106 protein-coding genes and 1 pseudogene are annotated in these 106428 nt (G+C 37.1%); 39 read left to right on the top strand and 68 right to left on the bottom strand.

The features are described 5' to 3' along the window. Positions 1 to 24 precede the first annotated feature (24 nt). From NZD88_RS19820 to NZD88_RS19850, 7 genes are all read right to left on the bottom strand, one after another. On the bottom strand, positions 25 to 849 hold the full coding sequence (locus tag NZD88_RS19820) for a hypothetical protein (protein WP_259831435.1): 825 nt from the start codon (positions 847 to 849) through the stop codon (positions 25 to 27). A gap of 147 nt (positions 850 to 996) precedes the next feature. Next, the gene (locus NZD88_RS19825) at positions 997 to 1653 is read right to left on the bottom strand and encodes a hypothetical protein (RefSeq protein WP_259831437.1); all 657 of its coding nucleotides are present in this window, start codon (positions 1651 to 1653) and stop codon (positions 997 to 999) included. Positions 1654 to 1925: 272 nt separating this feature from the next. Beyond that, the gene (locus NZD88_RS19830; protein ID WP_259831438.1) at positions 1926 to 2255 is read right to left on the bottom strand and encodes a hypothetical protein; all 330 of its coding nucleotides are present in this window, start codon (positions 2253 to 2255) and stop codon (positions 1926 to 1928) included. A gap of 224 nt (positions 2256 to 2479) precedes the next feature. Then, positions 2480 to 2731 carry a hypothetical protein gene (locus tag NZD88_RS19835; RefSeq protein WP_259831439.1) on the bottom strand — a complete coding sequence of 84 codons (252 nt, stop codon included), beginning with the start codon at positions 2729 to 2731 and terminating at the stop codon, positions 2480 to 2482. A 9-nt stretch (positions 2732 to 2740) separates the two neighbouring features. After that, entirely contained in the window at positions 2741 to 3241 is a 501-nt protein-coding gene (locus tag NZD88_RS19840) for a hypothetical protein (RefSeq protein WP_259831440.1), read from the bottom strand. Then, a complete protein-coding gene (locus NZD88_RS19845) occupies positions 3241 to 5259 on the bottom strand; it encodes an AAA family ATPase (protein ID WP_259831441.1) in 2019 nt (672 codons plus the stop codon). Before NZD88_RS19845 ends, NZD88_RS19840 begins: the two co-directional genes overlap by 1 nt. Positions 5260 to 5319: 60 nt before the next feature. Then, complete coding sequence (locus NZD88_RS19850; protein ID WP_259831442.1) at positions 5320 to 5880, bottom strand: recombinase family protein; 561 nt, start codon at positions 5878 to 5880, stop codon at positions 5320 to 5322. 881 nt (positions 5881 to 6761) lie between these two features. Here NZD88_RS19850 and NZD88_RS19855 point away from each other — a divergent pair. Continuing rightward, complete coding sequence (locus tag NZD88_RS19855) at positions 6762 to 7550, top strand: T9SS type A sorting domain-containing protein (protein ID WP_259831443.1); 789 nt, start codon at positions 6762 to 6764, stop codon at positions 7548 to 7550. Positions 7551 to 7666: 116 nt separating this feature from the next. Here NZD88_RS19855 and NZD88_RS19860 read toward each other — a convergent pair whose 3' ends face one another. The 9 genes from NZD88_RS19860 to NZD88_RS19900 all read right to left on the bottom strand — a co-directional run bounded on the left by NZD88_RS19860 (position 7667) and on the right by NZD88_RS19900 (position 14104). Next, entirely contained in the window at positions 7667 to 8368 is a 702-nt protein-coding gene (locus NZD88_RS19860; RefSeq protein ID WP_259831445.1) for a DAPG hydrolase family protein, read from the bottom strand. 76 nt (positions 8369 to 8444) lie between these two features. After that, positions 8445 to 9041 (bottom strand): Crp/Fnr family transcriptional regulator, encoded by a 597-nt coding sequence (locus NZD88_RS19865; RefSeq protein ID WP_259831446.1) that lies wholly within the window; start codon positions 9039 to 9041, stop codon positions 8445 to 8447. Between the two features lie 242 nt (positions 9042 to 9283). Further along, positions 9284 to 9451 carry a phage Gp37/Gp68 family protein gene (locus NZD88_RS19870; RefSeq protein WP_259831447.1) on the bottom strand — a complete coding sequence of 56 codons (168 nt, stop codon included), beginning with the start codon at positions 9449 to 9451 and terminating at the stop codon, positions 9284 to 9286. Between the two features lie 169 nt (positions 9452 to 9620). Next, a complete protein-coding gene (locus NZD88_RS19875) occupies positions 9621 to 10601 on the bottom strand; it encodes a terpene synthase family protein (RefSeq protein WP_259831448.1) in 981 nt (326 codons plus the stop codon). A 337-nt stretch (positions 10602 to 10938) separates the two neighbouring features. Then, complete coding sequence (locus NZD88_RS19880; RefSeq protein WP_259831449.1) at positions 10939 to 11223, bottom strand: bacteriocin-like protein; 285 nt, start codon at positions 11221 to 11223, stop codon at positions 10939 to 10941. Between the two features lie 333 nt (positions 11224 to 11556). Continuing rightward, a complete protein-coding gene (gene arsB, locus NZD88_RS19885) occupies positions 11557 to 12588 on the bottom strand; it encodes an ACR3 family arsenite efflux transporter (protein ID WP_259831450.1) in 1032 nt (343 codons plus the stop codon). An 18-nt stretch (positions 12589 to 12606) separates the two neighbouring features. Next, on the bottom strand, positions 12607 to 13218 hold the full coding sequence (locus NZD88_RS19890; RefSeq protein WP_479875914.1) for an arsenate-mycothiol transferase ArsC: 612 nt from the start codon (positions 13216 to 13218) through the stop codon (positions 12607 to 12609). 29 nt (positions 13219 to 13247) lie between these two features. Continuing rightward, a complete protein-coding gene (locus NZD88_RS19895; RefSeq protein ID WP_259831452.1) occupies positions 13248 to 13721 on the bottom strand; it encodes a DUF6428 family protein in 474 nt (157 codons plus the stop codon). Positions 13722 to 13777: 56 nt separating this feature from the next. Beyond that, complete coding sequence (locus tag NZD88_RS19900; RefSeq protein WP_259831453.1) at positions 13778 to 14104, bottom strand: ArsR/SmtB family transcription factor; 327 nt, start codon at positions 14102 to 14104, stop codon at positions 13778 to 13780. Positions 14105 to 14213: 109 nt separating this feature from the next. On the opposite strand from NZD88_RS19900, the pseudogene NZD88_RS21395 reads away from it, so the two are divergent. Continuing rightward, positions 14214 to 14336: pseudogene (locus tag NZD88_RS21395) on the top strand (type I methionyl aminopeptidase); the annotation flags it as partial. A gap of 192 nt (positions 14337 to 14528) precedes the next feature. On the opposite strand, the gene NZD88_RS19910 reads toward NZD88_RS21395, so the two are convergent. Together NZD88_RS19910 and dinB are read right to left on the bottom strand one after the other, a co-directional pair. Next, the gene (locus NZD88_RS19910; protein ID WP_259831454.1) at positions 14529 to 17582 is read right to left on the bottom strand and encodes a DNA polymerase III subunit alpha; all 3054 of its coding nucleotides are present in this window, start codon (positions 17580 to 17582) and stop codon (positions 14529 to 14531) included. Positions 17583 to 17603: 21 nt separating this feature from the next. Next, positions 17604 to 18749, bottom strand: a complete 1146-nt coding sequence (gene dinB, locus NZD88_RS19915; protein ID WP_259831455.1) for a DNA polymerase IV — start codon at positions 18747 to 18749, stop codon at positions 17604 to 17606. A gap of 441 nt (positions 18750 to 19190) precedes the next feature. On the opposite strand from dinB, the gene NZD88_RS19920 reads away from it, so the two are divergent. Together NZD88_RS19920 and NZD88_RS19925 are read left to right on the top strand one after the other, a co-directional pair. Then, positions 19191 to 19973, top strand: coding sequence for an XRE family transcriptional regulator (locus NZD88_RS19920; RefSeq protein WP_259831456.1), 783 nt, complete (start codon positions 19191 to 19193; stop codon positions 19971 to 19973). A 22-nt stretch (positions 19974 to 19995) separates the two neighbouring features. Beyond that, positions 19996 to 20607, top strand: coding sequence for an alpha-ketoglutarate-dependent dioxygenase AlkB family protein (locus tag NZD88_RS19925; RefSeq protein WP_259831458.1), 612 nt, complete (start codon positions 19996 to 19998; stop codon positions 20605 to 20607). A gap of 10 nt (positions 20608 to 20617) precedes the next feature. Here NZD88_RS19925 and xth read toward each other — a convergent pair whose 3' ends face one another. Continuing rightward, complete coding sequence (gene xth / locus NZD88_RS19930; protein WP_259831459.1) at positions 20618 to 21391, bottom strand: exodeoxyribonuclease III; 774 nt, start codon at positions 21389 to 21391, stop codon at positions 20618 to 20620. A 206-nt stretch (positions 21392 to 21597) separates the two neighbouring features. Between xth and NZD88_RS19935 the strand changes: the two genes are divergently transcribed. From NZD88_RS19935 to NZD88_RS19950, 4 genes are all read left to right on the top strand, one after another. After that, positions 21598 to 21825 carry a glutathione synthase gene (locus NZD88_RS19935; protein WP_259831460.1) on the top strand — a complete coding sequence of 76 codons (228 nt, stop codon included), beginning with the start codon at positions 21598 to 21600 and terminating at the stop codon, positions 21823 to 21825. 12 nt (positions 21826 to 21837) lie between these two features. After that, a complete protein-coding gene (locus NZD88_RS19940) occupies positions 21838 to 22077 on the top strand; it encodes a hypothetical protein (RefSeq protein ID WP_259831461.1) in 240 nt (79 codons plus the stop codon). 183 nt (positions 22078 to 22260) lie between these two features. Next, positions 22261 to 22827 (top strand): YciE/YciF ferroxidase family protein, encoded by a 567-nt coding sequence (locus tag NZD88_RS19945; protein WP_259831462.1) that lies wholly within the window; start codon positions 22261 to 22263, stop codon positions 22825 to 22827. A 227-nt stretch (positions 22828 to 23054) separates the two neighbouring features. Continuing rightward, positions 23055 to 23657, top strand: coding sequence for a DNA-3-methyladenine glycosylase (locus NZD88_RS19950; RefSeq protein ID WP_259831463.1), 603 nt, complete (start codon positions 23055 to 23057; stop codon positions 23655 to 23657). 449 nt (positions 23658 to 24106) lie between these two features. Here NZD88_RS19950 and NZD88_RS19955 read toward each other — a convergent pair whose 3' ends face one another. Next, on the bottom strand, positions 24107 to 24547 hold the full coding sequence (locus tag NZD88_RS19955; protein ID WP_259831464.1) for an Lrp/AsnC family transcriptional regulator: 441 nt from the start codon (positions 24545 to 24547) through the stop codon (positions 24107 to 24109). Between the two features lie 138 nt (positions 24548 to 24685). Between NZD88_RS19955 and NZD88_RS19960 the strand changes: the two genes are divergently transcribed. The 7 genes from NZD88_RS19960 (at position 24686) to NZD88_RS19990 (ending at position 32677) form a co-directional block, all read left to right on the top strand. After that, positions 24686 to 25570 (top strand): alpha/beta fold hydrolase, encoded by an 885-nt coding sequence (locus NZD88_RS19960; protein ID WP_259831465.1) that lies wholly within the window; start codon positions 24686 to 24688, stop codon positions 25568 to 25570. A 142-nt stretch (positions 25571 to 25712) separates the two neighbouring features. Next, a complete protein-coding gene (locus NZD88_RS19965; RefSeq protein WP_259831466.1) occupies positions 25713 to 26840 on the top strand; it encodes a DmpA family aminopeptidase in 1128 nt (375 codons plus the stop codon). 55 nt (positions 26841 to 26895) lie between these two features. Further along, positions 26896 to 28035, top strand: coding sequence for a serine hydrolase domain-containing protein (locus NZD88_RS19970; protein WP_259831468.1), 1140 nt, complete (start codon positions 26896 to 26898; stop codon positions 28033 to 28035). Between the two features lie 89 nt (positions 28036 to 28124). Beyond that, positions 28125 to 28445 (top strand): hypothetical protein, encoded by a 321-nt coding sequence (locus NZD88_RS19975; protein WP_259831469.1) that lies wholly within the window; start codon positions 28125 to 28127, stop codon positions 28443 to 28445. A gap of 407 nt (positions 28446 to 28852) precedes the next feature. Continuing rightward, on the top strand, positions 28853 to 29014 hold the full coding sequence (locus tag NZD88_RS19980) for a hypothetical protein (protein ID WP_259831471.1): 162 nt from the start codon (positions 28853 to 28855) through the stop codon (positions 29012 to 29014). 283 nt (positions 29015 to 29297) lie between these two features. Then, entirely contained in the window at positions 29298 to 31526 is a 2229-nt protein-coding gene (locus tag NZD88_RS19985) for an outer membrane beta-barrel family protein (protein WP_259831473.1), read from the top strand. Between the two features lie 35 nt (positions 31527 to 31561). Next, positions 31562 to 32677, top strand: a complete 1116-nt coding sequence (locus NZD88_RS19990) for an alpha/beta hydrolase (RefSeq protein WP_259831474.1) — start codon at positions 31562 to 31564, stop codon at positions 32675 to 32677. An 85-nt stretch (positions 32678 to 32762) separates the two neighbouring features. Here the strand turns inward: NZD88_RS19990 and NZD88_RS19995 are convergent, their stop codons facing one another. After that, positions 32763 to 32888 (bottom strand): hypothetical protein, encoded by a 126-nt coding sequence (locus tag NZD88_RS19995; protein WP_259831475.1) that lies wholly within the window; start codon positions 32886 to 32888, stop codon positions 32763 to 32765. Between the two features lie 403 nt (positions 32889 to 33291). On the opposite strand from NZD88_RS19995, the gene NZD88_RS21400 reads away from it, so the two are divergent. The 4 genes from NZD88_RS21400 to NZD88_RS20010 all read left to right on the top strand — a co-directional run bounded on the left by NZD88_RS21400 (position 33292) and on the right by NZD88_RS20010 (position 36772). After that, complete coding sequence (locus NZD88_RS21400; RefSeq protein ID WP_423738672.1) at positions 33292 to 33399, top strand: Tn3 family transposase; 108 nt, start codon at positions 33292 to 33294, stop codon at positions 33397 to 33399. Then, on the top strand, positions 33353 to 33679 hold the full coding sequence (locus NZD88_RS20000; protein WP_259831476.1) for a Tn3 family transposase: 327 nt from the start codon (positions 33353 to 33355) through the stop codon (positions 33677 to 33679). The genes NZD88_RS21400 and NZD88_RS20000 overlap by 47 nt, the downstream gene beginning before the upstream one ends. Before the next feature lie 269 nt (positions 33680 to 33948). Next, positions 33949 to 36099: a patatin-like phospholipase family protein gene (locus NZD88_RS20005; protein ID WP_259831477.1), complete on the top strand. Its 2151-nt coding sequence runs from the start codon at positions 33949 to 33951 to the stop codon at positions 36097 to 36099. A 10-nt stretch (positions 36100 to 36109) separates the two neighbouring features. Further along, positions 36110 to 36772 carry a hypothetical protein gene (locus NZD88_RS20010; protein WP_259831478.1) on the top strand — a complete coding sequence of 221 codons (663 nt, stop codon included), beginning with the start codon at positions 36110 to 36112 and terminating at the stop codon, positions 36770 to 36772. A gap of 32 nt (positions 36773 to 36804) precedes the next feature. Here NZD88_RS20010 and NZD88_RS20015 read toward each other — a convergent pair whose 3' ends face one another. Beyond that, entirely contained in the window at positions 36805 to 38202 is a 1398-nt protein-coding gene (locus NZD88_RS20015; protein ID WP_259831479.1) for an alkaline phosphatase, read from the bottom strand. A 108-nt stretch (positions 38203 to 38310) separates the two neighbouring features. Next, positions 38311 to 38649, bottom strand: coding sequence for a MerC domain-containing protein (locus NZD88_RS20020; RefSeq protein ID WP_259831481.1), 339 nt, complete (start codon positions 38647 to 38649; stop codon positions 38311 to 38313). A gap of 161 nt (positions 38650 to 38810) precedes the next feature. Here NZD88_RS20020 and NZD88_RS20025 point away from each other — a divergent pair, with 161 nt between their 5' ends. Then, on the top strand, positions 38811 to 39338 hold the full coding sequence (locus NZD88_RS20025) for a hypothetical protein (RefSeq protein ID WP_259831483.1): 528 nt from the start codon (positions 38811 to 38813) through the stop codon (positions 39336 to 39338). Positions 39339 to 39343: 5 nt separating this feature from the next. On the opposite strand, the gene NZD88_RS20030 is transcribed toward NZD88_RS20025, so the two are convergent. Together NZD88_RS20030 and NZD88_RS20035 are read right to left on the bottom strand one after the other, a co-directional pair. After that, positions 39344 to 39811, bottom strand: a complete 468-nt coding sequence (locus NZD88_RS20030; RefSeq protein WP_259831484.1) for an NUDIX hydrolase — start codon at positions 39809 to 39811, stop codon at positions 39344 to 39346. Positions 39812 to 39847: 36 nt separating this feature from the next. Continuing rightward, entirely contained in the window at positions 39848 to 40699 is an 852-nt protein-coding gene (locus NZD88_RS20035; RefSeq protein WP_259831485.1) for an AraC family transcriptional regulator, read from the bottom strand. A 90-nt stretch (positions 40700 to 40789) separates the two neighbouring features. Here NZD88_RS20035 and NZD88_RS20040 point away from each other — a divergent pair, with 90 nt between their 5' ends. The 3 genes from NZD88_RS20040 (at position 40790) to NZD88_RS20050 (ending at position 42658) form a co-directional block, all read left to right on the top strand. Next, positions 40790 to 41767, top strand: a complete 978-nt coding sequence (locus tag NZD88_RS20040; protein ID WP_259831487.1) for a polysaccharide deacetylase family protein — start codon at positions 40790 to 40792, stop codon at positions 41765 to 41767. A gap of 111 nt (positions 41768 to 41878) precedes the next feature. Further along, positions 41879 to 42268 carry a DoxX family protein gene (locus tag NZD88_RS20045; protein WP_259831489.1) on the top strand — a complete coding sequence of 130 codons (390 nt, stop codon included), beginning with the start codon at positions 41879 to 41881 and terminating at the stop codon, positions 42266 to 42268. A 222-nt stretch (positions 42269 to 42490) separates the two neighbouring features. After that, on the top strand, positions 42491 to 42658 hold the full coding sequence (locus NZD88_RS20050) for a lmo0937 family membrane protein (protein ID WP_139222110.1): 168 nt from the start codon (positions 42491 to 42493) through the stop codon (positions 42656 to 42658). Between the two features lie 84 nt (positions 42659 to 42742). Here NZD88_RS20050 and NZD88_RS20055 read toward each other — a convergent pair whose 3' ends face one another. Both NZD88_RS20055 and NZD88_RS20060 read right to left on the bottom strand, forming a co-directional pair. Continuing rightward, positions 42743 to 43249, bottom strand: a complete 507-nt coding sequence (locus NZD88_RS20055; protein ID WP_259831491.1) for a TlpA family protein disulfide reductase — start codon at positions 43247 to 43249, stop codon at positions 42743 to 42745. Between the two features lies 1 nt (position 43250). Continuing rightward, entirely contained in the window at positions 43251 to 43685 is a 435-nt protein-coding gene (locus tag NZD88_RS20060) for a rhodanese-like domain-containing protein (protein ID WP_259831492.1), read from the bottom strand. Positions 43686 to 43835: 150 nt separating this feature from the next. On the opposite strand from NZD88_RS20060, the gene NZD88_RS20065 reads away from it, so the two are divergent. The 3 genes from NZD88_RS20065 (at position 43836) to NZD88_RS20075 (ending at position 48443) form a co-directional block, all read left to right on the top strand. After that, positions 43836 to 45512: an FAD-binding dehydrogenase gene (locus tag NZD88_RS20065; protein ID WP_259831494.1), complete on the top strand. Its 1677-nt coding sequence runs from the start codon at positions 43836 to 43838 to the stop codon at positions 45510 to 45512. A gap of 81 nt (positions 45513 to 45593) precedes the next feature. Then, the gene (locus NZD88_RS20070) at positions 45594 to 46397 is read left to right on the top strand and encodes an SDR family oxidoreductase (RefSeq protein WP_259831495.1); all 804 of its coding nucleotides are present in this window, start codon (positions 45594 to 45596) and stop codon (positions 46395 to 46397) included. Between the two features lie 201 nt (positions 46398 to 46598). Beyond that, complete coding sequence (locus tag NZD88_RS20075) at positions 46599 to 48443, top strand: chloride channel protein (protein ID WP_169233147.1); 1845 nt, start codon at positions 46599 to 46601, stop codon at positions 48441 to 48443. Positions 48444 to 48569: 126 nt separating this feature from the next. Here the strand turns inward: NZD88_RS20075 and NZD88_RS20080 are convergent, their stop codons facing one another. The 4 genes from NZD88_RS20080 to NZD88_RS20095 all read right to left on the bottom strand — a co-directional run bounded on the left by NZD88_RS20080 (position 48570) and on the right by NZD88_RS20095 (position 54002). Beyond that, positions 48570 to 49838 (bottom strand): hypothetical protein, encoded by a 1269-nt coding sequence (locus NZD88_RS20080; protein WP_259831496.1) that lies wholly within the window; start codon positions 49836 to 49838, stop codon positions 48570 to 48572. 215 nt (positions 49839 to 50053) lie between these two features. After that, entirely contained in the window at positions 50054 to 50998 is a 945-nt protein-coding gene (locus NZD88_RS20085; protein WP_259831498.1) for an aldo/keto reductase, read from the bottom strand. 235 nt (positions 50999 to 51233) lie between these two features. Beyond that, positions 51234 to 53039, bottom strand: a complete 1806-nt coding sequence (locus tag NZD88_RS20090) for a hypothetical protein (RefSeq protein WP_259831499.1) — start codon at positions 53037 to 53039, stop codon at positions 51234 to 51236. Positions 53040 to 53393: 354 nt separating this feature from the next. Further along, on the bottom strand, positions 53394 to 54002 hold the full coding sequence (locus tag NZD88_RS20095; RefSeq protein WP_259831502.1) for a hypothetical protein: 609 nt from the start codon (positions 54000 to 54002) through the stop codon (positions 53394 to 53396). Between the two features lie 347 nt (positions 54003 to 54349). Here NZD88_RS20095 and NZD88_RS20100 point away from each other — a divergent pair, with 347 nt between their 5' ends. After that, entirely contained in the window at positions 54350 to 54952 is a 603-nt protein-coding gene (locus NZD88_RS20100) for a Crp/Fnr family transcriptional regulator (RefSeq protein WP_259831504.1), read from the top strand. On the opposite strand, the gene NZD88_RS21405 is transcribed toward NZD88_RS20100, so the two are convergent. Further along, positions 54894 to 55169, bottom strand: a complete 276-nt coding sequence (locus tag NZD88_RS21405; RefSeq protein WP_423738674.1) for a helix-turn-helix domain-containing protein — start codon at positions 55167 to 55169, stop codon at positions 54894 to 54896. The two genes, NZD88_RS20100 and NZD88_RS21405, sit on opposite strands and share 59 nt — an antisense overlap. 459 nt (positions 55170 to 55628) lie before the next feature. On the opposite strand from NZD88_RS21405, the gene NZD88_RS20105 reads away from it, so the two are divergent. Then, positions 55629 to 55973, top strand: a complete 345-nt coding sequence (locus NZD88_RS20105; RefSeq protein ID WP_034725582.1) for a mannan-binding lectin — start codon at positions 55629 to 55631, stop codon at positions 55971 to 55973. Positions 55974 to 56040: 67 nt separating this feature from the next. Here NZD88_RS20105 and NZD88_RS20110 read toward each other — a convergent pair whose 3' ends face one another. Next, positions 56041 to 56823 (bottom strand): AraC family transcriptional regulator, encoded by a 783-nt coding sequence (locus NZD88_RS20110; RefSeq protein WP_259831506.1) that lies wholly within the window; start codon positions 56821 to 56823, stop codon positions 56041 to 56043. 72 nt (positions 56824 to 56895) lie between these two features. Here NZD88_RS20110 and NZD88_RS20115 point away from each other — a divergent pair, with 72 nt between their 5' ends. Beyond that, the gene (locus NZD88_RS20115) at positions 56896 to 58101 is read left to right on the top strand and encodes a CynX/NimT family MFS transporter (RefSeq protein ID WP_259831507.1); all 1206 of its coding nucleotides are present in this window, start codon (positions 56896 to 56898) and stop codon (positions 58099 to 58101) included. Positions 58102 to 58158: 57 nt separating this feature from the next. Here the strand turns inward: NZD88_RS20115 and NZD88_RS20120 are convergent, their stop codons facing one another. The 3 genes from NZD88_RS20120 to NZD88_RS20130 form a co-directional block, all read right to left on the bottom strand. Continuing rightward, entirely contained in the window at positions 58159 to 59133 is a 975-nt protein-coding gene (locus NZD88_RS20120) for an alpha/beta hydrolase (RefSeq protein WP_259831509.1), read from the bottom strand. Positions 59134 to 59237: 104 nt separating this feature from the next. Then, positions 59238 to 59801 (bottom strand): DapH/DapD/GlmU-related protein, encoded by a 564-nt coding sequence (locus NZD88_RS20125; RefSeq protein WP_423738673.1) that lies wholly within the window; start codon positions 59799 to 59801, stop codon positions 59238 to 59240. A 143-nt stretch (positions 59802 to 59944) separates the two neighbouring features. After that, entirely contained in the window at positions 59945 to 60382 is a 438-nt protein-coding gene (locus NZD88_RS20130) for a nuclear transport factor 2 family protein (protein WP_259831511.1), read from the bottom strand. A 125-nt stretch (positions 60383 to 60507) separates the two neighbouring features. Here NZD88_RS20130 and NZD88_RS20135 point away from each other — a divergent pair, with 125 nt between their 5' ends. After that, positions 60508 to 60912, top strand: a complete 405-nt coding sequence (locus NZD88_RS20135; RefSeq protein ID WP_259831512.1) for a winged helix-turn-helix transcriptional regulator — start codon at positions 60508 to 60510, stop codon at positions 60910 to 60912. A 14-nt stretch (positions 60913 to 60926) separates the two neighbouring features. Here the strand turns inward: NZD88_RS20135 and NZD88_RS20140 are convergent, their stop codons facing one another. The 3 genes from NZD88_RS20140 to NZD88_RS20150 all read right to left on the bottom strand — a co-directional run bounded on the left by NZD88_RS20140 (position 60927) and on the right by NZD88_RS20150 (position 63423). Further along, on the bottom strand, positions 60927 to 61748 hold the full coding sequence (locus NZD88_RS20140) for a helix-turn-helix domain-containing protein (RefSeq protein WP_259831514.1): 822 nt from the start codon (positions 61746 to 61748) through the stop codon (positions 60927 to 60929). Between the two features lie 81 nt (positions 61749 to 61829). Then, on the bottom strand, positions 61830 to 62537 hold the full coding sequence (locus tag NZD88_RS20145) for a DUF421 domain-containing protein (RefSeq protein WP_259831516.1): 708 nt from the start codon (positions 62535 to 62537) through the stop codon (positions 61830 to 61832). A gap of 121 nt (positions 62538 to 62658) precedes the next feature. Further along, positions 62659 to 63423 carry an MBL fold metallo-hydrolase gene (locus tag NZD88_RS20150; RefSeq protein ID WP_259831518.1) on the bottom strand — a complete coding sequence of 255 codons (765 nt, stop codon included), beginning with the start codon at positions 63421 to 63423 and terminating at the stop codon, positions 62659 to 62661. 86 nt (positions 63424 to 63509) lie between these two features. Between NZD88_RS20150 and NZD88_RS20155 the strand changes: the two genes are divergently transcribed. Further along, complete coding sequence (locus NZD88_RS20155; RefSeq protein WP_259831520.1) at positions 63510 to 63830, top strand: winged helix-turn-helix transcriptional regulator; 321 nt, start codon at positions 63510 to 63512, stop codon at positions 63828 to 63830. Here NZD88_RS20155 and bioA read toward each other — a convergent pair. From bioA to NZD88_RS20180, 5 genes are all read right to left on the bottom strand, one after another. Further along, positions 63784 to 65109 (bottom strand): adenosylmethionine--8-amino-7-oxononanoate transaminase, encoded by a 1326-nt coding sequence (bioA, locus tag NZD88_RS20160; RefSeq protein WP_259831522.1) that lies wholly within the window; start codon positions 65107 to 65109, stop codon positions 63784 to 63786. The genes NZD88_RS20155 and bioA overlap by 47 nt on opposite strands. A 92-nt stretch (positions 65110 to 65201) precedes the next feature. Then, on the bottom strand, positions 65202 to 66188 hold the full coding sequence (bioB, locus tag NZD88_RS20165; RefSeq protein WP_169233160.1) for a biotin synthase BioB: 987 nt from the start codon (positions 66186 to 66188) through the stop codon (positions 65202 to 65204). A gap of 2 nt (positions 66189 to 66190) precedes the next feature. Next, on the bottom strand, positions 66191 to 66805 hold the full coding sequence (bioD, locus tag NZD88_RS20170) for a dethiobiotin synthase (RefSeq protein ID WP_259831524.1): 615 nt from the start codon (positions 66803 to 66805) through the stop codon (positions 66191 to 66193). Positions 66806 to 66843: 38 nt separating this feature from the next. Continuing rightward, a complete protein-coding gene (locus NZD88_RS20175) occupies positions 66844 to 67944 on the bottom strand; it encodes an aminotransferase class I/II-fold pyridoxal phosphate-dependent enzyme (protein WP_259831528.1) in 1101 nt (366 codons plus the stop codon). Continuing rightward, on the bottom strand, positions 67937 to 68560 hold the full coding sequence (locus NZD88_RS20180; RefSeq protein WP_259831530.1) for a hypothetical protein: 624 nt from the start codon (positions 68558 to 68560) through the stop codon (positions 67937 to 67939). Before NZD88_RS20180 ends, NZD88_RS20175 begins: the two co-directional genes overlap by 8 nt. Before the next feature lie 65 nt (positions 68561 to 68625). Between NZD88_RS20180 and NZD88_RS20185 the strand changes: the two genes are divergently transcribed. Then, entirely contained in the window at positions 68626 to 70113 is a 1488-nt protein-coding gene (locus NZD88_RS20185; RefSeq protein WP_259831532.1) for an aminotransferase-like domain-containing protein, read from the top strand. Between the two features lie 708 nt (positions 70114 to 70821). On the opposite strand, the gene NZD88_RS20190 is transcribed toward NZD88_RS20185, so the two are convergent. Genes NZD88_RS20190 through NZD88_RS20230 form a run of 9 tightly spaced genes read right to left on the bottom strand, consistent with a single transcriptional unit; the run spans position 70822 to position 84528 of the window. Beyond that, entirely contained in the window at positions 70822 to 72006 is a 1185-nt protein-coding gene (locus NZD88_RS20190) for a PepSY-associated TM helix domain-containing protein (protein WP_259831534.1), read from the bottom strand. Position 72007: 1 nt separating this feature from the next. After that, positions 72008 to 74446 carry a TonB-dependent receptor gene (locus NZD88_RS20195; protein ID WP_259831536.1) on the bottom strand — a complete coding sequence of 813 codons (2439 nt, stop codon included), beginning with the start codon at positions 74444 to 74446 and terminating at the stop codon, positions 72008 to 72010. Beyond that, a complete protein-coding gene (locus NZD88_RS20200; protein ID WP_259831538.1) occupies positions 74433 to 75821 on the bottom strand; it encodes an AMP-binding protein in 1389 nt (462 codons plus the stop codon). Before NZD88_RS20200 ends, NZD88_RS20195 begins: the two co-directional genes overlap by 14 nt. Before the next feature lie 4 nt (positions 75822 to 75825). Next, complete coding sequence (locus NZD88_RS20205; RefSeq protein ID WP_062646915.1) at positions 75826 to 76071, bottom strand: acyl carrier protein; 246 nt, start codon at positions 76069 to 76071, stop codon at positions 75826 to 75828. 1 nt (position 76072) lies between these two features. Beyond that, positions 76073 to 77476: an MATE family efflux transporter gene (locus NZD88_RS20210; protein WP_259831541.1), complete on the bottom strand. Its 1404-nt coding sequence runs from the start codon at positions 77474 to 77476 to the stop codon at positions 76073 to 76075. Then, positions 77473 to 79287 (bottom strand): IucA/IucC family protein, encoded by a 1815-nt coding sequence (locus NZD88_RS20215; RefSeq protein ID WP_259831542.1) that lies wholly within the window; start codon positions 79285 to 79287, stop codon positions 77473 to 77475. The genes NZD88_RS20210 and NZD88_RS20215 overlap by 4 nt, the downstream gene beginning before the upstream one ends. A gap of 7 nt (positions 79288 to 79294) precedes the next feature. Next, positions 79295 to 80611, bottom strand: coding sequence for a lysine N(6)-hydroxylase/L-ornithine N(5)-oxygenase family protein (locus NZD88_RS20220; protein ID WP_259831543.1), 1317 nt, complete (start codon positions 80609 to 80611; stop codon positions 79295 to 79297). Further along, the gene (locus NZD88_RS20225) at positions 80604 to 83030 is read right to left on the bottom strand and encodes a GNAT family N-acetyltransferase (RefSeq protein ID WP_259831545.1); all 2427 of its coding nucleotides are present in this window, start codon (positions 83028 to 83030) and stop codon (positions 80604 to 80606) included. The genes NZD88_RS20220 and NZD88_RS20225 overlap by 8 nt, the downstream gene beginning before the upstream one ends. Next, positions 83002 to 84528, bottom strand: coding sequence for a pyridoxal phosphate-dependent decarboxylase family protein (locus tag NZD88_RS20230; protein WP_259831547.1), 1527 nt, complete (start codon positions 84526 to 84528; stop codon positions 83002 to 83004). Before NZD88_RS20230 ends, NZD88_RS20225 begins: the two co-directional genes overlap by 29 nt. 215 nt (positions 84529 to 84743) lie before the next feature. Between NZD88_RS20230 and NZD88_RS20235 the strand changes: the two genes are divergently transcribed. After that, a complete protein-coding gene (locus tag NZD88_RS20235; RefSeq protein WP_259831549.1) occupies positions 84744 to 85841 on the top strand; it encodes a Fe(II)-2OG oxygenase family protein in 1098 nt (365 codons plus the stop codon). A 297-nt stretch (positions 85842 to 86138) separates the two neighbouring features. On the opposite strand, the gene NZD88_RS20240 is transcribed toward NZD88_RS20235, so the two are convergent. The 9 genes from NZD88_RS20240 to NZD88_RS20280 all read right to left on the bottom strand — a co-directional run bounded on the left by NZD88_RS20240 (position 86139) and on the right by NZD88_RS20280 (position 94027). Next, the gene (locus NZD88_RS20240; protein ID WP_259831551.1) at positions 86139 to 86951 is read right to left on the bottom strand and encodes an alpha/beta hydrolase; all 813 of its coding nucleotides are present in this window, start codon (positions 86949 to 86951) and stop codon (positions 86139 to 86141) included. 170 nt (positions 86952 to 87121) lie between these two features. Next, positions 87122 to 87691 carry a Crp/Fnr family transcriptional regulator gene (locus tag NZD88_RS20245; RefSeq protein ID WP_259831553.1) on the bottom strand — a complete coding sequence of 190 codons (570 nt, stop codon included), beginning with the start codon at positions 87689 to 87691 and terminating at the stop codon, positions 87122 to 87124. Between the two features lie 12 nt (positions 87692 to 87703). After that, on the bottom strand, positions 87704 to 88225 hold the full coding sequence (locus NZD88_RS20250) for a GNAT family N-acetyltransferase (protein ID WP_259831554.1): 522 nt from the start codon (positions 88223 to 88225) through the stop codon (positions 87704 to 87706). 9 nt (positions 88226 to 88234) lie between these two features. Continuing rightward, positions 88235 to 89245, bottom strand: a complete 1011-nt coding sequence (locus NZD88_RS20255; RefSeq protein WP_259831556.1) for a S41 family peptidase — start codon at positions 89243 to 89245, stop codon at positions 88235 to 88237. A 68-nt stretch (positions 89246 to 89313) separates the two neighbouring features. Next, positions 89314 to 90027, bottom strand: coding sequence for a helix-turn-helix domain-containing protein (locus NZD88_RS20260; protein WP_259831557.1), 714 nt, complete (start codon positions 90025 to 90027; stop codon positions 89314 to 89316). Positions 90028 to 90158: 131 nt separating this feature from the next. Then, positions 90159 to 90740 carry a 5'-methylthioadenosine/S-adenosylhomocysteine nucleosidase family protein gene (locus NZD88_RS20265; protein WP_169233178.1) on the bottom strand — a complete coding sequence of 194 codons (582 nt, stop codon included), beginning with the start codon at positions 90738 to 90740 and terminating at the stop codon, positions 90159 to 90161. A 390-nt stretch (positions 90741 to 91130) separates the two neighbouring features. Then, a complete protein-coding gene (locus tag NZD88_RS20270) occupies positions 91131 to 91832 on the bottom strand; it encodes a DsbA family oxidoreductase (protein WP_259831558.1) in 702 nt (233 codons plus the stop codon). Between the two features lie 84 nt (positions 91833 to 91916). Then, positions 91917 to 93089 (bottom strand): MFS transporter, encoded by a 1173-nt coding sequence (locus NZD88_RS20275; protein WP_259831560.1) that lies wholly within the window; start codon positions 93087 to 93089, stop codon positions 91917 to 91919. Positions 93090 to 93091: 2 nt separating this feature from the next. Continuing rightward, complete coding sequence (locus tag NZD88_RS20280) at positions 93092 to 94027, bottom strand: alpha/beta hydrolase (protein WP_259831562.1); 936 nt, start codon at positions 94025 to 94027, stop codon at positions 93092 to 93094. Between the two features lie 159 nt (positions 94028 to 94186). On the opposite strand from NZD88_RS20280, the gene NZD88_RS20285 reads away from it, so the two are divergent. Continuing rightward, on the top strand, positions 94187 to 94579 hold the full coding sequence (locus NZD88_RS20285) for a winged helix-turn-helix transcriptional regulator (protein WP_259831564.1): 393 nt from the start codon (positions 94187 to 94189) through the stop codon (positions 94577 to 94579). Positions 94580 to 94604: 25 nt separating this feature from the next. Here NZD88_RS20285 and NZD88_RS20290 read toward each other — a convergent pair whose 3' ends face one another. Beyond that, positions 94605 to 95801 carry an MFS transporter gene (locus NZD88_RS20290; RefSeq protein WP_259831565.1) on the bottom strand — a complete coding sequence of 399 codons (1197 nt, stop codon included), beginning with the start codon at positions 95799 to 95801 and terminating at the stop codon, positions 94605 to 94607. A gap of 443 nt (positions 95802 to 96244) precedes the next feature. Here NZD88_RS20290 and NZD88_RS20295 point away from each other — a divergent pair, with 443 nt between their 5' ends. After that, the gene (locus NZD88_RS20295; protein ID WP_259831567.1) at positions 96245 to 96994 is read left to right on the top strand and encodes an NUDIX hydrolase; all 750 of its coding nucleotides are present in this window, start codon (positions 96245 to 96247) and stop codon (positions 96992 to 96994) included. Between the two features lie 75 nt (positions 96995 to 97069). Continuing rightward, the gene (locus NZD88_RS20300; RefSeq protein WP_259831570.1) at positions 97070 to 97801 is read left to right on the top strand and encodes an MBL fold metallo-hydrolase; all 732 of its coding nucleotides are present in this window, start codon (positions 97070 to 97072) and stop codon (positions 97799 to 97801) included. An 18-nt stretch (positions 97802 to 97819) separates the two neighbouring features. On the opposite strand, the gene NZD88_RS20305 is transcribed toward NZD88_RS20300, so the two are convergent. After that, positions 97820 to 98161, bottom strand: a complete 342-nt coding sequence (locus NZD88_RS20305; protein ID WP_259831572.1) for a helix-turn-helix transcriptional regulator — start codon at positions 98159 to 98161, stop codon at positions 97820 to 97822. 620 nt (positions 98162 to 98781) lie between these two features. Here NZD88_RS20305 and NZD88_RS20310 point away from each other — a divergent pair. After that, positions 98782 to 98955, top strand: coding sequence for a cyclic nucleotide-binding domain-containing protein (locus NZD88_RS20310; protein WP_259831574.1), 174 nt, complete (start codon positions 98782 to 98784; stop codon positions 98953 to 98955). Between the two features lie 158 nt (positions 98956 to 99113). Here NZD88_RS20310 and NZD88_RS20315 read toward each other — a convergent pair whose 3' ends face one another. The 4 genes from NZD88_RS20315 to NZD88_RS20330 form a co-directional block, all read right to left on the bottom strand. Next, the gene (locus tag NZD88_RS20315) at positions 99114 to 101255 is read right to left on the bottom strand and encodes a DEAD/DEAH box helicase (protein WP_259831576.1); all 2142 of its coding nucleotides are present in this window, start codon (positions 101253 to 101255) and stop codon (positions 99114 to 99116) included. Beyond that, complete coding sequence (locus tag NZD88_RS20320; RefSeq protein WP_259831577.1) at positions 101252 to 102568, bottom strand: ATP-binding protein; 1317 nt, start codon at positions 102566 to 102568, stop codon at positions 101252 to 101254. The genes NZD88_RS20315 and NZD88_RS20320 overlap by 4 nt, the downstream gene beginning before the upstream one ends. Beyond that, positions 102561 to 104027 carry a tellurite resistance TerB C-terminal domain-containing protein gene (locus NZD88_RS20325; RefSeq protein ID WP_259831579.1) on the bottom strand — a complete coding sequence of 489 codons (1467 nt, stop codon included), beginning with the start codon at positions 104025 to 104027 and terminating at the stop codon, positions 102561 to 102563. The genes NZD88_RS20320 and NZD88_RS20325 overlap by 8 nt, the downstream gene beginning before the upstream one ends. Before the next feature lie 302 nt (positions 104028 to 104329). After that, the gene (locus NZD88_RS20330) at positions 104330 to 104962 is read right to left on the bottom strand and encodes a chloramphenicol acetyltransferase (RefSeq protein ID WP_259831581.1); all 633 of its coding nucleotides are present in this window, start codon (positions 104960 to 104962) and stop codon (positions 104330 to 104332) included. Positions 104963 to 105217: 255 nt separating this feature from the next. Between NZD88_RS20330 and NZD88_RS20335 the strand changes: the two genes are divergently transcribed. Further along, positions 105218 to 106063 carry an NAD(P)-dependent oxidoreductase gene (locus NZD88_RS20335; RefSeq protein WP_259831584.1) on the top strand — a complete coding sequence of 282 codons (846 nt, stop codon included), beginning with the start codon at positions 105218 to 105220 and terminating at the stop codon, positions 106061 to 106063. A gap of 43 nt (positions 106064 to 106106) precedes the next feature. Continuing rightward, a complete protein-coding gene (locus tag NZD88_RS20340) occupies positions 106107 to 106328 on the top strand; it encodes a hypothetical protein (RefSeq protein ID WP_259831585.1) in 222 nt (73 codons plus the stop codon). Positions 106329 to 106428 lie beyond the last annotated feature (100 nt).

Genomic DNA, 106428 nt, shown 5'->3' on the forward strand with positions numbered 1-106428 from the left:
TGGCTAAAATTAATTCATTTAAAATCAATCAATTATAATCTGAAACAAACATTTTGTCCCATTTTTGGTTTGAAGCCTAGGTTGTGGAAGCTCATTTGTTTGTAAATCAACATAGTCAAATTTTAAACTTTCAATTGGCGGAAAATCCTTTAATCTGAAATCTCTCAGTTCTTTCGAAATCTCATCTTCTTTTACTTCATCGTTTGGATTTCCAAACGATTTATAAAGGAATTTACTAAACTCATAAACCCTCCACTCTTTCATCACTTCATCATTATTCTTATAGCTAAGTAACAATGCCTGTTTATCTAATTCAGACTTCGAATCGTTATCTAAACCAAGGATATTAATGAAATAATTTAAGTGCTTTGCAGAAAAAATATTTAAAAAATCATCAGGATAGTAGACTGACAATATCTTTCCTTTGTACATGGGAGAAATCGGATTTTTCTTTAAAATCTCAAAATCATCTTTATTCTGTAAAAGTTCAATTATTGCAGAAAGTATTTTTTTTAGTGCTATATTTTCGTCTCTCCCATATTCCTTTCGTCCAATTCTATATTTCCGAGTTTTATCTTTACCATATTTTCCGAAATATAGACCAAATTTTATTGCTGGGCTTCCGTGAATATTTCCCCAATCGTTAAGGTCATTTTCTATTCTATTGCAGAATGTTGAATCACCTTTTCCTATTACATATTCATCTTTTGTCAAATTTATAATTTCATCGATTGGATAGTCAATTGTAAATTTTTTTCTTAACCTATTTATTTCTTTAAATTCTGAATTATAGTTTGCTTTATTTTTTTCAAAATCAGTTTGGTAATCTCTTAATTCAGTGATTTTCATTTATACTTAAGTTTTTAGTGATTTTCAACTTGTTTTTTTCCAATGATCGTTTTGTGAGATTATCTTAAGCTCTATACTCAATGTCATTCGACTATTTCTTTAACAAATTTTTTTTAGCTTAACGACTAAAATGCAAATTTTATTTGTTTATTTTGCGAATGCTTGTTGAGTATGACGCTGTATATTTAGGCAGTCTTTTTCTTTCCAAATATTTGATTCAAATTTGAAAACACAAATATTTGTTGTGCTACCTACTAAACTTTCTGAATATTTTGTTGTTAAAACATAATTGTTTCCAAAAAAAATTGGTTGAGAAATACGTACTCTATATTCTATATTATTTTTTCTTTTATTTAAATTTCTTAAAAACTTAGTATATAATTTATTTTTCTTCTTTTCGGTGAGTTCTTTTCCTCTATAATAAATTGTTAATAATCCTTTGTGATTAAAATTTTGTTTTTCACTTTTTTCAGGAACAAAGGCAACAGATTCCAAGGGTATATTTTTTTCTGAAACAATTGGTTTCCCATCTATACACAAAATTGCTTTTTTCAACTGAAAATCTCGCCAGTTAAAATTTATAATTTGAGATTTTAAAGCAACTTTGTAGGAATTTCTTTCTTCTATGGATAATACTTCTTCCCAATCTTCATTTAATTCATCCATTACAATTGGTTTTACATTGTTTTCTATAAAATAATAATCATTACCATAAACTTCATTCATGAAATTCGTAATTTTATCCTTATCCTGTGCAAAATCTAAAATGGGAATAATACATAATAGTAGTATAAAAGATTTCATTATATTATTTTTAACAAAAAAACAAAATTATAGGCTAGAAAACAATTTTTTGCAATCCAACGATAATATCTTAAATATTTGCAGAAATCCAATCATTATCACTTAATAGAGTCCTACACACTGTATTTTGAATTTGAAACGGTCTCTATGAAAAAACTATCATTTTGCAGAATGTTTGGAGACTAAATGTTTCTTTTTTATAAATCTATTGAATACAGCTAATACTAAGCAATTAAATAAAAATAGAGGTACTATTTAATCGTTATTTGAGATTATTTGGTATCATACTGTTTTTTGATATTATCAAATTGCGTTATGAGCTGATTAACTTCATCTTCATTTAATTTTCCATCAATAAAATCATCAAGTAGATTCGATAAAGGATTTATTCGGAGAATTTTTACTGGCTCTGTTAACTCTAAAGTTTTGAGTTCTGGTGTATTTAGCTTTAGAGTAAACTTTATAATATTTAGAATTGCTGAAATTTTAAGCCCTGTAGGTTCTTCCGGATCCTTTAATAAACTATTTACATAAAGTGTTGCACTTTCATTTGAATATCCATTTTGAGATAAATAATCTATAAGTATTTGCTTTTCTTGCATTTGATCATTTTTTTAGATTTATCTTTTAGCTTTAGTATTAGATTAAAATATAAAGCTACACAAGTAACCATAGTTGATAAGATAACCGCAGAGTAAATAATATCAATATATGTATTTCTCACTTCTATCTGTATTAAAATAAAACACAAAAGAAACACTATTAAGAATAGAAAAGATGTTATATAGAGTAGCTTTTTATTTTTCATCAAATCGTTTTTTGAGATTTATTTTTTGTAGTTTAAAACTTCAACATATTTAAAATTGTCAACATCAATACTGGGATGAAATTTCTTAAATTCATTTACCGCCGTTTGAGCAACAACTATATTGGGAAAAACAGTAGCAGTTACACTAGTTAGAATTTCATATCTAAAAGTTTCATTGTAGTAATCAACAATCTGCACTAGAGCATATTCTTTTTCTCTCGTTTCTGCATATACTCTAATAGGATTAGTTTGTTCTATTTTTTTACTCATATAATCATTTTATTGTTTTTGGAATTCACTTTTTTTTCTTCTTTCTCTTTCTTCATTAAATAAAAAACCTAAATCACGTCTTAACTGTTTTCTAAAATTATTATTCAAATTTGTAATTTTTTCTACTTGTTCATTAGAATATTGCATAACATTTGCAGGATTTTTCATTAGAGCATCACGAAAAGAATAGTAAGCTTGTAAACCTTCATTTGACAATATCAAGCTTATCCTACCTTTTTTCCACTCAATTAAATCATTCAAAACATGTTTTATTTCAACCACATCATAATTTCCACCTTTAGTTTTAAAAATTCTATCAGTGATTTCAAATGCTTTTGGATAATCTTCTAATCTCAGTTCATAAAGCTTTATACCTAAATTTCTATTTAAATTTTTTTCTAATTGCTTTTGTTGAAATACTTGGCTTTTGAAGAATTGGTAAAGTGCAATTAAAGAAATTACTAATGATGTAATTGCAGTGATAAATACTGGGTTAAAATAATTTTCCATTATTTAAGTGTCTTGTTAATTGTATTAATAATTTTTTTCCAATTCACTAATTCATCTGCCTTAAGGTCACTTGATTTTTTAGAACGAGTCCATTTAATATATGTTTTAGCGAGCTTATACTTCGAAAAAACAGGTACTTCTTTATTGAAAATATCAATTATAGGACGGTTAGGTTGCGATTTTGCTATGGTATAGACATCAACACCATATTCATCTTTTACAATTTCTATTAGTGTTTCACGTAATAAATCTTCGATTTCGGCTTTTTCAATGTTGGAAACAAAATCTTTTGTTCTTAAAATATTTTTATTTCCTAAAGTATGAACTAAATTTTCTTGTTCTGCTGCTTGGTCCCCTGCAACATCAGAATCTAATAATGCTGCAACTTTTAAATTATGTGCAAACAAAATTGTTGCATAATACACTACCTTTCCAGCCGAATTTGCAAATACTAACGAAATTTTATCATTTAAAATTTCAATTTTATCTTCTCGTAAAAGATTTGCTGTTGCATCTAAGTACCAATAATCAGTTATTCCTTCTAAAATTAGATTCCTTTGTTGAGAAAACAAACTTTGAGCTAAATCGTAACCTAGTGCCTCTTGTAAAGGTAAAAGTCCTGCTGGATCACTTGAAGATAGAGTTGTGTGTATTTTCGTTCCTTCTTTTCTATCTTTCATTTCTACTACTTTGACAAGATCTAACTCATTTGGTCCTACTAGAAATGGAGAATGGGTAGTATAAATAGTTTGATTTTTTTCAGCAAGTCTAGAAATAGTATCTCGAAAATCTCTTTGTTTTAATCCATGTAAGCTCATACCTGGTTCATCCAACAATAAAATTGCATTTTTGTGCTTATCCATTGCTTCAGCGAAGAATACAACAAAGAATGATACAAGCCATTGAAAACCTTCAGATCTTTGATCTAATTCAATGTCTACTCCAATATCATCCTCAACAACAACTTTCAAATATTGTCCATCTGCAGTTACTTTTAATTTATCTGCTTCGGGTCTGTTAGGATTGGGCATCCAAACTGTACGAATTTCCTCAGTTAACCTAACACTTGCTGAATTTAACTGATAACTTCGACTATCAAGCTTATCTTTATAAATTTTTAATGCTTCTGCATCATTTATACTTGGACTTTGAGTATTTCCTAAATCTGACAATTCTCTAGCTGTAAATCCTAATAGTTTTAATAAACAAAGATTCCCATAATCATAATAATCATCATCCAAAAGATTTTGTTCAGTTCGTTTAGCTAAGTGTTCTAAGTGTACAGATGGTTTAACTTTAAAATAATTATTAAACAAAATGAAAACAGGAGTTTTACTAGATAATATCTTTAGAACTCTATCACGTTCAGCATTTAAATTAATCAAACTAATTAATTTGGTATATCGCTCTTCTTCTTTTGTATTTTCTTCTTCAACAAAAGCATAATTTTCTTCTAAAAAAGTTTTCAATTTTTTAGATTTTTCATCACTAATAATTGAATACTCAGACCATCCACTACATAAAACATTTAATAAAATACTTGGCTTATTTGTTTCATCTTCTAGATTTTCGCTTGAATATTGTTTATCCATATGAGATACCATTCTTAGTAAATCATTTTTAAGATCTTTATAATAAATAGATTTTGGAGCATTTTCTAGAGTATGATAAGTTTTATTATCTAAATTTTTATATTTTTTATATATGCAATTTTTGAATTCAAGAGGAATATCTTTTTTATCAATCTCGTCTAATTCAAACCACCCTGTAACAACAGTAACATCTTCAGGTAAAATTTTCTTTGTGGTTATATCATTATATTTAGATCTTGGATAATCTCTTAACGAATCAAAACCTGGTATATCATCAGGTTTGTTTAATTGCTGAAGAGCTTTTAAAACTACAGTTTTCCCAGCTTCGTTAGGACCTACCATAATTGTTTTTAGGTCTTCAATTTCAAATTCTCCAGAATCAATAATACTCCTATAATTTTGTATTCTTGCTTTTTTTAATTTCATGGTTTTAATTATTTATTTTTATAGACTTGAAGGCTATATTTTGTATTATTCTTTATTTGTCTAACTTTTAATTATTTTATAAAATGTCGCCTTACTTCCGATATTAAAAGCTTTCATAATATTCTCAATAGAAACATTCTTGCTTTCATAGGAAGTTTTGACTAAAGGGGCAATTTCTTTATATTTTTCAGTCATTCCTTTTGGTCTCCCACCATTTTTGCCTCTTGCTCTGGCCGCCTTTAATCCTGCATTTGTCCTTTCTATAAGAACATTTCTTTCGTGTTCAGCTAAAACACAAAATATTTGAAAGATTAGTTTACCACTTGCAGAATTTGTATCTATATTTTCTGAAATAGATCTAAAGTGTATTCCTTTTTCATTTAGTTCTGTTACAAATTGAATTAACCCAACAGTCGTTCGTCCTATTCTATCTAGTCTCCAAACTGTCAAAGTATCTCCTTTTCGTATAAAATTTATTAGTTCGTTGAGTTGTGGTTTCTCAGATTTAACACCACTAACTTTGTCGACATAAATTTTTTCAATTCCAATATTTTTTAAAGCATCAGTTTGTAAATCTAAATTTTGTTCAAACTTGCTCACTCTTGCATATCCAATTAACATAATTACAGTTTACTCATTTATAACAAATATAGTGTAATTTGAATTTGTGAACAACGAAAATAAACACTGTATGTAATGAAAAAGTATTAATTCTTAAAATCAAGAATTGTACAGAAAACCGACCGAATTCCAATACTTTTTATTTATAGGAAAGCAATAGAAACAAAAAATAGTTATATTGTTTTAGATTTTTTTATTTATTTAAACTTGGCAGCATATTTTAGGTGATTATTTTCACAGAATTTTTTTTTACAAATATGAACATCAAAAATGAACAGAAATGAAATTTGTTAAATAGGAAAATGTTTAGAAATGATTGCTATTTGTAGTTTTTCTTTTAATCATTATATTAATATGAACAAATTACACAGTGTATTAGTTAAATTGATCATGATTGCATTCTTATTAAAACTTTTTAAAATGGTCTATCGATAGACATTTATTTTTTCTATAAATACATAGAGATAAAATATAATAAGCCATAGCAATTGCTATGGCTTTTGTAGTTTGATAGAATTCCATTATTAGTATACTCAATATTATGGCAAAATCATTAATGTCAAAAAAAGGTTAGCATTCTATCCATTATAAAGAACATTAAAAAACTCTTTACTATTTCAGTAAAGAGTTTTTCTTCTTAAAGAATTAGATACATTCCAATTTACCTCTCCATTAAGATTAATTTATTTTAACACATAAATAATTATAAAATTAATAACCCTATTTTAACGTCATTTAAATAAAAATTTTACACATAACACTAATTTAATGATATTTAATAAAAATAAATTGATGCTAAATCACATATAAATGAAATAAAATTAATACCATAATCATTTTATGTATAACTTTATAAAAACTAAAAAATTAATTTTTTACCCATGAAAACAAATTTATTATCAGGCCAAAGTATGACGAAAAAAGTAGTCTTGGTATATCTACTGTTCCTTATGAACGCCATGTCTTTCGCACAACTTAACAAAGTATACGCAAGTAGCCAAACGAACCGGGCTTACGGAATTTGTGTAGCATGTTTTGTACAAAATCCAGAAAATGCAGTGGGAAGTAATGAAAATGACTATTCTACTCTACTTGTTCCCCTTGGATTATTAGGACGAACTGAACAAACCCTGATCTTCCCTACGAGCAATATCCTTGCAGACACCAATAAGCTTGTCATTGGTGTTGGTACAGATCAATCTATTCTGACTGCTCAATTAATAGGTGGAATATCTGTAGAGACATTTCTTGGAGATGTTTCCAATAATGATTACATGAACATCTTCGATGATGTGCTTAAGCTTGGAGGTGCAGATGCAAGCAGAGGAGCTCTTGAACTTACGATGAATAAGCCTTTTGACCGTGTTAAAATAAGCCTTAACTCAGGGCTTCTTAACCTTAATGGCGGTTTCCGTATTTACTACTCATACCAATACAAAGATCCATACATTAGTTTAATGGCTAACAGTAAAGACGGACAGATTACTCTTGATGGAAAAATTGCTTTCGAAGGATCTGAAGTTACATTAGTTAATTCATCAGGAAAAGAAGTTTATCGTTCTAAACTGCAATCAAAAACGTTTGAGTCCAGACAACCTGAAGGATTCTATATCTTAACACTTAAGACAAAAGACGGAAAATTATATTCACGCAAAATTATGATCAAGTAAAAAAGATACCTACAAGATCAAATCCGGCAGGCTAAAAGCCTGCCGGATTTATTTTATGCCCTGCTTGAAACTCGTCATTATTATTTGAAAATACCTCCTTTCTTACAAATATGATATTACCACGGTAAGGGAGCCTTGTCCCCATTTTTGTTTTCTGCATAATACAAAGAGGATAGAAAATGTGACAAATAAGTAAATTCAGTATAACAATGCTCCATTAAACCAAAACCAATATCTTCATGCAGGGGTGTTTCAGTATCCGCAACCGATGCACCGAGATAAAAATGGCTTCTCAATGTACAGCCAAAAGGCGTGTCCCGGGCTACATGAAACATAAATCCATCTTCAGGATCCCCATTGCTATCTAGTGGGGTGTCCTTTCCAAAACCAATCTTAGCGTAAATAACTGCTCCTACACTACCCTGAGCATAAGCTTCCTGCAGGACGACTGGATCAAAGATTTCCTCTGGAGGATGAAATTTAATTGTAGCGGGTACAGGCGGGATTTCACCCAATGCCTCAGTGGCATGTATAGTCGCCCCGATATAGCTTTCATTTTTCATCCACTTGCTATCCCATCCACTATGCATGATATGGTCATGTGGATGCCACCATTTTAAATGTTCTGTAGTTTCAAAAAAGCTAAACCACCAGTCCAGCATTTTACTTTTACAGTTATTGAGATCCGTTCTCATGGAAACCTGAAGCATTCCGTTTTCCAATCTTTTTATACCAGCTTCAAGCCTTAACGGTTTTGGGAACAATAGGGTATTGATATCCGAAAATAAGATATGCTGTTCTTCTTTACTCAGTCTCATATTAACTTGATTAATTATTACAAATCAAAGGTAGTTGCAAATGGCTATTGAAAAACTTAACCCTTGTTAAGCTTTTCTAAGAATTTTTGCGATGGCTTTGTTTCAGTATTCTGCTGTAAGATTCAGGGGCGATCCCTAAAAACTGAGCAATATATTTATAGGGAACATTTTGGGTAATGTCAGGATAATATGTTCTCATAAATTCTATCATTTCATTCTTCTCATATAATAGCTTAACATTGGTAATCAAGATATCTTCGGCAATGATCTCAAGAATTGTCTTTCTGAATAATTTACCCAGACTAATACCATTATGATAATACTCCATAAAATCAGATGCTGGTATAGAAATTACGGTACTGGAAGTAATACTTATAATCTGATACTTGGATACTGCTTGATGAAGTAAATTGTCAAAATTGGTGCATAGATTTCCAGTTTGGAAAAATCTGCCGATGATGGTTTTTTCGTTTACTGTAAATTCTGAAGCCAATATACCTTCTGCAACAAATAATACATCATTATATCTGAAATTTCTCTTTAAAATGATGTCATTCTTTTTAAAAGATTTTAAACTGGAGTTTCTTAACAAGTTCTTCCACTCTTCATCTTGAATAAGCTCTCTGAGATTGAATATTCTCTTTAGATGATCTTCTAAACTTTTATTTTTCACTGAACAGGATTTATATATACATTACTAATTTAACATAAGAAAGAGATAAATGTGTATGCCATTTATGAATACTAATATAGTTCATTGCTGCGTAAGACTGAACATTAAAATTGGTAGTTTCCTGTCTCAAGAAGCACTAACTTCCTGCTTGCATATGGTTACCTTGTGCTTTTGGTTTTTGTTTATATATTTTTATGAAGTTCAATTTCAGGCATTTCGTCCCAAGTTTTTCCTTCCAGAAGTCATCCTGTTTTCTTTTTGTTTGTTCTTCCCCATTGCTTAAAGAAAAAAGAAATTTCAGCTTCTAAACACTGATTTTTCATGTCGGTTACCCACTCTTCCTTTATTGTACGAGGTTTTCGTCCACTTTCTCCGCTAACTATTATCCAATCTATTCCTTTCAAATTCATTCAGGTGTAAAACAACTTTTGTCTTTTTCGACAATATAATTCCTAAATGTTCATTTATTTTATCTAGTAATCGAATTGGACTTCCTGGAACATTTTCGCAATCATATCCTGTTCCCGAAAAAAAATCAAATATGTGTATTATTTATCCGGCAGACTTAAATCAAGATTGCTATCTTTTACCTGGATAAATATGTTTTGGGAATTCAGAAGGTATGTATCGAACGGTATCCCCATTATACCAGTCATCCAGTCCGGTTATGTTCAGTAATATGTGGTATACATAGTTCTCTGTTTCTTTTTGATAAATACCAAAATCAGGCAGGTCTTTTTGTATGGCATCCATTTCTTCTACATAGGAATCGTGAAGACGCTCAGTTTCCTGCATAGCTTCTTGCAGGGAAATTTTATTCTGATGCATCAATACCAGAATGTGGTTACACACTTCAAACTGGCCGTCAGCCATCTCTTTTTCCAATGTATACCAATCATTCTGAATAGACATGATTCTGCATAATAGTGTTCTCAGGCGCATGATGACAGGATGTTCAATAATAATTTTCGGTAGCATAAAGTTGGTCCCGGCCTCAATCATATCTCCATATACATACATTGCAATAGTGTATTCTCTAAGAAATTGCAGCCGCAATAAACTTGGATAGCGCCCTTCGAGACGATAAGGAGCTTCTTCCATTATGCCATAAGTTGTATAGCGGTATAAGTTTTTAGCCAGCCGTTCCATCCATTCAGAAGGCATATAAGTAAGGAATTCATCCCTGCACTTTGCAATTTGCTGGTACAGACCGATGTCGGCTGGCTTTGGAGTATCCCCCAGCATCACTGCTATTATACGATCCCGTTCTATGGCAACTTTATCAACCGGCCACCGTTCATAGTAATCATCATATAAAGTGAGCCATATAAAGAAGCGGGCAATTGGCCGTAGATGGTCAATATTGGTCGTTGTAGGTGACATCCAGGATGCCCCATTGGCCAAATTGTGTCCTTTTATTTTTTCTGAGGCTTCGCTCATAAAGGGTCTGTAATCTTCAGCCAACCATTGCTTTTCTTCTTCAGTAAAATAGTAAGGATGAGCTGGAGCAATATGAGGCCACGGGTATTTAAGACGTGACATATTTAATTTTCGTTGCATATTTTTTGATATTAATATTATTGAATTGATGTACTGCTACCCTCTTTATTAAGTTTGTCCTTGTTTCAGCCTTTGCTTCAGTTCTAAGACACCTGGAAATGATAAGTTTTATTACTCATCATTTTATTATTTTATATTGGTTTTGAATACTAATATAGGTTTTTATTTGATTATATATTGGTTGATTTTATTTAAATTTATAATATGATTAATAATATATCGTTATTGTTGTTTTAGTGATAAATTAAAAATAAACAGGATGTTAATGGAAAAACTTCCAGAGCATAAAAAAACCGCTCTAAAAAGAGCGGTATGTTTTTTCAATGCTTGCTGGTTCTTAGCAAGTAGATCCACATGAAAGTACAGTAACGTGCACTACACCATTGATAACACATTGTACCTGGCATAATGTAGTCCCTACAAGAGTTCCTACACCGTTTACAGCAGTTCCTACTGTAGAACCTACACCACCTACAACACCGCCAACGATAGTACCTACACCGCCAACTACTCCACCTACTACTCCACCAAGACCTCCGATAACACCTCCGATGTTGTCAAATAGACCATTACCTGAGATCGTTTTCAATTCGTTTCTGTTTAATTTTTTAAAATTTTTCATGATATAAAATTTGTATGATTATTACATCACTAAGATAAGAATAATTACAATACCGCGATATTTTTTTGGAAAAAATAATTAAATGTGTTTATAACTTAATATTTCATTAACATAAATGTTATTTAATAAATATATCATTATTTGACTTATCTTTCTTATTTTTTTGGAAATGAATAGTTTACATAGTGTTTTGTTAAATCGGATTTAATCTCCTATTTGTTCTTGCTTTATGTGAATATTTCCAAATTTGCCGCTTACCTAAAATAATCCCTTTAAAAACTCAAGCTGTGTATAGAAAAAAATACACTTTGATAAACCTGTTTTTGCAAGTGCCTAGCTATAATATCTTTTCTTTAGCCATAAACTGATCCGTACAAGTACTATTAAAACAGGAACTTCTACCAAAGGCCCTATTACTCCTACAAATGCCTGTGGAGAATGAATTCCAAATACCGCTATGGCTACAGCAATAGCCAGTTCAAAATTATTTCCTGTGGCTGTAAAAGAGATAGAGACATTTTTATCATAAGGCACATCAAATGATTTATTGATAAAGAAGCTTACAAAAAACATCAGGATAAAATAGACAGTGAGTGGTAAGGCTACTTTTAAAACATCTAAAGGGAGCTCAAGGATTGTATCCCCTTTGAGGCTGAACATTAAAACAATCGTGAATAATAAGGCATATAAAGTCAGCGGAGATATGACAGGAATAAACTTCCTGTTGTACCACTCCACACCTTTCACCCTGGTTAGAAAGTAACGGCTTAGGAATCCGGCTAAAAAAGGAATTCCAAGATAAATCAGAACGCTTTCCGTAACATCCCTCATGGATATGCTTACATTAAAATTAGCCAGGCCTAGTTTTTCAGGTAAAATATTGATAAAAAGCCAAACCATAAAGCTGTAACTGAAGACCTGAAATATACTGTTCAAAGCAACCAGTAATGCTCCATACTCACGATTGCCTTTTGCCAGATCGTTCCAGACAAGAACCATCGCAATGCATCTGGCTAAACCGATAAGAATCAGGCCTATCATATAATCAGGCTCGTTTCTAAGGAAAAGAATAGCCAGCAGAAACATTAAGACCGGACCTATCACCCAGTTCAGTAACAAAGATACTCCTATGACTTTTTGATCTCCCAGTGCTTTTGGTAACAGTGAATAATCAACCTTTGCCAATGGTGGATACATCATAATGATTAATCCAATGGCTAGAGGAATGTTGGTTGTTCCTATAGATAAGGAATTGGTTGTATGGGAAAGATTCGGAAAGAAATACCCTAGGGCAATTCCTGAAAACATGGCAAGAAATATCCACAGCGTAAGAAATCGGTCAAGAAATTTTAATTTGGGTTGCATACTATTTTTTTTAAATTGCTATTGTTTTATCTGTGAAAAAACATAGAACATTTCAGTGCCTATTTCTAAACTCTTTTCATGGTAAACTCTTGTTTGCTCACTCGTACCGTCTGATATTTTAGGATCTTCAAAGGTGATGGGAATGCGTTTTTCTGCTCCTGCAATAAAAGGACATCCTCCGTCTGCCTGTGAACAGGTCATTACTGCTGCGAAACCGGAATTTGGATTAAACGGGCTGTCGTATTTTTTGGAAAAGCCTATCAGCGGATGTCTGTTTTCATCATATTTAATGGCATATATCGGGTTTTCGGTATCGGAAATTGTAAAGACCTGACATCCCTGTTCCTGTAATGTTTCTGCTATTTTGGGGAACATAGCTGTTTCTTCCGTCCCCCCGGAATAGCAGATGACTTTTGGAATGTTAAAATGAACACTGGCAATCTGCGCCCAGACTTGTGCCAAATGGCTTCTCCGCGAATTGTGAGTACAGATAAAATTGATAGCTGCCATACTTTCATCTTCCACTTTTTTTTGAATAAAATCAATCAATGATTTTAATACGCCCTTTCTGTCTTCACTGATCTCCTGATTTTTAAACAGTTCTATGGTTTTTAGAAGTTTAGAATATATCATTGATTTAATTTGAAGTTAGGTGAATGTTAGCAGCATCCTGAGTTGGGAGTGCAGCAGGAAGCAGGATTAGAAGAAAGCTCTGATAGCTTTACTTTTTGTTTTTCCACAGGAATACCACAAGCTTCCTGAGCTAAACAAGCTGTTGTTTTATTTTTCAGGACAAACGTTTTCCCGTTAAATTCCAGATCGTATTTTCCGATTGTTGTGTCCTGGTATTCCACTTCAATTTCGTCATCTTCAATTCCCAACTTTTCTTCTGACAGTTTTATAATGTTCAGAAGCTTTGCGGGTTTTAGTCTGTGCTCAAAATCATCAGCGTTCCATAATTGAAAATTGACCGCTTTTTCATTTCGGATAACTCCTCCGCAGTCGATAAAATGTTTTGTTATACTCCCCACTTCTGTAACGTGGAAGTGTTCCGGAACAAAAGTTCCATTTTCTAATTGAAATTCAACATTTTCTAATGTTGGTAAAATTTCTTTGATTTCGGATAATTTCATTATTTATTTTTTATTGGTTAATTGCAATATTGCGATATATCAGGTTAAAAAAATGCTTAACAGCATTTCTGATCTTTAACAGAGAGTACAATGTTTGAAAAATACTCCTTCAAAATTCCAAATGCATCCTTATCAATACAATAGCAGATCGCAGTTCCTTCGATGTTGCCTTTAATCAAACCTGCGTTCTTCAGTTCTTTCAAATGTTGAGATACAGTAGCTTGAGCTAATGGAAGTTCATTCACAATATCCCCGCAGATACAGGTATCCACTTTAAGCAAATACTCGATAATGGCAACTCTTGCAGGATGCCCCAGTGCTTTGCATATAATGGCAATCTGGTTTTGGTGATCTGTAAAGTGATCCGTTTTGGTTGCTCCCATGATAAAATTATTATATCGCAATATTACGATTAAATTTTAGAATACAAAATAATTTTAAGATTTTTTAGTCTACTCAATTTATTAAAGCTTTCGCATCCCTTTCTATCTTCTGAACGATGGATGGGCCATGGTAGGCAATAAAGGCGGTTATATGGCACAACATGAACATACCATTGTAGTCACCGATGGAAAACCAATCATTTTGACTGAAATGAATGAGATATTGAACTAAATGGAGTTTTTACTTCCAAAAAAGTTGAATTTAAAGGATTAGCACTTTATCATTTGAAAGGAAATGCTTCTGTAAACAAAGGGGAAGTTTATCTTAAAAATACCTCATTTGACATTATTGGAAGCCGCATGAATATAGATGACCGATCTTAAGAAAAAATAAAAAGAAAGACTGTCGATTGGGGCAGTCTTTTTACTGGAATTTCTGCCTCGGCAGCCCAATCTCATGCGCCTGCGGATAAGGTTTTCTGGAGGTCATGCTCACATCTTCTTTGATCTGGCGGTGAATATCATACTGTTTATCTTTATCGTAAGCATATCTTGGATCCGGTATCATGGGCATTTTTGCCATTTTGTGAATAGTGACGGTCGGAAAATGATAATCCACTTCTACAGTTCCCAGCAGCAGATAACATCCCCCGCCCTGAAACGGATATTCACTCAGGCTGTCCGGAAAATGGGCGGTATCAAAATAATCTCCGTTCACATCGATCCAGGTACCAAAATACATGGTTCCTTTTTTGGTGGGAACATGCTTTCTGGAGATCAGATAGGCCATCATTTTCACCTGTTTCTTATGATGAATTACCAGGTCTTTTACAAATACAGAACCCCTATATGAAGTCTTCAGCAGATCAAACGGACTGCAGGAAACCGGAAACCCAATGATCTCAATTTCATCAAAAGCATCTTCAAAATCTTCCCGCTTCAGCTGTGGGAGTTTGTATTCCTGAACAGGTTCCTCAATCAGCAGCAGACCTCTGTTTTCAGGTTTAAAATTGATCAGAAGTAGTCTGGCTTCTACCAACAGTTCGTTCTTCGGCTGCCCTGTAAAACGGAATGCTCCGATAAAAATAAGGGTCTGTATCGTTTCAATACCAACGGGAATACGGCGGATAAAGTCTTCCAGTGATTGGTAATATCCGTTTCTATCCCGCTCTTCAGCAATTCCATGCGCTAATCTGTTTTCAAGTCCCTGCAGCAGCATGAACCCAAGATAAATGTCTTTCCCTCTCAATACCGTCTGGTATTCACTGGTATTGACGCAGGGAGTCTGAACAGATGCTCCGGACATTCTGGCCTCATGAATATAAACCTCCGTTCTGTAAAATCCTCCCTGATTATTAATAACAGAAACCATAAATTCCAGCGGATAATACACCTTCAGATAAAGACTCTGATAGCTTTCTACCGCATATGAAGCTGAATGTGCCTTACAGAAAGAATAGCCCGCAAATGATTCGATCTGTCGATAGGCTTCAGCAGCCAGCTGCTCGGAATGTCCCTTGCCTTTACAGGATTCAAAGAAATTAGCCTTCACCTCCCGAAGCTTTTCAATCGAACGGCCTTTTCCGCTCATGGCTCTGCGCAGAATATCTCCGTTCGCTAAGGACAATCCTCCAAAATACTGGGCAATTTTAATCACATCTTCCTGATATACCATGATGCCGTAGGTTTCCTTCAAATGCTCTTCAAACACCGAATGAAAATATTCAAATTGATCGGGGTGATTATGTCGGAAAATATATTCCCTCATCATCCCACTTTGTGCAACTCCCGGTCTGATAATTGAAGAAGCCGCAACGAGTGTTCTGTAATCTCCGCATTTTAACCTTCTTAAAAGTCCGCGCATCGCAGGAGATTCTATATAAAAGCAACCGATGGTCTTTCCCTGAGCCAGGTGTTCATTGGCAACTGCTTCATTTTTAGAAATGGTTGTATCCCGGATATCCACGGTAATACCTCTTGTATCTTTGATTAATTTCACCGTATCATTGATTGTTCCTAAACCTCTCTGGGAAAGAATATCGAATTTTTCCAATCCTATATCTTCTGCGGTGTACATATCAAACTGAACAATAGGAAATCCTTTTGGTGGCATTTCCAGTGCGGAAAAATTTGTGATAGGTTCTTCAGAGATCAGGATCCCACAGGCATGCATGCTCCTCTGATTCGGAAATTTTTCCAGCAGTTTGCCGTATTTGTATATCGTATCTACTACGGGGTTTCGGTCATGGGTTTCTTCAGATTTTGTAGCCAGGTTATCAAGTTCTTCTTTGGGTAATCCAAAAGCTTTTCCTACTTCCCGGAATATTGATCTGTACTTGAATTCTACATTCGTTCCGCAGAAAGCCACATGCTCTTTTCCGTAGCGGTCAAAAATATACTGTAACATCGTGTCCCTTTCCTGCCAGCTCCAGTCGATATCAAAATCAGGTGGTGTTTTTCGGTTAAGATTCAAAAAGCGTTCAAAATATAAATCCAGTTCCAGTGGGCAGATATCGGTAATACCCAAACAGTAACTGACTATTGAATTAGCCCCGCTCCCACGTCCGACATGCATAAACCCCATCCTGTTACTGTAACGGATAATATCCCAGGTGATAAGAAAGTAAGAGCAGAATTTAAGCTCATGGATTACTTTGAGTTCTTTTTCTACCCTTTTTCTGGCCTCTTCATGATCTAAACCATAGCGCTTTTCCAAGCCTAAATAAGCAAGCCTGGTCAAAAATTTCAGATCATTTTCTCTCGATTTTGTAAAATTGAGTTTATTTCTGACCTTTTTAAAATCAAATTCAAAACTGCAACAGCTGAACATGTTTTTTGTATTCTCAATGATCTCCGGATATCTCTGAAATGCTTCCAGAATGCTTTTCTCAGCCCTTACATATTCAGATTTCCGGCATATATCAGTTTCTTCAAGTTTGCTAAGCAGTGTATTGTGATCAATAGCTCTGAGGATTCGGTGAAGATGATATTCTTCTTTGGTACTGAAAGTAATCGGTTGAAGAACCACCATTCTGGAAATCATTTTCTGAAGTTCGGGGCGGATAAGAAGCGTCAGTTCTTCTTCTCGGATTCCAATGAATTCATTGTCTTTCAGAACTTCAGGAATGTTTCCGATCGGATAAATGACCAATACATTATCGAATTCAGGGGCCGTTTCACACAAGTCTTTGCCATCGCAATTATAGTCTGTGATCATCCTGTTCACCTCTCCTATACCACTAAATTGTTTAGCAACCGCAATATAAAAAAGCCTTCCATCTTTCCTGATCTCAACACCGGCAATGGGTTTGATTCCCTTGTCTTCACATTCTTTTTTAAATTCATAAATGCCTGTAACTGTATTGATATCTGTGAGCACCAGCTCTCTAATGCCAAGCGTTTTTGCCTGGGCAACCAATTCTTTTACCGATAAAGTTCCGTAACGGAGGCTGTGATAGGAATGACAGTTGAGAAACATAATCTGCAGATTTTTTGATGGTTATTTTCCGAAATCAAACCCGGAAGCCCGGCCTACCGCATCGGAGCCAAAACGGTTTTTGAGATCATCCATGGCCTGGTAAAGACTCATCTGCTCTTCGGTATCTTCAAAGAGATTCATCTGATGGCTGCCGTGAACCAACCCTGTAAAACGCAATCCAACGAGGCGGAGTCTCATTCTTCGGGTATATGCTTTATTAAACAGGTCCAAAGCAACCCTAGCCAACGTGTGATCTGCAGATGTATAGGCAACTCTGGACTGTTTGGTTTCAGTATCAAAATTGGCGTAGCGGATCTTCACGGCCACAGTGGAAGTCAGCCATTTTTCTTTTCTAAGCTGATACGCCAGCTGTTCAGCCATTCCGGATATTAACCTTTTTAGTTCCGGGATATCCATGGTATCGGAAGTAAAAGTTCGTTCCGTGGATATTGATTTTCTTTCAGAATAAGGGATTACAGGATTTTCATCAATTCCATTGGCTTTTTTCCACAGTTCACTGCCGTTGTGCCCGATCATCTGCTGAAGAACCAGTACCGGCATTTCAGATAAAGTTTGAATGGTACGGATCCCTACTCTTGAAAGCAACTGAAAAGTTTTATCTCCTACCATTGGAATTTTTTTAATAGACAGCGGATTAAGGAAAGGTTGGACTTCCTGTAGTTTGATTTCCATTTTTCCGGGTTTGGCTTCTCCGGTTCCTATTTTGGAAACCGTTTTATTGGAGGATAATGCAAAACTTATCGGAAGCCCGGTTTCTTTGGTGACGGCAGAAGCAATTTCATCGGTCCATTTATAACATCCGAAAAACTTATCCATTCCGGAGAGATCCAGGTAGAATTCGTCAATGCTTGCCTTCTCCATCAATGGCACCTTCTCCTGGATAATATCGGTTACAGTATGCGAAAGTCTGGAATACAGTTCATGATCTCCGCGGACCACTTTAGCATCCGGACAGAGTCTCAATGCCATTCTGATCGGCATGGCAGAGCATACCCCGAAATGGCGTGCTTCATAGGAACATGAGGCCACAACGCCTCTGTCTCCGCCTCCGATGATCAGGGGAATTCCTTTAAATTTAGAATTGACAAGACGCTCACAGGATACAAAAAATGTATCCAGGTCCATATGTACAATCGCACGTTCCATGATACAAAATTAGATATGTTTTGAATCAAACTTTGTATTTTATTTGATATATTTTGTATCAATATTTATTTTATGAGAGATGATAAGGGTTTCCTTCCTATGAAAACAGGATCAGACAAAATGTTTTAATAAACGGCTAAAATGATTTCTCCCAAATTATTCTGATCACACAGATTCTTATTTTAATTCTTATCAAGTTCATTAATAAATAAGCGCAAACATCTGCTCAATTTTGTGAAATCTGCGGGAAATAAAATCATGAACTTTCGCAGATTGTGCAGATTCTATTTTAATACCATTAAGTTCAATGAAACTTTTTCAAGATAAGATGCTTAAAACGTGTAATTTTCAGAATTAATCGGGGATAACAAGGCTTATTTGCTTACAATGACCCGGAATTTTGAATCATAATTTGTATTTTTGTTGATATATTTCGTATCAATGTCAATTTTTTCAAATAATATTCGTTTTTTGAGAGGAAAGAGAAGCCTCTCCCAGCAATCTGTAGCCACTGAACTGGTGATTTCCCGTGTGCGGTATTCCAAGTATGAAAACGGAGTATCCGAACCTCCTATTGAACTGCTTGTAAAAATATCCAAATACTTTCACGTTAGTATAGACCTTCTGGTATCTGTAGACATCCGCAAATACCCGATGGAAGAAATGCTGAAACTTCCGGATAACAGAATTGTTCTTCCTGTAGCGGTAGATCATCTTGGAAATGATACGATTGAGATTATTCCACAAAAAGCATCCATGGGATATCTTGAAGGTTATAGTGATGTCGGTTATATCGAAAGCCTGCAGAGAATTGCCCTTCCCTTCCTTACGAATGGCAAATACAGGGCTTTTCCGGCAGATGGAGACTCTATGCCGCCATTCAGAAACGGTTCGTATATCGTAGGAAAATATGTAGAAGGAATCAGTGAACTGAAACCGGGAAAAACCTATGTTTTCATCACTTTAAATGATGGGATTACCTACAAACGTTTTAAGGAAATAAAAGGAAATACAGTTTGCGTAAGTGCTGATAATTCTTTCTATGAGCCTTATGATATTCCGTTTAACGAGATCGTAGAGATCTGGCAGTACGCTTCGGGAATTTTTCCGGAAGATTTTGAACCGGGTGATTATGAAAGCTATAATTTTAAAGAAATGTTCCGGGAGTTGAAACAGGACATCAAAGATCTGGACCGAAAAGTTTCAGGGCGCCGGAAATCTTAATAATTCTAAAGTATAATGGGCAATGGACCAGCTAAGTTTATTTGATTCAGAAGAATTCTTCAGGTTTCCAAAAGAACTGCTGGAATATACTGAACATTTTCTGCCGGAACATGAAGCTTCTCAACTCGAGGAGCTTCTTATTCGTGTGGCTCCCTGGAAGCAAAGAACCCAGAAAATGTATGATAAAATGGTTCTCACACCACGACTGACAGCCTGGTATGGAGATGAAAGCAGAACCTACAAACTGGGTGGAAATGATTTTAATGTTAATCCCTGGATGCCCGAATTATTAACTTTAAAAGAGCGGATAGAAAAATCATCCGGATACCTGTTTAATTCTGTACTGCTGAATTTATACCGAGACGGCAATGACTCTGTAGCGTGGCACCGGGACAAAGAAAGCGAATTGGGGAATCGTCCTGTCATTGCTTCTGTAAGCCTTGGACAGGTCCGGAATTTTGATTTCCGGAAAGCAGATGATCACCGGAATAAGTACAGTTTACCGCTTCAGCACGGGTCGTTGCTGATTATGAAGGGTGATTTGCAGTTGAATTGGGAACACCGCATTGCAAAGTCCGTAAAGGTTATGAAGTCGCGAATTAATCTTACTTTCCGGTTGGTTAATGAAGTGTAGGGATGGATATTTATTTCTCCAGTTGAATCCAGACAGGTGCATGATCACTGCTTTTCGTCCAGCCACGGACATGACTGTCGACACCCCCCGACTGTAGGCTTGAATGCAGATAAGGGCTTAATAGAATGTGATCCAGCCTTATGCCTGCATTACGGTCATATGCTTTGTAAAGATAATCCCAGAAGGTGTAAACCGTTTCATCAGGATAGAGTTTGCGTATGGAATCAAGCCAGCCTTTATTCAATAATTCTCTGTACGCTTTTCTGACTTCTGTTCTGTATAATGCATCATTTTCCCAGCGCTCTGGTTTGTAAACATCCACAGGTTCCGGAATAATATTGAAATCACCGATGAGTAGGGCGGGAAGTTCCATTTTAATCAGTTGGTTCGTTCGCTTTTTCAGACGTTTAATCCAGTCTAATTTATAGTCAAATTTGGGTCCCGGATAAGGATTTCCGTTGGGCAGATACAGGCAACATATCACCATTTGATCAATGATAGCTTCAATATAACGGCTCTGAAGATCTTTCGAATCTCCGGGTAAAGCGCTCTGAACTTCTGTGATCTCGAGATCTTTTGCAAGTATGGCTACTCCATTCCAGCTTTTCTGTCCCTTCCATATGGCCTGATATCCTGCTGCATTGATTTCTTTTACAGGAAACCGTTCCTGCGGAGCTTTTAATTCCTGAAGACAGACAATATCCTGCTGAGCTTCTTTCAGCCACTGCAATAATACGGGCAAACGGCCGTTGATTCCATTCACATTATAGGTTGCTATTTTCATATTTAAAAGGCTGTATACGTATTTTTACACGGCAATAATTATTCCATCGTATTGATATTATTTCATCAAACTTTACTGTGACTATCACAGATAATAACTTCCAGGATCTTTAATCTTGATTTTCTTTTAACCGACTCAAATTAAATAATAAGCCGGTTGATATTGGCATAGTTTATTCATTAGACTAGAAAATAAAATCTTGTACCATGTTAAGTAAAAATTTCACAAAAGCAGAATTCGTATTGAATAATGAAAATCAGTATCAGCTGGAATATAGTATTGAAGAAATTGGTCAGGGATCCAATTTAACCATTGAAAGGAAAAAAGAAGATGGAGAGTTTGAAACCGTTCAGACCATTATTACCAGACTGAATGACGGTATCTTTATAAAATGGAGCGAACCTTTTGATGGCCGATTGATTTTTGAAAACTAAAAAAAATATCCTATGAAATACAGTGAAGCCTTACAATACAAAAAAGAAGCTTTAGAAAAGGCAGATGAATCCGTACTGCAAAGTTATCATATCATCATAACGCCTGCTGATACCGGCGAAAGTGCAAAGTACATCGAAGAATTTTCGAAAAATCCTGAGGACTTTAACGATAACAGTTGCAAAAAATACGCCTCCAATGATGAGTATGAGGTCGTAAGTTTCAGGAAAGAAACAGAAGAAGAAGGTGAATAATAGAATCAATACCTTCTTCCACGTCAGGTATTAATAAAACTAGGGTCTTACCTTTGTATTGCGACTAATCTGGTCCAAAATAATATATAGAATATTCATATCACCTACCACATCAGTACCCGAAACTCTAAGCTGGTCTTATAATTGCAGGTATTAAATATTAATCACTAAATTATAATTATTATGGAAACAAAAAAAACAGCACAAAAGACTACGTCGAAAACTGTGGCGAAAAAAGCAGGTAAAACTCCGGCTAAAAAAGATGCCGCCAAACAGCTGAAGGATTTGTTTGAAGATTCACTGAAAGACATTTATTGGGCAGAAAAAGCGCTTATAAAGGCTCTTCCTAAAATGCATAAAAATGCGACGGATAAAAAACTGAAAGCAGCTATTGAAAAACATTTCAACGAAACCAAAGTTCATGTAAAAAGACTGGAAGAATGTTTCGCTTCAATAGGAAAAAAGGCTCAGGCTAAAAAATGTGATGCAATGCAGGGGTTACTGGATGAAGGAAAAAGCATTATGGAGGAAACTGAACCGGGAGCAGTAAGAGATGCAGGCATTGTTTCTGCCTCTCAGAAAGTGGAACATTATGAAATTGCCACTTACGGATCTTTGGCTGCTTATGCCAAAGTTCTTAAAGAAAAAGACTGTCTTAATAACCTGTTGGCAACCCTTTCCGAAGAGAAAAAATGTGATGCATTGCTGACAAAAATAGCCGACACAGCTATTAACAGCAAAGCAAAATAACATTATCAATATATAGTATAAAAGAGATCTGGAAACGGGTCTCTTTTTTAATGGTATTAAAAACCATATTGTTTGATTATTGATTCAGGCTGTCTATTTCCCTAGTGATTTTTATCCAGTTGATGCTGTCTGATAAATGAAGCTCTCTGTCAAACTGCTCAAGATAGCCGTTAATTAATATCAGATGTTTAACTTTGTTTACCTCAAACTGCAAATACATAAAAAACTTGAAGCTGCCTCTTTCTTATTATCTGAATCAAGATGTCCTGTTTCTGGCCAAAGATCTTTTGGGAAAAGTACTTTTCACGGAGATCAACGGTGATCGTACAGCAGGCATAATTGTAGAAACCGAAGCCTATTTCGGGATAGTGGATAAAGCTTCCCATGCCTATGGAGGACGCCGTACGGAGCGTACTGAAACATTGTACCATCAAGGCGGTATTTCTTATGTTTATCTGTGCTATGGAATTCACCATCTGTTTAATATTGTAACCTCTGTTGAAAACGAACCTCATGCAGTACTGATACGCGCTGTAGAGCCTTTAGTTGGCAAAGAAATGATGGAGCTCAGACGGAATATGCCGTCGGATAAAGCTACTATATCATCCGGGCCGGGTTCAGCTGCTAAAGCTTTAGGTATTGACCGTTCTTTTAATAAAAAAGATCTGACTGAAAATGAAATATGGATTGAAGATCACGGAATCAGATATTTTCCTGAAGAGATTGTGGCAGGACCGCGGATCGGAGTGGCCTATGCTCAGGAAGATGCTTTGCTGCCATGGCGTTTTTACGTTAAGGGAAACAAATATGTAAGCAAGCCCAGATCTTAACAATACCTGCTCTTCTTTTCTGAACTTTTCTATTTTTGGCTTCAAACCAAAAATGGGACAAAATTTACACTTTAATAGGTAATCAGCTGATTATCATTGAGATTGAAAAACTAACAAATTATCTTCAATTGAAAAATTCTTATTTTGTGAATAAGATAGAGCATTTAGTACTAAAAAAATTATCAATAATATTTTTTTCATTTATCGTTTTTTGAGATTTTTATATTCATTTTAAAAGTCATTTCGGAGTTTTGTGATGGTACAGTAATAAAGTATAAATCTTCAATTCTATACAAAAGTTAAATTGAAGAAATACCATTGAACTTTGCAGTTTCGCACCACTATTGCAAAACCCTTGTTAAAGGAAGTTTTAAATAATTATTGTAAATCATTGATAAGAAAAAATTCCTACTGCCTCATTTTGTCTTATTTCTTTCATGGGGTCAACACTACTTAAAAGTAATTGGTTTGTGATCAATAGGCACCGACAGAATAGAATAAGTGGTTGTTTCACTAAATTTACCTAACTGATCCAGAGCTAAAGTAAGCTGTTGTGTAGATTTCAGAAACATATGTAAAAAGAAACAGTAATCCCCCGTGGTATGAAACATTTTTATAATCCCTTCTATTTTTTCAGTCTCTTTTAAAAAAGATGGGACCATATTGGGTTGTAGCTTTACTGTAATCAATACATTTTGTAAGTATTCCAGTTTAGAATACTCCATAACAACAGAGAACCCTTTTATTATTCCTACTTCCTGTAATTTTCTGATTCGTTCTGCAACAGCCGGAGCTGTGAGTCCTATTTTTCTGCCTATTTCAGCATTACTCGCTCTGGCGTTTAATTGTAGTTCGTTTAAAATTGCGTAGTGTAGTTTATCTAATTGCATATCGAAATAAAATAATTAAAAAACATTGATTCGAAAGTTTGAAGCAGCTACTTCTATCGAAATGATAGCCTGATTTAAATGTCCTCATCAGATCTTTGTAAAGATAAAAATTTAATACTGAAACATACCTACAAGAATATGAAAGATAAAGAATTACCTGGTGATGTTAGCTTGAATCATGGGATGGCCGTTATCAGCAGTATATTACGTATACATTATGCAGAAGCAGGAAATGGAGAGAATATAATTGTTCTGATACATGGTTTTCCGCAAACATGGTGGGAATGGCGATTTGTAATACCTGTATTGGTTAATCAGGGATTTCGTGTTATTGCCTTGGATTATCGCGGAGCCGGAGATTCCTGGAAACCAGCGGGCGGATATGATAAACGTACTATGGCCAGTGATATTCACCAGCTGTTAAAGGAACATCTGAAGATTGATGTTCCGGTTGTGCTTATAGGACACGATATAGGATTAATGGTTGCATATGCTTATGCACAGCAATACCGAACGTCCGTATCTCACCTGGTGGTAATAGACGCTCCTTTACCTGGCACCAAAATATTTGACAAAATAAGAACAGATCACAGAGTGTGGCATTTTGCATTCCATAATGTATGTGACCTACCTGAAATGTTGATTGCGGACCGTGAACGGCAATATTTACAATACTTTTTCAACTATCGCATATATAATACTGCTGCCATTACTGAAACGGATATAGATATTTTTAGTAAGGCTTATTCTTCAGTTGGGGCTATGAAAGCCGGTCTGGAAGTTTATCGTTCATTTGATCAAGACATACTGGACAATAAAGAAAGCATGGCAAAAAATGGTAAACTTTCCATTCCCGTTCTGGCTGTTGGTGGGATGATAAGTACCAGCGGATCTTTGATGAAAGAAATGATGGAAGAAGTGGCTGAAAATGTGACTTCAACGCGCATTCCTAAAACAGCACATTGGGTAGTGGAGGAAAATCCAGAGGCATTTATTAAAGATCTTTTACAGTTTCTTAGCTAAGAGTGATTTTCATTCGATCTTCAAATAAAATTAACAAATTAGAAAAATCACATATAGATTCTCCTATATTTTTAGTGATTTTGATCTTATATAAATTCGTTTTATGAAAAAAATAACATTATTTATTTTATTACTATATAATATGCAAAATTTAACATTTGGTCAGAAATTAAGAGCCAGGGATATGGGAATTCCATTTACCGGAAGCGTTGGCACATTTAATTCTATAACGGACGTAAAGGGAGTTGAAGTCGGTTATAGTACTATTATTTCAGGACAAGGTAAAAATAACATAGGTAAAGGACCAGTGAGAACAGGTGTTACCGCCATTTTACCAAGAGGAAGGAATAATAATCCTGTTTTTGCCAACTGGTATTCACTTAACGGAAATGGTGAAATGACAGGAACAACCTGGATAACAGAATCCGGATTTTTAGAAACGCCTATTATGATTACCAATACCAACAGTGTAGGTCTTGTGCGCGATGCTGTTCTCAAATGGTTTATTGAAAAGAATTGGTATAAAGAAGACTGGTGGTATACGTATCCTGTTGTTGCAGAAACCTATGATGGTTTTTTAAATGATATTTATGGCTTCCAGGTTCAGGAAAAAAATGTGTTTGAGGCGCTTAATACCGCAAAATCCGGTAGAATTGAGGAAGGAAATGTAGGCGGTGGAACCGGGATGATGTGTCTTGGTTTCAAAGGAGGAACAGGAACTTCATCAAGGATTGTAAAAATTGGAAATTCTGCCTATACCGTCGGTGCCTTGGTACAGACCAATTTTGGCAGGAAGGAATCTTTGACTATTGCTGGTGTACCGATGGGTGAAGAACTCAGTGATATTACCGGAAATGAATTGAAATTGCCTTCTCAATCTTATAGGAAAGAGGGTGATGGTTCTATTATCGTAGTTATTGCTACAGATGCGCCATTGCTGCCACACCAGCTAAAACGTCTTGCCTCAAGAGTTCCTCTGGGGATTGGTAAAGTAGGTGGATATGGAATGAATAGCTCAGGAGATATTTTTATTGCTTTTTCAACAGCTAATCCTACAGCTTTCCAGAGAAAGGACCTTTCACGAGTAGAATCACTTCCTAATGACTTAATGGATCCTCTTTTTGAAGCCACTGTACAGGCCACTGAAGAATCAATCATTAACGCAATGTTAGCGGCTGAAACGATGGAAGGGGTTAATGGAAACAAATCCTATGCGCTTCCCCATCAGCCTGTGATCGATATTTTAAGAAAATATAAAAGAATACCATAAAAGAAAAATTTATCTGTTTCAGTTTAATTTCATACTAACTCATTAAAATTTTTCTATGAAAAAACTATGGTTTCTAACAGTTCTGATTGCCATTTCTGTTACAATGAATTCCTGCAGGGATGATCAATCTATTGATGTACCCACCGAGCACCCGAATGCAAAAAAATATCAGCGTATCGTTGATCAGTTTATAGCAGCCGGCGCTCTGGGCGTCAACATTACAGTAATTTCCCCCGAAGGAACATGGACCGGTTCAGGCGGACTGGCCGACAGGGAAAAAGGTGTCAGGATGTCTGCTAATAACAGGCTCCGCATCGGAAGCATGACGAAAATGTTTGCCTCCACAACTATTCTGAAATTGCAGGAAGAAGGTCTCCTGAATATCAAGGATAAAATCAATAAATATCTTCCTCATACTATTACAGACCGTATTACCAATGCCAATGAGGTAACGATTGAGCAGTGCCTTAATCACAGAGCGGGAATCCGGAATTATTTACAGGATATCGCTCCCGGTGTTTTTGACGGGAGTATTGTCAATTATTCCGCAGAGCAAACCCTTCAGCTGATCTATGATAAACCTGCCGATGATCCGGTTGGAAAGGGATATTATAGCAATTCCAATTATCTTCTGCTTTCCCTGGTTATAAAAAAAATAACGGGAAAACCTTCCTATCAGGTAATTACCGAGAAAATAATCACCCCCTTGGGGCTGAAAAATACGACAGCAAGCACTCTGCTCCCGGATCAGCTCACCCGATCCTATTATGCTGAAACGGCTAATGAGCCATTGACTGAAGTAACCCATATAGATAATAACGGAATCGGAGGTGAAGGAGCAATTGACGGCGGAATGATTTCAACATCTTCTGATGTAGCTCAATTTTTGGAGAACCTGTTAACGAATAAAATACTTTCTCCTCCTTCAATGCAGCAGCTTCAGACTTTTGTGGATAATGATCCTGATCGCCTGGAACCAGACTTAAAATACAATAAACAGTATGGGTTGGGATTAATGAAACTGGATACCAACCAGGGAGTGGCCCTGGGCCATGACGGACACGTATTTGGCTTTGGTGGTAAATCCTATTATTTTCCAAAGCAAAAAGTAACAGTATGCATACTTCTCAACACATGGTCTCCAAAAGTAGTTGCATTACTTAATGCAAAAGATACTTTCAACTTATTGTTCTGATAAAAGCCTTAGGCATATTCAAAAAAAGACAGATTCTCTCTTTATCACGTCTTGTCCGATTGAACAAAAATAATTTTAAAAATAAAGATATGAAAATCAATCACATTCTCACTTTTACTTTGCTTTCAGGACTGATATCCTGTAGCACTATTTCTTATACCGGAGAAACATATAAACCTTCAGACAAAATTGATGTTTATTATAAGGAAAAAGATGTTGCCCATCCGTATAAAACAGTTGGAAGGATTATTACAATTGCAAGAAACAAAGACAATAAGGCAAAAGAAAAAATCATTGAAAAGGCAAAATCAGTAGGTGCCGATGCTGTTATCTTTTCCGGCGTTTATTTTACCGAAGAAAAAACAGCTTCTGCCTATGAAAAAGCTGATGTTATAAAGTACACTGACTGAACTTCATAAACCTGATAGTAAAAAATTTGATTCAAAGGTTTTTCAGCCTTAATTCTTTAGAAAGTAAAGTATTAGTAATCAATTATAATATGATCTTTATTCCAACGATAATGATTATTCATTCAAATCTCCAAAAAGATCAAAATAAATGAGATAGGAAAATAAGTAATTATCCATAAATCATAACTAACCTAAAATTTTTAAAATGAAAAAATCAGAAAACAGAAAAGTACTCTCAAGAGAATATTTAAAAAATGTAATGGGCAATGGAATGAGTATCACTATCAAAGAATGTTCATATGAATGCTGCCCTCCTGCCGGGATCCCTCGGTGCCCAAGCCTTAGTGCATGCCCGGCAGTGGTATGCTCACAATAATTAACATATTTATTAACCAAAAAATATTACAATGAAAAATTTAAGAAATCAAAAAAGCCTTTCCAGAGAACAACTGAAAAGTATTACCGGAGGTAATGTACAGGGAGTCTGCAGACTTTCCAATGGTGGCTATGTTATAAGGGACTGTACATTAAAATGTCCAAACGGAGGATATCCTATCTGCCCTGCTTAAGGATTAATTTTTATTTAAACTTCAGCCTGCCCGGATAAACAGACAATCTATCCGGGCTAATTGTATAAACATATTTTGTATATAGCTCTAATTGAGCTGGTTTCTGTTTATAGCTTTTCTCATTATAATTCAGGACATCTACAGTACTATCTGGCTCACGATGTAATACTTATGATATCTCGAATGTCTTATTTAAATAGATTCATAATTAATTCATGAATTGCACACATATATATTGCATAACAAGCTACATTGTAATACATAAAATAAAAACATAAAATATATGAAACGCCTGATCCATCTAATCATTGTACTGAGCGGAACAATTGTAACTGCACAAGAAAAAAAAGATACGACAGCAACAAAGAAAATAAATGAAATTGTACTGAAAAAAAATAAATTCCAGAGAAAAAATGACCGATTTATATATGATGTAGGAGCTTCCCCGGTAGCAAAAGGAACTACAGTCTTCAGTCTTTTAAAAGAAACTCCCCTAGTTTCATCAATGGATGATAAAACTTTACGAATTGCTGGAAAATCAAATGCCGTAATATATATCAATGGTAAAAAAAATCAAATGGATGCTGACGCTCTGGCAGCCTTTTTAAAAAGTATGCCATCTGAAAGCATACAGAAAATAGAGATTATTACGATGCCCGGCAGCGAATTTCAAGTTGAATCTTCAGATGGGATCATTAATATTATTCTAAAAAAGATAACAGAAAATGGATTGAACGGAAGCTTAAGAATGAGCAATAACCAGGGATATTATAACAATCCGGGAATGGGATTTTCTATCAATTACAGAAAAAATAAGCTCGGAATTAATTCAAGTTTTAATAGTAGTGAAAATACCAAGCGGCAGTATTATATATTGGAAAATGGCAGCAATATAGCTTCAAATCGTTCGGAAGGAACCGTATCTATTCCAAACAAGGACTATGGAGGATATCTGAATATAGATTATGCTTTAAATGACAAAAGCAGCATTGCATTGAGCTATAACACTTGGTATAACAAAAACTTCACATCGGTTACCAATTTATTTAACACTGTAAATGCATTAAATGATACTGTCTGGAAAACTGTCTACAACCGAAGCATAAATCATGAAAACACCCAATCTTATAATAATTCTGTCAATTTAAACTATGAATTAAAAACGGATTCGCTCGGCAGTAAACTAAATCTAAATGCAGCCTATCTAAACTTCAGCAAAAAACAGAATAGCCTCAATACGACATCAGCAGCAGATTCCAATGGAAATACGGGAGAAGATATAAGCCAAATTATTCAACAAACACCACAGATTATTAACAGTTTTTCTGTAACGATAGATTATTTTAAGAAATTTAAAAATGATTTAACAATGTCTTTTGGAGGAAATTACAGCTATACGAAAACAGATAATAATACAGAAACAAGCCTATATCAATTGGATACCGGTGTAGCAGTTAGAAATCCAAATCATTTTTTCTATCTGGAGAATATTTACGGGGGATATTTGACTGTAGAAAAAAAAGTAAGCGATAAAATCTCTGCAAAAGCCGGAATTCGTTATGAATTAACACAAAATAAAGGAAACTCATATAATGCTCAGGATGACAATTTAAAAAATCTTACGAGAAACTATCATAATATTTTACCTTACGTAAATCTGAATTACTCAATCAACAAAGATCATAATCTTTCATATTCTTTTTCAGGCCGTATGAAAAGACCTTCATTTTGGGAAGTAAACCCCGTAAGAACCTATTTAACGGAAACTAATTATGTTCAGAATAATCCGTTTATGAAAGCTTCCGCAGTTTATTCGCAGGAACTTAATTATATGTTCAAAAATTCATATTTTTTCATTGCCGGTCATAAATATTATAAAGATGTTATCCTGCAAATACCTTTGCAGGGGATAATTGAAAGTAACGGCAGCCATGTAAATGTATTAAGGTATATAAGAACCAATTTTGGCAACCGTCAAGAATTCAATTTTACAATCGGTTTCCAGAAATCATTTTTTAAACAGTATTGGAATACCAATGTAAGTATTGGTTTACAGCATAATATTAATGATGGAAGGATTGATACAGATCCGTTAACAGGTGAAAAGTTTCCGGCATATATTAATTCCAGAAAATCAAATGGAATAACAATTTCAACTAATAATAATATAAGACTTGATCAGGCTAAAACATGGTTTGCCAGTATTAATTATTGGTACGTTGGCAATTACCAGATAGAACTGGGCCAGTTAAGGCCACTCGGCAGTTTGGAAATAGGGCTCAAAAAAATCTGGAAAGACTGGACCTTTGCAGCAACTGTTTATGATATTTTAAATACCAATAGGGCTATAATTGATGATCCGCAACAAAATGGAAACTACAATTATGTCAATATTTATAACTATCCACGTCAATTAAATATTTCTATCTCTTATAACTTCGGAAACAAAAAAATTGAAAAAATACGTGATTTCAATAATGCTTCTGATGAAATCAAAAACAGAACAAAATAATAAAATTGTTACCTAAAAAATATTTAAATTTTCCTATGAAAAAAATTAGTGCATACATAAACCGAGGGAAAAATAAACTTTTAATCTTAGCAGTAGTACTCTTTTCTGCTGTTGTATTTGGACAAAATAATCAAAATGATGAATATTTTAAATCTAAAGAGATCATAAAAGAGTTAGATTCTATTGTTAATCCAAATGGAATTCAGGAAAGGTATACAGCGAATATAGGGAATATAAAGCAGTGGGTATTTGCTCGTGGTCAGAATAAAGATAATCCTGTTATTTTATTTGTACATGGAGGCCCAGCTTCTCCAATGTCTCCTGTAACTTGGATGTTCCAAAGACCAATAGAAGAATATTTTACCGTTATTAACTATGATCAAAGAGCATCGGGAAAAACTTACAATACCAACGATACTATTACATTAAAGAATACAATAAATATCAACCAATATGTTGATGATGCAATAGAATTAGCAGATTTTATCAGAAAAAAATATACAAAGAAAAAAATAATCTTAGTAGGTCATAGCTGGGGAACAATAATTTCCATGAAGGCAGCTCTTAAAAGGCCTGATCTATTTTATGCTTATGTGGGTATTGGGCAAATTATTAATACTCGAGATAATGAACGTTTAAGCGTAGATTATGCAACAAAAGAAGCAAAAAGATTAAAAAATAATGAAGCATTGAAAGAATTAGCTTCTATTGCCCCTTATCCGGGTAATCAGCCAATAACCAGAGAACGAATTATAATAGCACGAAAATGGCCTCAGTATTATGGCGGCTTAACCGCTTTTAGACATGATTCCCGATATTTTTTTCAATCCCCATTATTATCGTCTGAATATACGGAAAAAGATGCTGAAGCTATAGCTAAAGGAAGTCTCTTTACTTTAGAAAAAATCCTGCCTGAATTTTTAAATACGGATTTTAAAAGTATAAAAGAATTTCCCATACCCGTTTTTATGCTCATGGGAAGACACGATTATACAACTCCTTCAGAACCTACTAATATCTGGCTAAGAAATGTTAAAGCTCCTTTTAAAAAAGGAATTTGGTTTGAGAATTCTGCACATTTAATTCCTTTAGAGGAGCCGGGTAAAATGCTAGTTACCTTACTAAACGATGTTAGACCACTCTGTAAATAATAATTTTTAAAGGTCCAAAAAATATAACATCATGTATTGTATTGGGAACCTCTGAGCACAATCTGACAGAAAAATGGGAGTAGAATTACGGAAGTTTGGTAAAACTGATGGATGCAGTAAGATCGAAGGTTGTTCCATTTTTGATTTGTGTACACATGAAATAATTGTAATAGCAGCAAAATAAATTATCATCTTCTTTTGTAATTGACATGAATTAAAATAACTACTTTTAATTCTAAATCCTAATTGATCTCAATATATTACCTTTTTTACTAAACAATACAGTAAAAATAGTAATTAGTATTTATATGTTTATTTTTTTGTTATATCATATTACATCAGAAAGAAAAAATAACACTTAACTTCTTTTACCTGGTTAGTTTTATCGGGATTCCTAAATGCTGTTTTTCAGCGTTTTAAGATTGTTTTTTTTAAACTTCAAATCAAAAAAGATACAATATTTGTTATACAGAGATTATTAGTCTTCCGGAAGCAGGAATCCATCGGTAGAGGGTAGCCACAGATATTTCGACGTCTGTACCTTGTCCCAGTAACTAGTTCTTTATTCTTATAGTTACAATTGTTTTAATTATATAACAGAACCGACTATTTTTTTGTTAAGGTATTTCGATGAAACCTACTTAAGACAAAATATTGAAAAGCAATTAAATAAAATTGAACCATCTCATCTTTTTGCCAAAGCTGTTTTTTTTTGGAAATAACCAGGAATTTAGATATGAAACAAAAGAAGAACAAGAAATTGTAGTAGCATGTAGGCACTTGATTCAAAATACAATTATCTTATGGAATTATCTTTTTATATCAAATAAATTATCTGAAATTGAAGATGAAGATGAAATACAAAAGAGTCTAGAGCTAATGAAGAATAGTTCTATAATGATATGGCAGCACGTTAATATGCATGGAAAATATGATTTCATAATTAATCTAGACAAACCACCTTTTGATATGGATAAAATCAACTCAATGATAATCAAATAATTACCTGTTAAAGTGTAAATTTTGTCCCATTTTTGGTTTGAAGCCATTTTCCAGTAATTGATTTTTTTCCTACAAAATCATACTTTTCCTGTTAAAAACTACTTTTTCAGGCTCTTAAAAATTACCCTTTTGTGTAATAGCTTCGTGTGGATGGTCTTAGTAATTTTAATGTAGAATTTATAACTATAAAATGTTTCCGGATGTAACCTCTAATTGAGGTTTACAGTAGTACTCCTACCCTCACTCATAATCCTATAAATAAAATAATCATGAAAGAAGAATTAAAAGTAGAGCAATTTACGGGTGCAGTTGCTCATCTCGTAGCTCATCTTAAAACACTTTATAAACATAAACCTTTGAAGGTTTCTGATGTGATAGACCATATTGACTGGAATGATCCGTCAAAAGAGAGACTTCTTGAAAAATACAATATAAGCAAGGAACCCCGTCAGTATGTAGATCTTATTCAGGAAGGTGGCGGAGTACACGGGATTGCACTGGCCGGATATACGTATATATTAGAGAAAATGGGTATTTCTTTTTTAAACAGTGCCGGGACAAGTGCAGGAGCCATCAATACCATGATGCTGAATTGTGTATATTCACAACGGGATGCTGTTATGATGGGCGAAAAAGAAGAATTTATAGAGCGCTACTATGAAACAAGATCTGAAAAGATCCTTGAATACCTTTCGAAAAAAGATTTAACAGAACTTGTTGATGGACATCCTTCATGGAAATCTCTTATTTTGAAAATATTTTCCAAACGGGAAAGAAAGCCAATTCTGGATAAAATAAAATTCAGGGCTAAGATGGCGGTATATTCTTTTGCTTTTTTTCTGCTTACAATGATCGTTTCAGCCATTGGGGTAGGAATATTGTCCGGTGAGATTGCGCACTGGCAGATATGGGTTCACCGCTTACTTATTGTTTCAGTGATTGGGCTGGTGATCTCCATATATATGATCATTAAAAATCTAATGGTTCTGAGGCTGCTTTATTTTCACAGTGAAAAAATGGGAATCAATCCGGGAGATAATTTTAAAGAATGGATAAAAACACTCATGGAAGAGAATAAAATAGGCAGTGTCGCAGATCTTAAGAATAAAATGCTGAAGGAAAACGATCTTTATAAGTGTGAATATCTCAGACAGAAGCTATCTTTTGACGTTTCATTAACTTCGGTAGGCGAAAAAAGTGAAGGCAATGAAAAGCTTTTAAATATTACTAAAGACATCAATGATTCAAAACTGAAAATGGCTGCCGGATCTCCGGAGGAAAACAATGAAATCCTTGCGGATAAACCGGAAACCGGAATCGAGTGGGAAAAATTGAAAAAATCCCTGGTAGATGAAGATATAATACGTATTGTAGATAACTACCTTAAAACAACAAAAACCAATAGCGAAGAACAGGCTTTTGTGGATGGTCTGCTGAATCAAATCATAAGCAGCATTAAGTTTTTCAATCAGGTGAGCTGGCAGGATCTGAAAATGATCAATGATCAGCTTATTGATAAAAACCTGATTCCTATCAATGCCAACGAAAAATTGATAGAAAGAATTATCGGGGAATTGTTTAAAAACACGTACACTGTAGTTAGTGCCGAGGGTAATAAATTTCCACAGCAACTGGTAGTGGTGGCAGCAGATATTACCAATCAGATCAAGGTGGAATTTCCAGGAATGCATGAATTTTACTGGGGAAATGACGAGTCGATCTCTCCTGCAGAATATGTAAGGGCTTCCATGTCTATCCCTTTCTTTTTCAAGCCCTACAAAGTAACAATGTCTAATACGCAGCTGATCAATATCAATAATACATGGAAAGTAAAACTGGGTGCCTACAAAAATTTCATTCAGGGCAATAATGAAGTTCTTTTTGTAGACGGTGGCGCATTGTCCAACTTCCCCATCAATGTATTTTACAGCAATACCCACTCTATACCTACCCGCCCTACTTTTGGAATTAAGCTGGAATATGACAGCGATGATTTATATAAATTGATTGATAATGAAATGAATCTGATGCTGTCTATGATCTCAACGATGAGGTATTTCTATGACCGTGATTTTTTAATCAAAAACAGCAATTTCAAGAAAACAGTGCGCAGTGTAGATACAGGAAGCATCAGCTGGCTTAATTTTAATCCTTCCAACAGTGAAAAGATAGAATTATTCTATCGGGGAGCGTTGGCAGCAGCTATTTTTTTGTCCGGAAAAAGCCTGACTTTTGAGGAGAAAAATAAATTGATGCAGAAAGCTCAGAAAGACTTTGGAATCACAGATTTCAGAACGGAAGATTTCATCTATCCGGATATTTTCTTCAATTGGGAAAGTTATAAAAAAGAAAGAGGAATGGCTGAGATCTATAAAAATCTAAGTCCTAAAATGAAAGAAAAATCAAGTTTCACTCAATAAAAAATTGGTCATGACAACGCTCTTAAACTTTGATCTGAATCTTCCTGTTCATATTCATAATTTTGATCAGCTGGTTCTGTGGCTTGCCATTTTAGCATCTATTGGAACGATTACCACCGGTGCTTATCTGGCTTCCTTTTCGCAAGGTTTTCTTTACATGGTGAAAACCTATGAGAATAAAAATAGACTCAAGAAATTTTCTTTAATCAATCTTCAGCTTCCGTTTAGACAATCTTATTTTAGGAACATTCTCTTTGGCATTAATTCCAAAACCAATACCATTATTAATAAGTCATTAAAAGCGGATGCTCTCTTTATGCCCTTTGCTTACGGAACTCTGCTTCTGCTATTCTCTTATTTCTTGCTGAGGTTTGACGGTAAAGACAATCCTGTCATTATTTCATGGTTGCTGAACTGTTGGTATTTTCCTTTAATTGCTTATGCTATGGATATCTTTGAGAATCGTTTTACAGCGTCCCTTCTGAAAAAACTGGAGGTTCTTAAACTGACAAAAACAACCAATTCTGAAGACAGGAAATTAAATGAAAGCGATAAGAATCAATTAATTTGCAGATTCAGGATCAAAATACTCATTGCTTCCGGCTTAAAATGGATGGCGGCTATTTTCAGTATTGCCATCCTATTAGCTGCATTATGGAGCCTTCTTTTATGAAAAATTCCGATCCGGAGAAAGAGTAAAATAGCCTATACCTGTGCCGCTTTTAGCATCAGATAATGCAGATCTGTATTTTTGATAAAAGCAGGCAGAAGCTCTCTTCCCGGACCATAAACCGCAACTTCAACATAGTCGCCGGAATGATCCATACTGATCCATCCCACAGAATTGTGTTTCTTCTGAATATCTGAATAAGCTTTGAAAGGTAGTTTCTTATAATTGTAAAGCCCCACTTCCTGCTTTTCAAGTCCTGAATAAAAGCTGAGTAATTGTTTAGCTTCATCATCCGCCAGACTTATTTTATTCGTCTCATAGATCCAGTCTTTCATTTTCTGAAGATTAAAATCAGGATGAATAGCGTTCAGAATATATTCATTCGTGTACTGATAATTGGAAATACTGTTAAAATTTTTTGTAGCATCTGGTCCGTAAATTGTTCCCGGATTAGCATTTCCGTGATCTGTAGTGATGATCACCAGTGTATCACCATCTTTTTCCGCAAAATCGATTACTGTTTTTACGGCTTCATCAAAAGCAAGCTGATCGTGAATTAAAGCCGCAATATCATTGGCATGTGCTGCCCAGTCTACCTTCCCGCCTTCAACCTGTAAGACGAAACCTTCTTTATGATCTTTCATCTGATCGATGGCTGTCTGCGCCATTTCAGCCAGAGAAGGGGTATTTTGCAGTTCAGCCATATGAGTTCTGTCGATGGAATATGGCAAAGCTCCGGAATTGAATATCCCTAAAACTTTCTTTCCTTTTTCTGTATTTTTTAAATCGTTTTTATTTTTAAGAATCTGATAACCTTTCTGTTGGTACAAGCCATATACATCTTTTTTATCTTCTCTTTTTACAGGATTAAAGAATTCATCGCCACCACCCATCATTACGTCAAAACCTATTTCAACATACATTTCTGCAATTTCATTTTCTGCATTTCTGCTGTCCGAATTCACACAGAAACCTGCCGGCGTCGCATGGGTAATCGTCACAGTCGTTACGCAGCCCGTCTTTTTCCCTTCTTTTTTGAACTTTTGCCAGATCGGAACATATTTTTCACCATTGGCTCCAACATTTAGAACTCCGTTTTTCACACGAAATCCTCCCCCAAAAGAAGAACTTGCCGCCGCAGAATCTGTAACGACAGAACTTGCAGAAGCAGTGTCCATCAAAGCTCTGGAAACTTTATTTTCATGGTACAGATTCATCCAGTTGCCGTTTTTACCCAGAATATTCTGAGAATACAGATTGGCCATTGCTAAAGTCCCGGAACTCATTCCGTCACTGATCATGAAAATAATATTCTTAGCTTTTTTCTTAGGATCCTGAACATTTTTTCCATTACTGGCAAAAAAATCAACCGGATTTAGAGTGAGAAGGCCTGACAGTAATGCTGAACCTTTTAAAAATTTACGTCTGTCCATTTTAATAAAATTTCGTAATGCAAGTTAGAAGGTAATTTTAATTAATGAAATAATGTTGCGTTAATTAATTATGAATTTTTAGCCTGAATAATATAAATGGACCGGGGATTAATGTTTATGATTTTTAAAATTAATGATATGTCCCGCAATTAATCCCGCTGCTCCAGCATAGATCAAAGGGATATGGATCTCGAAGATGAAATCTGCAAAAACAGAAATGGAAATAAGGAGAATAGAAGCCCAAAACAAAAATTTCAGCCGGAAGCTAGCCATCTGTTTTGTTACTCTATAAACGACTACAGCACCAACAATAAGGAATGCCAGATCTATATAAGGGTTGTGCGATATTCCCAAAGGAATGATCATTAACAAAGGAAAAGCAATACAGTGAACAAGACACAGAACCGCCGCAGAAATACCTACTGCATCAAGAATTTTTGATTTCATAAACTAAAGGGATTTAAATTTCTTATAGTAACCTTGTTGCAAAAGTAGAGATAAAATTTATTTAACGCAACATTATTGCATTAAAATAATACATGATTACCCATACACAAGTCGGGGCTGAGATTTTTAAATGGGATTAAAGTTTGGTAAAGCAAATAAAAGTGCTATTTTTATTTTCAGAAAAGAAAACACCAATTATGCTGACTGAAGCTTCCCATAAGCTGATTCCGATGACAGATTTTGTTATTGAGTATTACTCCAACGAAGGATATGCCGATCTCCAGACCTTAAGTCTGATGAAAAACTATGCCAATTTTCTAAGAAAACCTTTAACATTGGGTATGTTTGTTCCTGTAGATCCAAAAGGAAATGTCCTGAAAGAACCCAAAAACTATTTGGAGTGGAAATCCCTTGACCATAATGACGGAAAAAGAAAAGCGGCATCTGGATTTGAAGAATATCTCGACTATCAGAAGGCAGAGCAGAATTGTCTGTTCGAAGGCTTTACCATAGGTTATAATGGATATTCCGTAGTCAGAATTGTTGCCTCTTATGATCAGGCGGTTGAGCTTTCTTTCAATAAAAATGATATGATGTCCGCTGCATTTGCCGATGTTGAGTCACTGACTGTTTTTGAAGATATCTATTTGACAAATAATGCATTAATAGCTATTGGGATAAAAAAATAAAAGCACTACTCTACTTCATTCATTCTCTTTTCCAGTTCCATAATAAAATCAGCCTGCGCAGAGTTGATCTTTATTTTAGCTTCTTCTGATGCGAACCATTCCCATTGGTCCACTTCCGGGATTTCAATTATTGAAGAGGATCTGGGAGGCCATTCGATCTGCACGGTATTGCTGTAAAGCCCTGACGTTTCCATATGACCCTCCAAAGCCCATGCGTACACCATTTTGCCGCCCCTTTGTTTAACAGGCTGTAATGCAGTGAACTCTCCCTCTATGGTTTGCCCCGTTTCTTCTTTAAACTCAATAAGAGCCCGTTCCAGCAGGTCTTCACCAGGCGAAACCTCTCCTTTTGGAATTGACCATGCGCCTGCATCTTTATTTTTCCAAAAAGGTCCTCCCGGATGAACCAGAAAATAAAACAAATTATTTTTTTCTCTTTTAAACAGCAAAATCCCTGCACTTGTTTTCATCATCTTAAGATACGTTTTTTTCTAATAATGAATCAATAATCAATCTGGTTGATCACCCTTTCTGAATGCTGATGGTGATATATTTTTATAAGCCTTGAAAATTTTATTAAAATGACTGGCATCATTAAAGCCAAGCTGATCCGAGATTTCATTAATGTTATAATTACTCTGCCTCAAAAGTCTTTCAGCAGCTTTTATCTTCTGCTGCATGACATGTTGCTGAACAGAGAACCCCGTTTGTTTTTTTATATAAATACTGATATAATTAGGGGAAAGTGTAAATTCCCTTGCCAGATGTTCCAGCCTCATTTTCTCTGCATCCATTGCATTGACATTGATATAATACAGAATCCTTTCAGCCTGGCTCAGGCCTTGTGATATTCTTTCTATACTGCCATCATTCATGGTATTTCTGATCAGAATGGCCATGATCGCTGAAAAAAGGTTGGCAGAAATTTCCTTGCTGTACAAACTTCTATTGCAGAATTCGTGAAGAAGAATCCTTGCCAGTTGTAATAGATGCTCCTTGTCTGCCTTGTTTCTGATCGCCGATTCATATACGAAAGAACGGTCTTCCATCAGCAACTGGATTACCTTACTTAATTCACTTTTTTTATCCGCCTGCAGACTGCCCCATAGATGCTGCTCTGTAAATTTTATATAAATGAACTTCGTTTTGCTTTTAATAGAAAACTCGTGTGCATCGCTCGGTCTCAGCAGGAAAACATCCCCTTTTTTGTACATAAAGGTAATACCATTCAGGTGGTGGGTTCCTTTTCCGCTTTCTATCACGATCAGTTCATAGAAATTATGATTGTGGTATTCAATGTCCCAAACCTCTTTCTCAATACTGAATACGTTGAAAGAACTGAAATTGACAATACGCTTCATGAACAATGGATTTTTACAAATTTAGCATAAATTTTTACAACAAATATCAGGCGTTAATTGAACAATTTTGCAGAACAAAAACCATTTAAAATGAAATATTTAAAACATTCCGCATTTTTGATTGCATCTGCAGTAGTGCTTGTTTCCTGTTTTGATAGAAATAGTAAGGGTAAAGCAGATAAATCTACCGAAACTGCAAAATCATCCAAAAAATACTGGCCCAATAGTGCCCAATTGGTCATTTCAGTGTCTATGCAGTTTGAAACAGGCGGACAGCCTGAGGGTGCAGAAAGCCCGTTCAGCGGAACTCCCCTTCCCAAAGGACAACCGGATCTGGCCGCTGAGAGCTGGTACCGTTACGGAGCTAATGAAGGCATTTACCGCATGCTGGATCTCTGGAAAAAATATGATATAAAAGTAACTTCCCATGTAGTAGGTTCTGCCGCTGAAAAATATCCTGAGATTGCAAAAGCCATTGCTGCAGGAGGGCATGAGATCGCTGCCCACGGTATGGCCTGGGATAATCAGTGGAACAAGAATTACGCAGATGAATTACAATTTGTAAAAAACGGTGTAGATGCCGTGGAAAAAATCACAGAACAAAAAGCCGTGGGTTATAACTGCAACTGGCTCAGAAGAAGCCCCAATACCTTAAAAGTCCTTCAGGAATTAGGGTTTCTTTATCATATAGATGACCTGAGCCGTGATGAGCCTTTTATTACCAAAGTAAGCGGAAAAAACTTTGTGGTTATGCCTTATACCCTTCGAAATAATGATATTGTCAATATAGAAGGGAAAAACTGGAGTCCTGATCAGTTTCTGAACCAGCTGAAATTCGAGTTTGACCGTCTGTACGAGGAAGGAGCTTCCAGGAGAAGGATGATGAGCATCAGTTTTCACGATAGGATTGGAGGAACTCCCGCAATGGTTCATGCGATGGAAGAATTTATCAAATATACTAAAGAAAAACAGGGAGTGGTTTTTATGCGTAAAGATGATATCGCCAAAATGGTGGTGAATGATCCTGCCACTCCGGTAGATAACAGTGAAGAGCAATATAACAATTAATAGTTGGGAAGGAGGAAGATGGGAGTTATTAGCAGACATTTAAGAAACAGCCATTGACTTTCCGGCATCCAGCTTTATTTCCCCTAAAAAATCAATTTAAAAACAAATATTATGAATAAAAGCACTGCTTATTTTCTTTTGCGTGTATCGATGGGCGTTAATCTTTTGGGCCATGGCCTTGCCCGAATTCCTAAACTTTCTGCTTTTGCAGAAGGAATGACGAACAGTTTTGAAAAAAGCTGGCTTCCTCAGCCATTGGTACAGATATTCAGTACAACACTTCCCTTCCTCGAATTTATTATTGGCTTAATGCTTATTCTCGGTTTTAAAACCCGTATAGCCAGTTTTGCAGGAGCAGGACTCATTATTATGCTGCTTTTTGGAAGCAGTACGGTAGAAAACTGGGAAGCAATGGGAATACAGATGATTTATGTACTATTTTTTTACATTCTGATCAGCAGATTAGAAGATAACAGCTATTCTCTGGACCCCAAAATGTAATTTTTTACAAAGGAACAGATTTCAGTGTATGGGGTCTTTGTATTTTGAAGCGGTTCAGCCTCTAATGCCTTATTAATAAGGGTTTTAATAATTGATCAGATGTAACTTTTACTTGTTTTATTTTTAGAAATAAAATAATATAGGTACCACATTTTTAACTTTATCACCATAAAGGCATAGAATATGTATTATTTTAAGCAAATAACATTAAAATTTAAAGTCATGAGAAATTTATTATGGTTAGTAGCTGTCATCTGTATTGTCGTTTGGCTTCTTGGAATGTTAAACATCGTGCCGGGAATCAGCACCGGTTATTTAGTGCATGTTTTATTGGTGATTGCCATTATTGTAGTTCTTTACAATATCATTTCGGGTAAAAAACCACTTTAATTATAATTGAAGCTTTTACTGAGTATCAAATAAAAAAACGGCCTGAAATATATTTTCAGACCGTTTTTTTATACTCTTATATTTTTAATTTGAAGTAAAATATTTCCGGATAAATTCCTCCAGTTCCTTTCCATGAAGATTTTTAGCGATTATTTTACCTTGACCATCTATAACTACATTAAAAGGAAGTTCTTCAATTTCGTAAGCTTTTGCTACAGGGCTTTTCCAAAATTTGAGGTCACTCACCTGAATCCAGCTGATCCCAAAACGGTCTATGGCTTTCTGCCAGCTTTCTTTATTTTTATCTAAAGAAACGCCCAGGATTTCGAACGTCTGCCCTTTTACCTGATCAGAGAACATATCATATAATGTTTTCAGTTCAGGCTGCTCGCCAACGCACGGAGCGCACCATGTAGCCCAAAAGTCGATCAGTACCACCTTCCCTTTTAAAGATGAAAGAGAGAATGAACTGCCATCCGTTTTTGACAGGGTGATTTCCGGAGCCTGTTGTCCTATTTCTATTTTAGTCTGTTGTGCGGCTGCATATCCTGTAAGAATCAATACGGAAAAAAGGGTTAGAAAAGCTTTCATATTAATCATTGGTAGGATAATCTTTATCCAGCCAGTCCACTTTGATGTTTTTTGGCAGGTTTAAAAGTTTGGCATTCCTGAATCCCATTTCCTGCAGCAATTTAAATGCAGGACGGATGTTCGGGCATTTTACAAAAGGGCAGCATCCACAATAAATGACCACTTCTTTTCCTTTAGGAATATTTTTAAGGTAGTTTCTTAATTTTTCAAGATTTTCAGGCTCATGCGTAGGACCAATATCCACAGAACCTTTGATAATGGCTTCCGGACCTACAGAAATGATGACCACATTTTTTGTTTTATTTTCTGTGATTCTTGCTGCTAAAAGTGCAGGATCCATCAACTGACTGTCATTCCAAGGATCCTGTTTTTGCTGGGCAGAAAATTGACTGAACATGGAAGAGACCAGAAAAGCCATCATAAGTAGATATTTCATTTTTCTTTTTTAACAAAGATATGAATTTAGCCATAAGCCCTATGATGAGCATAATTATGTTTGACACATTTTAAATGATATTAATGTAAATATTTTATATATTTATTATAGAATATATCACAAAAGTGCAAATAAAAGCAAATTAATACAATGGAAGATAAATTCCAGCCCGATGCTATTATTGTCGGTTCCGGATTAGCAGGACTTACCGCTGCTATGGAAATTACAAATGTCGGGAAAAAAGTACTTCTTCTGGATCAGGAAACAGAGCAGAATATAGGCGGACAGGCATTCTGGTCGTTTGGAGGACTGTTTCTGATCAATTCACCCCAACAGCGCAGAATGGGAATTAAAGATTCTTATGAACTTGCCCTTCAGGATTGGAAAGGAACTGCCGGCTTCGACCGTAAAGAGGATTACTGGCCCCGCAAGTGGGCTGAGGCCTATCTGAAATTTGCCACCCATGAAAAATACAATTACATATCTAAGCTGGGCATCAAACTGATGTTTATGGTAGGATGGGCAGAACGTGGCGATGGATCTGCAACGGGTCACGGGAATTCCGTACCCCGTTTTCATGTCAGTTGGGGAACGGGAACGGGGGTTGTGAAACCTTTTGTAGACAAAGCTTACCAGGCTAAAGAAAAAGGTCTTCTTCAGATGAAATTCAGGCATAGAGTGACCGAACTGATCCTTGAAAATGGCAAAATAAAAGGGCTCAAAGGAGATGTCCTTGAAAATGATGATAAAGAAAGAGGGGCTGCCACCAACAGAAACGTGATCGCTCAGTTCGACTATTATGCTCCTCATGTTATTGTTGCCTCCGGAGGAATTGGTGCCAATCATGAACTGGTTCGGAAAAACTGGCCGGATAGATTGGGAAAAGCTCCTGAAAATATGGTTTGTGGTGTTCCGGCATATGTGGATGGTAAGATGATAGGTATTGCAGAAAACTCAGGCGCCCATATTATCAACCCGGACAGAATGTGGCATTATACGGAAGGTATACAAAACTGGAATCCTATATGGCCGAAACACGGCATCAGGATTTTGCCCGGGCCGTCTTCTTTATGGTTTGATGCTAAAGGGAACCGTCTCCCCGCTCCTTTTCTGCCTGGATTTGATACGTTGGGAACCTTGAAGCATATACAGGATACAGGATTTTCCTATTCATGGTTTATTCTCACGCAGAAGATTATTAAGAAAGAATTTGCGCTTTCGGGGTCAGAACAGAATCCGGATATTACCAATAAAGATTATGTTCTTTTTCTAAAAAGGATCTTTGGAAAAAAAGCACCGGGTCCTGTAGAAGCTTTTAAGGAACACGGAAAAGATTTTATTGTATCCAATGATCTGAAAGATCTGGTGGAAAGGATGAACCAGCTGTCTGGTGAGCATCTTTTGAATTATGAAAAAATTAAAGAACAGATCGAAGCGAGAGACAGAGAACTGGACAATAAGTATTCAAAAGATACACAGGTCAATTATATCCGGAATACAAGGAATTATCTGGGAGATAAACTTGGGCGTGTAGCGGCTCCTCATAAAATATTAGATCCTAAGAATGGACCTCTTATCGCTGTACGGCTCAATATTCTTACCCGAAAAACGTTGGGCGGAATTAAAACCAATCTTGACGGACAGGTTTTAAAGGAAGACGATACGGTGATTGAAGGTCTTTACGCAGCTGGTGAAGCAGCAGGCTTTGGCGGTGGTGGCATGCATGGCTACCGGGCACTGGAAGGAACATTTCTGGGAGGATGTATTTTCTCAGGGATGAAAGTCGGACAATATATTGCCGGACTAAAAAAGAATTCTGATTCTTAAAAGGGAATGATCAATTTTGCTTTGCAAGTGAACATTGAATTTTTAAGAGTCCATCATTAAAAAAACTTTAGATGAAAAAAAATGAATACGTATTTCGATAACAAGGTGGTTTGGATCACCGGGGCTTCATCAGGTATTGGAGAAGCTCTTGTTAATCAACTGGCGACAAAAAGCAGCGCGAGAATTATTCTTTCCTCGAGAAATAAAGAGCAGTTGTACGCAGTTGCAGAAAAGGCGGGACTGGATGTCAACCGTTTCACTGTATTGCCTTTAGACCTGGAAAATTATAAAAAAATGCCTGATATTGCAGCTGAAGCGATAGAAAAATTTGGAAAGATCGATATTCTGATCAACAATGCCGGGCTTTCCCAACGATCTTTAGCTATGGAAACGGATATCGAGGTTGATAAACGTTTAATGGACATAGATTTTATAGGTACCGTTGCACTAACCAAGGCCATTCTTCCCTACATGATCAGGAACGGGGGCGGACATATTGCTGTAGTCTCCAGTTTGATGGGCGTTTTCGGAGCCCCGATGCGCAGCAGTTATGCAGCTGCCAAACATGCACTTCACGGCTTTTTTGACTCATTGCGTGCCGAATTATATACGAAGAATATCGCTGTGACAATAATCTGCCCGGGCTTTGTCCAGACCGATATTTCTATTAATGCCGTCACGGGTGATGGCTCACTGCAGGGAACCATGGATGATGCTACGATGAAAGGAATGCCTGCTGGTGTTTTCGCCGGAAAAATGCTTGTCGCTATAGAAAAAAAGAAAAACCAGGCCGCTATAGGAGGACAGGAAGTGATAGGGACTTATCTTAAACGTTTTTTTCCTGCTATGCTGGCAAAGATTGTTCGTAAGGCAAAAGTAGTGTGATCAACATTTTAGGATGTTTTACAGGAGTTCTTCTTTAGCCGGTATAAAAAATCTGTAAGAAAATATTTAAAAATAATCAAATTACTGAACAACAGGCTGTTATTTGGCTTAATTATCGTTTTCTGGCTGCCCGGATCGAAATTTTTATAAAGATATTTCATAAATTTACGAAACCATTACGGTTTTAAAATTGGTTCCCAGGTGAAAATTCACAACAAAAAAAAGTATTTAAGCTTTCTAAAATTTAAAAGAGACTTTCAAAAGTACGGACTGGAAAAGGCACGCAGCTATGAACTTATCCTCCACTGGCTCAATAACAGATTGAGCCGAAATCAGTTTCTGGTGCTTTCCGGGATTCTTGTGGGGTGCACTGCCGGTCTTGCCGGAGTGATTCTGAAAACGCTTGTTCATACCATCCACAATTTTATTACCCATATTCATTTCGAGTATCAGATCCTGTTTTATATCGTTTTTCCTTTTTTGGGAATTGTACTGACAACAGCGATCGTGATTACTTTGTTTAAAGGACAGGACAGAAAAGGAATCGGTGCTATTTTGTATGAAATCGCTCAGAATTCCAGTATTGTGGCTTCGGTAAAAATGTATTCCCAGGTTATTCAGAGTGCTGTTACGGTGGGACTTGGGGGTTCAGCAGGATTAGAAAGCCCAATAGCTGTTACGGGCGCCGCGATTGGTTCCAATTATGCACAAACCTACAGACTCAGCTATAAAGAAAGGACTCTTCTGTTAGCAGCTGGTGCCACTGCCGGGATCGCTTCAGCATTCAATGCTCCGATTGCCGGGATTATGTTTGCTTTTGAAATCCTGTTGACGGGTGTAGTGTTTACAGATTTTATTCCTCTTGTTGTTGCAGCGGTTTGCGGAAGTCTTTTGTCAAGGATTTTGCTCCAGGAAGACATCCTTTTCAGATTCTATACAAGAGAGCCTTTCAACTATAAAAATGTTCCTTATTACCTTATTCTGGGGATTGTAACCGGGTTATATGCACGGTATTTTGTGGTTATTTCTCAAAAAGTAGAGCATTTCATCAAAGGACTTAAGCTTTCCAGGATGCGTAAGGCAATGTTCGGAGGTTTGGTGCTGTCGCTGTTGTGCGTCCTTTTTCCTCCTCTGTTTGGGGAAGGGTATGAAACGGTAAAGGCGTTCACGAACGGAAATACACATTCTATCATCAAAAACAGCTTTTTCAGATATTTTGAAATTGGAGATTGGACCATCATTATATTTTTGGTACTGGTATGCCTTTTAAAAGCTTTTGCAACGTCTTTTACCATCTTTAGCGGGGGTAATGGGGGTAATTTCGCTCCGTCGCTTTTTGCAGGCGGTACCGTGGGTTATTTATTCGCGTTGGTTTGCCAGCATATCGGGTTTACGGAAGTTCCGGTGACGAATCTTGTTCTGGTGGGCATGGCCGGAGCCATGAGCGGTGTACTTTATGCCCCTCTTACAGCTATATTCCTGATTGCTGAATCCAGTTTTGGGTATGATCTTTTTATCCCGTTGATGATTGTTTCCATTATTTCCTATCTTATTGCCAAATGGTTCTCCCCGATCTCTCCGGAACTTAAATCTCTGGCTGACCAAGGGAAAATATTCACCAATAAGCATGATAAAAACCTTCTTTTTGCTTTAAGAACGGAAGATTTTATCGATCAGTATTCTGAAACGATCAATGAAAATGCCTCGGTTAATGAATTATTTGAGCTGGTGAAAAATGGAGATAAAAATATTTTTGCCGCCATTGATGAATCCGGAAAGCTGAAAGGAATTCTTACTCTGGATGATATCCGTCCGTATCTTTTTAATCAGGAAATAGACCATCTGCAGACTGTGGCTCAAATTATGAAGGCACCACCAGCAGTTATTTACCCTGAAAATCAACCTTTGGAAATTCTCCAGATTTTTGATGATACGGGAGTCTGGAATCTTCCTGTAACCAGTGAATACAATGATTTTGTTGGGTTTATATCAAAATCTTCAATCCTGATGAGCTACAGACAGCTTTTAAAAGAATATTCTGATTGATTTTTTAAACTCAAAAAATCGGTATCATCTGCGAAGTCTGTTGAAACCTAAATAAAAAAATCATTTGAAAGACATAAAAAGCGGCCTGAAAAGGCCGCTTTTGCTATAAAGTATATATTTATAATATTAAGGACAAGGATTTTGAGAATAGCCTCCGTTGCTGTTTGGTTTAGCGTTGATTTTCTTGAAATTGCCATTACTGTCCATTTTGGTTAATGCAATTCCTGAATTGTATTTATCTAATACATGCGCCATTCCTGTTTCTCTGTTTGGGATATCAACATAGTCGGCAAACATATCTCCGGAAAAATTAGGAGCAAAACCAGGAACCTGACTTGGAGGAACATTGGTGATAAATGATTCAAATAAGCTCGCATTAGTGATCACCAAAGCATAAACTGTTCCGTTGGGTGTTACAATATACCTTGTATTAAAACTTGGGTGACTGTTGTAATATTTAATCATACTGTATACATCTCCGGCAGATGGTGGTGTATTTCCAGGGTGATTATGGATATCGGCTTCAGGATACGCATAAGGATTATTGATATCACCGCTGTTGGCATTTAATTCCTGCACACCCGTGGCTTTCAGCTCCCCGTTTGGAGTGTCTCTTCCCATGCCTACCCCATTTTCTTTTCCGTTCTGGTTAAAATTGTTAAGAATTCCCTGTTTGGCGTCACTAAATTTCTGTGTCTTAGAGTTATCTGTAGCTTTTTGCGAACCAGCCTGAGCCTTTGCACAAGGATCATTCGGGTTATTGGTTGGCGGAATGATAACGATAGGCGGAATTGGTGGACCTGTCGGAGGTTGTGGATTAGTTGGCGGATTGGGTACTGTGATGACTACTTCCTCAATAGAACCGTGACATTTTTTCCCGCATGAATCCATATCTCCATCTCCTGAACGCGCGGATGAAATATCTGATATGATTTTTCCGTCAACCACCTGGATCTGATACCTCATGGAGCCTTCCAATGCGATATAGGTAACATTTCCGGTCATCTTTTTCATAATCTCATGAGCGCCCAGTCTGTGGTCGTCAGAAGAAAATTTTTCAACGGATTCAAATTTCCATAAATGTCCGGAAACCTTGTCCCCGTCGATTCTGAATGTCAATTCTTCAATCAGTTTTTCACTTTCATTTTTTACCGGAACCGAAATCAGAATGACATTGTTGTCATGCTTAAAAGTCCGGGCATTTTCCCATTCGATCTGCTTTCCAGAAATAATGTCCATATCCTTTACATACTCCTTTCTGATGTAAGAAAGTGGGTTTTTCTGAACCTGCACGGTTTCAGCCTCATGTTCCAACGCTTCATGAGCACACCCCTGCAGGGAGAATAAGGATAGCATAGCTCCCAACACGAAAAGCGACAGCATTTTTTTCTTCATATTTTTTAATGTTTAAAGGGCGCAAATATATTAATAAATCCTATAAATGAGAAATAAAAAAAGAGTAGTTTTTCCAGATTTAATAGTACATTCACAGAATATTCATAAACGTGGGAGCTTTTATTATGGCGTTATTTTTTCATGAAAAAAAAGACCCGTTCAGTATAACCGAAAGGATCTTTTTATTGAGTTAAAATGAAATCTCTAATCTGACATTATTTACTGGCCTGATTAAGCAGTTCAATATCTTCCTGATCTAAAACAAGTTGGGGAGCTTTGAATAAAGTATCAAGCTGAGATGCACTTGTTGCGCTCACAATCGGTGCTGTGATCAAAGGATTGGCCAGAAGCCACGCCAAAGCGGCTGTTCCCTGTGTCGTCTGATGTTTTTCGCTCACCTGATCCAGTGCTTTCAGAACTTCAAGGCCTTTATCGTTAAGATATTTTCTCACCCCCTCGCCTCTCTGGCTTTTGCTCAGGTCTGCTTCTGTACGGTATTTTCCGGTAAGAAATCCTGCCGCTAATGACCAGTAAGGAAATACACTGAGATCAAACTGTTCTGCCAGCGGAGCATAATTTTTTTCAAAACCTTCTCTTTCCATTAAATTATAATGAGGCTGCAATGCCACATATTTGGGAAGATTATTTTTTTCTGATGCTTCAAATGAGGCTTTCAAACGCTCTGGAGAAAGATTGGAAGCGGCAATATAACGTACTTTTCCGGCTTTGATGATCTCATCGTAGGCAGCAAGTGTTTCTTCTACCGGAGTGATATTATCATCGAAATGAGTGTAATAAAGATCAATATGATCCGTTTGCAATCTCTGTAAAGATTCATCCACAGACTTTAAAATATGCTTTTTGCTGATGTCAAAACCATGTTCTTTAGTTTCAGATCCCACCTTTGTAGCCAGTACAATATCCTGGCGGTTAGCGCGGCTTTTCATCCACTTTCCGATGATTTCCTCAGACTGCCCTCCTCTTCCGTTCACCCACCATGAATAGGTATCTGCCGTATCTATAAAATTGAATCCTGCATCTGTAAACTTGTCCAATACATCAAAAGACTGTTGTTCATCAAGCGTCCATCCAAAAACATTTCCTCCAAAATTAACAGGTGCCACCGATAGATCCGTGTTTTTTATCTTTCTTTTTTCCATAAAATAGAATTGTCATTAAAATATTAAGAAGGATCTAAGGTAAGGAATATCAGAGAGGATTCCGGATTCAAAATAAACATACCGCTTATAGTTATAATAAATGGAAAAGCTTATTCTACCTCGTTTTTTTATTATTATCTGAAGAAATTCCGGAAGCTTTTACCTTATCAAAACCATACAAAAAAACAGCTTCCATGATGAAAGCTGTTTAATCTATCAATTTAAAAAAATACGGTTACTTTTCAACCTGAGGAACTTCAATGGCTGTCAGCATCAGTTTGTATTCCTGCAGTTGCAGGTCTATGGTTTTCAATCCGCTTTTAAAGAAAGTGGATGTATGAAAGAGGTTATGATAATATTCAATCCCTTCCAGCATATTTTTTTTGAACGCATTCCACTTTTTGGTTTGGGAATGGGTGATTTGTGCTGATGAATTGGAAATTTCTTTTTTAAGGTAATCAACGTACATTTTCAGTTCATTGATGAACATATTCGGACGGTGGTTATCGGGAAGGATATTGGCGTTTCCATAAATATGTTTCACCATCTCTGAAAGTGAAACTTCTTTATCAAAGAAAGCAAGATTAGGTCCCGGACATATCACTACGCCTTGTTTCTCCCCTTTTATTTCGAGATTCTGCTCTATATAAGCGGCATTCACCAATCCTACACACAGACAGGCTTTATCTGTAATTTCTGTTTTTCTTTTATTAAATTCTTCAATCGTTAATTCCTGATCAGCCTGAAGTTCTTTTAATTTAATATCCTGGTACTTCTTAGAAGCTGTACAGGTTCCCTGCGGTGAAAACTCTTTGCTTAGTGCCAGCAGTTTTTTCGGACAGGAGCTTCCGTATTTTCCGGCGGCTTCTTTATGCTCTTTTAATAATTCATTGGAGGTTCCTCTAACGGTGTTGAAAGGTACTCCCAAAGGCGAAATATTGCTCAGATAGAAATCTTTTTCTCCTGATTTTAAAAGCAGGTTTCTCGTTTCCTCATCTACTGAAGTCGCTTCAGGAACCAATAAAAACGGAGATCCCCATCCAACACTGTCTACATGATAGTTTTCAAGCAGGAATTCATGTTCTTCAGAAGTTCCTACTCCACCCTGAACAGTAATTTTCATTTCCAAAGGCTCAGAAACGGTGTGTTTTCCCTTCTGTTCCAATGCAGCGATCATTAATGAATGGGCAGACTGGATCAAATCGTTCTTTTTCTGCTTAAATTCTTCCATGATAGGTCCCAGCAGCATACCTTCAGTAGCAAATGCATGGCCCCCGCAGTTCAGTCCGGATTCTATTCTGTATTCTGAGATCCACAGTCCTTTTTTGGCCAGAAAATTCCCCTGGATCATCGCTGACCGGAAATCACTCACTTTAAGGATAATCTTCTTTTTCAAAGTACCGTTCTGATCAGGAAAGAAATCATCAAATTCTTCAATATAACTGTACAAACGGGGATTCATCCCTGCAGAAAGTACCATTGAAGAAGATAATTTACTTTGTGCAAAACCACGAAGCGAAGCATGCGCATCATTGAACATTACAGGAAGCTGCTCGTCTTTTTTAAAGTTGTCTTTGTCAACTTTCGTCATGATGTTGACGTCGATACTTCCCGGCTTTAAGTTGGATTCAATGAAATTTTTAATGCTTGAACCTAAATTATCTTTTTGACTGACCAGATTCTGAAGGCCACTTTTTAAATCCGAAGTATTGGGCAGTATGGCTATGAAGTTCTTTAAGGCCTCCTTGTTTTTGGTGATCTCTTGTTTGAAAGATTCAAACTTTTCATTCACGATATCATCTACCATATCCAGGTAAGCCGTAATTCTTTTCGCCCTGTAATCTTCTGTTTTTGTTGAGATTCCTAAGTAATCCAGATTGAATTTCTTGTTATAAAAGCCTTTCATTTTTTCCAGGATCTCGTCATCAATAATGGAAATAACGGAAGAGATTCCATATTGGGCAACGCGGATCGGGCTGTCTATGGTATACGCCAGACCCATTACCGGAATATGAAAATTGTGTAATGGTTTATGTGTCATTTTATTTTGATAAAAATTCTTTCATTAAGAATGAATTAAAACCCCGGAATATGCTATTTCTATTGAAGCGAGCACTTTAGTCCGGAACTTTAATTACCTAAATTTATCATTTTAATATTAGCTATGCGTTAAATAGTACTTTGCAATATCGGAAATATGCTAAATATCATTTTTTTGTATCCTTTACTCTCCTGCGAACAAGGCATAAAAAATCATTTCCGGACTAATGTTGATGGAAGGAACAAGTTTGGTAAGGCTGAGGACAAGCCCTGCCAAAACAAGCAAAATAGAAATAGGCAGACAAATACACCGGAACTTTGGCTCAGATCAAAACAGGAAAAGGAATACTACTTTTTATTGAAAATCCAGAAAACCATCTGAAAGTTTTTTCCACTGGATCTTGGAAACACCCATCATTCCACCGGCAGCTACCATCAAATTTCTGATAATATCTATAAATCCTGCATTGAAATTTGGCCTTTCATTCCGTCCGTAAACTGCAGCCTTCAAATGAGTGGGTGTTCTTGAAATCATAAAAGTAGATGTGGATTTAGGACTATAAAAATGAGCAATATGGTGGTTCTTGGAGTTTTTAGGATCTCTTGATGGACGGCAGGTGATGATAACACTTTCAGAGCTGCTATCTTCCTGAAAACAGAGATCGGTAATTTCTACCCAGTCATAGCCCTTCGCTTCTTTTTTTCCGGGACCGGGAATATCAATCCTCATAAAATCACCTTTCTGAGGGATTCTTTTAGCTTCACATCCTTTAGGATCATAAAGCTTGAACGCTGCAAATCCTGCTCCACAATAGCTTTTCCACTTGGTAACATCGAAAAATCTTTCCCTCAAAAGCTGAAATTTGAGTGGAAGAAGTGTGGGTTCAAACTGTTTTTGACTTTCTGTATCATGAAATCCACCTGATTGTTGTTGTGGAACTCCTTTCATCTGCTTTGGTTTCATGTGATTGAATTTGTACTAAGATATGAAAACCATAAGGATTTCTTTATGAGCAGAATCACAACATAAAGTATAGATTTTTTTATAAATTCAGTTATTTGAAGAAACAGAAAAACCTCTCAATTGAGAGGCCTGATGTTAAAATGTAATGTATTGAGATTCAAAAATAAAAAGAATGGATGATGTATTTTATGACTGGAGTCATGTTGTGGTAATTTGTTGTCAATTTGTTAAAGTTTGAATATTATATTGTCTTTTTGTGAGTTAATATATATTTTTGAATGAAAAAATGACAACCCACAACGTAAGCTCGATATAAAAAATCCATTTAACACTTCTGTATGCCTGATATGCCCATGATAATCGATGAAGAATTTTTACTTTCCGCAGGAGCCGAACTGATGAATTATGCGGTCAATGATGTTATTTTTAAAGAAGGTGATATCCCCAAATATTATTTTCAGATCAAAACCGGAACCGTCAAGATCAATAACTACCATGAAGATGGGCGGGAAATTATTCACAGTGTCCCTTTTGACGGCCATTGCCTTGTAGAGAGTGCTTTGTTTATTGATAAAACCTACCCTGTTAATGCTGTGGCTATGACTGGCTGTGAGATTTTAAGACTGGATAAAAACAAATTTCTGGCTCTTATCGGCAGTTCACCTGACCTTATGTCAAAACTCTACAGCTATACAGCGGAAAGAATGTATTACAGGCATGTGATGCTGAATAATATTTCAGCACATGATCCGGGAACCAAAGTAAAACGGGTGATGGAAAGTCTGAAATCTTATAATCAGTACACGAGCAAGTACTCCTACCAGTTTCCGTTTACCAGGCAACAGCTGGCTTCTCTTACCGGCTTATGTGTAGAAACCGTGATCAGGGTGGTCAAAAAAATGGAAAAAGAGAAAACAGTGAGGATACAAAACGGTAAAATATTCTATTGATCAGAACTTTTTTAATGGGTTGGGTATAATTTCCGAATTTCTTTTTGAAAGCTGTAGAAAAATGGCGTCGATTTTTATACCCTACAACATCAGAAACTTCACCAATGCTCATCTCTTTTTCAAGGATCATTTTCCGGAACTCTTCCATTTTAAGGGTATTCAAGAATCCAAATACCGTCATTCCAAAAGTTCTTTGAAGGCATTTTTCAGAGTAAATTCATTTGTTCCTTTATTATATAGTATCAGTGGTATATACACAGCAAGTGCAGTCCTAGACTGAATGATTTTTGGACTTGTACTATATACTGTTAGGAGAAATTGTAAAAAACTGAAAGAAAGGTAACATTAATGCAGGTCCGTATTTTTAACTAGAATTAATAATTTTTTAATATTTATACCTATATAGTGTTTTTCATAATGCAAATTTTGCTTATATTTGTGCTTCGAAATAATTTTTTTTCATCATTTGTGTTTTTTTAAGGCCTCCTCACTTAGGGGGCCTTTTTCATTATGCGCATACGTAATTGTTTATTTCACCCATATGTGGAAATAAAAAAAGCCCCATTCCCCTTATTTAAGTGGAAATACGGAATGATGAATTTGGTACTTTCTACTCAAGGATATCTCTCTTTAAAGTGACAACTTTGTGATGTTAAACAACTTAAAACATTACACCATGTCAAAATTCAAAATCAACATCGTTGCAGGTCCGCTTTGGAGCAACGACGAAGCACAAAAAATTGGAGGCCGTATTGCTGCGGCACATTTAGGAAAATTCACTGGACAATGGAGCACTATTGTCGAAGGTCAGATGAGCGTTATCGAAGTTGAATACGATACGGAACCATCTGGAAGTACGGAATATACTATGGACGTTTTAGCGGGACCTATCTGGAGCAACGAAGATGCTAAAGAAATATGTCCTTCAATCTGTGCTTCTTACGGAGGTACATGGAATGGACAGTGGACTACAGTCGTTGAAGGCAAAATGAGCGTTTGCGGCTGTGTATTCAAGTTCTAGGAATATTTGAATTCATAATAGATTGATCTCCGGGGCAACCTGGAGATTTTTTTTTATGAAGAACAGTTTATTGTGTCGTTTTTATAAAATCTGTCGGCTTAAACTGCATAACAGACTGGAAACTTCTCGTAAAAGCCTGTACACTCCTGTACCCTACCTGATATGCGGTTTCCGAAATCGTAAGATCACCGGAACTCAGCAGTTCCAGACTTTTAATGATCCTCAGGATCTGTTGGTACTTGCTCAAGGTCATTCCGGTTTCCTTTTTAAAGATACGTTCCAGCGTTCGTAACGACAGCAGGGAAATTTCACTTAAATCTTCTATCCTGATATCTTCATGATAATGGTTGTGAAGGTATTCAATAGCACCAGACAATCGTTTGTCCTCAGGAAGACGGATATGGAGTTTCAGTGAATGTTCCACAAAACGGGGAAGTTCATTAAAAAGTGCCTGTAAAAACAACATCTCATCAGGATCTTTTAAGGTGCTTTTTGACCATCTTTCTGCATACTTTATCATTTCCTTTAAAACAGGAGGAACAGAAAATACGTTGATTTCATGATGAAAAACACTGCTTTTTTCTACATCAGCAAACATGATCATCAGTTTGATCTTCTCAGAATGTGAATTGGTTTTATGCATAGAGCCGGGAGGAATCCAGGCTGCGTGGTTTTGTGGAAGCAGATAGATCTTCCCATCCACGGTGATGTACTGAAATCCGCTTTCTACATAGACCAACTGGCCTTTTTCATGGGTATGAACGATATCATCATGTCGCCAGTTTTCTTCAAACCATACAAAATAAGGCTTGTCCAGTTCATCAATCACTATTGTGTCGTGTGGATTCATGTCGTTTTAAGTTAAAACTTTGGCAAAATTAAACAAAACAACTGAATTAATTTTGCATCAAATATTTATTGTATGATGAAGAATGAAACAAGAAAGAATGCTTCTTATGTTCTGATGATGATCAATGTACTGGTTGTAATCCTCGTTTCCAGTAATCTGAGATCCCCTATTATTTCTGTATCTCCGGTATTGTCTGATATCCGGAATGCTCTGAAACTTGATAGTTTTCAGGTCAGCCTGCTTACCTCTATTCCTTTGTTTATGTTTGCCACCTGCTCCGTTTTGGTCAGCAGATTTTCGCATCAATTCAGTATCAGCAGATTTCTGATGTATTCTCTTATTATTTTGAGTTCTGGTTTGTTTTTACGAATTACAGGATCTCTTTGGACGCTTTTTGCGGGGTCTGTGTTCATAGGACTCGGAATTTGTATCGGAAATGTGGTTACTCCTGGCTATATCAAGAATAATTTTCCAAAACAGATTGGTCTCATGACCGGAATTTTTGCGGTTTCTATGAATCTTACAGCGGCACTGGCCTCAGGTTTCAGTGTAAGAATCGGTGAATGGACAGGATTTGGGTGGCGTGGTTCTCTGGGAATCTGGCTGGTGATTGCCGGACTGGGGCTTTTTGTCCTGATTCTGGAACTGATATTTAATAAAAAGAATCTCGGGCAGGCAAAAGCGGCATTAAGTGTTTCGGATTTTAATATGTTTAAATCTGCACAGGCATGGAATATAAGCATCTTTATGGGGCTGCAGTCGCTGTTTTATTATTGCATGATGGCTTGGCTACCGTCATTTTTGACTGATTATAATATGCAGGGCGAAAGTACAGGATGGGTATTGTTTGTTATTCAGATCACCATGATTCCTATTACTTTCTGTGCCCCGATTATTGCCGGAAAAATGAAAGACCAGAGAATTCTGATTGTTCTTATTTGTGTTCTAATGTTCGCAAGTACGATGATGTTTGTATGGTTGCAATCTCAATGGATCTATGCTAATGCAATGATTATTGGTATTTCTAATGGGTTGTCTTTCAGTCTGTCTATTCTGTTCTTTTCGACAAGAACAAAAAACAGCGCTAATGCTGTAAAAATATCCGGAATGGCACAGTCTGTAGGCTATCTGATCGCAGCGTTTGGGCCTCCGGTATTCGGAAAGCTGCATGACTGGGATGTTTCATGGAAAAGTTCTTTTTACTTTTTAAGTTTTGCTGTCATCCTGATGTTCTTTTTCGGAATGAAGGCGGCGAGAAATAAATGTGTTGAAGATTAAAAAACATAAAAAAAAGTCTCTTTAAGAGACTTTTTTATTTAATCCAGAAATTTGCTATTAAAGATTTTTTTTAAAGAATGCTTCCAGTTTTTCAAAAGGAATTAATTCCGTTTTATCATATAGATCTACATGTCCTGCTTTCGGAATATAATACAGCTCTTTAGGTTCGGCAGCAAGTTGGTAAGCTTCTTCACTGAATTCTTTGGAATGTGCCTGGTCTCCCGTAATTAACAGCATTGGTCTGGGAGAAATGGTTTCTATATCATTAAACGGATAGAAATTCATAAACTTGGTATTGCTGCTCAGTGTTGGGTGGGTCGTCAGCTCCGGTGAACCGCCTTTTGGGGTATATTCTCCCCTGGAAGTCCTGTAAAAATCATAAAATTCGCGCTGGATAGGATGGGTATTTTGGTCCAGTTGGTGAACAGTTCCGCTCGTATATTGGGTTTTTCCGCCTGTAAATTCTATGTAACGCTGTTCTGCCGCATCTGCAATTATTTTCTTTCGCTGTTCAAGACTTTGGGAATGATTCAGTGCATTTCGGCTGGCCGCTCCCATATCATACATACTTACCGTTGCTATGGCTTTCATTCGGGGATCAATTTTGGCTGCGCTGATCACGAAACTTCCGCTTCCACAAACACCAATAATCCCTATTCTATTTCTGTCAATAAATGATCTTGTTCCCAGAAAATCAACGGCGGCGCTGAAATCTTCTGCATAGATATCAGGCGCAACTACATTTCTCGGTTCTCCGGCACTTTCTCCCCAAAAGGAAAGATCAATCGCTAGGGTAACAAAACCTTTTTCCGCCATTTTGGATGCATACAAATCAGCACTCTGCTCTTTTACGGCACCCATCGGATGCCCTACAATGATGGCAGGGTATTTTTGGTTTTGGTTATAATTTTCGGATATAAAAAGATGTCCGGCCACCTCCATATTGTACTGATTTTTAAAGGTGACTTTATAAATAGCAATACTACTGTTCACTTTAAAAGTAGTGTATTGGTCTGCGGTGATTTTTTCCATTTTATTTTTTTCTGATTCCGGATGATGCTTTTTTACGTTCTGTGACACCATATTCCCTGAAAACAGTAGACATAGCATTATTGCCAATATTGATTTTTTCATAATTAATAAATTGATTTAATGATTTTTGCCGGAACTCCCCCTACCACAGTGTCATCAGGGACATCTTCTGAAACGACCGCCCCGGCTGCAACTACAGCATTTTCCCCAATAGTAATTCCGGGAAGGATGGTCGCTCCGGCACCAATCCATGCTCCTTTTTTTACGAGAATAGGTTTTGTAATGAGTGCTCTTCTGTCTTTGGGATCCAGCGGATGATTTTCTGTAATCAGGTTTACTTTGGGACCAATCAATACATCATCTTCTATGGTAATTCCGCCCATATCCAGAAAGGAACAAGCATGGTTGATAAAAATATTTTTCCCAAGGGTAATGAATTTTCCGAAATTGGTGTAGAACGGCGGAAATATTGTTGTGCTTTCATCGATTGTAACACCCGTAATTTCACCAATATAATCACGCACCTGGTGTATGTCTGTGGCATTATTAAGCTTCTGAGACCGTTCAATTGTTCTGTTTACTATATCATTAATCATATAATATTCAGGATCGGTAGGATGAATAATTTCACCTTTTTTTAGTCTTTCTACTATGTTTTTATTTTGCATTTTCATCTTTTTAGTACAAAACAAAATTAAAATAAAAGCCCCACAAAGACATCTTTGTGAGGCTCAATTAACCTTTCTGAGAAGCTCATATTTTCATGATAAAATTAAGCTCTCCATTTATTTACGTTATCTAATGTACTAGACTACAAGAAGGGTCTGGTCTCAACAATGATGAAATAACCGATACGATCTTTTATGAGCCATTTCCCATTCTGAAATACATATTTGTCATCATATTTAACGCTATAATCTGTCATGATATCTTTACCTTCTCCCTCCCGGATCATTTTGATCTGAGAAAAAGAAGTTCCTGTAGCAGTATCTCCATCTATTTCGACCGTATGCTGTCCGTTCATGGTGAAATAGGTTTTAACTTGCGAAGCATGGCTATTAAATTCATTTTCAAGCTTTTTTCTGCCTGTAGTGTCTCCTGCCAGAAAGTCTCCCATATACGCTTTGTAGGTAACATCTAATGTAAATAATTCCATTTGTTCTGCAATCTTTTTTTCGTCGCCTAAAGATGCATAAGCATCAATTAAGTTTCTTAGCTCTTCTCTTGTTTTTAAAATTTCTAATGTCATACTTTTAATTTTAATAAGGTTTGAAAATTTTTATGTGCTTGTTATTCTTTGACAAAACTATGCTATATTTGCTTACAATTTATTAGTCGTTACCAAAAGGTTAGTGACTAATGAAAAGCTTAGTTATGGCAAAAGAGAAAGAAAATCAAGTAGATAGCAGGGCATTTACAGAAGAATGCAACAGTGTTTTAATGGCCGTTTCCGATGCACTTTATGCGATTGGAGGGAAATGGAAGCTGATGATTATTATCGCAATGGCGAGAGGGAACAAAAGATTTACGGAGATTCAAAGACAAGTGAACGGGATATCTGCAAGGGTACTTTCAAGCGAGCTTAAAGAATTGGAACTGAACGGATTTATCATAAAAAAAGTTTCCGTTGGCTATCCTGTAAGTATTGAATATGAATTGCTGCCCTATAGTCATACCCTGGAAGAATTGGTAGGAGCGATGACCAGATGGGGAATGCAGCACAGAGAGAAAATTAAAAGCGAAATGTCGTCGGGAGGGAAATCTTCCGATAAAAAATAAGAACAGGCGGGTAATTATATATCGGATGGTGAAAAACCATATTCTTTTTTAAAAGCTGTGGAAAAATGAGACGAATTTTTGAATCCCACTTCTATATAAACGTCCTGTACTTTTTTATTTTCTTCTTTTAATTTAAAATAGGCAGCTTCGAGGCGTTTTTTAATCAGCCACTTCTGCGGAGTCAGACTGCTTATTTTCTTAAAATCCCGTTTAAATGTGGCGAGGCTTCTACCCGTGTAAGAGGCAATCTGTTCCATGGTAAGGTCGTCCGTATAATTCTCATTAAGAAATCCCAGAATATCTACTTTCCAGGGTTCTGTAAAATCGAATAACACCGGATACAAAGCTTCAGAACTGTTGAGAACGGCATAGATTCCTTCAAGCAGTTTAAGATGGGCAACACCTTCTGTAGGCTTTATATTGCCGTCAAAATAAGGGGTTAAGGACTGGAATAGGCTGGTAATATCCGGACGAATTTCAAGTTTAAATATATTTTTTTCTGAAATTGAGGGTTTTTCCGGTAGTTCAGACCTGTTCATTTTGCTGTAAAATTCGCGAAGAACAGATCTTCCAAAAGTAAGCGAGATCCCTTTGTATAAATTTTCTCCTATACTGTTTTTATACATGATGAGCCGATGATCACGACGGATAAAAGCACACTCCCCTGCTTTGATAACAATTTGCTCTCCTCTGTCCTCTATGATCTGCTCTCCGGAATACAGATACAACAGCACATGTTCTGGAGTGGCGTGGATGCATTTTTCGCTGTAATCTGAAAAGCAGGAAAGAAATATACCTGAGTAGTTCAAAGTTCTCAATGTGTCTATCTGTTGCATGCTGCGTCCATTTATTGTTTACTCTTACAAATGTAGTGATAAAGTAGTGGTAAAGATTTGCTGAGAGGCTCAAGTATTGACTTATGTCACTCTTCTCCTGTTACTTGCTTCCACCCATTCATCTTTTTGACATTTGGAACAGTTGCCGGCATTTCCTTCTTCTTTAAATGCCGTATGCCCGCAGAATGTACAGGAATAATGACCTGCTTTATTGACTTTTTTCAATGTATCTTGTAATGATTCCGGCATGATCGGGAGTCCATATTTTACCTCTTGCTCTTCGTAATAAAATACACTGATTTGTCCGGAGCTCTCTACAATAGCCGTTTCTACCTGACCCAGTTGTGAAATCCCTCTTAATCTGAGCTCTGCAAAGAATTCATCGCTGCCTAAATTTTCCTTCTTAAAGTTTTCAATGGAAAATTCACCGTCATGGATCAGACATATAGAAGTTCCTTCCACCATTTTTTCAAACTTTTTGCTTCTTCCGATAAAAAAAGTGATAATACTGTATAAAAGAATAATGACAATGAATACGAGGATTGAAGAAACAATACCAACATCTTTATTAAACATCGGGTCTCCCGCTGCGGAACCTAAGCCGATAATCACAACGAGTTCAAAAACCGAAAGCTGCTTGACTCCCCTTTTGCCTAAAATTCTCAAGCCAATGATAATGACAAGAAACATAATGGAGGTACGCAGAATGATTTCTAACAAAAAGGACCATTCTTCATGCCCCATTAGCAATTCTTTCCAGTTAAGTTCCAATAGAAATAGAGTGAGCATAGAAATTAATTTACGAGGAATATCCAAAAAATGAGCCATATGTAATTTGGAAAGGTGGCTTCGGGAGCCTCAGCCACCAAGAAAAACAAAAATTGTTGAATAATTTTTAGGGCTTCAGAATTTAATCTAAAGGATATTCTTCACCATCCTGTAAAACAAAACATCTGTCCTGTAATCCGTTTTTAATAATTTCCTCCTGAATAAACTTCCTGTCTTCTTTACAGTGGCTTACAGCTTCCAGATGAGTGACCAAAACGGTAGCATCCGGTGCATATTCGCAAACCTTAATCATATCCTGGCTGGTCATAATGATGGGGCCTCCCACCGCAAAATTTGCTGCACCACCCGCAACCACAATGTACTGAGGCTTATGTTGATCAATTTCTGCCGCAATTCCTTCATACCAGATACTGTCACCAACAATATAGACGGTTTTATCTTCTATTTTAAAGACAAACCCATTGACATGACCCATTTTCTCCCCTATTTCTCCGGTTCCGTGCTGTCCTTCTGTAATGGAGATGTTTATATTTTCCCAAATAATACTGTCTTTAATGGAAACGATATTCGTAAAACCTGATTCGGCTATCTGTTCTGCAATGATCTCAGGGCAGATCACGGGAATATTTTTATCTAAAAGTTCCACGGCTTTTCCATCCCAATGATCAGGATGAAGATGGGTTACAGCTACCGCATCAATTGCTGACAATTTATCTTTTAATGTCTCTTCACTGAACGGAAGATCAACCAAAGGGTTCAACAGCTCGTTATCCGTCATTGGAATTTTCCCCATAGAATTCTTTTTTCCGAGCATGGGATCGATTAAAATATTTTTTCCTCCGATTTGGAGTACTAATGTGGCATTGCGCCATAATTCTAGTTTCATTTTGCTTAATTTTGTTCTGCAAAACTATGGCTAAATCGAAGCTCAATAATAGACGGTTACCAAAAGGTTAACGACAAAAACATTGGATGATGAATTTTAATGAATTTAAAAACTGCGGGCTCAGACGGAGCCTTGATATTCTTTCCGGAAAATGGAAACCACTGATCCTTCAGAATCTTTTTGAGGAAGATCAGGTAAGGTTTGTAGAATTATGGCGTAAAATGCCCAGGGTTTCGAAGAAAGTGCTTTCGGAACAGTTGAAACAAATGGAGGGAAATCACATCATTCAACGGGTTGAAGTCTATAATTTTCCTCCGGAAGTATATTATAAGCTTACGGATAAAGCAAGGAAATTAGGTCCTATTCTTGATCAGCTGCATGAGTGGGGAAATGATCTTGATTCTTAAAGGCATCCAATACCTCCAGAATATTCTGGTAAATAAAATCCAGCTCTTCTGTAGTCATGCAATATGGGGGAACCAAATACATAACATTTCCCAGTGGACGCATAATAATCCCACGCTGTAGAAACTCATCATACAGTATCTTTCCGATCTCATTAAAATAGGATGTTTTCTGATCCGTTTTATATTCAAAAGCCATAATAGTTCCGGTCTGACGTATGTTTTTCACATTTGGATGCTGTGCTAAAATTTCTGTAAAATCTGAATGCTGTCTACTGATACGGTCAATGGCCGCTAACGTTTCTTCCTGTAATAATAGCTCCATGCTTGCCAATGCCGCAGTACACGCTAAAGGATTCGCTGTAAAAGAATGTCCGTGAAACAGTGTTTTGTATTTGTCATCGGATAAAAAGGCATTGAAAATTTCCTGAGAACAGGTTGTGATTCCCATAGGCATCGTTCCGCCCGTCAGGCCTTTGGAAAAACACATAATATCCGGCATTTCCGTAAGATGATTGGCTGCAAACAATTTTCCGGTTCTTCCGAAACCTGTAAATACTTCATCCTGGATCATCAGAATTTCTTCGCTTCTGCAAAATTTCATCAGCTCATCCAGATGTTCGGCCTCATACATCAGCATTCCTGCTGCCCCCTGTACCAAAGGTTCGTAAATAAAACAGGCTGTATCTTCTGCTATACTTTTGATCTGAACTTTTAAGCTTTCCAGATTTTCGGCGTTAGGTGTATCTATAAAAATCACTTCAAAAAGCATGCTCCCGAAAGGTTTTGTCCAGACACTTCTTCCGCTCACAGACATGGCTCCGAAAGTATCTCCGTGATAAGCATTTCTAAAAGCCAGAATTTTAGTCTTTTCTTTACCTATATTATAAGCATACTGAATACACATTTTCAATGCTGCCTCCACTGCTGTCGAACCATTATCCGAATAGAAAACCTTTTTCTGGTTCTCCGGAAGCAGTTTCAGTAGATTTTCTGAAAGCTGAACAGCCGGTTCATGCGTAAAACCTGCAAAAATAACCTGCTCCAAAGTATTTAACTGTTCAAATACCCGTTCTGCTATATAAGGATGAGCATGGCCGTGCAAAGTCACCCACCAGGATGAAACCGCATCGATATACTTTTTCCCTTCATCATCATATAAATAAACACCCTTTCCTTTGACAATGGGTATTGCATCTCCAGCCGTTTTCATCTGGGTATAAGGGTGCCAGTTGACGGCTTTGTCTCTTTCTGCAAGCAGGGACTGTGTTAATGTATTCATCTTTTTTAGAAGTTAGAAATTAGAGGTTAGAGGTTAGAAGAGGAAGCTCTGTAAGCCAAGTCGTGGCCCGAACTTCGTATTGCGAAACCAGATTAGCAACAGCTACTCTCCTTCATTTTCATTGGTTTTAGTCCCAGTTTTTCCAGCATCTGCATATCTTCTGAAACTCCAGGATTTGGCGTTACCAATAGGGTTTCTCTTTCTCCTGTAAAGATGGAATTGGCTCCTGCCATAAAGCACCACGCCTGTTCTGTTTCATTCATTTCTATTCGTCCTGCACTTAATCTGACCATTGAGGATGGCATGACAATTCTCGCAGTAGCGATCATTCGTACCATTTCCCAGCTGTCTACCTTTTCGTTATCTTCAAGTGGTGTTCCTGCTACCCTGGCTAAAGCATTGATAGGAACAGATTCCGGATGCTTGGGCATTGTGGCTAAGGTTAAAAGCATTGAAATTCTGTCTCTGTGTGTTTCACCCAATCCGATGATTCCTCCTGAACAAACAGTTATTCCGGCATTTCTTACGTTATTAATTGTATTGATTCTGTTGTCGAAGGTTCTGGTTGAGATGATCTCTTCATAATACTGCTCAGAAGTATCAAGATTATGATTGTAAGCGTATAAACCAGCTTCCTGAAGACGGACAGCCTGCTCTTCGGTAAGCATTCCTAGCGTACAGCATACTTCCAGTCCAAGTTCATTCACGCCTTTTACCATATCGATTACCCTGTCGAAATCCCTGTTGTTACGGACTTCACGCCATGCTGCAGCCATACAGAAACGGGATGAACCGCTGTCTTTTGCTTTTTGGGCATGGGCAATCACGGTTTCCGTAGGAAGTAATGCCTGTACTTTGATATTGGTGTGATATCGGGCTGCCTGACCACAGTAGGAACAGTCTTCAGGGCATCCTCCTGTTTTGATGGATAGTAAAGTTGAGATCTGTACTTCTGAAGGATCATGCCATTCACGGTGAACTGTTGATGCTTTATAAATCAACTCCAGTAAGGGTTGGTGATAAATTTCTTCTATTTCTTCTTTCGTCCAATTGTTTCTGATGGTTGTTTTTTTGTCCATTATCATAAATTTGTTTTTGTTAATTGTTCTGCGGCAGCTTTAATGCTGACTTTGGTTGGCTGGTCGATCTCAGGAATGTGGATGATTCTGGTTTCTCTTTTAATAAAATTACAGATCACCCTTTCGGTATCCGGAGGAAAAGCTCCGTTGAAAATCAGGTATTCCAGCTTGAGTTTTCTTTGTTTTAAGGCCATGATGGAAAGTAAACTGTGGTTAATGCATCCTAAATAATTTCTTACGACTAAGGCTACAGGAAGATTAAGCCTTTCTATAAGATCTATCATAAAAATCTCATCCGAAAGCGGTACCATAAGCCCTCCTGCTCCTTCTACGATTAGTTTATTATCTGTTTTGGGAAACTGAAACTGATCTAAACTTATTTCTATATTTTCTTGTCTGGCAGACTGATGCGGAGATGCAGCCAGTTGAAGACGATAGATTTCCGGATGACAGACGGTATTCTCTGTCCAGGATTCTATTTTATGGCTGTCCGTATAATCGAGATCCCCGGATTGTACGGGTTTCCAGTAATCTGCTTTAAAATATTGGGTTAAAACGGCAGAGCATACTGTTTTTCCTACTTCAGTGCCAATTCCGGTGATAAATATTTGATTCATTTAATATTACAGGTTGCGGGGTTTTGGATTTACTCGTTTTAAATAAATTCTTTAATGATTCTCGTTAGTGCTACAATGTCCTCTTTTGTATTGAAGCTGTGGAGGCATATTCTTAGTCTTTCCGTTCCTGTTTTTACAGTCGGACTATGGACCGGGTAGGTTAAGAAGCCATTATCATATAAAGTATTCTGTAGGTTTTTTAATTGCTGATTGTCCGGAACTAATACAGCCTGTATCGGGCTTATCTCCGAAGAAGGTGTTTCTATGTTTTGATTTCTAAAAATTTCAATATTTTGATGAAGCTTTTTTGACAGTTCCGGTTTTAGCTTTAAAAATTCATAACCCCATTTAATAGCTATCCATGAAAAATCCTGTGCTGCGGTGGTATAAATAAAGGAAGAAGCAAAATTCACCAGATAAGACTTCACCGTTTCATCGCAAAGAACTGCTGCTCCATGCGCTCCTAAAGCTTTTCCATAGGTTATTACGGCGGCAAAAACATCTTTCTGTAACTGATATTTCTCAACCAGGCCATATCCGAAAACACCAAAAGCATGGGCTTCGTCTACAATCAGTGCAGTATCATATTTTTTGGCTAAAGCTGCAATTTCCTGAAGGGGTGCGAGATCTCCATCCATTGAATAGAGACTTTCTATAGCAATATAACTGGGTTTGGTCTGCTTTCTAAGGATGCTTTCCAAATCTTCCAGATCATTATGCCTGAATTTTAATTTCTTTGCATGAGACATCCGGCACGCATCATGAACAGAGCGATGGATTTGTTCATCAACAATTATCGTATCGTGACGGTCCGGTAGCGTAGAAAACAAAGCCAGATTGGCATTATAGCCGGAAGAAAAGAGCAAAGCTGCAGGATATTGATGCTGTTCGGCAATATAATTTTCCGTTTCAGTCGCTGTGTTGGTGTTTCCGCTGATCAATCTCGAGCCAGAGCTTCCTGAAAGAAGCTGAGGGTTTTCCTGAACCTTCAGAAGCAAATGTAATTGAAGTTCTTTATTTCCTGCCAAGCCAAGATAATCGTTGGAATAAAAATCAATGCCAACAAATTTTGGTTTTAACGTTCTTAGTATTCCTGTTTCCTTTCTTTTATCGAGGGCTTCCTGAAATTTTTTAAGCATAGTCTAATTGGGCAACTTCTTCAGCTATCGCATTGATCCACTCATCATGCAACTCTTTTTCTATTGTCAGAATATTTTCTGCATGTTTATTCCAATCTGGAGAAAATTCATTCAACTGATTAATCATTTCTTCAAGATGCCCCTCTTCTTCCAGGATAATAGATTTCACCATAATTCTCGAAGATTCTTTGGTTAAAACATCCTGGTAAACCGGATAGAGCTCATCTGCCCGGACTTCAATAGCATAAGTCACAAAAAGGTAAGCTGCAAATTTCAATTCTTCTTTGTTTAGATTAAATGCAGCCTGAAGATATCTGCAAGCCTTTACATCCAGTGAATGAAGATACTGTCGGGTGGCAACCGGAGCCAGAAGTTCGTCTGCTCCATAGGTTTTACACAATTCGGGATCTATTTTTCCGATCTGTTTTTTTAGATAATAAGCATGGCGGTGTTCTTCAGCAGCATGTTTCAGCTGAATCAGCGTAACGGAAACCGGATGCTCACACTTAGAGATCTTTCTGGCACCGGCATTTTCCATGAAGGAAAGCGTATTCAGCCATTTGGCATGGGTTACGCCATCCTGTACGATTCTTTCAAGCAGTGGTTGAAATTCCATAGATTTTTATTTTGAACCAAAATTAGTATATTGCCGGACCATTAAAAGGTGCCAGTTTTAATATTATGGATAGTCCGGTTAAGATTCCTTATCAAAGTTTTATAGAAATTGACAGAAATTCAGAGACTTCAATCTATATGCAGATTGCAAACCAGCTGATTAATGCTATTCAGAGAGGTTTTTTGCCTTACGGCACCAAGCTGCCAGGAACCCGGACATTCAGTGAAGTTCTGGAAATCCACCGGAATACGGCCATCGCGGTTTATGATGAATTGTCTGCGCAGGGCTGGGTAGAAAGTCTTGCGAACAAAGGAACATTTATTATCGGAGAAAATCAGGAAAAGCCTGTAAAAGTTAAAGATTTTGAGAAAAATAGCCTTCAGAATTATCCTGAAACCACAGGTTTTTCGTTTAAAACTTCTAATATTTTAGATAATCCTTTTGAACATTCGGACTGTGAGTATGTTTTTAATGATGGTGTTCCGGATATCAGACTGACTCAGATCGGTCAACATTCAAGGTTTTACAGCTCTATTCTGAAAAGAAAATCAAACCAGAAAATGCTGGGCCATTACAATCATGACGGCAGTGAATTTTTTAAGGAACATCTGTCACATTACCTTAATCTATCCCGCGGATTACCCATTTCAAAGAATAACCTTCTCATCACCCGAAGCACAGAAATGAGTATCTATATCGTTTCCGAAATTCTTCTTTCTGCGGGAGATACTGTATTGGTAGGTGCTTTGAGCTATTTTTCCGTGAATATGATTTTCCAGAAAGCAGGTGTGAATATTGTATCACTCCCGATAGATGAAGAAGGAATTATCGTAGAACATGTCCGGGAAGCCTGTAAAAAACAGAAAATCCGGATGCTTTACCTTACCCCGCATCACCACTATCCTACTACTGTTGCGTTAAGTGCACAGAGAAGGCTTGAACTGCTGGATCTTGCCCATGAATTTGGGTTTATCATTTTGGAAGATGATTACGATTATGAATTTCATTATGATAAAAGCCCCATTCTTCCATTAGCAAGTGCGGATACGAAAGGGATGGTGATTTATATCGGATCTTTTGGAAAATCATTGGCTCCTGGATTCAGGACCGGTTTTATTGTGGCTCCGGAAAATCTGATGGCTGAAATGAGGAAATATCTGGGAATCATTGACCGTCAGGGGGATATTTTAATGGAAAGAGCCCTTGGTGAAATGATTGAGGAAGGGGAAATACACCGGTATCTTAAGAAATCTTTAAAGGTTTATCAGGAAAGACGCAATCACTTTGCAGAACTTCTTAAGGAAAATTTAGACGAATTTATACAATTTCAAAAACCCTCAGGAGGACTGGCTTTCTGGCTGGAATGGAATGTTCCCGTGAATCTGATGCAACTGAGCAGGAACTGCGCGCAGAATAATCTGTTTATTCCTAAAACACTGCTTTACCAAACCAAAAACCTTACGGCGATGAGGCTGGGTTTTGGAAATCTCAACGTTGAGGAAATGGAGAAGAGTATTGAAATCCTTTCTGGGCAAGTGAAAAGATTGTTATAAAAATTATAAACCACAAAAGTCACAAAAATTTTCTTGAAACACTTAAGTTATTTAAAGTTTAAAAGCCTACTGTAAAAGGACAATTAAGTTGTGAAGATCTTTGATTTTCTTTTCTATAAAAGAAAAAATATACCTGATTTCTACAACAAAGAAAATTTTAAACGATTAGGATTATTAAGCTTTTAAGAATATTAAGTTTAGCTTCGTTTTAAGACGTACAACTTAAAAAAAATCATTGATTTTTTCTTAACTAACCCTACTATCTTCACTTATCTTAATGTTTTAATAAGCGTAGGACGAGAATTGGTTGTCATATTACTAGGCGGCAGATTTTAATATTGATAATCAATGCGCAACAAGTAAATTATAATAAATTTCCCGCAGATCACACGGAACCCGCAGATAATTGAGGTACATGAATCTGTGAAATCTATAGGATCTGTGGGATAAAAAATTCATTTATTGTAATTTTTAAACGCAAAGTTTTATGTTCAACACTGTTCATTTTAAGGATTAAAAAGGTGGATCAACAAGTTGATCTGACGAAGCGAGAAGATTTACGCAACAGATTCATTACAAATAATTGATATGAAATTTCCCGCAGATCACACAGATCCCGCAGATAATTGCGTTTTATGAATCTGTGGGATTTGTGTGAGAAAAAAAGTGTAACCTAGCTGTTACACTTATCTAAAATTTTTTGTTTTTTTAATTGGAGAGAGTCAATATTTTCGCTTTCTTTTTCTTGGGTTTCTTCTTTTTTCTGTTCAGATACATAATGAATCCTGTGATGGGAAGTGAAGCTGCAATCATCCCTGCAAAAAGATATAAAATCCGCCCTGTCATTCCAAAGATAGTTCCAGTATGAAGATCATAATTTCTTTCTCTTAACGCGGTTCCATCGCCTATGTTTTTGTCTTTGTAAGATTGATGCTTTAGGATTTTCCCTGAGTACTGATCAAAAGTAAACTGCTCGTTCTGGTATTGCTTATTGCCGTACGTTACCTCAGCATAGTAAGTTCCTTCTTCTGTTTTCGGAAAGCTGATGAGTGCAGATTTTTTATCAGCCAGGCTCTTTTCTACCCTATTCCCTACGATATTCAAAATATTTCTCTGGTCCGAAGGTTCTTCAGAGGGAATGGTACTTTTTGCTTTCTGTTCAGTTTTCGCCTTTCCGTTCAGTGTTTTTTTGACCCATTTGTCGAAATCTTCAAAATTCCATATCAACGCTGCATAGGCAATAAGACATAAAGGAATGACGGCATAAAATCCGAGGACATTGTGCATATCATAATTAACCCTTTTCCATTTGGCTGACGTTTTAATAAGAAACATTCCTTTCATTGCCTTTTTATTCATTTTACGGGGAAACCAGATGACCAGTCCTGAAAAAAGCATGATCGCTAATATCAGTGTAGAATATCCGGTAATGGTTTTGCCAATTTTTTCACCCAATAAAAGCCTGCGGTGAAGATCCATAACGATCTCAAAAAAATCATTTTTTGCATTTTCCACCTCAAGAACTTTTCCGGTGTAAGGATCTACATAAACCCTGTAATAATGAATATAGGAACCCCAATAGGTCAAAGCTTCCTTATCCATTTTCAGAGAACGGAATGCATAGCTTCGGGATGGATCTGAGGATATTTCAACCCTGCTTACCTTTAAACTGTCCGGAAGTGCCTGCTCAGCTTTTAACTTAAGATCGGAAAACTGTAACTTTTCTTTTTTTATGGTTTTGACGAAATATTTTTCCGGGTGTAGGGTATGTTTCAGTTCTTTTTCAAAAGCGAGAATACATCCTGTAACTGCCATTATGACAACTATAAGCCCGGACGTTAGTCCGAGCCATAGATGTAATTGATATGCTGTCTTTCTGAGTATAGAATTCATATTAAAACTTAAGAGTAACCTCCGCTACAAAGTTACGGGGCATTTGGGCTACTATAACACCCTGCCCTGCGAAATACTGTGCATTTCCTAAATTATTCATTTTAAAGCCTAATCTGTATCTTTCTTTTTCAAGAGATACAGAAGCGTTCACTAAAGTATAAGCCGGAAATGTAAATTGTCCGGTATTCGCATTATCTACACTAATCTGCTCACCCACACGGTTCACTCCAAAGCCTAATCCAAGACCTGAAAGCCCTTTGATCGGCAATATGTAGCTTACCCATGAATTGAATACATTAGCCGGACCTGAAGACGACGGACGCCGGCCATCTACATTGGCAGCAGCTTTTACAAACTTACTGTCATTGTAAGAATATCCTGCCATAATGTTAAGGCCCTGAATAGGGTTCAGAATCGTTTCAATTTCGATACCCTTACTTCTCTGTTCTCCGTCCTGGATCGTCACATTATAGTTTTTTCCATCACGATTTACGACATCTGCTCTTAACATATTATCGACCAAAATATCATAATATCCTACCGTGAAATTCACTCTGTTTCTCCAGAGATTTCCTTTGAATCCTACTTCCCACTGATTAGATCTCTGCGGTTTGAAATCTCCGCTATAGTCCGCAAGGGGCTGTGCAACCGGAACTACATTACTGAAACCATTCATATAGTTAGCGTATGCTGACAGACGGTCTTTGAAGATCTGATAGGATAAACCAAACTTTGGAGACCAGGCATTTTGATTGAATGTTCCTGTATTGATATTCGTGTTCAGGTCGAGCTGTCCTTTGCTTTCATAATGATCGAAACGTAAACTTAGCAAAGTAACCAACCGGTCTGTAATATATACTGCATTGGAAACATAAGCTCCATAAATATTACTTGATGCTGTATTCCTTATTAAAGGTGCTGTGGAAGTTTGAATTTTTTGTAAAGCTAAATCTTTAGATATATTACCATATGTCCCTGTCACCGGCGGAGCAATTGGGGCTGTAGGATTTTTACCATCAATGTAGTCAAATACAACGATTGGAGAAAGGTTATTATTTAAAGATTGGTTTAAATAATCTAACCCTACAAGCACTTTATTTTTGATTTTTCCGATTTTAAATTCCCCGTTAAAGTTCTGCTGAACACTGGTAGACGCTCCCTCGCCATTCTGCCATTGTACATTACGTTCTAAAAGGTTATCTGTATTTCCTCTCATAAACTGATACTGGTACAATCCTTCCGTTTTTCTGTAGTTTCTTGAGATCAAAGTCTGAGAATTCCATTGATCTGAAATTTTGTAATTAATCTCAGCTTTTACATTGATGGAAGGTGCTTTTAAGGTCATATCATTATTGGAATAAGACCTTTTCCAGTCGAACCCAAGCTCATCAGGAGTTCTTGCAATAAACTGTCTGTTTCTCGGTAAAAAGATAATGGGCGTATTCGTTCCTTCATACGTATAAATCTGGGCTCCCAAATTAAACTTTAACCGGTCATTCACCTGGTAGCTGAATGTTGGAGCGACAAACATGGATTTTCTGAACTCAGAATCTCTGAATCCGTTCTGATACTGATAGGCAGCGTTTACACGGAATAAAGTCTTCCTTGAATCCGTAATCGGACCATATACATCAGCCGTCACACGGTTCAGGTTATAACTTCCCAAAAGATAAGAAGCTTCTCCGCCGAAATAATCTTTAGGCTTTTTCGTCACCACATTAATTAATCCTCCAAAAGAATTAACCGCACCACCGTAAAGCGTTCCGGAAGGGCCTTTAATTACGTCGATACGCTCAATATCCGCAGGATCAATATCCGAGTTGGTGGTCGCAGGAACACCATCTATCATAGAAACTCTGGTAGGGAAACCTCTTAAATTATAATAAAAACTTCCGTCTCCCGCTCTACCCGCACTTCCCTGCATTTTTACAACACCCGGAGCATTTTTTAAAGCGTCAGAAACGTCATAAATAAGCTGCTCTTTCAGGATCTGCTGGTTAATACTTGTGTAGAACTGTGGATTTTCGATGTTTCTCAATGGCATTTTAGAGATCGAGGTACTGTCCTTATCCAGAAATTTGTTTCTGCTTACGGCATATACTGTAATCCCTTCGATAACATTGTTTTCTGTTTCAGGATAAATCACCGGAATTTCAAAAACATCTTTTTCTATGCGGATCTGCTCACGCATTAATTCAATATCATTTAAAACTACCTGAAGCGTATATTCTCCCGGCGGCACATTATCAAAGTAATATTCTCCTAAACTGTTGGTCTTAGCCTGATACGGTGTATTGACTAATCTTAAAAGCGCATTCTTAACGGGCACTTTTTCAGACAGCATGACCTTGCCGTTAACGCGTTCACTCTGCTGGGCAGAAACAAATAATGGAAGACCGACAAGAAATAAAAGTAATATAGGGGTTTTAAATATTTTCATGCTGTAAGTTTTGTAACAGGGGATAGTTTATTTTGCCGTTTTGTGATAATGGAAATGATGCTATGTGTTCGGTGCGTACATACTGAGGATTGATGCGCAGTTTATTCTTAATGGTTTCCTTAATGATCTCGGGATCAATCTCGATGTTGTCATACAAAACAATGATCTTTTTGTCATTGCCGTTCAGACAAACCACTGTATTTCCTTCCAGTTCATTTTTAAGGATAAACTCTACCTCATCCAGGTTGAGACGGATCCCGAAAAGCTTCATAATTCTCTTGATTCTTCCTGTGATGTAATACAGTCCGTTCTGCCCTCTTCTGCCCGTATCTCCTGTATGAAGAACCTTAGGCTGTGCGTAGGTAGACAGATCTTCAAGCTTGTTGGCGTACCCTCCGCTGATGCTAGTGTGTAAAAACAGCAGTTCATCCGTTTCAGGATCGATCTGGAAGCTTCCGCCGTGTAAAGGAGTTCCGATAGACGTTTCCTCTTCAAGAAGTCCGTCTGTGGTAAGATAAGCCATTCTTCCGCCTGCTTCGGTTTGTCCGTACTGGGCAAAGAACTGTTTTTCAAATTCAAGGCAGTAATTGAAGATGGTCTTTCTCAATTCAGCATTGATCACCCCTCCCGTATGGGTCATGTATCTCAGACTGCTGCTGTCTTTTCTGAAGAATCCGATTCTGTTCAGGTTTTCGTACAGATATGGAACGCCTCCCAGCGTGCTGTAACCATACGCTTCCATTTCGTCCCAGAATGCTTTCTGCATGATGTCTTTGTCTGTACATACTATTCTTCCCGCACGCATACAGTTGGTGGTAAAAATAGAAAAACCGTACACGAAATTAATCGGTACGTTGAGCGGAACTACATCCGTTTCCAGGATCGGCATGTACTGAAGGATGCTCACAGCATTCTGATAAAGGTTTTCGTCGGAAAGCTTAACCAGTTTTGGAACTCCGGTAGTTCCGGAAGTACTTAAAAGGATCTTGATGTCAGGATGAATCGTCACTTCCGGCTGGTAATCTTCTTTAGCAAAGATTTTCACCGTTTCCGAAAATTCCTTTAACGAATATCCTTGAACCTCATCTCTTGAGGGATCAAAGATATATTTCGGACGGTATTCGGTTTCCAGACGATCTTTAAATTCCGGATGCAGTTTCTGTCCCAAAACAGCAATGGCATGTGCAGTTCCATAAAAATTGAGGAGCACCTCAATGCTCGGCACCTGATTGTCATTGTACAAAAAGATCAATCCTTTTTCTACAGGATTGAGGCCTAAAGACCGATACAGCGTTCCAACCGGTGTGGAAGCACCGGTGGAAGCATCTGTAAACAACAAATTCTTGTTGGCAATTACATTTTCTAAAATTTTCATATACTTAGTTTTCTACGAGTACATCGTATTTTTTCATTTTTTCGCGGATCTTTCCGACGGTTCCCATTTCAAGGATGTCGTTAAAGTCAAACTTGACACGGTAGAACTGCTCCAAAGCTTCTACAATAAGCAGATGCGACATAGAATCCCATTCAGGAATTTCCTGATACGTAAGATTTTCGTCTACCAATTCTTTTTTCACAGCGATTGCTGATGCGATAATTTCATAAAATTCGTCTGTTGTGTGCATTTTAAATTTTTATAGTTTTCCATTTACCATTTTTGAATATCATGAGGAACAATACAGCCAATACGATTTCCGAGGAAACAATAGCCGTAAATATTCCTTTCAGTTCCCATTGAAGCCTTACCCCAAGCAAGTAGGCCAAAGGAAGCTGAATCACATAGAACATGATCATGTACAGCAGGGTTACCTGCATAATATTGCCAGCCGCATTAAGCGCACGGCTGATCACCATTGTAAAGCCTAATAAGAGATAAGCCATAGACACCACATGGATGTATTGTACTGCATATCTTGCTACTTCAGTTTCCTTGGTGAAGAACGTCACGACATATTCCGCAGCGAACTGCCAGAATATAGCAACTACTACCAGATAAGTCATATTAATTCCTCCGGCTCTCCATACCGTTTTCTCTGCTCGGTCCGGGTTTCCGGCTCCTAAATTTTGTCCTGTAAGAACTCCTGCGGCATTTCCTATTCCCCACGCAGGCATCGTCGCAACAGAAGCAATTCTCTGCGCGATAATATATCCTGCAAGAGCTGTCGTGCCGAAGGTGGCAATGATTTTAACCATGATCAGCCAGCTTGAAGCAGGAATAATATACTGAACCAGCCCGCCAAAAGTAATTTTCAGAATTTTCTTAATTAAAGGCAGATCAAGATGAAATTTTACCAGGATATTCACGCTGGTTTTGCGTGTAAGAAGAATAAAGAACTGATATAAAACCGCCAGTAACCGGGATAATATGGTAGCATACGCCAACCCCATTAATCCGTAAGCAGGAATAAAACCCAATCCGAAAACAAGAATTACCGCAAAGACCATACTGGAGATATGACAAAGCCAAAGCGACTTCATCGCCAGATCTGCATCCCCTGCTCCCCTGAAAAGACCATTGATAGACAGACGCAGAATCACAAGACCGATACTCAGAAAGACCAGCTTGGAAAAAGGAAGCCCATTATCTACAATTCCTGTATTAAATCCAAGGAAACTGATGATCTCACCGGCAAAAAGATATGACAGACCGCCAATCAGTAATGCAAAAGCAGAGGCCAGCAATATGATATAATGTGCTGTCCGGCTCATACCTTCCTGGTCTTTTTCTCCGGCTCTCCTTGCCGTCAGTGTTGCAGCAGCGATACCCAAACCAATGGCAATTGCATTGGCAAAATTGATATAGTTATCTGCAATTCCAACGAGTCCAAGGACCTTATCTCCTAACCTTGCAATAATCAAAAGATTGATACTGACAAAAACAGATTCCATCACGAGCTCCATCACCATCGGAATGGCAAGACTGAAGATAGAACGGTTGATACTCCCTGAGGTAAGTTCTACTTTTTTTCCCGCTAAAGCTCCGTACGCAAATACAGAGCCTTCTTTTACAAGATGCAGAAGCTTTCTCATACCGTCGCTACAGAATTTTTATTAGCAATCTGATACAAAGGATTAGGCAGTGCGCCGTCTTTCTTTGGAATAGCAAATGCTTTATTTTCACTGTAGCCGTTGTTTTTCAAACGAAGACTGTTGATGTAGAACCTTTTGAAGGTAGGAACATACAGATCATATTTTTCATAACGCTCATTCAGATGAGGATTGTGGCTTTTATAGTTCTCTATACACTCATGAACAAGTGTCCAGAAGGTTTCTTCCTGGAAATTAGAATGCGTATGCAGAACATTGGATAAATATCTGAAGAACGCATCAAAAACACCCAAAAGAATAGACAACGGAACATTTTCCTTGTTGGAAGACTGGATCAGTCCGTCTGCCAGATGATCAGGAAGTTTCTCTCTTGCTTCTGTGGTCAGGACAATATCATCTACAAAATCTTTGATCACAATTCTCTGCGGTACTCCGTTTTTCAATACAACCATAATGTTTTCTCCATGAGGCGTTACGCAAAGAGAATGGGTGTAATAAATGTGAAGGAGCGGTGTAAGATAGGCATCCAGATAATCTGTGATCCATTGCCGAATACTGATTCCTGCCTGTTCTGCAAAAGCCTGTACCAAAGGAACTCCATTCTGATCTACAAAAAGCAGGGAAGCCATGGTAAACACTTCTTCGTCTTCCTGTAAATAATTGGAAGCACTCTCGCGCCATAAAGCCCCAAGAAATTCATTATACTGATAAGGAACACCGGCAATAGCACTGTATTGAGGATGCAGGTAAGCAATAGAAGCTTCTTCTCCTAAAAATATGGTTCCTTTTGTTTCAAGATAAGCGTCGCCTTTGATTAATCCTTTTACCCAATCTGTTATAGAAGGCGCAATTTTCATCTGCTTAGGCGACAGTCCTCTGATGTTTCCTGTACTTAAAATAGAAACAGCCGTTTTCAGATATCTTTTTTCAGGATGATCTGTATTGAACAAAGTTCTGATGCTCTGTTGCGGGCTATACACATCATTTCCTTCTCCTAAAAGAATTAAAATACCGGATGCGATATCGCCTGCAAAGTGAATTTTCAGCTTATGTTCCCACTGCCACGGATGCACGGGAATTAAATTATAATCATCAGGAGACTTTCCGGAATCAATCAACCTTTGTTGAAATACCTGATACAATTCGTCTCCAATTTCAGAACGGTAAAATCCTTCCTGATCTATATGTTCCAGCGACTGGAACGCTGATCTGTCCTTATGAGCAGCCAGCCATAAGACTTTTAAATCCTCTCCTGCTTCGGGAGCAAATGTTTCAAGATCGGTAGGAGAAAATCCTAATCTGCTTTTGTTAACGATTACCCACGGATGGCCCGTCATCTGATGCTCTACGGTTTGGTAATTACTTGATGCCAGTTCTTTTGAAGACATAACGCCTCTGGATAAGATCAATGCGTCACAGTATAAAGTATGTAACAATTCTTCGGTATATCTCGCCAGCGTATTGGCATCTAAATCGAAGACGGTCTGCATTTCAAGGAAGAACTGGGGAATATTCAGCGCTGAGGTGGGTACGCCATTCTCTATTTTCACGATACTTTCCGTATCAATATGCCAGTAATCCATCATCCTTTCCTGTCCTCGGAAAATGTATTCTATAGTTGAGTTTCCGGTCTCCAATTTGAAGACCGTAAATCCTTCTTCGTCCTGAGTAACGGCAACAGGTTTTAATCGTTCTTCATGCATTAACTCTGCAATCGTCTTGGCCATAAGATCTCTGTTGGCCTGTAGCCAGATTTTCTGGCTGATGGTATTATTTTTTAAGTTGGTGTTCATTGTTCTGTTATATTTTGACAGTTGATACAGCAGCGTGTTTCTCTACATCAAAATCCTGGAAAGCAATTTTCTTTTCAATTTTGTAGTATTCTCTTCCCAAAATGTCATTGATGATATAGGAATTACGGTAGGCCGCCATTCCAAGATCGGTAGAAATGTAACTGTGGGTGTGTACTTCTGCGTGAAGCACATAGATTTCACCGCCGTTATGATCTATGGAATAATTCCTGTTGACCGCAAATAAACCTGTGGAATCTCTTTTAATTCGGGACTGAATATTTTTCAGGAAAGCAGGTTCATGATAACGGTATCCTGTTCCTACCACCAGATAATCAGCTTCCTGTTCATAAGGAACTTCCTGCTCCAATTGTGTGAACTCAAGGGTTAAATTACCAGGATTGCTGTTGTCTACTCTATCGAGCTGACTGTTGGGAATGATCGTAAGGTTTGGATCAGCATTATCAATATTCAGGTCGTAGATGAAATCATAGATCTGATTGATGAGGTCGTAATTGATTCCTTTAAACTGAGCCTGCTGCTTGCTTAATATTGATTTTCTGGCTGCTTCATCCCTGCTGTAAAAATAATCTACATAATCAGGAGAAGTCAGTTCAAGCGTCAGCTTTGAATATTCCATCGGGAAGAAACGGTCCGGACGTGAATACCAACCCAATTGGGTATTTTCATCACGGCTTTGCAATAAATCATAGAAAACCTCTGCCGCACTCTGTCCTGAACCGATCACGGCAATTTTTTTACCCTGAGCTAAAAGTTCTTCCTTACGGTACAGATAAGAGCTTGTATGAAGAATACGGGAATCATCTTTCGGAATAAATGAAGGAATGTGCGGCTGTGTCCCTGTTCCGAGAATCAGTCTTTCCGTTCTGAAAACTTCTGTTTCTTTAGTTTTGGTGTGAATGGTTGTAATTAAATACAGTCCGTCTTCATACACAATATCAACCACCTGTGTTGAAAAACGACACTGTGGAAGCTGACTGACTACCCATTGACAGTAACGGTTATATTCTTTACGCGGAATGAAAAAATCTTCCCTGATAAAGAATTTGTACAGCCTGTTCGTTTCTTTCAGATAGTTCAGAAGGCTTAAAGGATTCGTAGGATCTGCCATGGATACGCAGTCGCACAGAAAAGGTGTCTGCAGTGTTACGTGGTCGATCATTAATCCCGGATGCCAGTCGAAACCGTCTCTCTGGTCAAGGAAAAGGGTTTTTAATTCAGAAATCGGATGGGACAAGGCGGCAAGTCCCAAATTAAAAGGACCAATCCCTATTCCGATCACGTTATATACAGTATCGTTATTCATGTTCAGTGGTTTTTACGGTGAATTCTACATCTTTGTTCTGCGGGAATTTTTCCCAGTACCATTCTCTGTAGCAGAAATTAAGGTTGGCTTTTTTATGAGGCATTTCAATGACTTTATCTACTTTGAATCCGACATGTGCCTTGTTCATCATAGACGCCAGAGAATCTACTGAACCTTCCCCTACCATTTTTCCAACCTCAGGCTGGGCAAATACATAATCTACCATAGACTGTGTGGAAGGAGAAACGTATTTCTTCTTCGGATCTGTGGGTGCAATAAATTGGTGGGTTCCGTAATCGGTAGGCAGTACATCATAATAATCGCCCACAATATCTCTGCATGGCCAGTACACCTCAATATTGCATGTAGGTTCGCCATTGCTCATGACGATGTAGCTGTGCGCTTCATCACCCGGCAGCATTAAACGGTAATAGGTTTCCAGCTCGTCAATCGGCCAGTTCATCTGCCAGATTTTGATCGCGTGTTCACGGTTAAACCATTCATGAAGCATTTCAAGGTCTTCATCAATATCAACAGGTCTCATGGTAACTGTAACATCATCCTTCTGGAAATAACGCTTAAAGAAAACTTCTTTTCCTTCAGGCTGAATCAACTGATCTGAGAAGTAATGGTAATGAAGAAGATTCGGAACTTTGGCGTAAGAAATGGCTGCAGCGCTTGTAATTCCGTCAATTTCATTGGCAACGGCCTTAAAATTGGTTTTTGTGCCCCAATGACGGTTTTCAAGTGCATAACGGGTAAAATCTGAAGGCATTTCCTGATGAACCTGTTCAAAATGGTTGTGCAGAATATTGATCAGTGTTCTTTCTTTTACCCATCCTGTTTTCCCTAATGACGCCACAAGTGCTGAAAGATTGCTCACCAGAACATGGTAAGAAATTATGTCTAAAAGACGTTCATCCCTGATGAAAAGATCTTCAATTTCAGGATACGCTTTGGAAAGCTCCGTATACTGCTCTCTTGCGCTTTCTCTTAACAAATATCCCTGTGCATCTCTTACAAAAAGAGTCTTCGGAAGCAACTGATCATCCAGTTGAATCAGAAGATTCTGTTGATGTGCTTCAGGAGCCATGCCGTATTGGCTGTATAAATGGTTTAAAGGAGCAATCAGTAAGTGAATATACTTTTCAAACCAGATAGTAACCGATTCTTCCGGGCTTGTTCCCAGTTTTTCAGAAACATCTGTAAAGAATTTCTGGATAAAATTCTGTCCGTCTGCAGGCTCATCCTGGCATAATCTTGCTAAAAGAAGTATTTTATCTTCCGGCAGGAACGGATTTTCGCGGATCAGCAGATTAAGGCTTTCAATATTTTTATCCTGATGATAAACGCCTAATGTTACAGGTTCCAAAAGCAGTTTAAACTGGTTAAAATCCTTTTCAAATGCTGCTCCTGCATGTTTTCTCCATAAAGCTGACGCATATCCTCTTTTTAAATCTTTCTCCGTGTTAATCCTTATTGATCCTGTTAAAAGAACATTTAACGAAAACTTAGGCATCCATGGGATATTTGGGCTGTACATACTTCTGATGGAAGAGGTTGAATAAAATTCTTCCCCAAAAGCTCCGATATGAATTAAAGTACGGTCTTTGATCATTTCCGCTCCTTCTTCAATGGATAAAAGATAGGTTGCTTCCCAAGGATGACACGGAACGGTATAGAAATCAGAAAGTTTTTCATCTTCGTTAAGGTATCTTGCTTCAAGATCTTCCGGTATTGAAACGAGACTCTTTAGAAATTCGTTGTAAGGTTGCTCCAAAACCGACTGTTCCTGAACACAGCTTTTATGCACCAGAAAATACTCCAGCTGAATTCCTTTATTGAATTCCGGACCATACAGAAGCTGCTCTTCTCTGGAGAATCCCATTCTCGCTTTTGTGAAAGGGTGAAGGTTGTGTCCCACAGGAAGTTGCTGTTCAGATTCCAGGAAAGAATACGTTAGAGCATTTTGATCCTGTAACCCTTCCTCCATGATCATTTCAAGATTTCTTAAGCTGCTGTGAATTCTTTTTGTAAATAATTCAAGACCTTTTTCACTGAACTGCTCAGAAAGTTCGCGGTATACCAATCCGGTAAGCTGATCAACATCCGGTTCAAAAACCTTCTGGTTTTTATGATCAACCACCCATAAAGACATTCCATAATTGTGGAAAGCACTTTCGGAACGGTAAGAAACCGGAGCGAATAAAAATATCTCGCTTTTCTTTAATTCAAATCTCATATGCAATGGATATGTACTGTTTTCCAGTGCCTGAGTCGTAAGGGCATCGTATTTCGGAACTCCCTGATAAAACTTTCCGTTTCCAAGCTCACGAAGCATTCCGTTCAGCAGGATTCTAATTGTGATTTCCTGTGCTTTTTCCGTAAGCTTAGTTGGCTGTACCAAAGTCTTCTCCATGCGATTGTATTGTATTTAAAATTTGGTGAACATCTTCTGTTGTGGTGATCGGGTTCAGGAAAGTAAACTTCAGGTAGAAATTTCCATCTACTTTGGTACTTGCCACCAGAATTTCCCCGCTGTAGAAAAGTTTCATTTTGATATGCTGGTTCAAAGCATTCAGGTCTTTAATATCAGGTCTGATATAACGGAAAACCAGAACGCTCAGGTCCGTATCGGAAAGCAGTTCAAAGTGAGGATTTTCAGTGATCATAGACGCTACATCTTTGGTAAGGTCTATCACCGTGTCTGTATATTCTGCGAGCTGTTCTTTGCCCATCATTCTTAACGTAAACCACAGTTTCAAAGCATCGAACCTACGCGTACTCTGGATAATGGATTTGTTGATCTGTGCAGGAATTTCCTCTTCATCCATTTCGGCAGGATTCAGATAATCTGCGTGGTGTTTAAGGATTCTTAATTCCCTTTTGTTTTTAACGATGAAAGCACTGCTGCTGATTGGCTGGAAGAAAGATTTGTGATAATCGATTGTCACTGAATCCGCTCTTTCGATACCGTTCAGAAGATGACGGTACTTTTCACTTAATAATAAAGCACATCCGTAAGCCGCGTCTACATGCATCCAGATATTGTATTGCTCAGCAACATTGGCGATATCTTCCAGTGGGTCTACGTTTCCGAAGTCTGTAGTTCCGGCCGTGGCTACAATTCCGATAGGTATATTTCCCATCTGTTCTTCTCTTTTAATGTATTTTTTCAGCAAAGTGATGTCCATGCAGAATCTTTCGTCTGTAGGAACTTTCACGATACTTTTTTCGCCTAATCCCATAATAGATGCATTCTTTAAATTGCTGAAATGGGATTTATCAGAAACAAAAATTCTAAAACGTCCAGCTTCCTGTGGAAGACCATCCAGCTTGATATTATGGTTATATCTCTTCTGAGAAAAACAGTCACGCATCATCACCAGTCCCATCAGGTTACTCTGTGATCCTCCTGCTGTGAAAACGCCGTCGCTTATTTCTGCATTGTATCCTAACTGTTCTGCGGTCCAGTCGATCAGTTTTCTTTCCATGAAAGTTCCTCCGGCACTCTGGTCGTAGGTATCCTGAGAAGAATTGATGGCACTGACAAGGATTTCTCCCGCCAATGCAGGGATAACGATAGGACAGTTAAGGTGTGCCACGTATTGTGGAAGGTGAAAAGCAGTGGCATGCTTTACATATATAGTATCTACCTCTTCAAGTAGCTCCTGGTATGAAGATAGTTTTTGATTAAGGTCTATCTGCTGTACCATGCCTTTCATTTCTTTGGCTCCGATTCCGCTGAAGGGTTTGTCGTTTCTGTGAAGAAAAGTTCCCACAAGGTCTAAAGTTTCTTCGACAGCGGAACGATAATGATCATAATTATCAGAATGAAAAATATTTCCAAAATTCCCCGAAATGTGAGGTAAGGAAGCGCCCAGGATCTCTCCGGCGGGCATTTGATTGTTATTCATAAGGTATTTGTATGGTGATTTTTAAAATCAATAAGTTGTGTAAAGTTGTTTAGCACATAGGCATATGTACTTGATAGTCAAGTTTTTATTTTTACATTTTTTTAAGTTTTTATTTGGTGATTGATAAATTATTCATAAATTTGAACAAGCTATTGTTATTTAGAATAATTAAAAACAAATATAGAAATTATATTCACACACCAAATATTTTTTTAATGAATTCGCTAGAAATTTTAGATAACGACCGTATTACTGCGGTAAAACTGCTTCCGAGAGTCGTTGAGATCACCTCTCAGGAAAGAAGAATGATACAAGATGCAGCGGTGCATCTTCAGAGAAAATATGGCAGCTATGAAAATAGAGACTTCATTACCCACGTTCATCAACTGGCTTCTTATTTTTTGCCGGAAAGAATTCTACATATAGCCGCTGATTTTGCCAGCGACTTTTCAATAAACCAGTACGGAGCTCTCGTATTTAGGGGATTAATGGACATTGATCAGGAAAGTATTGGAAATACACCACCGAACTGGCAGTCTGCGGATTATTCAAAATTCAATATTTATGGTTTTGCTTGTGCTTTGATTCACGGAGCACTTCCATCCAAACCGGTACAATATTATTCTCAACGTAAAGGCGGAGGATTAATGCATGCCATCATTCCTGACGAAAAAATGAGGGAAACTCAAACAGGATCGGGATCTGCAACAGATCTTTATGTGCATACCGAAGATGCCTTCCTGAAACATCAGGCAGATTTTTTAAGCTTTATGTATATCCGTAATGAAGAGCAGGTACCTTCGACCCTATATTCAATCCGTTCTCACGGAGCTATCGGGGACAATTTCAGACCTCTTTTTGAGCGCATGTACAAAATACCGAAAGATGCCAATCTGGAGACTGCCACAGAGGAGGAAGAAGCATTGGATGCCGTTCTGTACGGTAATTATGAACTGCCATTTATGAGGTTTGATGCTGCGGAACAGCTGTTCAACCCAAGCATTAAGCAGACGGATGATGCCCACAGCCATCTGACAGAGTTTTGGGAAGAAGCAAGAGATCTTATTTATTCAGGTTTCACGCCACAGGCTGGTGATGTGATATTGGTGAATAACCATTTATGTGCTCATGGAAGATCGGCTTTCAGAGCTGGAGTAAGAAATATCGACGGCGTGGAACACGAATGCCAAAGAAGAATTATGCTCCGTATGATGAGCAAAGTGAGTCTGATGGAAATGAGGGCACACACGCTTACAGAAGACCCGTTCTTTGTTATTGAAGAGCATTTGGGTAAAAACTTTGAAAATATTTAAAGTGTTCAGGTAGTACCTGAAAATTTATCCATAGAAAATCCTTTTAAGTCTTGTGCTTAAAAGGATTTTTTTTCTAAACCATTAAGAGCATTTAAGTTTTTAAGATGATTAAGGTGAGCTTCGCTTTTTTTTAAGTATAGCAAAAAAAAGACGGTCAGAAAGTCTGAACTTACCAGGTTTTATCCATGTCAAGGTTCAAAACCTTGACATGGATAAAATACGGTGATTCTAACTTCAAATAAAACAATATAAATTACTGTAATTAAGTCAAATACATTGATTCATATAAAGTTAAATTTATTGCTTAAAAAATTGATCAAATAAAGTCAATTGTTCAGATAATGATCTGTTCCAATACTGTGGATCATGAGCCCCCAAAGATTCTATATAAAGATGAGGAATCTTAAGTTCTGTGAGTTTTTTGTGAAATTTTCTGTTCATTTCTATCATCTGACTATCTTCTGTTCCGCAATCAAAAATATATTGCTGTCCTGCTGTAGCCATCAGGTTTGTTTTGCTATCTGTCAGAAGATTTTTGTTTATCACATCTAAAGGTCCCAAAACTTTATCTACCTGATAATGAGTATAACCTTCTCCGAATGAATTGAAATCCAAAGCTCCACAAGAACTTCCCACAATGCCAAATGTATTATTGTACGCAGTACCAATGTTCACAGCACCATAACCTCCCATACTCCAGCCCAGGATACCACGGAATTTTTTATCATTTTTTACCGGATAGTTTTTATTAACATATTCTACAAGTTCCTGTCCGATAAAAGTCTGGTATTGGGAATCTTTAACCAACGGACTGTCTACGTACCATGAGTTGTAATTTCCGTCCGGAAGTACGTAAATCATCTTATCCTTTTGAGCTTTCTGAACAAGGTCCGGAATATCCTGTTTGATCGTCCGTTCAGGATTTCCGCTGTAGCCATGAAGAATATAAACGGATGGGTAGGTGGCACCCTTCTGCACATCCGGAGTGATAATGATTGTTTTGATGTTCTTATTCATTTTGGCACTGAAGACATCTTGATGAATGACTTTTTGTGCTGAAACATGTGTGCTTACCGCTAATACACATACGATGCTTACTAAATTTTTCATAGGATACAATTTTAATTTTGTTGCTAACTTGGGAATCTAATAGGACTGCATCCTATCTTAGGCTAAATCGCCACGTTGTGGCTGGCTGTTTCCCATACAATTATTCTTGTTTATGAGACAAAGATGAGGCTGAGAAAATAAAAAAGCCTCAACATATGTTGAAGCTTTTGTCAGATTATTTCTTTTTTTATGCGGCTCAGCTGAGTGGGTGTAATCCCCAGATAGGAAGCAATATGATGCTGTTTCAGCCGGTCATGGAGCGGTTTGTTCTCCAAAAGTTGCAAATAACGCTGTTTGGCTGTTTCATGCTTTAAAGAGATCTCCAGCGGCTCTTTTTTTACTACCCAGTTTTTTTCCAGATAATGAATGTGAAATAATGCCAGATCGTGATATTGATTGATCAGTTCCCTGAAAGCTTTTGCCGGATATTTGATTACTGAACAGTCTTCCAAAGCAATGATACTGAAGTCGCTGGGCTTATCCTTGATAACGGCTGCCGTGGAAGCCACAAAACTTTTTTCTTCAAAGAAAATTTTATACACAGAATCTCCCTGTTCATCTATGGTATAATATCCTATCAACCCTGATTTTATAAAATAATAATATCTGGCAGCAGATCCGGCCTCCTGGAGAAGTTCATTCTTATGATAGGTTTCTTCCGTGCAGATATTCATCAGCGCTTCAACTGTTTCTTCTGAAAGCGGATAATAGGTACTGATCTGTTCTAAAAGTTCTTTCAAAGCTGGTTTTTATTAATCTAAAGTTTTCTTCATCATCAGATCGGTCTGATCATCATTTCCTAATCTGAAGGTATGAGTTCCGAACTCCTCAAACCCATTTTTCCTGTAAAATTGAAGGGCTCTCAAATTCTCTTCCCAAACTCCCAGCCACAGATAACTTTTGTTCAGGTTTTGAGCGGTTTCCAGAGCCTGATCATAAAGCAGCTGGCCTACTTTCTGGCCGTGATGGCTCTTTTTTACATAAATACGTTCTATTTCCAGGGAAGTGTCGTCCTGCATCTCAGTTTGTGCAGTCCCGGAGTTTAATTTCAGATAACCAACAGGAATGTCTTCTTCCCAGGCAATAAAGAAATGAGAATCAGGATTATTTAGTTCTGATTTCACTTTCTCCGTACTGAAGCTTTCTTCTAGGTAGGTTTTCATTGCCTCTTCTGAATTGCTTTCTGCAAAGGTCTCATAAAAAGTTTGTCTTCCCACATCCTGTATGGTTTCCAGATCTTTTATTCCTGCTTTTTGAATGATGATTGATGACATGCTATACATTTATTGCTCTAATTTATTAATAAGATTTTTTATTTCAGGTATGCTTAAGTCGGTTTTTGTTCCTGCTTTTAAAATATTTTTTAAAATTCTAATATAGGCAACCTTTAAAGCATCTTCTGCTTCTACTTCCTGATCAGGAATCACTCCTATATGCTCCCAATTTTTATGGCTTATGGAAGATGTTATTTCTCCTGCCGGAACAAGTAACAAATATTGATTTTGGATGATAAAATGATCTACCGGATTGGCAGCACCGCCCGTTTTTTCACCAATTACTTCGGCCAGTTTATATTCCTGTAAAAAGTAGGCCAGACCTTCTGCTGCGGAAAAACTTTTTTTACTGGTAAGAATGATGATATTTTTGTGAAGATATTTCTGCCCGGAAACTTGAGATTGTGTGCTGTTTAGTACTGTTTTATCCTTATTTCTAAAATAAGTAGTATAAAGATCCGTTTTTTTATCAAAGAAATAACTGCAGAATAAAAGGAGCATTTCATTATCTCCTCCTCCATTTTCTCGCAGGTCAATAATCAACGAATTGGTATTGGCCACAAAATTCATAGCGGCAGCCAGTGTTTTTTCACTGGATTCAGCCGTTGCAAAACCTTTAAAATTGATATAACCGACGTTACCTTCCAGGCGTTTAACATTTTCAAAACCAAAATTTTCAAGGCTATTATGAAAATTGTTTTCTTTTTCTCTTTCTTTCTCATTGTGAGGGTTTTCAGAGCTATAATTTTCTAAATATTTGACAAAAAAATGTTCATCTTTTATGGTGGCTCTCAACTTTTGAGTCAGAAAGGCAGCAAAGTCTTTTTTACTCAGATTATTAAAAGTTCCTTTCTTAGATTCATTTTGAAATAAAGAATCAACTTTCTTGTAGGCATCTTTATCAATATAATTGTTTTTTACTTTTTCTGTGATATCAGACAGTACTACTTTAGTATGATCGCTCTGTGCATAGGAAATCAGAGAATAGAAAAAGAAAATTCCGACCAGTATTTTTTTCATTGAAATATGATTTAATATTTCAGTAAAAGTATTTCAATGGAAAGCTTATAAATTGTAAAAATGGAAACTCAGATAAACAGCCAGATATTATTTTGTTCAATATCTACATTGTCAAAGAACTTCCTGGGGTTTATTTTTGTGAGTTCCTTAAAATCTTTAATAAGATGTGACTGATCGTAGAAAAGATGCTCATATGAAAGTTCAGTGAGATTTTTTACTTTTTTATTGGATATCAAAACATTACGAAATCTCTGGATTTTTCTGAATTCAGACGCCGGTTTAGCTAGATAACGTTTTGAGATCTTATTCACATATTGCCTTGTTATGTTATTTTTTACTGCAATTTCTTCGATGCTGAGTTCAGTCTCAAAATCAGCTAATATCGAATAAGCCAATGTTAAATCTTTATGTTGAAATTTTGAGAGCCAGTAATCTTCCAGCATTTCAATTTGCTTTTTTCTGTTAGGCTCATTAAAAATAGCATTCGAGATTTCTTTAAAACCCGAAAGGTGAATGTTTTCTTCCAGGGCTTCACAATCATCTGCCTCAAAAAAATGATAAATTCCTAAGGGTTTAAAGTAAAGCGTAAGTTCATTAACGGACTGCTGATAAAAAATTTCAGTAGGAACTGAACACCTGAAAACAAAGTCTACGATTACATTCTCCTCTAAAGATCTGTAAATTTCTATCCATCCTTTATCCTGTACAATAGATACATTCTGACAGACTGATACAATGAAATAGTTATCCGGAAAAGTAAGATACCTGACCGGTTTGTCCATATTATCTTTTTCTATAAAATAATATCCTTCAATATATTTTTTAAGAAGAGGATGTGTGGGTTGATAAAAAGTCACTTTCATATCATCGTCAGATAGAAAACAGAATTCTGAAATTTTTCACGGGATTTATACTATGAAAATAATATTTTCTTAAATGCTTCAGAAGCCAGATGTACCTGAACTGCCCAGTCGTCTGCGGCATCGCTTCCCGCATCATCAGAAATATACTTCAGGCATAGAAAAGGAATATTTTCTTTCTTTGCAATCAGGGCAAGCGGATAGGCTTCCATATCTACAATATTGTAATCCGTTTCTGAATGATTCATCTCAAAACTGTCGCCGCTACCACAAATTCCTTCTTCCAGGCCGTTCATCTGAAGACCATATTCCAGAACAGGAGGAATTCCGGATAAAGGGGTTTCATAAAGGCTGAAACCGAGACCTCTCACATCCATGTCTCTTTGAATGAATTTTGTACAGCAAACCACTTTACCTTTACCAAAGTTTTTACTTCCTGCAGATCCTAAATTAACGATCAGTTTAGGTTTTCTGAAATGAATTTCCCGGGTAAGTTCTATGGCCGCATTTACTTTTCCTATTCCTGTTACCAATTTATTTTTTCCTTCAAAAGCTTGTCCTGCCTCTGAATCCAAAGCAAAAACAAACAGTGTTTCAGAAACCGGATAATGAGCTTCGGTGTTGATTTTTATCATTGAACGTAAATATTTAAACAAAAATAAGCATTGAGCAGCTAAAACCGAACCTCTTTTCTGTTTTTATTGAACTTTATAACCAATAAAAACACCTCAATCTGAGGTGTTTTATAATGACTACACTAATTTATTTTTTATTAAAAAATACTAATGTCGCTAATCTTTTTCACAAACCCCACGAATATTGCTGTCCTTCAGTAGTGACATTCGTGAATCTATTTGTGTTTAGAAAATTAACATAGTCAGGAAGCTGGGAGGGGTAAGTTGGAAGTTACTCTTAGTCAATAAAATTTAATGAAGTAACCTTGAAAATTTAATAAAAATACACTGTAGCTCTGTATTCAGACTTCAATGACTTCCCTCTTCCAGCTTCAAACTTCCTGACATGATTTAAACACTGCATCCATCAGTATCACAAGAAGCTCCTCCCCCTTTAGAAAGGTCTTCAAACGGGCTTACCGTTTCTTTATAAGTCTGCTGAAGAGCATCTGCAAAAACTTCAGCAGGTTGTGCTCCCGATACCGCATATTTTCCGTTCAAAACAAAGAAAGGAACGCTGGAAATACCATTGTTTTTTGCCTCCTGAATATCTTGATTGATTTCATAATCAAACTGATCTGAGGTTAAAGCCTGTCTGGCTTCATCCTTATCCAGCCCTGAATTTTCAGCAAGAGCAACAAGTTCTTCAATATCTCCTACATTTTTTCCGTCGATAAAATGGGCTTTAAAAAGAGCTTCTTCCATTTCATTTGCCTTACCATACTTTTTGGCAAGATGGAGTAATTTATGAGCTGTAAAAGTATTGATGATCAACGCTTTTTCAAAATTAAAATCGATGCCGGCTCCTTTCCCCATCTGTGCCACCTGACCAATCATCTGAGAGGCCTGATCTGCTGGAAAACCTTTTTTCTCTTTAAAATATTCAATCGTATTCTGAGGTTGTGTAGCATCTAAAGTTGGATCTAACTGGAAGCTCTTCCATTCTACTTCTATTTCATTTTTAAACGGCAGCTTTTCAAGAGCTTGTTCAAAATTATTCTTTCCGATATAGCAGAACGGACACATAACATCCGACCATATTTCTATTTTCATTTTTTATTTGTTTTAATTTCTGAATGATTTGAAGCATCAAAATTAATACATTTTACTCAATGTAACAAAATTTGTTACAATATGTTAGGAACAGGGAATAACAGCCTCCTTCTTTTCAGTTCTTTTCTCTAAAATACTCCTCAGAATGATCATCAAAAAGGCAAGAATACCAAATACAAGACCTATCCAGGGATTGTAAGACGCCCCTTTGGCCACGATTATCCATCCTCCTAATGTCGTTCCAAGAGTTACTCCCAGGTTTCCGAAGGAAGTCGCTAAACTGTTGGCAAATTCAAGAGAATCCGGGACAGAAGAGATCATATAGGTAGATGCATTCTGGAAACTGGGAGAGTAAAGGAACCCCCAAACGGCTATGCTAATGATATTGGCAGGCAAACTATCCCCAGAAAAATACAGTAAAAAAGGTACAATTACAGTCCCGGAAAGAAATAAAGCCGTTGTCTTAGGTACATTCCAGCTTAGCATTTTCCCTGCGATCCAATTGGCAAAAACACCGATAATTCCAAATAGAAAAAGCATATAACTTACCATAGTTCCCTCCATTCCTTTTGCCTTATTCAGATAGTCTGCAAAATAACTGTAGGTAGAGAACCAGGCCGTTATCATAAAAAAGTTCATGGCTGTACTGATGATGAAGGTAGGCTGGCTTAAAATTGTAAGCTGGCTTTTGTAAGATTTCTTTTCTTTAACAGGCATCGGTGGAAGTGAAAAATAGATAACGGCCAGAGCAATTGTACTCACTGCCCCCTGAACGATGAAAGAAGATTCCCATATCCATACACTGGCCAGCCATGTTGCAAAAGGAACCGTCGTCACCATGGCAAGGGCAACCCCGATAAAAACGATTCCCATCAGCTTGTTGGCCTGTTTTTTCTCTGCTCCCGATACAGCAACAGACAAAGCTGTCGCAATATAGACCGGTTGCAAAAACGCAGGAAGAATTCTCACCAGCATCAGAAGCCAAAACGGGGGTGACATTGCAGAAATAACAGCTGTAAAGAGAAATATGGCAATAGCTGTTAACATCACTTTTTTCCTGTCAAATCCTGACATAAGTAAAGTCATAAAAGGACCTGTTAAAGCAATGATTAATGCAAAAGCGCTAAGCAGCCAGCCAGCTTTGTCTATGCCAATCTTGTAATGTTCTGCAATCTGCGGCAGAATTCCAATCACGCCGAATTCTGTGGTAATAACCGCAATGAATCCCAGACATCCGATGTATGCGTATTTTTTCATCCTTATTTTTCAGCAGTTTTAAGATATTGATGCGCAAATACCGCCATTTCATCGGTCGCCTTTTGTACTTCATTCAGTGTTTCTCCCATATGCATAAATCCATGAACCATATCTTTATAAAAACTGGTTTGCATGGAAACCCCTGCTTCTTTCATATGCTGTGTCAGCACTTCTCCTTCATCCCTTAAAGCATCATGCTCTGCAATAAGAACCAATGTGGGTGGCGTATTTTTAAAATCTTTTATCAAGATCGGAACAGCTAACGGATCCGGCTTGCTTTCACCTTCAGGATGATACCATTTCCAGGCTTGAATACCGCCATCTTTGTTTAAAACAGGGCCGGTTTCATAGATCTCCCAGGATTTTGTATTGAGTTGATTATCCGCTGCCGGGTAGATCAATATCTGAAATTTCAGGCGCTCTCCTACCTGAGTTGAAACGCTGGTCGTAAGGGCTCCTCCGGCACTATCGCCTATAATCCCGATCTGATCTCTGTCAATTCCCAGATCTTCAGCATGTTCACTGACCCATTTTACAATGTCAATACAGTCGTTTAAACCTGCCGGGAAAGGATGTTCAGGAGCCAGTCTGTAGTCTGGAAAAATCACGGCTGATCCTATTTTATTTGCTAATTTCCGGACCACTGCATCATGGGTTTCAAAGCCTCCTGCAATAAACCATCCACCATGGATATAAATAATGGCTGATGATTTTTGAACGGCTTTTCCTTTCGGACGGTAGATACGGATCGGAATCTGGTGGTCTTCCATAGACACATTCAGTTCTTCTATCATCGCAACAGATTCTTTTTTTCCGCTGAGCTGAAGCGACATCGTTTCAAGATATTTCCGGGTATCATCTAATGGATTCTGTACATTGAATGACTGTATTTTTTCTAAATGACTAACGATTTGTGTTATTGAGGATGTTAATTCCATTATTTTTTAATTTTTCCTGTTAATACTATTTTTACAAGGAACCTAAGCGCTATTGTTCCCAAACTGTTTATTTTCAGTTTCTGAGGACAAAATTAAATTTCAAACCTTACATTTGCACTGTATACAGCGAATTGTATGGTACTAACAAATTTGTAAGCTATGGGGAAAATAAAGGAAAATTCGACGAATAACATCAATAAAAAGTATATACAGGAATGTGATCTGTCTTATGCCGTTTGTAAAATAGGAGGAAGATGGAAGCTTCTGATTTTAAACAGGTTAAAAGACGGAAAACTGCGTTTCAGTGAAGTTCGCGACCGGATCTGCGGAATCACTGAAAGAATGCTTACCCTACAGCTGAGAGAGCTCGAAAAAGAAGGACTGGTAAAAAGAACCGTCCATGCTGAAGTTCCGCCAAGAGTAGACTACGAACTTACGAATATAGCCCGAGAGCTGATCCCGATTTGGGAAGAGCTGGAAAAATGGGGAAATAAGCATAGGGACTTGGTTCAGGCCAATAGTATTGAGGATGAAATTAAGGCTAAGGTTTAGATTTAGACTAAGATGAAGGATGAAATTAAGGTTGGGATTGAGATGCATTCACTTTGTTGCAGAACAATACGTGAGCTATGATCGCCAGCAGACCGAAAGATGCTCCTACAAAACATACTCCAGACCATTGTGCATACTGCCAGGCCATAGAAGCCAGCCACGTTCCGAGCGATCCACCGATGAAATAAGACACCATATAAACGGTGTTCAATCTGTTAACAGCATTGGATTTAATTAAGAAATAATTGGTCTGGTTCATGATGTGACTCGACTGTACCCCAAGGTCAACAAGGATAACACCAACGATCAGTCCCCAATAAGTTTCCCCGGCAAAATAGGTAAAAGCCCAGCTTCCCACCACAATAAAAAGCGAATACAGGATAATTCTGTTGATATCCAGGTATTTCTGAAGTTTTCCCACTTTTGCGGCAGCCAAAGCTCCTACAGCTCCCGCCAATCCAAAGCTTCCGACTACGGAAGAACCTGCACTGAACGGTGGTTTTTCCATATGAAAGACCAAGGTGGTGAATAATGCACACATGGATCCGAATGCCATCGCCCCACGAAATGAAGCCAGCTGTAATATCGGTTGTGTTTTAGCCAAATGAGCTACAGAACGCATCAGTTCTTTGTAGGTTCCCTTGAAATTAGGTTGCATTTCAGGAAGCATTTTGTAAACGGCCATCCAAACCAGAATCATCAGTCCTGCCGCAATACCGAACATCGCTCTCCAGCCCCATACGTCTCCAACAATTCCCCCTATAAATCTGGATAAAAGAATTCCTAATAACAATCCTGACATCACTGTTCCGATATTGGAGGATTTTTCTTTATCAGAGGACAATTCAGCAGCAATAGGGATAAATAATTGAGGAATTACAGATGTTGCGCCAATTAACAAACTTGCTGCATAGAGCATCCACAGTTGGGTCGCGAATGTCATCCATAATAATGAACCGAAAACTAAAAAAAGATCAATCAGGATGAGTTTTTTACGGAAAAACTTATCTCCTAACGGAACAATTAATAATAATCCAACAGCATATCCAACCTGGGTAAGCACAGAGATTTTACTTGCTGCACTTTCAGAAACTTTAAGATCATCGGAAATAAGTGCCAGTAAAGGCTGGTTATAATAATTGTTGGCCACTACAAGTCCTGAAATAATGGCCATCAGCCAGATAACTGTTCTTGAAATACTGTTCGTAGAGCTCCCCTGCATAGTTGAATTAAAATTTGAGTTCAAATGTAAGAATAGAATTTATGAATAAGGTGTATTTCAGATTGTTAATGATGAATGATCTTATTCATACATTCAATCGAAAATATCCTCTTTTTAAGAAGTGCAAAGGTACTCAAATTTCACAAAAAAAGAGGCCGTCGGTAAACGGTCTCTTTCAATCAACTATGGCATTTAATCTTAAAAATAATTTATAAATAGGTAAATTGGAAGATGATTTTTCATCAATAATAGCTTTACATTGCATAGAACCTATCTTTTGTGTTTATCTTTAACGGAATAACTGCTGTTAATATTTTATGACAATTCTTTTTTATTTCAATCTTTTAAGCAGAATCATTCTAAATGCCTTTATATAAAGGATTTTTGGTGAAATTTCATTTTTTTTTAGCACATTTGTACTCATCACATTTCACACTAGTTCCATGGATTCTAAACAACAGCTTTTACAGCAGTCGATCGCGGCAAAAGAGATCTTTCTGCCACATATTTCAGCAGATCCGGTTATTTTTGGATTTGAACACAATGAGCTTAAAGTTCTTCTTTTGAAAACCAATTACAGACAAAAATGGCTGCTTCCGGGTGGTTACGTAAGAAAAGATGAGGATTTGGATGAAGCCGTACAAAGAATTCTCAAGGAAAGATCCGGAATCACGGATATTTATCTCGAGGAATTTGGGGTATTCGGAAAGAAAAACAGAAGTGAATTTCATTTTGAAGATTTCGATGAAACGCTTTTTCAGAAACAACGCTTCATTACCGTCGGATATTACGCATTATACAGTCCGTCAAAATTTCATTTAATCCCTGATGAATTCAGTGAAACCTGCGAATGGGTCTTTTTAAGCAAGCTGCCCCAAATCGAATTTGGGATGGACCATTATGAGATTATTCAGAAAGCTCTGTTTACCCTGAGACAGAAAATATCTACAAAACCTATCGGAAGAAATCTGCTTCCTGAAAAATTTACCCTTCCGGAACTGCAGAAATTATATGAAGCTGTTTTAGGAAAAGAACTGAATCGTGGAAATTTTTACAGAAAGATAAAGAATCTGGGCATTCTGAAAAAGCTTGAAGAACAAAGACGTGGCGGCGCTCACAAAGCTCCCGACCTCTACTCTTTTGATGAAGAAAATTATATCAAAGCGATGAAAAATGGTATGAACAGCTGGTAATCTGATCGTTTTTTCCAATATGCTCTATTGAAAAAAAAGTTTTCAGGTTTTAGAAATATTAGGGAAATTTGCAGAATGAAAATTATTCCGCTTAAAGAAGGCAATTTCTCCGCCAGCAGAACGAAAGACTTTACATTACTTACCCATGAAAACTTTGATACCGTCAAAGGAATCAAAATGTCTGTGCAGCCATTTCTTATCATGACAGAAAATGATTATATTCTTCTTGATGCAGGGATAGGCTGGAAAAATGCTGACGGAAAGACTGTTCTTACTGAACTGTTGGAAAGAGAAAATATCCGGCCGGAACACATTACAAAGCTCTTACTTTCGCATCTTCACAAAGATCATATTGACGGCAGTATACAAAAGACTGACCATGGTTTTATACCCACATTTCCGAACGCAGAAATTTATATCCAGAAACGTGAACTGGCTTTCGCTATGGAAAATAAAGGAAATCCTTCTTTTGATTTTGACACTTTGGAAAAACTGATCAGTCTTCCGAATATTGTATGGATGGATGAAGATCAGGGAAAGATCACTGACGAGATCTCTTTTGAAGTTGTAGGCGGACATACTCCTTTTATGCAGGTATTCTGGATCAGAGAGAATGATGAGACTGTTTTTTACGGTGCGGATGACCTTCCCCAGGCGTCTTATCTGAAATACCATCTGGCTTATAAAAGTGATTTCGATGGCAGAAAAGCAATGGAACTAAGGCTGGAGTGGCAAAAAAAAGCTGCTGAAGAACAATGGAAAATACTGCTTTATCATGATCTGGACAAAGCAGTAATTCAAATATAAATTTGATGTGAATTTGGTTTAAAGATCATTAAACCATTTATAAATATCCAATTCAGAAAGGATATTAAGTTTTTTCCGGATTCTGTTTTTTCTGTTCTGAATGGCTTTTGGGGTCACAAAAGTGTAGGTCGCAATTTCCTTGGTGGTAAAGTTGAGTTTTAGGTAAATGCAGAAAATCAGTTCTGAATTTTTGAGATTGGGATGTACTTTCGTAATCTTATCAAAAAAATCCGGATATACAAGTCTGAATTTATTCAGCAGGCGTGGTGAATTTTCTTTGGCCAATGCCATTATTTCGTCCTGCACTAAAATCTTTTGATTCAAATCTTCTAAATTAGATTGCGGTTTTTCGTTTTTCATAATATTTTTCTCATCGCTACTTTATTTCTGATACTTTCCAATAGTATCAGCAAAAACTCTTCTTATTCGGCTATATAATAGCTGTTTTGATATGGAGGTTTTTATTTGGTCTACCTAAGTTCATAATTTTGATTCAATTATATAATAGATACATTTTACAGAGTCCTGATATTTATTCTTAAAAATCATGCCACTTAAGTTCTTTCTTCAGTTATTTTTAAATGAAACAAAGAAAGAAAAAATGATTAAAATTTTACAGAATTAGAATACCACATACGTACCACGTCATGCCTATCAACAGTGTATTTGTTCTATTTTGAGCCAAGTTTCGAATTTAAGTTGTCCATTTTTTTATTCTAAGCAAATTTAGCAGATTGCACATCTTATTTTTTATGATCGTAATCAATGTTTTTGATGATTATATTCCCTATTCCCGGTGAATATAAAAAGATTTTGAAATGGAACCACCAAAAGCTTGTGGTATCCCGTACTATGGGAACTGATTAAAATTGATCGTTTTTCACCTCATTGAAATTTCGAGCCTCCCCTGTTTATTAAATAATGAAAGGCATCAATGGTTAAACATTTGTTTAAAATTTTAATTAAAAACTTATCAAACCATGATCGTTGAAGATGTACTTATTTCATTTGAAGCAGAAACTAAAGAATATAAAGCAGGAGACATTATTTTTCGGGAAGGTGAATTTCCAATGTTTTATTACCAGATTGACAAGGGGCAGATCAAACTCAATCATTACACGGAGAATGGAAAAGGACAAGATTTTAAAAATTGAGAAGAGGAAGATTAGGTATTAATTTTACAGTTTGGAAGCTGGGATTTACCTGCAAACCGTTCAGTAATCATGCAATTATTATACAACTTAATTAAAACCGACTTCTATTTTTCTTTTGCCTTTCAACACTTTCCTCTTCCAGCATCCGACTCCCTTTCCTATTTGTTTTCTATGAAATTTAAATTCCTGATAAATTCATTGCAGCCTTCAAAATCGAAATACCGGTTTTTCAGAAGCTGAGCCTGATAATTTAAGGGCAGGTAGATTCCCCATTTTGAAAAGTTCAAAGTCTCCGGAGAATTTTCTATTAATTCCGTCAATGCATCGTCAAAATTGACATGATTTAAGTTCAGATCTTTAAAGAGAGATAGAAATTCAGATTTCTTTGAAAAATCGAGTTCAAACTCACTTTCGTTTTCCTGCAGTTGGTTTTTAATCCCCACTCTGTTCAGAATAAAGCTTAAGGTTCTGTTCACCTTAGATCCTGTAAAAGAGTAGAACTTAAGTTTATCATTTCCTGAAAACAGGGGTCTGTCTGTTTGATAAGACCTGATATCATATATTGAAAAATATTTTCGCATCTGCCTGATCATTTCCTGACCCGGTTCATCCATAAAATCATATTTTTCATCAGAAATAAGAATCTCAAGCATTTTTTCTCTGATCTTAGGTGCAGTATCTGCTGCATCTCCAAAAAAGAGCGGTTTCTTTCCGTCTTTTGCCGGCAGTACTTCTATTTTTTTGGATTTATAATCAATATCTTTTATTGTCCAGATCCTGGCTGAAAGATATACATTTTCATCTATTATGGTTTGTGCAGAGAGCGGTAGTTCTCCAATTTTCACGCCCTGACTGATAACCCTGAAAAATACAGGGGTATGAAAAAGTGTATAAAAATCCTTTGTATTGACTACTTTTTCACCCTCAATCCCGATAATATATTCATGTCTGAGTTTTTCCAGAAAGTCAATTTCTGTAAGATGGTTAATAATCTCTGTAGTTTCTTCAGCGGAAATATTTTTAAAAGCAGCGTTACTTCTCACATCTTCTAAAAGTTGAGTAAGTGTAATTCCTGAAGCCCCTTTTATCATCGACAATAGCTGGTGAACCAGCACGTCATAAGGTTTTTGAGTCATGGAAATAGGCTCTATATACTGTTCCTTAAAAAGCAGCCAGCATGCCAATGATTGAAGAAGGCTCCATCGATCCGTAGCATATAAAAATAAGTTGCTGGATTTTCCCTCCCGTCGGCCGCTTCTCCCTACTCTCTGGATCAGGGAAGCAATGCTATGAGTGGCATCAATTTGGGCAACTTCATCTACATTTCCTATATCTATCCCCAATTCCAGTGTTGATGTACAGGATATACAGAAATTTTCATGGGTGCTTTTTTTAGCAAAAAACTCTACATATTCCCGTACTTCCTTATCTACAGAAGAATGATGCGAAAAATAATTAGCATGTCCGCCCACTTTTTCCGAAAGTTTTTTAAGCTTTACCGCTACCTCTTCTACTTTTCCTCTTGCATTGGGAAACACAAGAACTTTACTGTCCCGGGTTCTGATGTAAAGGTCTTTAAGAAGATCCAGCGGAAGCTCACTGTTTCCCCTTTCAAAATACTTAAAAACAGCATTAATAGGCTTCGGCGTGGTATCTCTGATCACTTTTGTATGTTCCGGATCTCCCAGAAATTCCTTCAGTTCAGCATATTTATTTTCATCACTTACCGTTGCCGAAAGAGCTACAGTACTGAATTTACCTGTATTTACTTTCTGAATACGCTGCAACAAAGACTGAAGATGAATCCCTCTGTCTGATCCTAAAAACGAATGAATCTCATCAATAACCACATACTCCAGTGTTGAAAAAAGATGGTGAATATTGTGTGGTTTATTAACAAACATGGCTTCCAAAGATTCCGGAGTGATCAGTACAATTCCTTCCGGAGCTTTTATCAATCTGTCTTTGGCACCTTTTGAGGCTTCGCCATGCCATTTCGTTACCGGAACGTCCAGATACTCACAAAGTTTTTCTACCCGCATGAATTGATCATTAATCAGGGCAATCAGCGGGGAAATATAAAGCACTTTTACACCTTTCCCCTTAAAATTCACTTTTGAGAGGATGGGCAAAAAGGCAGCCTCCGTTTTACCTGACGCTGTTCTGGAAATTAAAACATAATTATTGTCAGTCGCAATAATCTTTTGAATGGCAGCCTCCTGAATAGGCCTCAGGCTTTCCCATCTTTGGTCACGGATGTATTTTCTGATCGGCTCAGAAAGCAGGTCGAATGCTGTCATATTTCCTCGATGCTGTCTAGGAGAACCAGATCGTTCGGTCTTTCGTCTGAAATCTCAATGTCTCCGAAAAGCTGTTTCTTGTCCACTGCCGGATTTTGTCTGATGATGTTTAAAATATTTAAAAAATCCCTGATCACTTCTCTCGGGGTCAGAAATTCCGAAGCTCCCGGTTTATTGAACATTTCTTCCATAAAAGTGAAAATTTCGTCGTCGCTGATATTCAGTTCTGTTTTATAATTAAAATCAAAGATCAGTTTGAGCTTTTTCAACAATACAAAGATTTCATTATGATCTAACGGAGTTAATTTGATTACCGGCTGCGCAAAATCTCTGATTTCAAGCGTTTCAAATTTATTGGTTTCCAGCCTTGATTTTAAAGCCTGATAGCTGAACAGGCCCCTCCTTTCATTTTCCAGAAATTCTTTAGTTCCCGCGAAATTGATAAAAAGGTTTGAAATTTTTCCCTGAAAACAATCATTGTAAATAGATAAAATCTTTTCGTAATTCTTTTCCCGGGCTGCTGCCGTAGAAATTTTATAGAGGTTGATCGCTTCATCCAGATTGATCATAAAACCACTGTACCCCATGCTGACAAAGAATTTACAGAAATTCTTAAGCATATCGTAAAAATTGGAATCATTGATGATCTCCCTTACCCCCAGATCCTGTCTGGCTTCAGTTTTGGTTTTGTATTCGCCTTTCAGCCATTTTAAGGCATTTCTACGTAATATTTCATCACCTTTGATGTAGCCTTCATAGTATTTAACGATCACAGAACCGAAATCGAAACCGCCTACTTCTGTGATTTCATTGACTGTTTTCATAATAGCATTCTGGATCAGACCCAAATACTGATCTTTTCTGATGTCAGAAAGCGAAATAAGGTTGTCTTCCGAAGTTTTCATGATCACCTGTTCAATCCATTTTTCCAGCAAAGTCTGTAGTGCTCCGCCTTCCGGTTTGGTCTGGATAGCAATATTGTCCATGATCGCAGAATATAAAATCACACTTTTTCCATCATTGGAATAGAGTCTGTTATCCGGTGTAAAATCTGCATTGGAAACCACAAATTTCTGTTTTAACGCTACTGTATTCAGTAAGTGAAGCATAAAAGATTTTCCGCTTCCAAAATCCCCAATCCAGAATTTCGCCATGCTGTGGCCATTTTTCACATCTTCCAAAGAACTGATGAAGGCATTGATCTCTTCAGATCTTCCCACCGTGATGTGTTGCACCCCTATTTTGGGCACCACTCCGCTCACCAGGGAGTTGATAATAGAAGTCGCTTCTTTGGGTTTAATATTGTCAATCATTGTTTAAAAGTTTTTTATAATAATCTGTATTAATCGTAAAATAGTCATCCTCTTCCTCAATAAGGATATCATCAAGGGTTTCAAAACAGAGATCGTTGATAGAATCTATGGTAGATCCTATAAAAAGGTTTTTAGACTGTAAATAAGCAGCCATTTCACTTTGAGGAATATTAAAGCTCTGTTTTTCAAATAAATCTAAAATATCCTGCTGAATCTCTGATAAGCTCAGCTCTTCAATATATTTCAGTGTTTTGATTTCTGTGTTTTGAGGGGTAATATTAATCGTCAATTCATCTTCTCCAGTCGGCTCTTCTGGTTTAATAGCCGTATTTTCTTCTTCATAATCATCTTTGAGATATTCTTCCAGGAGCGCCACAGTTCCAGAATGCTGCCTCTGTACATTTTCGACCGCATCTCTGTCGATAACGATTTTTTTTCTTTTCGGAAGATAAAGTTGGGAAGCTTTTTCAATAGCTGTTTTAAGGTCCCTTGTTTTAATGAATTCGTTTAATATGTGTTCAAAATCAGTAAACTGTTCGCTTGTCGTAAACAGGCTCTTCTGGATATTTTTGGCAAGCTGTTTCCTGTCGAATTTTGTGTTGCTCAGCTCTTTATCAAAATAATGAAGATAAAGCCTTAATGCAGAAACTTTGTCGTGTTTTGACACAAATTTTGAAGCTTCAAAAAAGATGGTATCCTGAGACGGATTTTTCACGTTCACATCTGCCAGCCTGAAAATTTCTCTTTCAAAAGCGATGGAATTGGTGTAATCTTCTTTAATGGTTTCAAATTTCGTTTTCCATCGGCTGGTATTGTTTTCGTTCAGAATGATATTCGTTCTGTGATCTGCATCAAGGATTTGATGTTGGTTTTCCACCAGAAAAATGTCAAGCTTTGAAACTATTTTCTTATTGTACTGATGCAGAATATCAGGATGGGGATAATTAAAATCTGTGTTGATCTTCCTTTTAATTCCATAAACTTCCCTCACATTATTTTCGCACAATTTCAGAATATGGTTAAAAATTTCTGTCTGTACCGCATCATATGTATACCTGTAATTCAGGCTTTCCTTTCTGTAATTGTACTGGAGACATACAATGATCTCTGAAAGCTCTTCAATCACCGTTGCATAGGATTTATTAACCGGAATGCAGTGCGTCTGAAGATAGTCTATAGCTCTTAAAAACTGCTTTAAAATCTGTATGCGACAGTATTCAATTTCATTAAAAACATTATCCGTAAACCATAATCTGTCCAGTATGACGGACTGTTCATTATTTAAACTGAGTTTTCTGACGTATTTTTTTCCTATTTTCCAGTCTTCAGGATCATACTGCGGCTGTGGAGTGTTCTCAAGTGCAACCTCTTCTGAATGCGAAATCGTTCCAAAACTGATTGGAATATCCGCGCTTCCGGAAATATCAATTATAGAGTCATCATAATCCTCATTCTGCATAGCTTCATTAGTTTAAAGGGAAAGAAACTTCAGTGAAGAATTCGGATTATCTGCTCTGGATTTGGTCGTAACAATCTGTAAGTCCAGATTTTCAAAATTAGTCATCTTAAATAAATTGAGTTGATTGGTTTATTAGTTTGTATTGATGGTAAAATCAACTTTCTAATATAGCAATATTATACATTCAAAAATATTCAAAACTGAAAAAAAGACCTTACGGTTTTCCGTAAAGGGAGAAGTTAGATTTTAGAGGTTAGAAGATAGGAGATCGAAGTTCTGTACAGCGACATATAACCTGAAGTCTACACCACAGCATTAAGCTGTTTCTGAAATTCCTCCAGATATTTCGCAAGATGCAGCCCGTCAGCCAATCCATGATGGGCTTCCACAGAAACCGGGAGATACTTTTTTCCATCACGGATACTGAACTTTCCAAATGTGATTTTTGGGACAGATTCCGAATTATTAAAACTGGTAGGATGCATCAGCGCACTGAATGAATTCCATGGGATTGTGGTATGTCTGATCAGATCTTTACCCAGGTCACCGTTTTTCAGTCTTAGTCCGGAAGACTGCTGCACGGCCTCAATTTCCTTTTGCATTGCGGCATTAAATACTTTAAAATCCTCAGAAAAAGGAATAAATGCAAAACCGAAAGTTCCGTCTGCCCTGCCAATCGTACTTCCCGCATGGATAGTATCATATAAAATGACCTGACCGTCAACGATCCGTAATTTCAGTTCATCTACAGTATTCACGGCAATCATTGATCTGTGAAGATAGGTGGCGAAAAAAGAATCTCCATTTTCCTTTGCATCATCATAAGCTTTTGTACAGTCAACTTCAGTAGTAAAGCCAAAATAGGGACTTTCCATCTGTGAGAAAAATTCAAAATGCTCTTTACGGTTCCAGTTTTCGATATCTATGATCTTCATTGATTTTATTTATTGCAAATTTCAGCAAGTTTTCCCGGTTTTAAAAGTTTATCCGGAAAAATATTACTGAAACAAATCATTAAAAATATCATAAAATCTTAATGTAGAAGATTGGTTTTGGTCAGTTTTTTGATGCAAATAAAAGAGGTTTACAATATCAGAGCTTACTTTTATATTGTCAATATTTAACTTACATTCTTCGGGCTTCATTATACTATAGAAGCTAATATTTAATTGTAATTGAAAAAATAAAACATGGAGACAGAAAAAATCGGATTCATCGGATTAGGAAATATGGGCCATCCTATGGCAAAAAATTTGGAAAAGGCAGGATTCCGGCTTTCTGTTTACAATAGATCTCCTGAAAAAGCTGAAGATTTTAAAGAAAAATCCACGGTTTATACTCAAATTCAGGATTTGGTTCAGAACAGCAGTTTGATATTCACTATGCTTACAGATGATCATGCAGCGACCGCCGTGTATGAAGAGATTCTAAAATCAGATATCAGCGGAAAACTCTTTGTAGATATGAGTACCATTTCTCCGCAAGCCACGAGCCAACTTGCCGGCGCGGTCAAAATAAAACAAGCATCTTTCATAGATGCTCCTGTAGCCGGAAGCACGATGCCGGCAGCAGAAGGTACACTGATCATCATGGCTGGTGGCGAAGAAAAAGACCTGCAGCGGGCAATGCCTTATTTGGAGAAGCTTGGAAAAGCCGTAAAACATTTGGGCGAAAACGGAAAAGGGATTGCCGGAAAACTATCTGTTAATTATTTCCTGTCTGCCATCTATCAGGGGCTGGCAGAAACGGTTTTATTTTCAGACAAACTGGGAATTGAGCGTGCTGCCATGCTGGAAATCATCAATGAAAGTGCCAGCGGAAGTGGCGCCACAAAAGTAAAAACTCCTATGCTGATTAATAATACCTATGATCCCGCTTTTGCTTTGGACCTGATGCTGAAAGATATTCTCCTGGCTCACAATGAAGGAGCAGATTTTCCTCTGTCCAAAACACTGATAGAGACTTATCAGTCCGCACATGATGAAGGTTTTGGTAAAGACGATGTGATCGGCATCATCAATTATCTGAAAAAATAAGATTTGATCAGAATCTTAAAATATTGGAGTCTTAACTGTAAATATGATGGATACACAAAATTTCAAAGGGAATAACTGGTCTGCAAGAGAAGATAACCTTGACCGCCTGACTTCAGCATGGCATACAGATCTCGATCTCGGAAGACCGCTGGAAGTGATGTGTGATATGTCTAACAGCAGAAAGCTTGGGTTTACAGCGTATCAAACAGAAGATTCTTTCACTGAACTTTTTGAAAAACTGAAGGCGGAAAAATTGATCCCCTAATAAGAAGCTGGAAACTACTAGCAATCCTTGTCAAGGTTTAAAACCTTGACATTCTATGTTAATTAGCAAATTTTATAAGTTAAAATATTTATATTTTTTC

Origin of the sequence: Chryseobacterium pyrolae, assembly GCF_025153485.1 — a bacterium.
GTDB classification, from domain to species: Bacteria; Bacteroidota; Bacteroidia; order Flavobacteriales; family Weeksellaceae; genus Chryseobacterium; species Chryseobacterium antibioticum.

What these genes read in the sequence shown, in the direction of transcription:
- NZD88_RS19985 (WP_259831473.1), top strand. Translation starts at nt 29,298, where the DNA reads ATGAAACGCCTGATCCATCTAATCATTGTACTGAGCGGAACAATTGTA.
- NZD88_RS20050 (WP_139222110.1), top strand. Translation starts at nt 42,491, where the DNA reads ATGAGAAATTTATTATGGTTAGTAGCTGTCATCTGTATTGTCGTTTGG.
- NZD88_RS19940 (WP_259831461.1), top strand. Translation starts at nt 21,838, where the DNA reads ATGAAATACAGTGAAGCCTTACAATACAAAAAAGAAGCTTTAGAAAAG.
- NZD88_RS20040 (WP_259831487.1), top strand. Translation starts at nt 40,790, where the DNA reads ATGAAATATTTAAAACATTCCGCATTTTTGATTGCATCTGCAGTAGTG.
- NZD88_RS20300 (WP_259831570.1), top strand. Translation starts at nt 97,070, where the DNA reads ATGAAAATTATTCCGCTTAAAGAAGGCAATTTCTCCGCCAGCAGAACG.
- NZD88_RS20290 (WP_259831565.1), bottom strand. Translation starts at nt 95,801, where the DNA reads ATGCAGGGGAGCTCTACGAACAGTATTTCAAGAACAGTTATCTGGCTG.
- NZD88_RS20195 (WP_259831536.1), bottom strand. Translation starts at nt 74,446, where the DNA reads ATGAAAATATTTAAAACCCCTATATTACTTTTATTTCTTGTCGGTCTT.
- NZD88_RS19830 (WP_259831438.1), bottom strand. Translation starts at nt 2,255, where the DNA reads ATGCAAGAAAAGCAAATACTTATAGATTATTTATCTCAAAATGGATAT.
- NZD88_RS20190 (WP_259831534.1), bottom strand. Translation starts at nt 72,006, where the DNA reads ATGAATTCTATACTCAGAAAGACAGCATATCAATTACATCTATGGCTC.
- NZD88_RS20305 (WP_259831572.1), bottom strand. Translation starts at nt 98,161, where the DNA reads ATGAAAAACGAAAAACCGCAATCTAATTTAGAAGATTTGAATCAAAAG.
- NZD88_RS19980 (WP_259831471.1), top strand. Translation starts at nt 28,853, where the DNA reads ATGAAAAATTTAAGAAATCAAAAAAGCCTTTCCAGAGAACAACTGAAA.
- NZD88_RS19855 (WP_259831443.1), top strand. Translation starts at nt 6,762, where the DNA reads ATGAAAACAAATTTATTATCAGGCCAAAGTATGACGAAAAAAGTAGTC.
- NZD88_RS20115 (WP_259831507.1), top strand. Translation starts at nt 56,896, where the DNA reads ATGATGAAGAATGAAACAAGAAAGAATGCTTCTTATGTTCTGATGATG.
- NZD88_RS20275 (WP_259831560.1), bottom strand. Translation starts at nt 93,089, where the DNA reads ATGAAAAAATACGCATACATCGGATGTCTGGGATTCATTGCGGTTATT.
- NZD88_RS20120 (WP_259831509.1), bottom strand. Translation starts at nt 59,133, where the DNA reads ATGGAAAAAATCACCGCAGACCAATACACTACTTTTAAAGTGAACAGT.
- NZD88_RS20185 (WP_259831532.1), top strand. Translation starts at nt 68,626, where the DNA reads ATGGATAGTCCGGTTAAGATTCCTTATCAAAGTTTTATAGAAATTGAC.
- NZD88_RS20230 (WP_259831547.1), bottom strand. Translation starts at nt 84,528, where the DNA reads ATGAATAACAATCAAATGCCCGCCGGAGAGATCCTGGGCGCTTCCTTA.
- NZD88_RS20020 (WP_259831481.1), bottom strand. Translation starts at nt 38,649, where the DNA reads ATGAAATCAAAAATTCTTGATGCAGTAGGTATTTCTGCGGCGGTTCTG.
- NZD88_RS20100 (WP_259831504.1), top strand. Translation starts at nt 54,350, where the DNA reads ATGCCCATGATAATCGATGAAGAATTTTTACTTTCCGCAGGAGCCGAA.
- NZD88_RS20200 (WP_259831538.1), bottom strand. Translation starts at nt 75,821, where the DNA reads ATGAAAATTTTAGAAAATGTAATTGCCAACAAGAATTTGTTGTTTACA.
- NZD88_RS19955 (WP_259831464.1), bottom strand. Translation starts at nt 24,547, where the DNA reads ATGCAATTAGATAAACTACACTACGCAATTTTAAACGAACTACAATTA.
- NZD88_RS19895 (WP_259831452.1), bottom strand. Translation starts at nt 13,721, where the DNA reads ATGAAATTATCCGAAATCAAAGAAATTTTACCAACATTAGAAAATGTT.
- NZD88_RS19975 (WP_259831469.1), top strand. Translation starts at nt 28,125, where the DNA reads ATGAAAATCAATCACATTCTCACTTTTACTTTGCTTTCAGGACTGATA.
- NZD88_RS19900 (WP_259831453.1), bottom strand. Translation starts at nt 14,104, where the DNA reads ATGGGAGCAACCAAAACGGATCACTTTACAGATCACCAAAACCAGATT.
- NZD88_RS20220 (WP_259831543.1), bottom strand. Translation starts at nt 80,611, where the DNA reads ATGAATAACGATACTGTATATAACGTGATCGGAATAGGGATTGGTCCT.
- NZD88_RS20225 (WP_259831545.1), bottom strand. Translation starts at nt 83,030, where the DNA reads ATGGAGAAGACTTTGGTACAGCCAACTAAGCTTACGGAAAAAGCACAG.
- NZD88_RS19965 (WP_259831466.1), top strand. Translation starts at nt 25,713, where the DNA reads ATGCAAAATTTAACATTTGGTCAGAAATTAAGAGCCAGGGATATGGGA.
- NZD88_RS19960 (WP_259831465.1), top strand. Translation starts at nt 24,686, where the DNA reads ATGAAAGATAAAGAATTACCTGGTGATGTTAGCTTGAATCATGGGATG.
- xth (WP_259831459.1), bottom strand. Translation starts at nt 21,391, where the DNA reads ATGAAAATAGCAACCTATAATGTGAATGGAATCAACGGCCGTTTGCCC.
- NZD88_RS20175 (WP_259831528.1), bottom strand. Translation starts at nt 67,944, where the DNA reads ATGCTTAAAAAATTTCAGGAAGCCCTCGATAAAAGAAAGGAAACAGGA.
- NZD88_RS19875 (WP_259831448.1), bottom strand. Translation starts at nt 10,601, where the DNA reads ATGCAACGAAAATTAAATATGTCACGTCTTAAATACCCGTGGCCTCAT.
- NZD88_RS19870 (WP_259831447.1), bottom strand. Translation starts at nt 9,451, where the DNA reads ATGAATTTGAAAGGAATAGATTGGATAATAGTTAGCGGAGAAAGTGGA.
- NZD88_RS20265 (WP_169233178.1), bottom strand. Translation starts at nt 90,740, where the DNA reads ATGATAAAAATCAACACCGAAGCTCATTATCCGGTTTCTGAAACACTG.
- NZD88_RS20295 (WP_259831567.1), top strand. Translation starts at nt 96,245, where the DNA reads ATGGATTCTAAACAACAGCTTTTACAGCAGTCGATCGCGGCAAAAGAG.
- NZD88_RS19990 (WP_259831474.1), top strand. Translation starts at nt 31,562, where the DNA reads ATGAAAAAAATTAGTGCATACATAAACCGAGGGAAAAATAAACTTTTA.
- NZD88_RS20035 (WP_259831485.1), bottom strand. Translation starts at nt 40,699, where the DNA reads ATGAAGCGTATTGTCAATTTCAGTTCTTTCAACGTATTCAGTATTGAG.
- NZD88_RS20260 (WP_259831557.1), bottom strand. Translation starts at nt 90,027, where the DNA reads ATGGACAAACCGGTCAGGTATCTTACTTTTCCGGATAACTATTTCATT.
- NZD88_RS19825 (WP_259831437.1), bottom strand. Translation starts at nt 1,653, where the DNA reads ATGAAATCTTTTATACTACTATTATGTATTATTCCCATTTTAGATTTT.
- NZD88_RS20145 (WP_259831516.1), bottom strand. Translation starts at nt 62,537, where the DNA reads ATGCTCACTCTATTTCTATTGGAACTTAACTGGAAAGAATTGCTAATG.
- NZD88_RS20065 (WP_259831494.1), top strand. Translation starts at nt 43,836, where the DNA reads ATGGAAGATAAATTCCAGCCCGATGCTATTATTGTCGGTTCCGGATTA.
- NZD88_RS19910 (WP_259831454.1), bottom strand. Translation starts at nt 17,582, where the DNA reads ATGTTTCTCAACTGTCATTCCTATCACAGCCTCCGTTACGGAACTTTA.
- NZD88_RS19970 (WP_259831468.1), top strand. Translation starts at nt 26,896, where the DNA reads ATGAAAAAACTATGGTTTCTAACAGTTCTGATTGCCATTTCTGTTACA.
- bioA (WP_259831522.1), bottom strand. Translation starts at nt 65,109, where the DNA reads ATGAATACATTAACACAGTCCCTGCTTGCAGAAAGAGACAAAGCCGTC.
- NZD88_RS20095 (WP_259831502.1), bottom strand. Translation starts at nt 54,002, where the DNA reads ATGAAACCAAAGCAGATGAAAGGAGTTCCACAACAACAATCAGGTGGA.
- NZD88_RS20215 (WP_259831542.1), bottom strand. Translation starts at nt 79,287, where the DNA reads ATGAACACCAACTTAAAAAATAATACCATCAGCCAGAAAATCTGGCTA.
- NZD88_RS20255 (WP_259831556.1), bottom strand. Translation starts at nt 89,245, where the DNA reads ATGAAAAAAATACTGGTCGGAATTTTCTTTTTCTATTCTCTGATTTCC.
- NZD88_RS20235 (WP_259831549.1), top strand. Translation starts at nt 84,744, where the DNA reads ATGAATTCGCTAGAAATTTTAGATAACGACCGTATTACTGCGGTAAAA.
- NZD88_RS20320 (WP_259831577.1), bottom strand. Translation starts at nt 102,568, where the DNA reads ATGATTGACAATATTAAACCCAAAGAAGCGACTTCTATTATCAACTCC.
- NZD88_RS20310 (WP_259831574.1), top strand. Translation starts at nt 98,782, where the DNA reads ATGATCGTTGAAGATGTACTTATTTCATTTGAAGCAGAAACTAAAGAA.
- NZD88_RS20140 (WP_259831514.1), bottom strand. Translation starts at nt 61,748, where the DNA reads ATGCAACAGATAGACACATTGAGAACTTTGAACTACTCAGGTATATTT.
- bioD (WP_259831524.1), bottom strand. Translation starts at nt 66,805, where the DNA reads ATGAATCAAATATTTATCACCGGAATTGGCACTGAAGTAGGAAAAACA.
- bioB (WP_169233160.1), bottom strand. Translation starts at nt 66,188, where the DNA reads ATGGACAAAAAAACAACCATCAGAAACAATTGGACGAAAGAAGAAATA.
- NZD88_RS20280 (WP_259831562.1), bottom strand. Translation starts at nt 94,027, where the DNA reads ATGGAATTAACATCCTCAATAACACAAATCGTTAGTCATTTAGAAAAA.
- NZD88_RS20270 (WP_259831558.1), bottom strand. Translation starts at nt 91,832, where the DNA reads ATGAAAATAGAAATATGGTCGGATGTTATGTGTCCGTTCTGCTATATC.
- NZD88_RS20125 (WP_423738673.1), bottom strand. Translation starts at nt 59,801, where the DNA reads ATGCAAAATAAAAACATAGTAGAAAGACTAAAAAAAGGTGAAATTATT.
- NZD88_RS20005 (WP_259831477.1), top strand. Translation starts at nt 33,949, where the DNA reads ATGAAAGAAGAATTAAAAGTAGAGCAATTTACGGGTGCAGTTGCTCAT.
- NZD88_RS20105 (WP_034725582.1), top strand. Translation starts at nt 55,629, where the DNA reads ATGTCAAAATTCAAAATCAACATCGTTGCAGGTCCGCTTTGGAGCAAC.
- NZD88_RS19845 (WP_259831441.1), bottom strand. Translation starts at nt 5,259, where the DNA reads ATGAAATTAAAAAAAGCAAGAATACAAAATTATAGGAGTATTATTGAT.
- NZD88_RS19840 (WP_259831440.1), bottom strand. Translation starts at nt 3,241, where the DNA reads ATGGAAAATTATTTTAACCCAGTATTTATCACTGCAATTACATCATTA.
- NZD88_RS20010 (WP_259831478.1), top strand. Translation starts at nt 36,110, where the DNA reads ATGACAACGCTCTTAAACTTTGATCTGAATCTTCCTGTTCATATTCAT.
- NZD88_RS20130 (WP_259831511.1), bottom strand. Translation starts at nt 60,382, where the DNA reads ATGACATTAGAAATTTTAAAAACAAGAGAAGAGCTAAGAAACTTAATT.
- NZD88_RS20060 (WP_259831492.1), bottom strand. Translation starts at nt 43,685, where the DNA reads ATGAAATATCTACTTATGATGGCTTTTCTGGTCTCTTCCATGTTCAGT.
- NZD88_RS20250 (WP_259831554.1), bottom strand. Translation starts at nt 88,225, where the DNA reads ATGTCATCAATCATCATTCAAAAAGCAGGAATAAAAGATCTGGAAACC.
- arsB (WP_259831450.1), bottom strand. Translation starts at nt 12,588, where the DNA reads ATGCAACCCAAATTAAAATTTCTTGACCGATTTCTTACGCTGTGGATA.
- NZD88_RS20315 (WP_259831576.1), bottom strand. Translation starts at nt 101,255, where the DNA reads ATGACAGCATTCGACCTGCTTTCTGAGCCGATCAGAAAATACATCCGT.
- NZD88_RS20055 (WP_259831491.1), bottom strand. Translation starts at nt 43,249, where the DNA reads ATGAAAGCTTTTCTAACCCTTTTTTCCGTATTGATTCTTACAGGATAT.
- NZD88_RS20080 (WP_259831496.1), bottom strand. Translation starts at nt 49,838, where the DNA reads ATGAAGAAAAAAATGCTGTCGCTTTTCGTGTTGGGAGCTATGCTATCC.
- NZD88_RS20030 (WP_259831484.1), bottom strand. Translation starts at nt 39,811, where the DNA reads ATGATGAAAACAAGTGCAGGGATTTTGCTGTTTAAAAGAGAAAAAAAT.
- NZD88_RS20210 (WP_259831541.1), bottom strand. Translation starts at nt 77,476, where the DNA reads ATGAGAAAGCTTCTGCATCTTGTAAAAGAAGGCTCTGTATTTGCGTAC.
- NZD88_RS20090 (WP_259831499.1), bottom strand. Translation starts at nt 53,039, where the DNA reads ATGACACATAAACCATTACACAATTTTCATATTCCGGTAATGGGTCTG.
- NZD88_RS19920 (WP_259831456.1), top strand. Translation starts at nt 19,191, where the DNA reads ATGTCAATTTTTTCAAATAATATTCGTTTTTTGAGAGGAAAGAGAAGC.
- NZD88_RS20150 (WP_259831518.1), bottom strand. Translation starts at nt 63,423, where the DNA reads ATGAAACTAGAATTATGGCGCAATGCCACATTAGTACTCCAAATCGGA.
- NZD88_RS20205 (WP_062646915.1), bottom strand. Translation starts at nt 76,071, where the DNA reads ATGCACACAACAGACGAATTTTATGAAATTATCGCATCAGCAATCGCT.
- NZD88_RS19935 (WP_259831460.1), top strand. Translation starts at nt 21,598, where the DNA reads ATGTTAAGTAAAAATTTCACAAAAGCAGAATTCGTATTGAATAATGAA.
- NZD88_RS20180 (WP_259831530.1), bottom strand. Translation starts at nt 68,560, where the DNA reads ATGGAATTTCAACCACTGCTTGAAAGAATCGTACAGGATGGCGTAACC.
- NZD88_RS20155 (WP_259831520.1), top strand. Translation starts at nt 63,510, where the DNA reads ATGATGAATTTTAATGAATTTAAAAACTGCGGGCTCAGACGGAGCCTT.
- NZD88_RS20325 (WP_259831579.1), bottom strand. Translation starts at nt 104,027, where the DNA reads ATGCAGAATGAGGATTATGATGACTCTATAATTGATATTTCCGGAAGC.
- dinB (WP_259831455.1), bottom strand. Translation starts at nt 18,749, where the DNA reads ATGGAACGTGCGATTGTACATATGGACCTGGATACATTTTTTGTATCC.
- NZD88_RS20285 (WP_259831564.1), top strand. Translation starts at nt 94,187, where the DNA reads ATGGGGAAAATAAAGGAAAATTCGACGAATAACATCAATAAAAAGTAT.
- NZD88_RS20045 (WP_259831489.1), top strand. Translation starts at nt 41,879, where the DNA reads ATGAATAAAAGCACTGCTTATTTTCTTTTGCGTGTATCGATGGGCGTT.
- NZD88_RS20335 (WP_259831584.1), top strand. Translation starts at nt 105,218, where the DNA reads ATGGAGACAGAAAAAATCGGATTCATCGGATTAGGAAATATGGGCCAT.
- NZD88_RS19860 (WP_259831445.1), bottom strand. Translation starts at nt 8,368, where the DNA reads ATGAGACTGAGTAAAGAAGAACAGCATATCTTATTTTCGGATATCAAT.
- NZD88_RS19995 (WP_259831475.1), bottom strand. Translation starts at nt 32,888, where the DNA reads ATGTCAATTACAAAAGAAGATGATAATTTATTTTGCTGCTATTACAAT.
- NZD88_RS19820 (WP_259831435.1), bottom strand. Translation starts at nt 849, where the DNA reads ATGAAAATCACTGAATTAAGAGATTACCAAACTGATTTTGAAAAAAAT.
- NZD88_RS19925 (WP_259831458.1), top strand. Translation starts at nt 19,996, where the DNA reads ATGGACCAGCTAAGTTTATTTGATTCAGAAGAATTCTTCAGGTTTCCA.
- NZD88_RS19835 (WP_259831439.1), bottom strand. Translation starts at nt 2,731, where the DNA reads ATGAGTAAAAAAATAGAACAAACTAATCCTATTAGAGTATATGCAGAA.
- NZD88_RS19880 (WP_259831449.1), bottom strand. Translation starts at nt 11,223, where the DNA reads ATGAAAAATTTTAAAAAATTAAACAGAAACGAATTGAAAACGATCTCA.
- NZD88_RS20240 (WP_259831551.1), bottom strand. Translation starts at nt 86,951, where the DNA reads ATGAAAAATTTAGTAAGCATCGTATGTGTATTAGCGGTAAGCACACAT.
- NZD88_RS19945 (WP_259831462.1), top strand. Translation starts at nt 22,261, where the DNA reads ATGGAAACAAAAAAAACAGCACAAAAGACTACGTCGAAAACTGTGGCG.
- NZD88_RS20135 (WP_259831512.1), top strand. Translation starts at nt 60,508, where the DNA reads ATGGCAAAAGAGAAAGAAAATCAAGTAGATAGCAGGGCATTTACAGAA.
- NZD88_RS19850 (WP_259831442.1), bottom strand. Translation starts at nt 5,880, where the DNA reads ATGTTAATTGGATATGCAAGAGTGAGCAAGTTTGAACAAAATTTAGAT.
- NZD88_RS20085 (WP_259831498.1), bottom strand. Translation starts at nt 50,998, where the DNA reads ATGGAAAAAAGAAAGATAAAAAACACGGATCTATCGGTGGCACCTGTT.
- NZD88_RS20015 (WP_259831479.1), bottom strand. Translation starts at nt 38,202, where the DNA reads ATGGACAGACGTAAATTTTTAAAAGGTTCAGCATTACTGTCAGGCCTT.
- NZD88_RS20340 (WP_259831585.1), top strand. Translation starts at nt 106,107, where the DNA reads ATGATGGATACACAAAATTTCAAAGGGAATAACTGGTCTGCAAGAGAA.
- NZD88_RS20330 (WP_259831581.1), bottom strand. Translation starts at nt 104,962, where the DNA reads ATGAAGATCATAGATATCGAAAACTGGAACCGTAAAGAGCATTTTGAA.
- NZD88_RS20110 (WP_259831506.1), bottom strand. Translation starts at nt 56,823, where the DNA reads ATGAATCCACACGACACAATAGTGATTGATGAACTGGACAAGCCTTAT.
- NZD88_RS20070 (WP_259831495.1), top strand. Translation starts at nt 45,594, where the DNA reads ATGAATACGTATTTCGATAACAAGGTGGTTTGGATCACCGGGGCTTCA.